This window comes from Curtobacterium sp. AB451 (assembly GCF_050585845.1).
In the GTDB taxonomy this organism is placed as follows: Bacteria; Actinomycetota; Actinomycetes; order Actinomycetales; family Microbacteriaceae; genus Curtobacterium.
In genome coordinates, this window is the sequence record NZ_JBOBQG010000001.1 from 1 (window position 1) to 114,465 (window position 114,465).

103 protein-coding genes and 1 tRNA gene (1 of these 104 only partly in view) are annotated in these 114,465 nt (G+C 72.1%); 35 read left to right on the forward strand and 69 right to left on the reverse strand.

Annotation, left to right across the window (positions count from 1 at the left end; translation table 11 throughout):
• A partial coding sequence (locus tag ACQXVK_RS00005) for a histidinol-phosphate transaminase (RefSeq protein WP_430852285.1) occupies window positions 1–825 on the reverse strand: 825 nt, incomplete at its 3' end.
• 98 nt (window positions 826–923) lie between these two features.
• On the reverse strand, window positions 924–1,289 hold the full coding sequence (locus tag ACQXVK_RS00010; protein ID WP_022907346.1) for a LysM peptidoglycan-binding domain-containing protein: 366 nt from the start codon (window positions 1,287–1,289) through the stop codon (window positions 924–926).
• A gap of 236 nt (window positions 1,290–1,525) precedes the next feature.
• On the opposite strand from ACQXVK_RS00010, the gene lexA reads away from it, so the two are divergent.
• Window positions 1,526–2,170 (forward strand): transcriptional repressor LexA, encoded by a 645-nt coding sequence (gene lexA, locus ACQXVK_RS00015; protein WP_022907347.1) that lies wholly within the window; start codon window positions 1,526–1,528, stop codon window positions 2,168–2,170.
• Between the two features lie 205 nt (window positions 2,171–2,375).
• Here lexA and hflX read toward each other — a convergent pair whose 3' ends face one another.
• Window positions 2,376–3,914, reverse strand: a complete 1,539-nt coding sequence (hflX, locus tag ACQXVK_RS00020; RefSeq protein WP_430852286.1) for a GTPase HflX — start codon at window positions 3,912–3,914, stop codon at window positions 2,376–2,378.
• Between the two features lie 61 nt (window positions 3,915–3,975).
• Between hflX and ACQXVK_RS00025 the strand changes: the two genes are divergently transcribed.
• Window positions 3,976–4,590, forward strand: coding sequence for a class I SAM-dependent methyltransferase (locus ACQXVK_RS00025; protein WP_416394956.1), 615 nt, complete (start codon window positions 3,976–3,978; stop codon window positions 4,588–4,590).
• A gap of 289 nt (window positions 4,591–4,879) precedes the next feature.
• Here ACQXVK_RS00025 and dapF read toward each other — a convergent pair whose 3' ends face one another.
• From dapF to ACQXVK_RS00095, 14 genes are all read right to left on the reverse strand, one after another.
• Window positions 4,880–5,770: a diaminopimelate epimerase gene (gene dapF / locus ACQXVK_RS00030; protein WP_430852287.1), complete on the reverse strand. Its 891-nt coding sequence runs from the start codon at window positions 5,768–5,770 to the stop codon at window positions 4,880–4,882.
• Window positions 5,767–6,717, reverse strand: a complete 951-nt coding sequence (miaA, locus tag ACQXVK_RS00035; RefSeq protein WP_430852741.1) for a tRNA (adenosine(37)-N6)-dimethylallyltransferase MiaA — start codon at window positions 6,715–6,717, stop codon at window positions 5,767–5,769. Before miaA ends, dapF begins: the two co-directional genes overlap by 4 nt.
• Before the next feature lie 127 nt (window positions 6,718–6,844).
• On the reverse strand, window positions 6,845–8,344 hold the full coding sequence (gene miaB, locus ACQXVK_RS00040; RefSeq protein WP_430852288.1) for a tRNA (N6-isopentenyl adenosine(37)-C2)-methylthiotransferase MiaB: 1,500 nt from the start codon (window positions 8,342–8,344) through the stop codon (window positions 6,845–6,847).
• A 29-nt stretch (window positions 8,345–8,373) separates the two neighbouring features.
• Entirely contained in the window at window positions 8,374–9,300 is a 927-nt protein-coding gene (locus ACQXVK_RS00045; RefSeq protein ID WP_430852289.1) for a regulatory protein RecX, read from the reverse strand.
• The gene (gene recA / locus ACQXVK_RS00050) at window positions 9,297–10,364 is read right to left on the reverse strand and encodes a recombinase RecA (RefSeq protein ID WP_022907382.1); all 1,068 of its coding nucleotides are present in this window, start codon (window positions 10,362–10,364) and stop codon (window positions 9,297–9,299) included. Before recA ends, ACQXVK_RS00045 begins: the two co-directional genes overlap by 4 nt.
• A gap of 290 nt (window positions 10,365–10,654) precedes the next feature.
• Window positions 10,655–10,879: a DUF3046 domain-containing protein gene (locus ACQXVK_RS00055; protein ID WP_022907383.1), complete on the reverse strand. Its 225-nt coding sequence runs from the start codon at window positions 10,877–10,879 to the stop codon at window positions 10,655–10,657.
• Between the two features lie 86 nt (window positions 10,880–10,965).
• Window positions 10,966–11,274, reverse strand: a complete 309-nt coding sequence (locus ACQXVK_RS00060) for a helix-turn-helix domain-containing protein (RefSeq protein WP_022907384.1) — start codon at window positions 11,272–11,274, stop codon at window positions 10,966–10,968.
• Between the two features lie 154 nt (window positions 11,275–11,428).
• Window positions 11,429–11,971 carry a CinA family protein gene (locus ACQXVK_RS00065; RefSeq protein WP_430852290.1) on the reverse strand — a complete coding sequence of 181 codons (543 nt, stop codon included), beginning with the start codon at window positions 11,969–11,971 and terminating at the stop codon, window positions 11,429–11,431.
• Window positions 11,944–12,597, reverse strand: a complete 654-nt coding sequence (gene pgsA, locus ACQXVK_RS00070; protein WP_031262665.1) for a CDP-diacylglycerol--glycerol-3-phosphate 3-phosphatidyltransferase — start codon at window positions 12,595–12,597, stop codon at window positions 11,944–11,946. Before pgsA ends, ACQXVK_RS00065 begins: the two co-directional genes overlap by 28 nt.
• Window positions 12,594–15,551, reverse strand: a complete 2,958-nt coding sequence (locus ACQXVK_RS00075; protein WP_430852291.1) for a DNA translocase FtsK — start codon at window positions 15,549–15,551, stop codon at window positions 12,594–12,596. Before ACQXVK_RS00075 ends, pgsA begins: the two co-directional genes overlap by 4 nt.
• 196 nt (window positions 15,552–15,747) lie before the next feature.
• Window positions 15,748–17,424 carry a ribonuclease J gene (locus ACQXVK_RS00080; RefSeq protein ID WP_022907388.1) on the reverse strand — a complete coding sequence of 559 codons (1,677 nt, stop codon included), beginning with the start codon at window positions 17,422–17,424 and terminating at the stop codon, window positions 15,748–15,750.
• A gap of 49 nt (window positions 17,425–17,473) precedes the next feature.
• Entirely contained in the window at window positions 17,474–18,451 is a 978-nt protein-coding gene (gene dapA / locus ACQXVK_RS00085) for a 4-hydroxy-tetrahydrodipicolinate synthase (RefSeq protein ID WP_031262666.1), read from the reverse strand.
• Between the two features lie 142 nt (window positions 18,452–18,593).
• On the reverse strand, window positions 18,594–19,118 hold the full coding sequence (locus tag ACQXVK_RS00090; protein ID WP_430852292.1) for a dihydrofolate reductase: 525 nt from the start codon (window positions 19,116–19,118) through the stop codon (window positions 18,594–18,596).
• Entirely contained in the window at window positions 19,118–19,942 is an 825-nt protein-coding gene (locus ACQXVK_RS00095; protein WP_416395975.1) for a thymidylate synthase, read from the reverse strand. The genes ACQXVK_RS00090 and ACQXVK_RS00095 overlap by 1 nt, the downstream gene beginning before the upstream one ends.
• A gap of 36 nt (window positions 19,943–19,978) precedes the next feature.
• On the opposite strand from ACQXVK_RS00095, the gene ACQXVK_RS00100 reads away from it, so the two are divergent.
• Window positions 19,979–20,887 (forward strand): TIGR01777 family oxidoreductase, encoded by a 909-nt coding sequence (locus tag ACQXVK_RS00100; protein ID WP_430852293.1) that lies wholly within the window; start codon window positions 19,979–19,981, stop codon window positions 20,885–20,887.
• A gap of 53 nt (window positions 20,888–20,940) precedes the next feature.
• Here the strand turns inward: ACQXVK_RS00100 and ACQXVK_RS00105 are convergent, their stop codons facing one another.
• Complete coding sequence (locus ACQXVK_RS00105; protein ID WP_430852742.1) at window positions 20,941–21,354, reverse strand: tetratricopeptide repeat protein; 414 nt, start codon at window positions 21,352–21,354, stop codon at window positions 20,941–20,943.
• 52 nt (window positions 21,355–21,406) lie between these two features.
• A complete protein-coding gene (dapB, locus tag ACQXVK_RS00110) occupies window positions 21,407–22,153 on the reverse strand; it encodes a 4-hydroxy-tetrahydrodipicolinate reductase (RefSeq protein WP_402263949.1) in 747 nt (248 codons plus the stop codon).
• A gap of 23 nt (window positions 22,154–22,176) precedes the next feature.
• On the opposite strand from dapB, the gene ACQXVK_RS00115 reads away from it, so the two are divergent.
• Window positions 22,177–22,653, forward strand: coding sequence for a GNAT family N-acetyltransferase (locus ACQXVK_RS00115; protein WP_430852294.1), 477 nt, complete (start codon window positions 22,177–22,179; stop codon window positions 22,651–22,653).
• Window positions 22,654–22,693: 40 nt separating this feature from the next.
• Here the strand turns inward: ACQXVK_RS00115 and ACQXVK_RS00120 are convergent, their stop codons facing one another.
• Entirely contained in the window at window positions 22,694–23,296 is a 603-nt protein-coding gene (locus ACQXVK_RS00120) for a histidine phosphatase family protein (RefSeq protein ID WP_031261117.1), read from the reverse strand.
• An 8-nt stretch (window positions 23,297–23,304) separates the two neighbouring features.
• Window positions 23,305–24,639 carry a M16 family metallopeptidase gene (locus ACQXVK_RS00125; RefSeq protein ID WP_402263955.1) on the reverse strand — a complete coding sequence of 445 codons (1,335 nt, stop codon included), beginning with the start codon at window positions 24,637–24,639 and terminating at the stop codon, window positions 23,305–23,307.
• Window positions 24,640–24,888: 249 nt separating this feature from the next.
• Between ACQXVK_RS00125 and ACQXVK_RS00130 the strand changes: the two genes are divergently transcribed.
• Together ACQXVK_RS00130 and ACQXVK_RS00135 are read left to right on the forward strand one after the other, a co-directional pair.
• Entirely contained in the window at window positions 24,889–25,536 is a 648-nt protein-coding gene (locus ACQXVK_RS00130) for a TetR/AcrR family transcriptional regulator (protein WP_430852295.1), read from the forward strand.
• 608 nt (window positions 25,537–26,144) lie between these two features.
• A complete protein-coding gene (locus tag ACQXVK_RS00135; protein WP_402263961.1) occupies window positions 26,145–26,672 on the forward strand; it encodes a YbhB/YbcL family Raf kinase inhibitor-like protein in 528 nt (175 codons plus the stop codon).
• Between the two features lie 246 nt (window positions 26,673–26,918).
• Here the strand turns inward: ACQXVK_RS00135 and ACQXVK_RS00140 are convergent, their stop codons facing one another.
• Entirely contained in the window at window positions 26,919–29,192 is a 2,274-nt protein-coding gene (locus ACQXVK_RS00140; RefSeq protein WP_402263964.1) for a polyribonucleotide nucleotidyltransferase, read from the reverse strand.
• A gap of 276 nt (window positions 29,193–29,468) precedes the next feature.
• Here ACQXVK_RS00140 and ACQXVK_RS00145 point away from each other — a divergent pair, with 276 nt between their 5' ends.
• A complete protein-coding gene (locus ACQXVK_RS00145; protein ID WP_430852296.1) occupies window positions 29,469–30,656 on the forward strand; it encodes a coiled-coil domain-containing protein in 1,188 nt (395 codons plus the stop codon).
• 10 nt (window positions 30,657–30,666) lie between these two features.
• On the opposite strand, the gene ACQXVK_RS00150 is transcribed toward ACQXVK_RS00145, so the two are convergent.
• The 8 genes from ACQXVK_RS00150 to ACQXVK_RS00185 all read right to left on the reverse strand — a co-directional run bounded on the left by ACQXVK_RS00150 (window position 30,667) and on the right by ACQXVK_RS00185 (window position 35,748).
• Window positions 30,667–30,882, reverse strand: a complete 216-nt coding sequence (locus tag ACQXVK_RS00150; RefSeq protein ID WP_022905308.1) for a ferredoxin — start codon at window positions 30,880–30,882, stop codon at window positions 30,667–30,669.
• Window positions 30,879–32,165: an NADH-ubiquinone oxidoreductase-F iron-sulfur binding region domain-containing protein gene (locus ACQXVK_RS00155; protein WP_430852297.1), complete on the reverse strand. Its 1,287-nt coding sequence runs from the start codon at window positions 32,163–32,165 to the stop codon at window positions 30,879–30,881. The genes ACQXVK_RS00150 and ACQXVK_RS00155 overlap by 4 nt, the downstream gene beginning before the upstream one ends.
• Window positions 32,162–32,719 carry a ferric reductase-like transmembrane domain-containing protein gene (locus ACQXVK_RS00160; protein ID WP_430852298.1) on the reverse strand — a complete coding sequence of 186 codons (558 nt, stop codon included), beginning with the start codon at window positions 32,717–32,719 and terminating at the stop codon, window positions 32,162–32,164. The genes ACQXVK_RS00155 and ACQXVK_RS00160 overlap by 4 nt, the downstream gene beginning before the upstream one ends.
• The gene (locus tag ACQXVK_RS00165; RefSeq protein ID WP_022905311.1) at window positions 32,719–33,651 is read right to left on the reverse strand and encodes an FAD:protein FMN transferase; all 933 of its coding nucleotides are present in this window, start codon (window positions 33,649–33,651) and stop codon (window positions 32,719–32,721) included. The genes ACQXVK_RS00160 and ACQXVK_RS00165 overlap by 1 nt, the downstream gene beginning before the upstream one ends.
• On the reverse strand, window positions 33,648–34,046 hold the full coding sequence (locus ACQXVK_RS00170) for a hypothetical protein (protein ID WP_430852299.1): 399 nt from the start codon (window positions 34,044–34,046) through the stop codon (window positions 33,648–33,650). The genes ACQXVK_RS00165 and ACQXVK_RS00170 overlap by 4 nt, the downstream gene beginning before the upstream one ends.
• A 94-nt stretch (window positions 34,047–34,140) precedes the next feature.
• A complete protein-coding gene (locus ACQXVK_RS00175) occupies window positions 34,141–34,791 on the reverse strand; it encodes a CE1759 family FMN reductase (RefSeq protein ID WP_430852300.1) in 651 nt (216 codons plus the stop codon).
• Between the two features lie 139 nt (window positions 34,792–34,930).
• Complete coding sequence (gene rpsO, locus ACQXVK_RS00180) at window positions 34,931–35,200, reverse strand: 30S ribosomal protein S15 (RefSeq protein WP_070416523.1); 270 nt, start codon at window positions 35,198–35,200, stop codon at window positions 34,931–34,933.
• 101 nt (window positions 35,201–35,301) lie between these two features.
• Window positions 35,302–35,748, reverse strand: a complete 447-nt coding sequence (locus ACQXVK_RS00185) for a VanZ family protein (RefSeq protein WP_430852301.1) — start codon at window positions 35,746–35,748, stop codon at window positions 35,302–35,304.
• Window positions 35,749–35,859: 111 nt separating this feature from the next.
• Here ACQXVK_RS00185 and ACQXVK_RS00190 point away from each other — a divergent pair, with 111 nt between their 5' ends.
• The 3 genes from ACQXVK_RS00190 to ACQXVK_RS00200 are packed head-to-tail and all read left to right on the forward strand — an operon-like array spanning window position 35,860 to window position 38,291.
• Window positions 35,860–36,906, forward strand: coding sequence for a glycoside hydrolase family 6 protein (locus tag ACQXVK_RS00190; protein WP_430852302.1), 1,047 nt, complete (start codon window positions 35,860–35,862; stop codon window positions 36,904–36,906).
• 34 nt (window positions 36,907–36,940) lie between these two features.
• On the forward strand, window positions 36,941–37,990 hold the full coding sequence (locus ACQXVK_RS00195; RefSeq protein WP_430852303.1) for a M4 family metallopeptidase: 1,050 nt from the start codon (window positions 36,941–36,943) through the stop codon (window positions 37,988–37,990).
• A 28-nt stretch (window positions 37,991–38,018) separates the two neighbouring features.
• Window positions 38,019–38,291, forward strand: a complete 273-nt coding sequence (locus tag ACQXVK_RS00200) for a protealysin inhibitor emfourin (RefSeq protein ID WP_402263995.1) — start codon at window positions 38,019–38,021, stop codon at window positions 38,289–38,291.
• A gap of 195 nt (window positions 38,292–38,486) precedes the next feature.
• Here the strand turns inward: ACQXVK_RS00200 and ACQXVK_RS00205 are convergent, their stop codons facing one another.
• From ACQXVK_RS00205 to ACQXVK_RS00215, 3 genes are read right to left on the reverse strand one after another with little or no spacing between them, the layout of a single operon-like run.
• Window positions 38,487–40,730 carry a HelD family protein gene (locus tag ACQXVK_RS00205; protein ID WP_430852304.1) on the reverse strand — a complete coding sequence of 748 codons (2,244 nt, stop codon included), beginning with the start codon at window positions 40,728–40,730 and terminating at the stop codon, window positions 38,487–38,489.
• A 59-nt stretch (window positions 40,731–40,789) separates the two neighbouring features.
• Complete coding sequence (locus ACQXVK_RS00210; RefSeq protein WP_022908612.1) at window positions 40,790–41,626, reverse strand: aldo/keto reductase; 837 nt, start codon at window positions 41,624–41,626, stop codon at window positions 40,790–40,792.
• A complete protein-coding gene (locus ACQXVK_RS00215) occupies window positions 41,626–41,997 on the reverse strand; it encodes an FKBP-type peptidyl-prolyl cis-trans isomerase (RefSeq protein ID WP_022908613.1) in 372 nt (123 codons plus the stop codon). The genes ACQXVK_RS00210 and ACQXVK_RS00215 overlap by 1 nt, the downstream gene beginning before the upstream one ends.
• A 69-nt stretch (window positions 41,998–42,066) precedes the next feature.
• Here ACQXVK_RS00215 and ACQXVK_RS00220 point away from each other — a divergent pair, with 69 nt between their 5' ends.
• Both ACQXVK_RS00220 and ACQXVK_RS00225 read left to right on the forward strand, forming a co-directional pair.
• On the forward strand, window positions 42,067–43,389 hold the full coding sequence (locus tag ACQXVK_RS00220; protein ID WP_430852305.1) for an MFS transporter: 1,323 nt from the start codon (window positions 42,067–42,069) through the stop codon (window positions 43,387–43,389).
• A 102-nt stretch (window positions 43,390–43,491) separates the two neighbouring features.
• A complete protein-coding gene (locus ACQXVK_RS00225) occupies window positions 43,492–44,583 on the forward strand; it encodes a YihY/virulence factor BrkB family protein (protein ID WP_416394533.1) in 1,092 nt (363 codons plus the stop codon).
• Window positions 44,584–44,641: 58 nt separating this feature from the next.
• Here the strand turns inward: ACQXVK_RS00225 and ACQXVK_RS00230 are convergent, their stop codons facing one another.
• The 3 genes from ACQXVK_RS00230 to ACQXVK_RS00240 form a co-directional block, all read right to left on the reverse strand.
• Window positions 44,642–46,114, reverse strand: a complete 1,473-nt coding sequence (locus ACQXVK_RS00230) for an aspartate ammonia-lyase (protein ID WP_042724125.1) — start codon at window positions 46,112–46,114, stop codon at window positions 44,642–44,644.
• A gap of 196 nt (window positions 46,115–46,310) precedes the next feature.
• The gene (locus ACQXVK_RS00235) at window positions 46,311–46,607 is read right to left on the reverse strand and encodes a hypothetical protein (RefSeq protein ID WP_022908617.1); all 297 of its coding nucleotides are present in this window, start codon (window positions 46,605–46,607) and stop codon (window positions 46,311–46,313) included.
• Window positions 46,607–47,863 (reverse strand): inorganic phosphate transporter, encoded by a 1,257-nt coding sequence (locus ACQXVK_RS00240; protein WP_430852306.1) that lies wholly within the window; start codon window positions 47,861–47,863, stop codon window positions 46,607–46,609. Before ACQXVK_RS00240 ends, ACQXVK_RS00235 begins: the two co-directional genes overlap by 1 nt.
• A 116-nt stretch (window positions 47,864–47,979) precedes the next feature.
• Between ACQXVK_RS00240 and ACQXVK_RS00245 the strand changes: the two genes are divergently transcribed.
• The 3 genes from ACQXVK_RS00245 to ACQXVK_RS00255 all read left to right on the forward strand — a co-directional run bounded on the left by ACQXVK_RS00245 (window position 47,980) and on the right by ACQXVK_RS00255 (window position 51,908).
• Window positions 47,980–49,668, forward strand: a complete 1,689-nt coding sequence (locus ACQXVK_RS00245; RefSeq protein WP_022908619.1) for a cation:proton antiporter — start codon at window positions 47,980–47,982, stop codon at window positions 49,666–49,668.
• 187 nt (window positions 49,669–49,855) lie between these two features.
• On the forward strand, window positions 49,856–51,484 hold the full coding sequence (locus tag ACQXVK_RS00250; RefSeq protein ID WP_430852307.1) for an ABC transporter permease: 1,629 nt from the start codon (window positions 49,856–49,858) through the stop codon (window positions 51,482–51,484).
• A gap of 139 nt (window positions 51,485–51,623) precedes the next feature.
• The gene (locus ACQXVK_RS00255) at window positions 51,624–51,908 is read left to right on the forward strand and encodes a hypothetical protein (RefSeq protein ID WP_022905776.1); all 285 of its coding nucleotides are present in this window, start codon (window positions 51,624–51,626) and stop codon (window positions 51,906–51,908) included.
• On the opposite strand, the gene ACQXVK_RS00260 is transcribed toward ACQXVK_RS00255, so the two are convergent.
• A complete protein-coding gene (locus ACQXVK_RS00260; RefSeq protein WP_042724121.1) occupies window positions 51,905–52,441 on the reverse strand; it encodes an 8-oxo-dGTP diphosphatase in 537 nt (178 codons plus the stop codon). The two genes, ACQXVK_RS00255 and ACQXVK_RS00260, sit on opposite strands and share 4 nt — an antisense overlap.
• A 96-nt stretch (window positions 52,442–52,537) precedes the next feature.
• Between ACQXVK_RS00260 and ACQXVK_RS00265 the strand changes: the two genes are divergently transcribed.
• The gene (locus ACQXVK_RS00265; protein ID WP_022908622.1) at window positions 52,538–52,888 is read left to right on the forward strand and encodes a hypothetical protein; all 351 of its coding nucleotides are present in this window, start codon (window positions 52,538–52,540) and stop codon (window positions 52,886–52,888) included.
• A gap of 34 nt (window positions 52,889–52,922) precedes the next feature.
• The gene (locus ACQXVK_RS00270) at window positions 52,923–53,813 is read left to right on the forward strand and encodes an aminodeoxychorismate lyase (RefSeq protein WP_402264019.1); all 891 of its coding nucleotides are present in this window, start codon (window positions 52,923–52,925) and stop codon (window positions 53,811–53,813) included.
• Window positions 53,814–53,901: 88 nt separating this feature from the next.
• Here the strand turns inward: ACQXVK_RS00270 and ACQXVK_RS00275 are convergent, their stop codons facing one another.
• The gene (locus ACQXVK_RS00275; protein ID WP_430852308.1) at window positions 53,902–55,101 is read right to left on the reverse strand and encodes an amidohydrolase; all 1,200 of its coding nucleotides are present in this window, start codon (window positions 55,099–55,101) and stop codon (window positions 53,902–53,904) included.
• A 126-nt stretch (window positions 55,102–55,227) separates the two neighbouring features.
• Between ACQXVK_RS00275 and ACQXVK_RS00280 the strand changes: the two genes are divergently transcribed.
• Together ACQXVK_RS00280 and ACQXVK_RS00285 are read left to right on the forward strand one after the other, a co-directional pair.
• Window positions 55,228–56,466 (forward strand): Fic family protein, encoded by a 1,239-nt coding sequence (locus ACQXVK_RS00280; RefSeq protein WP_430852309.1) that lies wholly within the window; start codon window positions 55,228–55,230, stop codon window positions 56,464–56,466.
• On the forward strand, window positions 56,463–58,607 hold the full coding sequence (locus tag ACQXVK_RS00285) for a S9 family peptidase (protein ID WP_430852310.1): 2,145 nt from the start codon (window positions 56,463–56,465) through the stop codon (window positions 58,605–58,607). Before ACQXVK_RS00280 ends, ACQXVK_RS00285 begins: the two co-directional genes overlap by 4 nt.
• A 93-nt stretch (window positions 58,608–58,700) precedes the next feature.
• On the opposite strand, the gene ACQXVK_RS00290 is transcribed toward ACQXVK_RS00285, so the two are convergent.
• The 3 genes from ACQXVK_RS00290 to ACQXVK_RS00300 all read right to left on the reverse strand — a co-directional run bounded on the left by ACQXVK_RS00290 (window position 58,701) and on the right by ACQXVK_RS00300 (window position 61,393).
• Window positions 58,701–60,230: a CYTH domain-containing protein gene (locus ACQXVK_RS00290; protein ID WP_430852311.1), complete on the reverse strand. Its 1,530-nt coding sequence runs from the start codon at window positions 60,228–60,230 to the stop codon at window positions 58,701–58,703.
• Window positions 60,227–60,862: a hypothetical protein gene (locus tag ACQXVK_RS00295; RefSeq protein WP_430852312.1), complete on the reverse strand. Its 636-nt coding sequence runs from the start codon at window positions 60,860–60,862 to the stop codon at window positions 60,227–60,229. Before ACQXVK_RS00295 ends, ACQXVK_RS00290 begins: the two co-directional genes overlap by 4 nt.
• A 201-nt stretch (window positions 60,863–61,063) precedes the next feature.
• Window positions 61,064–61,393, reverse strand: coding sequence for a PadR family transcriptional regulator (locus ACQXVK_RS00300; protein WP_416394523.1), 330 nt, complete (start codon window positions 61,391–61,393; stop codon window positions 61,064–61,066).
• Window positions 61,394–61,461: 68 nt separating this feature from the next.
• Here ACQXVK_RS00300 and ACQXVK_RS00305 point away from each other — a divergent pair, with 68 nt between their 5' ends.
• Window positions 61,462–61,734, forward strand: a complete 273-nt coding sequence (locus ACQXVK_RS00305; protein ID WP_022908628.1) for a mycoredoxin — start codon at window positions 61,462–61,464, stop codon at window positions 61,732–61,734.
• 100 nt (window positions 61,735–61,834) lie between these two features.
• On the opposite strand, the gene ACQXVK_RS00310 is transcribed toward ACQXVK_RS00305, so the two are convergent.
• Window positions 61,835–63,961 carry a DEAD/DEAH box helicase gene (locus ACQXVK_RS00310; protein ID WP_402264040.1) on the reverse strand — a complete coding sequence of 709 codons (2,127 nt, stop codon included), beginning with the start codon at window positions 63,959–63,961 and terminating at the stop codon, window positions 61,835–61,837.
• Between the two features lie 519 nt (window positions 63,962–64,480).
• The gene (locus ACQXVK_RS00315; protein ID WP_416394522.1) at window positions 64,481–65,737 is read right to left on the reverse strand and encodes a phosphotransferase enzyme family protein; all 1,257 of its coding nucleotides are present in this window, start codon (window positions 65,735–65,737) and stop codon (window positions 64,481–64,483) included.
• Window positions 65,738–65,805: 68 nt separating this feature from the next.
• Here ACQXVK_RS00315 and ACQXVK_RS00320 point away from each other — a divergent pair, with 68 nt between their 5' ends.
• Window positions 65,806–66,900 carry an FUSC family protein gene (locus ACQXVK_RS00320; RefSeq protein ID WP_031263331.1) on the forward strand — a complete coding sequence of 365 codons (1,095 nt, stop codon included), beginning with the start codon at window positions 65,806–65,808 and terminating at the stop codon, window positions 66,898–66,900.
• A gap of 14 nt (window positions 66,901–66,914) precedes the next feature.
• On the opposite strand, the gene ACQXVK_RS00325 is transcribed toward ACQXVK_RS00320, so the two are convergent.
• Window positions 66,915–67,214, reverse strand: coding sequence for a hypothetical protein (locus ACQXVK_RS00325; protein WP_148287079.1), 300 nt, complete (start codon window positions 67,212–67,214; stop codon window positions 66,915–66,917).
• Window positions 67,215–67,430: 216 nt separating this feature from the next.
• Between ACQXVK_RS00325 and ACQXVK_RS00330 the strand changes: the two genes are divergently transcribed.
• Window positions 67,431–68,108: a response regulator transcription factor gene (locus ACQXVK_RS00330; RefSeq protein WP_022908633.1), complete on the forward strand. Its 678-nt coding sequence runs from the start codon at window positions 67,431–67,433 to the stop codon at window positions 68,106–68,108.
• Window positions 68,105–69,577 carry a sensor histidine kinase gene (locus ACQXVK_RS00335; protein WP_430852313.1) on the forward strand — a complete coding sequence of 491 codons (1,473 nt, stop codon included), beginning with the start codon at window positions 68,105–68,107 and terminating at the stop codon, window positions 69,575–69,577. The genes ACQXVK_RS00330 and ACQXVK_RS00335 overlap by 4 nt, the downstream gene beginning before the upstream one ends.
• Before the next feature lie 48 nt (window positions 69,578–69,625).
• Here the strand turns inward: ACQXVK_RS00335 and ACQXVK_RS00340 are convergent, their stop codons facing one another.
• The 15 genes from ACQXVK_RS00340 to rplU form a co-directional block, all read right to left on the reverse strand.
• Window positions 69,626–73,120 (reverse strand): error-prone DNA polymerase, encoded by a 3,495-nt coding sequence (locus tag ACQXVK_RS00340; RefSeq protein ID WP_430852314.1) that lies wholly within the window; start codon window positions 73,118–73,120, stop codon window positions 69,626–69,628.
• Window positions 73,121–73,142: 22 nt separating this feature from the next.
• Entirely contained in the window at window positions 73,143–74,870 is a 1,728-nt protein-coding gene (locus ACQXVK_RS00345) for a DNA polymerase Y family protein (protein WP_430852315.1), read from the reverse strand.
• Window positions 74,867–75,694 carry a hypothetical protein gene (locus ACQXVK_RS00350; protein ID WP_416394517.1) on the reverse strand — a complete coding sequence of 276 codons (828 nt, stop codon included), beginning with the start codon at window positions 75,692–75,694 and terminating at the stop codon, window positions 74,867–74,869. The genes ACQXVK_RS00345 and ACQXVK_RS00350 overlap by 4 nt, the downstream gene beginning before the upstream one ends.
• Window positions 75,695–75,826: 132 nt before the next feature.
• Window positions 75,827–77,359 (reverse strand): anthranilate synthase component I family protein, encoded by a 1,533-nt coding sequence (locus tag ACQXVK_RS00355; RefSeq protein ID WP_430852316.1) that lies wholly within the window; start codon window positions 77,357–77,359, stop codon window positions 75,827–75,829.
• Window positions 77,338–78,261 (reverse strand): aldose 1-epimerase family protein, encoded by a 924-nt coding sequence (locus ACQXVK_RS00360; protein ID WP_430852317.1) that lies wholly within the window; start codon window positions 78,259–78,261, stop codon window positions 77,338–77,340. The genes ACQXVK_RS00355 and ACQXVK_RS00360 overlap by 22 nt, the downstream gene beginning before the upstream one ends.
• A 123-nt stretch (window positions 78,262–78,384) precedes the next feature.
• A tRNA-Ala gene (locus tag ACQXVK_RS00365) sits at window positions 78,385–78,460 on the reverse strand.
• A gap of 117 nt (window positions 78,461–78,577) precedes the next feature.
• Complete coding sequence (rsfS, locus tag ACQXVK_RS00370) at window positions 78,578–78,952, reverse strand: ribosome silencing factor (protein ID WP_022907296.1); 375 nt, start codon at window positions 78,950–78,952, stop codon at window positions 78,578–78,580.
• 107 nt (window positions 78,953–79,059) lie between these two features.
• Complete coding sequence (locus tag ACQXVK_RS00375; RefSeq protein ID WP_430852318.1) at window positions 79,060–80,535, reverse strand: hypothetical protein; 1,476 nt, start codon at window positions 80,533–80,535, stop codon at window positions 79,060–79,062.
• Window positions 80,532–81,131 carry a nicotinate-nucleotide adenylyltransferase gene (gene nadD / locus ACQXVK_RS00380; protein ID WP_022907294.1) on the reverse strand — a complete coding sequence of 200 codons (600 nt, stop codon included), beginning with the start codon at window positions 81,129–81,131 and terminating at the stop codon, window positions 80,532–80,534. The genes ACQXVK_RS00375 and nadD overlap by 4 nt, the downstream gene beginning before the upstream one ends.
• An 11-nt stretch (window positions 81,132–81,142) precedes the next feature.
• Complete coding sequence (locus ACQXVK_RS00385; RefSeq protein ID WP_022907293.1) at window positions 81,143–81,343, reverse strand: hypothetical protein; 201 nt, start codon at window positions 81,341–81,343, stop codon at window positions 81,143–81,145.
• A 42-nt stretch (window positions 81,344–81,385) separates the two neighbouring features.
• On the reverse strand, window positions 81,386–82,651 hold the full coding sequence (locus ACQXVK_RS00390) for a glutamate-5-semialdehyde dehydrogenase (RefSeq protein ID WP_430852319.1): 1,266 nt from the start codon (window positions 82,649–82,651) through the stop codon (window positions 81,386–81,388).
• A gap of 373 nt (window positions 82,652–83,024) precedes the next feature.
• On the reverse strand, window positions 83,025–83,843 hold the full coding sequence (gene proB, locus ACQXVK_RS00395; protein ID WP_430852320.1) for a glutamate 5-kinase: 819 nt from the start codon (window positions 83,841–83,843) through the stop codon (window positions 83,025–83,027).
• Between the two features lie 7 nt (window positions 83,844–83,850).
• Complete coding sequence (gene obgE / locus ACQXVK_RS00400; RefSeq protein WP_022905365.1) at window positions 83,851–85,365, reverse strand: GTPase ObgE; 1,515 nt, start codon at window positions 85,363–85,365, stop codon at window positions 83,851–83,853.
• Window positions 85,366–85,451: 86 nt separating this feature from the next.
• Complete coding sequence (gene rpmA / locus ACQXVK_RS00405; protein WP_022905368.1) at window positions 85,452–85,703, reverse strand: 50S ribosomal protein L27; 252 nt, start codon at window positions 85,701–85,703, stop codon at window positions 85,452–85,454.
• A gap of 14 nt (window positions 85,704–85,717) precedes the next feature.
• Complete coding sequence (rplU, locus tag ACQXVK_RS00410) at window positions 85,718–86,026, reverse strand: 50S ribosomal protein L21 (RefSeq protein WP_022905369.1); 309 nt, start codon at window positions 86,024–86,026, stop codon at window positions 85,718–85,720.
• Window positions 86,027–86,205: 179 nt separating this feature from the next.
• Between rplU and ACQXVK_RS00415 the strand changes: the two genes are divergently transcribed.
• On the forward strand, window positions 86,206–86,478 hold the full coding sequence (locus tag ACQXVK_RS00415; protein WP_022905370.1) for a DUF4031 domain-containing protein: 273 nt from the start codon (window positions 86,206–86,208) through the stop codon (window positions 86,476–86,478).
• A 509-nt stretch (window positions 86,479–86,987) separates the two neighbouring features.
• Here ACQXVK_RS00415 and ACQXVK_RS00420 read toward each other — a convergent pair.
• Both ACQXVK_RS00420 and ACQXVK_RS00425 read right to left on the reverse strand, forming a co-directional pair.
• Window positions 86,988–87,719 (reverse strand): hypothetical protein, encoded by a 732-nt coding sequence (locus tag ACQXVK_RS00420; RefSeq protein ID WP_430852321.1) that lies wholly within the window; start codon window positions 87,717–87,719, stop codon window positions 86,988–86,990.
• Window positions 87,720–88,012: 293 nt separating this feature from the next.
• The gene (locus ACQXVK_RS00425; protein WP_430852743.1) at window positions 88,013–90,895 is read right to left on the reverse strand and encodes an Rne/Rng family ribonuclease; all 2,883 of its coding nucleotides are present in this window, start codon (window positions 90,893–90,895) and stop codon (window positions 88,013–88,015) included.
• A 328-nt stretch (window positions 90,896–91,223) separates the two neighbouring features.
• Here ACQXVK_RS00425 and ACQXVK_RS00430 point away from each other — a divergent pair, with 328 nt between their 5' ends.
• Window positions 91,224–91,826, forward strand: a complete 603-nt coding sequence (locus ACQXVK_RS00430; protein WP_229085097.1) for a vitamin K epoxide reductase family protein — start codon at window positions 91,224–91,226, stop codon at window positions 91,824–91,826.
• Window positions 91,827–91,926: 100 nt separating this feature from the next.
• The gene (locus ACQXVK_RS00435; RefSeq protein ID WP_430852322.1) at window positions 91,927–92,778 is read left to right on the forward strand and encodes a DsbA family protein; all 852 of its coding nucleotides are present in this window, start codon (window positions 91,927–91,929) and stop codon (window positions 92,776–92,778) included.
• 69 nt (window positions 92,779–92,847) lie between these two features.
• Here ACQXVK_RS00435 and ACQXVK_RS00440 read toward each other — a convergent pair whose 3' ends face one another.
• From ACQXVK_RS00440 to ileS, 5 genes are read right to left on the reverse strand one after another with little or no spacing between them, the layout of a single operon-like run.
• Window positions 92,848–93,696 carry a DsbA family protein gene (locus ACQXVK_RS00440; RefSeq protein ID WP_430852323.1) on the reverse strand — a complete coding sequence of 283 codons (849 nt, stop codon included), beginning with the start codon at window positions 93,694–93,696 and terminating at the stop codon, window positions 92,848–92,850.
• A 17-nt stretch (window positions 93,697–93,713) separates the two neighbouring features.
• Window positions 93,714–94,133, reverse strand: coding sequence for a nucleoside-diphosphate kinase (gene ndk, locus ACQXVK_RS00445; RefSeq protein ID WP_430852324.1), 420 nt, complete (start codon window positions 94,131–94,133; stop codon window positions 93,714–93,716).
• A 36-nt stretch (window positions 94,134–94,169) separates the two neighbouring features.
• Window positions 94,170–94,577 (reverse strand): DUF4233 domain-containing protein, encoded by a 408-nt coding sequence (locus tag ACQXVK_RS00450; protein WP_022905376.1) that lies wholly within the window; start codon window positions 94,575–94,577, stop codon window positions 94,170–94,172.
• The gene (locus ACQXVK_RS00455) at window positions 94,574–96,028 is read right to left on the reverse strand and encodes a bifunctional folylpolyglutamate synthase/dihydrofolate synthase (RefSeq protein WP_416395934.1); all 1,455 of its coding nucleotides are present in this window, start codon (window positions 96,026–96,028) and stop codon (window positions 94,574–94,576) included. Before ACQXVK_RS00455 ends, ACQXVK_RS00450 begins: the two co-directional genes overlap by 4 nt.
• Entirely contained in the window at window positions 96,025–99,273 is a 3,249-nt protein-coding gene (ileS, locus tag ACQXVK_RS00460; protein WP_430852325.1) for an isoleucine--tRNA ligase, read from the reverse strand. Before ileS ends, ACQXVK_RS00455 begins: the two co-directional genes overlap by 4 nt.
• Before the next feature lie 246 nt (window positions 99,274–99,519).
• Here ileS and ACQXVK_RS00465 point away from each other — a divergent pair, with 246 nt between their 5' ends.
• Window positions 99,520–100,551: a cation diffusion facilitator family transporter gene (locus ACQXVK_RS00465; protein WP_022908576.1), complete on the forward strand. Its 1,032-nt coding sequence runs from the start codon at window positions 99,520–99,522 to the stop codon at window positions 100,549–100,551.
• Between the two features lie 11 nt (window positions 100,552–100,562).
• Here ACQXVK_RS00465 and ACQXVK_RS00470 read toward each other — a convergent pair whose 3' ends face one another.
• A complete protein-coding gene (locus tag ACQXVK_RS00470; RefSeq protein ID WP_430852326.1) occupies window positions 100,563–102,062 on the reverse strand; it encodes a phospholipid carrier-dependent glycosyltransferase in 1,500 nt (499 codons plus the stop codon).
• An 11-nt stretch (window positions 102,063–102,073) separates the two neighbouring features.
• The gene (locus ACQXVK_RS00475) at window positions 102,074–102,688 is read right to left on the reverse strand and encodes a TetR/AcrR family transcriptional regulator (protein ID WP_430852327.1); all 615 of its coding nucleotides are present in this window, start codon (window positions 102,686–102,688) and stop codon (window positions 102,074–102,076) included.
• Window positions 102,689–102,720: 32 nt separating this feature from the next.
• Between ACQXVK_RS00475 and ACQXVK_RS00480 the strand changes: the two genes are divergently transcribed.
• From ACQXVK_RS00480 to ACQXVK_RS00495, 4 genes are read left to right on the forward strand one after another with little or no spacing between them, the layout of a single operon-like run.
• The gene (locus tag ACQXVK_RS00480; RefSeq protein ID WP_430852328.1) at window positions 102,721–104,349 is read left to right on the forward strand and encodes an ABC transporter substrate-binding protein; all 1,629 of its coding nucleotides are present in this window, start codon (window positions 102,721–102,723) and stop codon (window positions 104,347–104,349) included.
• A gap of 35 nt (window positions 104,350–104,384) precedes the next feature.
• Window positions 104,385–105,410 carry an ABC transporter permease gene (locus ACQXVK_RS00485; protein ID WP_430852329.1) on the forward strand — a complete coding sequence of 342 codons (1,026 nt, stop codon included), beginning with the start codon at window positions 104,385–104,387 and terminating at the stop codon, window positions 105,408–105,410.
• Window positions 105,407–106,288, forward strand: coding sequence for an ABC transporter permease (locus tag ACQXVK_RS00490; RefSeq protein WP_430852330.1), 882 nt, complete (start codon window positions 105,407–105,409; stop codon window positions 106,286–106,288). The genes ACQXVK_RS00485 and ACQXVK_RS00490 overlap by 4 nt, the downstream gene beginning before the upstream one ends.
• The gene (locus tag ACQXVK_RS00495; protein ID WP_430852331.1) at window positions 106,285–108,204 is read left to right on the forward strand and encodes an ATP-binding cassette domain-containing protein; all 1,920 of its coding nucleotides are present in this window, start codon (window positions 106,285–106,287) and stop codon (window positions 108,202–108,204) included. Before ACQXVK_RS00490 ends, ACQXVK_RS00495 begins: the two co-directional genes overlap by 4 nt.
• 222 nt (window positions 108,205–108,426) lie before the next feature.
• On the opposite strand, the gene proP is transcribed toward ACQXVK_RS00495, so the two are convergent.
• On the reverse strand, window positions 108,427–110,007 hold the full coding sequence (gene proP, locus ACQXVK_RS00500) for a glycine betaine/L-proline transporter ProP (protein WP_430852332.1): 1,581 nt from the start codon (window positions 110,005–110,007) through the stop codon (window positions 108,427–108,429).
• Between the two features lie 277 nt (window positions 110,008–110,284).
• On the opposite strand from proP, the gene valS reads away from it, so the two are divergent.
• The 4 genes from valS to ACQXVK_RS00520 all read left to right on the forward strand — a co-directional run.
• Entirely contained in the window at window positions 110,285–112,879 is a 2,595-nt protein-coding gene (gene valS, locus ACQXVK_RS00505; protein ID WP_430852333.1) for a valine--tRNA ligase, read from the forward strand.
• 61 nt (window positions 112,880–112,940) lie between these two features.
• Window positions 112,941–113,192, forward strand: coding sequence for a hypothetical protein (locus ACQXVK_RS00510; protein ID WP_402264110.1), 252 nt, complete (start codon window positions 112,941–112,943; stop codon window positions 113,190–113,192).
• A gap of 294 nt (window positions 113,193–113,486) precedes the next feature.
• A complete protein-coding gene (locus tag ACQXVK_RS00515) occupies window positions 113,487–114,080 on the forward strand; it encodes a TetR/AcrR family transcriptional regulator (protein WP_430852334.1) in 594 nt (197 codons plus the stop codon).
• 87 nt (window positions 114,081–114,167) lie between these two features.
• A protein-coding gene (locus ACQXVK_RS00520) for a M3 family metallopeptidase (RefSeq protein ID WP_430852335.1) crosses the window boundary here: on the forward strand, window positions 114,168–114,465 show its start. The gene runs 1,730 nt beyond the window's last position; the window shows 298 of its 2,028 coding nt (coding positions 1–298); its start codon is at window positions 114,168–114,170; its stop codon lies beyond the right edge, outside the window.

The following is a 114,465-nucleotide window of genomic DNA, read 5'->3' on the forward strand; positions in this document are numbered from 1 at the left end:
GTGCCGGAGCGCTGCGACCGCGGCCGCCTGCGTCAGGGCGGACAGGTGGTACGGCAGCCGGACGAGCCGGATCGCGTCGATGACGGCCGGGTGGGCGGCCATGTAGCCCACGCGGGCACCGGCGAACGCGAAGGCCTTGCTCATGGTGCGGGACACGACGAGGCGCTCGCGGCCGGGCAGCAGCGTCAGCGCGCTCGGGGCGTCGGCCGGCATGAACTCGGCGTAGGCCTCGTCCACCATCACGATGCCGTCGGTCGCGGCGTACGCGGCCTCGATCGTCTCGATCGGGAGCGGGGTCCCGGTCGGGTTGTTCGGCCCGCAGAGGAACACGATGTCCGGCTGGTGCTCGCGGATGGCCGCCACGACCGTCTCGGGCGAGATCCGGAACTCGTCGTCGCGCTGGGCGGGGATCCACGTCGTGCCGGTGCCCGAGGCCAGGATCGAGTGCATCGAGTAGGTCGGAGGGAACCCGAGCACACTGCGCCCCGGCCCGCCGAACGCCTGCAGGAGCTGCTGGAGGACCTCGTTCGAGCCGTTGGCCGCCCAGATCTGCTCCGGGCCGAGCGGCTGCCCCGGCGCGGTGTCGCGCTGCAGGTAGTCCGCGAGGGACTGCCGCAGCTCGGAGAACTCGCGGTCCGGGTAGCGGTTCACGGTGGTCAGCGCCTGCCGGATCGACGACACGATGTCCTCGGCGACGTCAGCCGGCACCGGATGCGTGTTCTCGTTGACGTTGAGCTGCACGCGCACGTGCTTCTGCGGTGCGCCGTACGGGCTCTGCCCGCGCAGGTCGTCTCGGATCGGGAGGTCTTCGAGCGTGAATGCCACCGATCCATCGTAGGCCGCATGGGCGGTCGGACGACCGGCCGTCCGGACGGTGGGCCGTCGCGACACTTCTGCGGCGCTCCGTGGCGGCCGGCGTCGCGTCAGTGCGCGGCGGTGTACTGCGCCGGGATCGCGATCTCCTGACCGGCCTGCAGACCGGAGCCGTCGAGGGCGTTGAGGCTCACGACGTCCTGCACGAAGTCACGCGGGTCGGCGTTCGGCGCGGTCTCTTCGGCGAGCTGCCAGAGCGTCTCGCCCGGCTGGATCGTCACGGTCTCGAAGTGGGCGTGCGACTCGGTGTTGCCGGCGGACGCCTGCCCGCCGTTCAGCACGGCGAGTGCCACACCGATCAGCAGCGGGATCGCGGCGAGCGTCGTCAGGACGACCCGACCGCGACGCGTGAGGCGCAGGCGCGTACGCACGGCGGGCGCGGTGCGCTGGATGTCAGCGATGGCGATGGTGCTCATGTCGTTCTTGCCTTCCCGTTCGGGTGAACCGAAGTCCTGTACCGAACATAGTTTCGAATGACGAGCCGCACAAGTCCTGTGCGGAGATTTCTGGTGGGTTTTCTGCCGACACGCTCGAACAGGTGTTTGTCCGGCGGTGACCGGTCGGATACTGTTTCGATCGACTGGGACAAGTCAAGCGGGGACCACCGACATTCCCGCGGGCACGGCCCGGCACCGACGAAGGGCGAGACGACGTGGCGGACGAACTGCGGGGCCAGAAGCCGCTGACGGCGAAGCAGCAGGCGATCCTCGACGCGATCCGTGCGTCGATCGCGAGCCGGGGCTACCCGCCGAGCATGCGCGAGATCGGGGACGCCGCCGGCCTCTCCTCACTGTCGAGCGTCTCCCACCAGCTCGGGCAGCTCGAGCTCGGTGGGTGGATCCGTCGTGACCCGAACCGTCCGCGGGCGCTCGAGGTGCTCGTGGACGAACCGACGCCCGACACCGAGGGCCCCGACGTCGACGCGACGACCCTCGTCCCGCTGGTCGGTCGCATCGCCGCGGGTGTGCCGATCACCGCCGAGCAGCACGTCGACGAAATCGTCCCGCTCCCCCGACAGCTCGTCGGCACGGGCGACCTGTTCATGCTCAAGGTCGTGGGCGAGTCGATGATCGACGCCGCCATCTGCGACGGGGACTGGGTGGTCGTGCGGTCGCAGCAGACCGCCGAGAACGGTGACATCGTCGCCGCCATGCTCGACGAGGAAGCCACCGTCAAGGTCTTCCGGCAGCGGGACGGCCACACGTGGCTGCTCCCCCGCAACACCGCGTTCGAGCCGATCCTCGGCGATGCCGCGACCGTGCTCGGCAAGGTCGTCGCGGTCCTCCGCTCCATCTGACGTCGACCGCGTCGGGCTCCGGGCACCCGGGTCGGGCAGGGTCGGCCGTGCGAGCTCAGGAACAACCGAAGCCGGTCCGAACCACGTGATGACGTGGTTCGGACCGGCTTTCGTCGTGCGGCGCCGGGCGGAACCGCTCAGCCTGCGTGGGCCGGGAGGTGGGCTTGCGCCGCGCCTCCTGGACCGCGTCAGCGCGCCGGACGGCTCAGGACGCGACGGGCGCGACCACGAAGGGGTCGAGCTCTGCGACCTGACGCTGGAACACGCGGACCTGCAGCCGGGTGCCGTCCTCGACGTAGTCGACGTGCTCGACCGCACCCGCGTCGTGCAACGACGACACGAGGTCCCCTCGGTCGTACGGCACCACGACGGTCAGCTCGACGTCCGGCTCGGGCAGCCGCGACTCGATCGCCTCGAGCAGGTCCTGGATGCCCTCGCCCGTGCGCGCCGAGACGAACACGGCGTCCGGGACGAGGCCGACCAGGACGAGCCGCTGCGACTCGTCGATGAGGTCCGACTTGTTGAACGCGACGATCTCGGGGATGTCCAGGGCGCCCACGTCACCGATGACGTCCCGCACGGTCGCGAGCTGCGCTGCGGGGTCCGGGTGGGAGCCGTCGACGACGTGCACGATGACGTCGGCGTCGCCGACCTCCTCGAGGGTGGAGCGGAAGGCCTCGACGAGCTGGTGCGGCAGGTTGCGCACGAACCCGACCGTGTCGGCGAACGTGTACTCGCGACCCTTCGCCGAGTTGGTGCGGCGGACGGTCGAGTCCAGCGTCGCGAACAGCTGGTTCTGCACGAGGACGCCCGCGCTCGTCAGGCGGTTGAGCAGCGAGGACTTGCCGGCGTTGGTGTAGCCGGCGATCGCGACGCTCGGGACCTCGTTGCGGTTGCGCTCGGCGCGCTTGGCCTCGCGCGCGGGTCGGAACGAGGCGATCTGACGACGGAGCTTCGACATGCGCGTGTGGATGCGACGACGGTCGAGCTCGATCTTCGTCTCACCGGGACCACGCGAGCCCATACCCGCACCGCCGGAGACCTGACCACCGGCCTGGCGGGACATCGACTCACCCCACCCACGCAGACGCGGCAGGAGGTACTCGAGCTGGGCGAGCTCGACCTGCGCCTTGCCCTCGCGGCTCTTGGCGTGCTGGCTGAAGATGTCGAGGATCACGGCCGTCCGGTCGATCACCTTGACCTTCACCACGTCCTCGAGCGCACGACGCTGGGACGGTGCGAGTTCGGTGTCCGCGATGACCGTGTCCGCGCCGGTCGCCTTGACGACCATCGCGAGCTCCTCTGCCTTGCCCTTGCCGAGGTAGGTGGAGGGGTCGGGGTTCGGGCGCCGCTGCAGCAGGCCGTCGAGCACCACGGCACCCGCGGTCTCGGCGAGGGCGGCGAGTTCGCGGAGCGAGTTCTCGGCGTCGGCGGCGTCCCCGTGCGGGTACACACCGATCAGGACGACCTGCTCGAGCCGGAGCTGCCGGTACTCGACCTCGGTGACGTCCTCGAGTTCGGTGGAGAGCCCGGCGACGCGGCGGAGCGCCGCACGGTCTTCGCGGTCGTACTGGTCGCCGTCGCCCGTCCAGGCGTGGTCGTCGACCGATCGGGTCTGGATCGCCTGCGCGGGGGCGAAGATCGAGGAACTCGCGCGGGAGTCGGCGTTGCGCAGGACCCGCTCGACGACACCAGCAGCGCTGTCGTCGGTGGTCTCTGCGTCTCGGTTCGTGGTGTCCGTCATCTTCTCCACAGGGTACCGCTCTGGGCCTCGGGACACACGGGGTTCCCGGTACGGTTCATCCATGGCGAACGACCACTACTTCTCCGCGAACCCGTCGTCGGACACCCGCGAACGCCAGATCCACGTCACCCTCGCCGGTCGGCCGCTCACGCTGACCACCGCTGCGGGGGTCTTCAGCCCCGACGGCCTCGACCGCGGGACCCGCGTGCTGCTCGGCTCCGTGCCGCCCCCGGCGCACGACGGCGCCCTGCTCGACGTCGGGTGCGGGTGGGGCCCGATCGCGATCACGATGGCGCTCGACTCCCCCGGTGCCGAGGTGTGGGGCGTCGACGTCAACGAGCGTGTGCTGGGGCTCGCCCGGGCGAACGCCGCGACCGCGGGGGTCGACAACGTCACCGTCGCCCTGCCGGACGAGGTGCCCGCCGACCTGCGGTTCCGGACGATCTGGTCGAACCCGCCCATCCGGGTCGGCAAGGACGAGCTGCACCAGATCCTGTTGACGTGGTTGCCCCGGCTCGAGGTCGGGGGCGACGCCTGGCTGGTCGTGTCGAAGGACCTCGGCGGCGACTCGCTGCAGCGGTGGTTGCACGACACGCTCGACGGTGGGTTCCACGTGTCGCGGGCGTCGACGGACAAGGGGTTCCGGGTGCTGCGGGTGCACCGCGCGGCCGAGTAGGCCGGGGGCGGGCCACGGCGAACGGGGCGCTCGGGCGCTCCGGGCGCTCCGGGCGCTCCGGGCGCGCCGGGCGATCGGTCCGGATGGAACCACGGTTCCGACATCGAACCAGCGCGAGCGGGTGGCGCGATGTCGGGAACGTGGTTCGATGCGCCCGCGGCCGGGCAGCGCGACCCGCGCGCCGCGGCCGGGCAGCGCGACCGGGCAGCGCGACCCGCGCGCGGCAGTCGGCCAGCGCGACCGGCGTCGGCGTGCCGAGCCGCGCCTCCTGGCCGGAGCCCAGCCGGGGTCAGACCGTCAGGTCACCCGAGAAGACGAGTTCCGCAGGACCGGAGAGCGCGACGTGCTCGCCGTCCTCCGCCGCGAAGATGCGCACCGTCACGACGCCGCCGGGAACGCGCACGCGCCAGGTGTCCGGCGCCCCGTTGCCCGCCCAGTACCGCGTCGCCAGGGCCGCAGCCACCGCACCGGTGCCGCACGACAGGGTCTCGCCGCTGCCGCGCTCGTGGACGCGCATCGTGATCTGTCCCACCCCGTCCTGCACGAGCGGGTCGCCGGGCAGCACGAACTCGACGTTCGCGCCGGCCGCGGGGACCGGATCGAGCACCGGCACGTACGTGAGGTCGACCTCGGCGAGTTCGTCCTCGGTCGCGACGGCGACCACCACGTGGGGGTTGCCGACATCGATGCCGAGCCCAGGGCGTGCTCCGTCGAGGTTCTTCGCCCGCACGAGCACGTCGTCCGAGCCGCCGCCCTCGATGCCGAGGCCCCATCGCCCGAGGTCGGCGGAGAAGCCGTTGGTCGTCCGCTGGATGTCGACGAGTCCCTTGCGGCTGCCGACGGTCAGGGTCTCGCCGGGGGTGAGGTCGACGAGCCCCGACTCGGTGAGGTACCGCGCGAACACGCGGATGCCGTTGCCGCACATCTCGGCGACCGTGCCGTCGGCGTTGTGGTAGTCCATGAACCACGTCGCCGCGGGGTCCTCGGCGACGAGCGCGCGCCCCTCGGGCAGTGACTCGGACCGGACGGCGCGGATGACTCCGTCGCCACCCACACCGAACCGGCGGTCCGCGATGGCGCGGATCCGCTCGGGGGTCAGGTCGACCGACGCGTCGGGGTCGGCGAACAGGACGAAGTCGTTGCCGGTCCCCTGGCCCTTGGTGAAGTGCAGCTCGGTCACGGGACGATCCTACGGGCAGCCGCCGTCAGCGCAGCCCGGTCCGCGCCGGTGACGTCGAGGACCTCGGCGTCCGTGTACCGCCGGAACCACGACACCTGCCGTCGGGCGTACTTCCGGGTCGCGACGCCGGTCGCCTCGATAGCCTGATCGACGGACGCGTCGCCGCGCAGCACCTCGAGCGCCTGCGAGTACCCGATCGCCGCCCGCGCGGTCCGCCCCGACTCGAGTCCGCGCTCGCGGAGGCCCTCGACCTCGTCGACCAGCCCCGCGGCGAACATGCGCGCCGCGCGCTCGTGGAGCGCGTCGACGAGCTCGGCGCGTTCACGGTGCAGGCGCAGGATGCGCGCGGGTCGCCAGGCGCGGGGCGCGGACGGGAGGCTCGGGGTCACGACCTCGGACCGGCTCGCGATCTCGAGTGCGCGGATCAACCGCCGCGGATTGCGCGCGTCGATGGTCGCCGCCGCCGACGGGTCGAGGCCGCGGAGCCGCTCCAGCAGGATGCCCGGGCCGCGTTCCTCGTGCTCGCGCTCGAGCCGTGCCCGCAACTCGGGGTCGGTCCCCGGGAAGGCCAGGTCGAACAGCACCGCGGACACGTAGAGCCCGCTCCCGCCGACGAGCAGGGCGACGGCCCCGCGGCGGTGGATCGCCTCGATCTCGGCCCGGGCGTCGCGCTGGTACGCGGCCACACTGGCCTCGTCGGTGACGTCCAGGACGTCGAGCTGGTGGTGCGGGATGCCCCGGCGCTCTTCGACCCCGAGCTTCGCGGTGCCGATGTCCATGCCCCGGTAGAGCTGCATGGCGTCGGCGTTGACGATCTCGGCCGGTCGGCCTGCGGCGAGGAGGCGTTCGGCGATGGCGATGCCGAGGTCGGACTTGCCGGTGCCGGTCGCCCCGACGACCGCGATCAGATCGGCGTCGGCTGCGCGCGCGGCGTCGGCAGCGCTCACGGCGTCGGCAGCGCGCGCGGGGTCGGCGGGTCGCGCGGGGTCGGCGGGGCGCGCGGGGTCGGCTGCGCGCGCGGGGTCGGCGGGTCGCGCGGAGTCGGCGGGGCGCGCGGGGTCGGCGCGCTCCTCGTCAGCGCCCGACACGGAGCGTGGGCAGGCCGAGCGAGACCGGCCGCGGAGCGTCGGTGGCACCGGCCGTGGTCGGCGTCGGCACCCCGCAGCTCTCGGCCTGGGCCCGGTCCCACGCGTCGCCGGCGCGGGTGCGACGGATCCGCAGCGGCGTGTCGCCGTCGGCGAGGAGGAAGTGCGGCGCCGACCGCGTGACCTCGACCGTGACGACGTCGCCGGGCCGGGGCACGTCGGAGCCGTCCGGCACCGAGAAGTGCACGAGCCGGGAGTCCTCGGCGCGTCCGGACAGCCGCCGGGTCGCGTCGTCCTTCTTGCCTTCGCCGGTCGCGACGAGCACCTCGACCGTGCGGCCGACCTGCTTCGCGTTCTCCTCGGCGGTGATGTGCTCCTGCAGGGCGACGAGTCGCTCGTAGCGTTCCTGCACGACGTCCTTCGGCAGCTGCTCGTCCATCGTCGCCGCGGGGGTGCCCGGACGGATCGAGTACTGGAACGTGAACGCCGACGCGAAGCGCGACTGCTCGACGACGCGCAGGGTGTCCTCGAAGTCGGCGTCGGTCTCACCGGGGAACCCGACGATGATGTCGGTCGAGATCGCCGCGTGCGGGATCTTCGCCCGGACGCGGTCGAGGATGCCGAGGAACCGCTCGCTCCGGTAGCTGCGGCGCATCGCCTTGAGGACGCGGTCCGAGCCGGACTGCAACGGCATGTGCAGCTGCGGCATCACGTTCGGCGTCTCCGCCATGGCGTCGATGACGTCGTCCGTGAAGGCGGCCGGGTGCGGGCTCGTGAACCGGATCCGCTCGAGGCCGTCGATCTGCCCGGCGGCGCGCAGGAGCTTGCCGAACGCCTGGCGGTCCCCGAACTCCACCCCGTAGGAGTTCACGTTCTGACCGAGCAGTGTCACCTCGATCGCCCCGTCGTCGACGAGCGCCTGGATCTCGGCGAGCACGTCACCCGGTCGGCGGTCCTTCTCCTTGCCGCGGAGTGACGGCACGATGCAGAACGTGCACGTGTTGTTGCAGCCGACCGAGATCGACACCCATCCGCTGTGCGTGGAGTCGCGCTTCGTCGGCAGGGTGGAGGGGAAGACGTCGAGCGACTCGAGGATCTCGATCTGCGCCTCGTCGTTGTGCCGGGCACGTTCGAGCAGGATGGGCAGCGAGCCCATGTTGTGCGTGCCGAAGACGACGTCGACCCACGGCGCCTTCTCGAGGATGACGTTCTTGTCCTTCTGTGCCAGGCACCCGCCGACCGCGATCTGCATGCCGGGGTGCTCGCGCTTGATGCCCGCGAGCTGCCCGAGGTTGCCGTACAGCCGGTTGTCGGCGTTCTCGCGCACGGCGCACGTGTTGATGACGACGACGTCTGCCTGCTCGCCGTCGGCCGCGACGTAGCCGGCGGCCTGCAGCGACCCGCTCAACCGCTCGGAGTCGTGCACGTTCATCTGGCACCCGTAGGTGCGGACTTGGTAGGTGCGGGGGCGCGCTGCGACGGTGGCCATGGTCGTCCCAGTGTAAAACCGTCGGGACGCTACTCGAAGCGGACGGAACCGCGCGGGCCGGCCGGCGGGCGGCCACCGCCGTCGAGCGCACGCTCGACCGCGATGCGGACGACTCCGCCGTTGTAGCCCTTGCGCATCAGGAACCCGGAGAGCCGACGTTCCGCCGTGGCCCGGTCGAGGCCGCGGAGCTGGCCCGCACGCTTCTGCGCCAGTTCGATCGCGCGGACGAACTCGTCGTCCTCGTCGTCGGCAGCCGCTTCGAGTGCCGCGTCGATCGCTGCCTGATCGATCCCGCGCCGTCGGAGCTCGGCGACGACCCCTTGCCGGCCGAGACCCTTCCGGTCGTGCAGACGGTCCACGAGGTCGGTCGCGAGTGCCACGTCGTCCACGAGACCGACACGGGTGAGTCGTTGGATCTCGAACTCGACGACGTCCGGGTCGAGATCGTTCTTCGTCAGCATCGTCCGGAGCTCGGACTCGCTGACGCCCTTGCGCCCGAGAGCACGCATGCTCAGCCGTTCGGCATCCGCGCGCTGTTCGTCGACCGGACGGGGCGCATCGGTCGGGTCGAGCTCGGCACCGCCGTCGATCGCGAAGACGGACGCGGTCGTGGCGTCCGCCGTGCGGTCGTCGTAGCCGTCCTGCTCAGCGCGGGCACTCCGACCAGAGCCGTCCCCGACGACGGGTGAGAGCCATTCGGCCTGCGCCCTGGCGCCCCGGACCGGCAGCGGGACCGGCGCGTCCGCGTCGGCATCGGCGTCGGTGTCGGTGTCGGTGTCGGTGCCGCTGCCCCTGCCGGCGAGGGGTCCGGTGTCATGACGGTTCGCCCGGTCGTGCGCGGCTGTGTCCGGCGTGGCAGCCGGACCGGCCGCGGGGCGACGGGACCGCGCACCGCGTGCACCGAAGAGGTCGGTGACCGGTGCGAGGCCCTCGTCGCCGTCGTGGTCGGTCGTCACGCGCCCTTGCGCTCCGCGATCTTCGGCGCGATGGAGTCGACGGGCGCCTCGACCGCTTCGGCCGACGCACCGCCGACACCGAGCTTCGCGAGGATCTTGCCCTCGATCTCGGCCGCGATCTCGGGGTTCTGGATCAGGAAGGAACGCGAGTTCTCCTTGCCCTGTCCGAGCTGGTCACCGTCGTAGGTGTACCAGGCACCCGACTTCTTGACGATGCCGTGGTCGACACCGAAGTCGAGCAACGAGCCCTCGCGCGAGATGCCCGTGCCGTACAGGATGTCGAACTCGGCCTGCTTGAAGGGCGGGGCCATCTTGTTCTTCACGACCTTGACGCGAGTGCGGTTGCCGACCGCGTCGGTGCCGCTCTTGAGCGTCTCGATGCGACGGATGTCGAGACGGACCGAGGCGTAGAACTTCAGCGCCTTGCCGCCGGCGGTGGTCTCCGGGCTACCGAAGAACACACCGATCTTCTCGCGCAGCTGGTTGATGAAGATCATCGTGGTCTGCGTCTGGTTGAGGCCACCGGCGAGCTTGCGGAGCGCCTGCGACATGAGTCGGGCCTGCAGACCGACGTGCGAGTCACCCATCTCGCCCTCGATCTCGGCACGGGGCACGAGCGCGGCGACGGAGTCGATGACGACGAGGTCGATGGAACCGGAACGGACGAGCATGTCGGCGATCTCGAGCGCCTGCTCACCGGTGTCCGGCTGGGAGACGAGCAGCGCGTCGATGTCGACACCGAGCTTCTTCGCGTACTCGGGGTCGAGCGCGTGCTCGGCGTCGATGAAGGCTGCGATGCCGCCCGCGCGCTGGGCGTTGGCGATCGCGTGCAGCGTCAGGGTCGTCTTACCCGACGACTCCGGGCCGTAGATCTCGATGATGCGGCCGCGCGGGAGTCCGCCGATGCCGAGCGCGACGTCGAGCGCGACCGACCCCGTCGGGATGGTGGCGACGGGAGCACGCTCGTCCGAGCCGAGGCGCATGACCGTGCCCTTGCCGAACTGACGGTCGATCTGGGCGAGAGCGGTCTCGAGGGCCTTCTCGCGGTCCTGGGGTGATGGCATGGTGTGCTCCTTCGTGCTCGGTGTCGGCCGCCTGTAGGCTGTCGCGTCCACCCCGGCCGATGGTGCAGGGCCGGTGCTTCAGCGACAAGGCTTCGGGCTGTTCCCGTTGACTCGAACCTAGGGCGGGCCACCGACATCACTGCCGACGGCCACGCGATCTGTGGACGAACTCACTGGACAGCGCCGCTGTGGAGGAAGCTACCACCGATCGAACACCCGTTCGAGCAACACGCCGAACAGAGTTTCGGACGGCGCGTGAGCGATGCGCGCGCCCGCCCGCCCGCCCCGCCTCAGTCCCTCGGCTCCGCCAACCCCTTGCCGTGCCGCTTCTCGAGCGGGACGTCCTGCGACTCGCACAGCGCCTCCCACACGCGGCGCGCATCGATCCCCGCGTCGAGTGCCTCGGCCGCCGATCGTCCACCGAGCTCCTCGAGCACGACGTCACGGCTGACGACGGCACCGTACGCATCGCCGAACACCTGGTCGACGGCCCGCCAGAACTCACTCACACGCATCGTTCCAGCGTAGCCACGGCGTCACCCCGCGAACGACGAACGCCCCCGCCGGCGGACCGACGGGGGCGTTCTTCGAAGCGGTGGCGTCAGCGCACCGCGAGGTCGTTGTCGAACTCGGCGACGAGGTCGTCCGGGAGCGTGTCGGGGACCGGGGTGAGTCCCTCGATGACCGCGAGGCGGTCGCCGACCTCACGCATGATGGTCGAGATCGGGGTGTCCAGCGCGTCCGCGACGGACGCGAGGATCTCCGAGCTGGCTTCCTTCTGCCCGCGCTCGACCTCGCTGAGGTACCCGAGAGCCACGCTGGCCTTGGACGCGACCTGACGGAGGGTCCGGCCCTTCTGCAAGCGGAAGTCCCGCAGAACGTCGCCGATTTCCTGACGAACGAGAACCATGAGAACTCCTCCTCTCTGTCGTCTCCGCGCCCGCTCGGTCCGGGTGGCCGAGTTCGGGTTCAGCAACAGTAGCGTTGCCGGTTGCAGCATGCTAACCACGCTGGCTGCTCTACTGCTGGAGATTGCGTGAGATGTAACCCAGTGGAAACGGGACCTATTCCCGGCCCCGGATCGTGGACGACATCCGTGCCAGGAGTTCGGAGACGGTCGCCCGTCGGATTGCATCGCGGTCGCCGTCGAGGTGCAGTTCGAAGGACACGGCGCCGTCCACGTCCGCGATGCCGACGAACACGGTGCCCACGGGCTGACCGTCCTGCGGGTCCGGCCCGGCGACACCGGTCGTGCTGATCCCCCAGGTCGCGGGATCGCCGTCGACCGCGAGAGCCCGCCGGACGCCGGCCGCCATCTGCCGCGCGACCTCTGGGTCGACGGCGCCGTTCGACGCGAGCAGCGCCTCGGAGACACCGAGCACGGTGTGCTTCACGGGCGTCGCGTAGGCCACCACCCCGCCGCGGACCACCGCGCTGGCTCCGGGGACCGCCACCAACGTCGACACGACGAGGCCGCCGGTGAGCGACTCGGCCACCGCGACGGTCTCCCCCGCGTCCGTCAGCCGGGCGACGAGGTCGCGGGCGACCGCGGCGACGTCGGCCCGGTCGTCGGCCGGGGTCACGCCGTGGTCCGGTTGTGCTTCCACGCCTGGTACAGGTAGTCGATCCCGCTCAGGACGGTCGCCAGGAGCGCCGCGGTCATCAGGATGCCGTTCACCCAGTGCGCCCAGTCCCCGACGAGGTTCCACCACGGGAAGAGCGCGGCGGTCAGCGCGACGGCCTGCAGGACGGTCTTGATCTTGCCGCCACGGCTCGCCGGGATCACCCGGTCGGAGAGGACCGCGAAGCGGAACACCGTGATGCCGATCTCACGGACCATGATCAGCACGGTCACGTACCAAGGCAGCTCGCCGAGGATCGACAGGGCGACGAGCGCCCCACCGATGAGGACCTTGTCGGCGATCGGGTCGACGAGCTTCCCGAAGTCGGTGACGAGGTTCTGCCGCCGGGCGATGATCCCGTCGGCGCTGTCCGTCACGATCGCCACGACGAAGACGACGGCCGCCCAGATGCGCAGCGACCCGTCGGCACCGGCATCCGTCAACAGCAGCACGAAGAACAGCGGCGCCATCAGGATGCGCACGACCGTGATGATGTTCGCGACGTTGCCCGTCGACGCCGGGCCGGGGCCCTTGCGCAGGAGCCGGCCGCGCCACGGGAAGCGTGCGCCGTGCGTGGTCTCCGTGCTGTCCGAGGCGGTCATCGCACTCACTCCCTGCCCGTCAGTCCCCACGCGTCCTCATCGGGCTCGTCGTCGACCTCATCGTACCCGCGGGTCATGTCCGCCACCGGATCGGAACCGTACCGGTCGGTGTCGCCGGTCGGCGCGGACGGCGACGTCGGGACCGCGGCGGCCGGAGTGCCACCAGGACCGCCGGCAGGGGCGGGGGCGGCCGCTGCGGCACCCGCCGGTGGCTCCTCGCCCCGGAGCTTCGCGAGCACGGCCGGCAGCTGGTCGGTCGTCACGAGGACGTCGCGTGCCTTGGAGCCCTCGGAGGGCCCGACGATGTCGCGGGACTCCATGAGGTCCATGAGTCGTCCGGCCTTGGCGAACCCGACTCGGAGCTTCCGCTGCAGCATCGAGGTCGACCCGAACTGCGTCGACACGACCTGCTCGACGGCCGCGAGCAACAGCTCGAGGTCGTCGCCGATGTCCGCGTCGATCTCCTTGCGCTCGACCACGGCCTGGACGTCCTGCCGGTACTCCGGGCGGGCCTGCCGGGTGACGTGCTGGACGACCTCGGCGACCTCGCTCTCCTGCACCCAGGCGCCCTGCACGCGCAGGGACTTCGAGGACCCCATCGGCAGGAAGAGCGCGTCGCCCTGGCCGATGAGCTTGTCGGCGCCCGGCTGGTCGAGGATGACCCGGGAGTCGGTGACGCTCGTCACCGCGAACGCGATGCGCGACGGCACGTTGGCCTTGATCAGTCCGGTGATGACGTCGACCGACGGGCGCTGCGTCGCGAGCACCAGGTGGATGCCGGCGGCTCGGGCGAGCTGGGTGATGCGGACGATCGACTCCTCGACGTCACGGGGCGCGACGAGCATCAGGTCCGCGAGCTCGTCGACGACGACGAGCAGGTACGGGTACGGCTTGAGCTTCCGCTCGCTGCCCGCGGGCAGGATGATCTCGTTGTTGGCGATCGCCTTGTTGAAGTCGTCGACGTGCCGGAACCCGAACGACGCCAGGTCGTCGTACCGCATGTCCATCTCCTTCACGACCCACTGCAGCGCCTCGGCAGCCTTCTTGGGGTTCGTGATGATGGGCGTGATGAGGTGCGGGACGCCGGCGTAGATCGAGAGCTCGACGCGCTTCGGGTCGACGAGGACCATGCGGACCTCGGACGGCTTCGCGCGCATGAGCAGCGAGGTGATCATCGAGTTGATGAACACCGACTTGCCGGACCCCGTGGAGCCGGCGACGAGCAGGTGCGGCATCTTCGCGAGGTTCGCCACGACGAAGCCACCCTCGACGTCCTTGCCGACGCCGATGGTCATCGGGTGCTTGGACTTCCGTGCCGCGTTCGACCGCAGCACATCGCCGAGGGACACCGTCTCGCGGTCGGTGTTCGGGATCTCGACACCGATCGCGCTCTTGCCCGGGATCGGCGAGAGGATGCGGACCTCGTTCGAGGCGACCGCGTACGACAGGTTCTTGGACAGCGCGGTGACCCGCTCCACCTTCACGCCGGGGCCGAGCTCGATCTCGTACCGGGTGACGGTCGGGCCGCGCGAGAAGCCGGTGACCTTCGCGTCCACCTTGAACTCGGTGAGGACGCTCGTGATCGCGGCGACGATGTCGTCGTTGGCCTGGCTGCGGGCGACGGACGGCGTGCCGGAGCTCAGCGTCGTCGCGGCGGGCAGCCGGTACGGGGCGGCGGGGTCCTCGTCGGGGCCGGCGACCGGGGGCAAGCCGTCCGCGTCGTCCGTGGCGTCGAGCTGGGGTTCCTCGACCGGGAGCGACGGGGACACCACCGGCGACACCGCGGCGTCCGGACGGACGAACTCGGCCGCGGCGGGACGCTCCGGCACCGGGGTCCCGAAGTCGCGGAGCGCCTGCTCGGCGATCTCGAGGTCCTGCTCGACCGAGTCGTTGAGGTTGACCGAGCCCGGCTCGGCCGGTGTGTGGTCGACGAGGCCGGCCGCGGCACCGGCATCGGAACCCGCGGCGGGGGCGGCCGCCGGGGGCACGGTCGACGTCGCGCCGCTGATCACGGGGCTGTCGTACGCGGGGTCCTCTTCGCGGCCGGACTTGTTGCGGCGCCACCACGGCACGGTGCCGCCGTCGGCGTCCGCCTCGGCCGCCGCGCGCTCGTCGTCGAAGCCGAGGTCGTCGAAGAGCTGGAAGTCGGTGTCGCCCTTCGCGCCCCGCTTCTTCGTCGGCTTCGTCCGCGCCGTGGGCGTCTCGGCGACGGGTTCGTCCGTCTCGGTCGCCGGTGCCGGCGCGCCGAACAGGTACGCGTAGAGCTCGTGCAGGCGCCGGCCGATCTTGTTCGGCGGCGTCTTGGTGATGATGAAGAGCGAGAGCACGAGGAGCAGCACGGCGACCGGCACCGCCACCCACTCGGTGGCGACCGCGACCAACCAGGCGATGACGACCCAGCCGATCACGCCGCCGGCCGTCGCCAGCGCGGGCATGCCGTCCGAGGCGTGCGGCTGGCCGCCGAACACGTGGCAGAGCGCCGCGATCGAGACGAGCAGCAGCCCGAGGCCGATCCCGATCCGGGTGTTGTCGTGCACGGAGGCCGGGTGCCGGAAGAGCCAGCCGGCGAAGACGACCATGATCACGGGCAGCGCGAACGCGAGACGTCCGAACAGGCCGCCGAACGTGTAGGCGTCGAGCGCGACCGAGACCGCGTTCGTCGGGTTGAGCCACTCGACCACGGCGCCGGCCACCGCGAGCACGAACAGCAGGAACGGGAAGCCGTCGCGTCGCTGGTCCTTCTCGAGGGTCTCGGTGCCGAGCAGCCGGAAGACCGCGCCGACGCCGTGCGCCATCGCGAGCCAGAACGTCACCAGGGGGTTCTGCTCGCGGAAGACCGGACCGGGGGCCGCCGGTGGGAGCTTCTTCGTCGTGGCCTGGGTGCGCGACGTCCCGCGCGTCCCGCTCCCACGGGACGACGAGGACGCGCGTGAGCGCGTGGTCGACTTGGTGCCTCCGGCCATGGGCAGAACCCTAAGCCCCACGCAGGACATTCCGAGGAAGCCCCGCCGCGGATGCGGTCCCCGGCGCGCGCACGCGGGTTGCAGACTCCGCCGGACGTGCCAGGAGGCGCGGCGCGCGTTCCCGACGGAACGTGCACCGCGCCTCCTGGACGGTCTCGGATGCGGCCGACGCGACGTGCGCGTCGGCCGCGGCGCGTCACGCCTCGATGACCACCGGAACGATCATCGGCCGCCGACGGTGCTTCGTGTTCACCCAGCGGCCCACGGTCCGGCGGACGACCTGCCCGAAGGCATGCCCGTCGCGCGTGCCGTTCGCGGCCGCCTCGGCCAGGGCCTTCGCGATCTGCGGACGGACGTCGTCGAAGACCGAGTCGTCCTCGGCGAATCCGCGCGACTGGATCTCCGGGCCGACGACACACTGGCCGGTGGTGAAGTCCACCGCGGCGAAGATCGAGATGAAGCCCTCCTCCGCCAGGACCCGACGGTCCTTGAGGTCGGCGTCGGTGATCTCGCCGACGGTCGACCCGTCGACGTAGACGTACCCGATGTCGAGCTGTCCGGCGACCGTGGCGACGCCGTCCTTCAGGTCGACGACGATGCCGTCCTGGCCGAGGATGACGTTGCGCGGCGGGACACCGGTCTGGATCGCGAGGTCCGCGTTGGCGTACAGGTGGCGGTGCTCGCCGTGCACGGGCAGGACGTTGCGCGGACGCAGGATGTTGTAGCAGTAGAGCAGCTCGCCGGCAGATGCGTGCCCGGAGACGTGCACCTTCGCGTTGCCCTTGTGCACGACCTTCGCGCCGAGCTTGGTGAGCCCGTCGATCACGCGGTACACGGCGTTCTCGTTGCCGGGGATCAGCGACGAGGCGAGGATGACGGTGTCGCCCTCGCCGATCTCGATCTGGTGCTCGAGGTTCGCCATGCGGGCCAGCACGGCCATCGGCTCGCCCTGGGACCCGGTCGACATGTAGACGATCTGGTCGTCGGGGACGTTCTTCGCCTTCTTCGTGTCGATGAGCACGTTCTCGGGCACCCGGAGGTAGCCGAGGTCGGCGGCGATGGTCATGTTGCGGATCATCGAGCGACCCATGAACGCGACCTTGCGGTTCGCGGCCGCGGCGGCGTCGAGCACCTGCTGCACGCGGTGGACGTGCGACGAGAAGCTCGCCACGACGACCTTCTTGCGCGCGCGCGTGATGATGTTCTCGAGCACCGGTCCGATGTCGCGCTCGGGCGCGGTGAACCCGGGCACATCGGCGTTGGTGGAGTCCGGCAGGAACAGGTCGACGCCCTGTTCGCCGAGCCGCGCGAAGGCACGCAGGTCGGTGATGCGGTCGTCGAGCGGGAGCTGGTCCATCTTGAAGTCGCCCGTGTGCAGGACCCGACCGGCGGGGGTCGTGATCGCGACGGCGAGGGCGTCCGGGATGGAGTGGTTCACGGCCACGAACTCGAGGTGGAACGGGCCGAGCTGCTCGGTCTGGTCCTCGGCCACGACGAGCGTGTACGGCTTGATCCGGTGTTCCTTGAGCTTCGCCTCGACGAGCGCGAGGGTCAGGGTGGAGCCGATCAGGGGGATGTCGCCCTTGAGCTTCAGCAGGTACGGGACGGCGCCGATGTGGTCCTCGTGGCCGTGCGTGAGCACGACACCGAGGACGTCGTCGAGACGATCCCGGATCGGCGAGAAGTCCGGCAGGATCAGGTCGACGCCCGGCTGGTGCTCCTCAGGGAAGAGCACACCGGCGTCGACGACGAGCAGCTTGCCCTCGTACTCGTAGACGGTCATGTTGCGACCGATCTCGCCGAGTCCCCCGACGGGGATGACGCGGAGGGTGCCGGGTTCGAGCGGCTGCGGTGTGGAGATCTGTGTGGGCATTCGGTCCTACGGATTCGGGCGACACGCGGGGAGCGTGCCGCGGTGTTCGCTAGCGGGTGGTGCCTGGCACCTTCGGTAGAGCACCGCCGGCCGCTGCGTTGCGGTCGGGGCGGAAGTTGGAGAAGTCGGCGCCCGGGATGTCCCGGACGGCCTCGAGCGAGGTCTCGATGGCGTACGCCTCGGAGTCCTCGGGACCGACGAGCGGCAGGCGCACGCGGGGGCTGCCGATGCGACCGAGCCCGTGCAGCACGTACTTCGCCGCGACGGTCCCCGGGACGTGGGTCATGATCGCACGGACGAGGGGTTCGACGCGCTTGTGCTCGGCGGTCGCGGTGGCGAGGTCGCCGCGGTTCACGGCGTCGACGATGGTGCGGTACGGCGTGCTCGTGATGTTCGCGGTCACGCCGATGAGCCCCGTCGCGCCGATCGACAGGTGCGGGAGCACGTTCGTGTCGTCGCCGGAGAAGTACATGAGGTCGGTGTTGTTGAGCACCCGGGACACCTCGGCGAAGTCGCCCTTGGCGTCCTTCACGGCGAGGATGTTCGGGTGGTGCGAGGCCCGCACGATCGTCTCGTACGTGATCGGGATGCCCGTGCGTCCGGGGATGTCGTACAGGATCACCGGCAGGTCGGTGGCGTCGGCGATCATCCGGAAGTGGGTGAGCACGCCGGACTGGGTCGGCTTGTTGTAGTACGGCGTGACGATCATCACGCCGTCGGCGCCGGCCCGCTCGCTCTGCTTGTACAGGTGGATCGCGTGCGCGGTCTCGTTCGAGCCACCGCCGGTGATGATCTTCGCGCGCCCCGCGGCGACGGACTTGCCGACCTCGACGAGCCGGAGCTTCTCGGGGTCGGTGAGCGTCGACGTCTCGCCGGTCGTCCCGGTGACGACGATGCCGTCGGCGCCGGCCGTGATGCAGTCGTCGATGTGCTGCTCGACGCCGGGCCAGTCGACCTCGCCGTCAGCCGTGAACGGGGTCACGAGGGCGACGAGGACCTGGCCGAAGGGATTCTCACGCGGGGACACGGGCACCAGCGTACCGGGGATGCGCGCGGGGGCTGCCGTCCGCGTGGACGGTGCGGTCCGGAGCGCGGAGGCCGGGAGGCGCGGCGCGGCCCCGGCTCGCACCCTGCGGCCGTGCGGCACGCACCGAGCGCGGCACCCGGCGCTACGCCCGCCGGCGCCACTCGAGGAAGCGGTACCGCGTCCCGTCGGCGCGCGACTCCTGCCACGGGCCCTCGTCGGCCAGGACCCAGGCGTCGTCGAGCTCCGGCGCCACGGTGTCGCCCGGGACCTCGACGTCGATGACCGTCTCGGACACGCGGTCGGCGAAGGGCACCCCCGCCGCGTACACCTGCCCGCCGCCCATGATCCACACCGGCTCGTCCGTGTCGAGCGCGGTCGCGAGGTCGTGCACCACCTCGGCTCCGGACGCGGCCTCGGACGACGCCCACGCGGCGTCCCGGGTCAGCACGACGTTCCGGCGCCCCGGCAGCGGTCGGAAGCGTTCCGGCAGCGACTCCCACGTCCGACGGCCCATCACCACGGTGGCCTCGCCCGTCACCTGTCGGAAGTGCGCGAGGTCCTCCGGCACGTGCCACGGCATCCCGCCGTCCGCGCCGATGACGCCGTTCGTCGCGCGCGCCCAGACCATGCCGACGCCCCGGACCGGTTCGGCCCACGAGGACGACATCAGACGGCGACCGCGGCCCGGATCGCCGGGTGGTGGTGGTACCCGACGACCGTGAAGTCCTCGTACTCGTAGTCGTCGATCGAGGCACGCGGCGCGAGCTCGAGCGTCGGCAGCGCGTACGCCGTGCGGGACAGCTGCTCCTCGACCTGCTCGACGTGGTTGTCGTAGACGTGGCAGTCGCCGCCGGTCCACACGAACTCGCCGACCTCGAGGCCGGTCTGCGCCGCGATCATGTGGGTGAGCAGCGCGTACGAGGCGATGTTGAAGGGGACGCCGAGGAACATGTCCGCGCTCCGCTGGTAGAGCTGGCACGAGAGCTTGCCGTCCACGACGTAGAACTGGAAGAAGGCGTGGCACGGGGCGAGGGCCATCTCGGGGATGTCGGCGACGTTCCACGCCGAGACGATCAGGCGGCGAGAGTCCGGGTTCGTCCTGATCTGCTCGATGACCTGCGCGATCTGGTCGACGTGCTCCCCCGACGGCGTCGGCCACGAGCGCCACTGCACGCCGTAGACCGGGCCGAGGTCGCCGTCCTCGTCCGCCCACTCGTTCCAGATCCGGACGCCGTGCTCCTGCAGCCAGCGGGCGTTGCCGTCGCCGCGCAGGAACCAGAGCAGCTCGTACGCCACCGACTTGAAGTGCACGCGCTTCGTGGTGACGAGCGGGAAGCCCTCCGCCAGGTCGTACCGGAGCTGCGCGCCGAAGAGGCTGCGGGTGCCGGTCCCGGTGCGGTCGCCCTTCGGTGTCCCCTCGGTCAGGACGCGTCGCAGCAGGTCCTCGTAGGGGGTCGGAACGGAGGCGTCGGGCAGCACGGTCTCGGTCACACGAAGAGCCTACGTCCGTTGGGTACGGTGAGCGACATGACACCGCCCCTCTCGATCCTGGTCGCCGGCGCGTCCGGCTTCATCGGCACGCCCCTCGTCCACGCCCTGCGCGAGGCGGGCCACCACGTCACCACGCTGGTGCGACGCGAACCGCGCACCGCGAGCGAGTTCCGCTGGTCCCCCGGCTCCCGGAAGCTCGATCCCGCGATCCTCGACGGGGCCGACGTCGTGATCAACCTCGCCGGGGCGAACATCGGCAAGCTCCCCTGGACCGAGTCGTACAAGCAGGAGATCCTCCGCTCGCGGGTCTCCGCCACCGACACGCTGGTCGAGGCGATGCGCCGCGCGACGAACCCGCCGGCCCTGTTCCTGTCCGGGTCGGCCTCCGGCGTGTACGGCGACCGCCCCGCCGACGTGCTCGCCGACGACGCAGCCGCCGGCACGGGCTTCCTCGCCGAGGTCTGCACCGCCTGGGAGGCCGCCGCGAACGCCGCACCGGACGCGGTCCGCGTGGTGACGCTCCGTACCGGCATCGTGGTCGGCAAGGGCGGCGGCGCGCTCGCCCCCCTCGTCCCGCTCACGAAGGCCGGCATGGGCGGTCGGCTCGGCACCGGCGGACAGTACTGGCCGTGGATCGCGCTCGAGGACGAGGTCGGCGCGATCGTGCACCTGGCGACGAGCCCGGACGCAGCCGACGTCGTCGGGCCCGTGAACCTCGCCGGCCCCGAGGCCGCCGTGTCCGACCGCATCACCAAGCGCGTCGCCGAGGACCTGCACCGGCCCTACCTGTTCCGGATCCCCGAGTTCGCGCTCCGGCTCCTGCTGCAGCAGGCCGCCGACGAGATGCTCCTGTCGAACCAGCAGATGGTGCCGACGAAGCTGCTGGAGTCCGGGTACGCGTTCCGGTACCGGCGCGCCGAGGACGCGGTCGACGCAGCGTTCTGACGCGACCGGCTGACGGACTGGAGGCGCGGTGCGGGCCCGCACCGCGCCTCCGGTCAGGACACGCGTGCCCTGGTGAGCGCTTCGCGCATCGCGGCCCGCGCCCGCTTGCGGTCACCGGCGGCGTCGTAGACGACGCCGAGGCGGTACCAGCCGCGCCAGTCGGCCGGGTCGTCCTCGACGGCGGCCCGGTACTGCGGGAAGAGCTCGTCGGCCGCCTCACGCATGGGGCGACCCGATGGCCGGACCGGCACGACGTCGGCCGGGGCCCCGCCCTCGCGCTCCAGCCGGGCGCCGAGCCGCGTGATGCGCAGCCCGAAACGGAACTCGAGCACGAGCAGCAGCGCACCGATCGCCGCGACGACGAAGAGCGCGACACCGATGCCGATGCCGATCGGGATGCCCGTCGCGATGAACGCCACCGCGCGCTGTCCGACCAGCACGATGTACAGCGCGAGGAGCAGCGCCATGAGCGCGGCGCCCCAGAAGGGCGAGCGGAGCAACCGGGGCAGGCGCACGGCGTCAGCCGATGCCGAGGACGCTGCCGAGGCCGACCGTGAGACCGCGCATCGACCCCACGGCGGACAGTGCCGCCCGGATGCCGGCGACGTAGGCGACGTCGTCGTTCGTGTCGTGCCGGATGGTCAGGGTCTCGCCCGGGCCGCTCAGCACCACGTCCTGCACGGCCGTCACGCCCGGCAGCCGGAGCGAGTGGATCGGGACGCTCGCGACCTGCTGCCCGCGAGCGCGCTGGTCGACGTGGGGTGCGTCGACCGGACCGACCTCGCGGCGGGCGTCGGCGATGAGTTCGGCGGTGCGGACGGCGGTGCCGGACGGGGAGTCGATCTTGCCGGCGTGGTGCGTCTCGACGATCTCCACCGAGGGGAACCACGGTGCGGCGATGGTCGCCAGGTGTGTGCCGAGGACCGACCCGATCGAGAAGTTCGGGACCACGAAGACGCCCTGCTCCGGGCGCTCCTCGAGCCCCGCACGGAGCGTCGCGAGTCGGGCGCCGGACCACCCGGACGTGCCGACGAGCACGTTGGCGCCGCTCGCGAGGGCGTTGTCCACGATCGCCGGGCTGAGGGCCGGGACGGTCACGTCCACCACGATCGCCGCGCCGCCGAACACGTCGGGCCCGGCTTCGTGCGCACCGTCCTTCGAGGACAGGCTCGTGACGAGCTCGAAGTCGGGCAGTTCCTCGACGACGGCGGCCACGAGGCCCCCGAGACGACCGGTGGCGCCGACGACGGCGACGGGAGTGACCATGCCCACCATCCTAGGATCGACGCATGACGCTCGAGGTCAGGACCGTGCCGGCAGACACCCCCGAGGTCGACGCGCTGCTCGACGCCTACCTCGACGAGCGCGAGGCCACGTTCCCGAGTGCGCAGGGCTCCTACGCCAGGAAGCGGACCCCCGCGGCCGAGTTCGCCCCGCCACGCGGCACCTTCGTCGTCGCGTCCGAGGACGGCCGGGCCGTCGGCTGCGGCGGGCTGCGGCGGATCCCGGACGACGGCGACGACGTCCGGTTCGAGGTGAAGCACGTGTTCGTGACCCCGGACGGTCGCGGGCGCGGGGTGGCGACGGCGGTGATGGACGCGCTCGAGGCCGGTGGGGCGGCCCTCGGCGCGACCGCGATCGTGCTCGACACGAACGACTCCCTCGTCGCCGCGGGGGCGATGTACCGGAGCCGGGGCTACGAGCGGGTGCCCGCGTTCAACGAGAACCCGAACGCGACCGCCTGGTACCGCAAGCCGGTGCGCTGAGGCGGGTCGCGCCTCCTGGACGGTCCCGCGGCGGCGGCCGCTAGACGGGCTGGCCCACCGGCAGCCCGGTGCGGAGCTCGACCGGCAGGTGCGCCAGATCGTTCAGCGCGACCACCTCGGCCGGCTTGGCCGAGCGGATCCGGATGATGGTGAGCGCCGTGTGCGCGACGTTCGTCCCCATCCAGCGCCACTCCGGCGCCTGGAACGCCTCGCGCACGAACCAGCCGATGACGGCGTTGTGGGTGATGAGCAGGTCGTGCCGGTCCTCGCGCGCCGGGGTGAACCACTCGGCGACCGCGTCGCCCATCTGGGCCTGGCCGGCGATGATCTCCTCTTCGGTGATGCCGCCGTACCAGCCCTGGTACGCGTGCGGCATGTCCGGCGTCGGTCCGGAGGGGATGCAGTCGAAGAGCAGCGTCGAGGGTTCCGGTTCGATCGCCGGCAGGCGCTGCGCCAGGAACGACGCGGTCTCGCTCGGCGCCTCGAGCGGCGAGTGGTAGACGCCGTCGAAGGGCACGCCGCCGAGGCGGTCCGCGACGAGCATCGCCTGACGCTTGCCGCGTTCGGACAGGCGGCCGTCCCGGAGTCCGTGTTCCGCGTCCTGGTGCTCACCGTGTCGGACGAGGTAGAGGTAGTGCGACATGTCGGTGCTCAACCGCCGATCCCGATCGCTTCCGCGAGTTCGTCCTGCTGCACCGCGCCGACCACCGAGGTGATCGTGGGGCGGGTCAGGAGGTCGCGGGCCAGCTCGAGGACGTCGTCGGTGGTGACCTGGTCCACCCGTTCGAGGGCGGTGGCGAGGTCCGTGAACTCCCCCGTACCGAGCTCGGAGCGGCCGAGCCGGGTCATCCTGGCGTCGGAGTCCTCGAGCGAGAGCGTGAGCGCACCCTCGATCTGCCCCTTCGCGCGGCGCAGCTCGTCGCTCGTGATGCCGTCGTCGACCATGCGGCGGAACTCGGCGTCGACGATCTCGATCACACCGGCGACGTTGTCGGGCGCACAGCCGGCGTAGACGCCGAAGGCGCCGTTGTCGAGGTATGCGGGCGCGAAGGAGCTCACCGCGTAGGCGAGCCCGCGGCGCTCGCGGACCTCTTGGAAGAGGCGCGAGCTCATGCCGCCGCCGAGCACGGCGTTCAGGACGCTGAGGACCGGACGCCGCTCGTCGCGGAGGTCGAGGCCCTGCGAGCCGCGCAGCATCGAGACCTGCTCGGTCGGTCGATGCACGACCGAGAGCTTCGGGACGGCGGGGTCGGCGACGGGCTGCGGCGAGCGGCGTGCCAGCGGGGAGGCCTTGGGCGCCCCCTGGAACTCGGCTTCCACCAGCGCGCAGAACCGGTCGTGGTCGACGGCTCCGGCCGCGGTGACGACGATGCCGTTCGGGGCGTAGTGCTCGCGGTAGTGGGCAAGCACCTCGTCGCGCTGGACGGCGCGGATGCTCTCGGGCGTGCCGCCGATCGGTCGCCCGAGGGCGTGCCCGTCGAACGCGGCGGCGAAGAACGCCTCGCCCGCGACGTCGGCCGGGTCGTCGGCCGCCATCGCCAGCTCCTCGAGGATGACCCCGCGCTCGACGTCGAACGCGGCCTCGTCGAGGACGGACCCGGTGACCATGTCACCGATGACCGCGACGGCCATCGGGACGTCGGCGTCCCGGACCCGCGAGTAGTAGCAGGTGTACTCCTTGGCGGTCGCGGCGTTGTGCTCGCCGCCGACGGAGTCGAACGAGATCGCGATGTCGAGCGCGGAGCGGGTCGCGGTGCCCTTGAACAGCAGGTGCTCGAGGAAGTGCGTCGAGCCGTACTGGCCGTCGCGCTCGTCGCGGGATCCCACCCCGACCCAGAAGCCGAGGCTCGTCGAACTGGCCCCCGGCATGGACTCGGTCAGGACCCGCACGCCGGACGGGAGGACGGTTCGGCGGACGAAGGCGCCCCCGGACGTCAGGAACGACGTGTCCGGGGCCTCGAGCGGCAACGGCACTGGGTGGTTCATCGCAGACGAGCCTACTGACCCCGGAGCGGCCATCGCCCAGTTTCCACAGGCACCCGGCCTGTCACTCGAAGTGGGGTACAGAAATAGAGGATAGAAAGACTCGTCTGTCTGTCCTCACTGTGGTACAGTTTCCTCACCGGATCGGAAGCCCCCCTATATTCCGATCCGGTGGCTCGGGACATCAGTCCTCACGCGGTACGAGTCCCCCCGCTCCGCCGCGGAGCCGATGAGTCCAAGGAGAGCCACGCTGTGACGGTCGATTCCCCCCAACCGACCGTCCAGCGTCTCCCTGGCCCGAGCACGAACCTCGCGTCGCCGGACGGGTCGAGCGTCCCCCCGGCTCCCCGCTCCGGCGGCGCGAAGGTCCGTATCCTCGAGACCGCGACGCGGCTCTTCTACGAGGAGGGCATCCACGGCGTCGGCGTCGACCGTCTCATCTCCGAGGCGAGCGTCACGAAGGCGACGTTCTACAAGCACTACGGGTCGAAGGACAACCTGATCCTGGCCTACATCCGGACGCAGCACGAGCGCGTGCAGCAGCGGATGGAGCAGCTCATCACCGACGCCGGCTCCCCCGAGGCCGCCGTGCGTGCGTGGGTCGCCGCCCTCACCGACGAGGTGAACGACCCCGAGTTCCGCGGCTGCGCGTTCCTCAACGCGGCGGCCGAGTACCACGATGCGCGCGACCCCGTCCGCGAGGTCGTCGCCATGCACCGTGACTGGTACACGGAGCGGCTGGCCGACCTGCTGCAGGCATCGGGCCACGCGCTCCCCGGCGACGGCGCGGACGAGCTCATGCTCGCGCGCGACGGCGCCATGTCCGGCGCGTACGCCGGCGACGCGATCGCGGCGACGGCGGCCCTCGGCCGCGTCGTCGAGCGCGTGCTCGCGGACTGACGGCGCTGCGGCGCGGCGCGCGGAGCGCGGCGCGCGGCTGTCCTGTCGCACGGTGCGCGCTTGCGCACCCCGTGCGCGGTTCCGCGCACCGTGCCGGCCTGGAGCGCCGCACCCAGCCACCAACACCGCACCAGCCGACAAGGCGCGCACCGTGCGGACGGGAGGAACGTAGCGGCCCGGCACCGCGCCTCCACTCCGCACCGTGCGGACGGGAGGGACGTGGCGGGCCGGCACCGCGCCTCCAGTCCGCACCGTGCGCACCTGCGCACCTGCGCACCCCGTGCGAGGTTCCATGCACCGTGCCGGCCTGGAGCGCCGCACCCAGCCACCAACACCGCACCAGCCGACGAAACGCGCACCGTGCGCGGCCACCGTCACGAACGCATCACCGCCCGACGAGGCGCGCACCGTGCGGACGGGAGGGACGTGGCGGGCTGGCACCGCGCCTCCAGTCCGCACCGTGCGCACCGACCCATCCGGTGGGCGGTTCCGCGCACCGTGCCGGCCTGGAGCGCCGCACCCAGCCACCAACACCGCACCGGCCGACGAAACGCGCACCGTGCGGCGGCACCGAGCGACGTCCGAGGCCGCGGGTGTTGGCTGGGGGCATGGCCAACGACCCCAACTGGAACCTCCCCGAGGTGCCCACCTTCACCCTGACCAGCCCCGACTTCAGCGACGGCGGTGTGCTCCCGACGTCCGCGCGCGGCAGCGACGTCGGCGGCGAGGACCGCTCCCCCGCGCTCGAGTGGTCCGGCGCGCCCGAGGGCACGCAGAGCTTCGTCCTGACGGTGTACGACCCCGATGCCCCGACCGGCTCCGGGTTCTGGCACTGGAGCCTGACCGACATCCCGGCCTCGGCGACCTCACTGCCCGCCGGAGCGGGGACCGACGACGCGCTGCTCCCCGCCGAGGCGCTCCGCCGCCGGAACGAGTTCGGCACGGACACCTTCCTCGGCGCCGCTCCGCCTGCCGGGCACGGGCCGCACCGGTACTTCTTCACGCTGAGCGCGCTCGACGTGCCGGTCCTCGAGGCACCGGCCGACGCGACACCCGCGGTCGTGGGCTTCGTGCTCCGCGAGCACCTGCTCGGACGCGCGCAGCTGGTCGGCACGCAGGAGACCCCCGCGGCGTAGTCGCGCCGGGCGCCGGGTGCTTTCGCGCTCACCGACAGGTCACGCGCTCGGCGGGCCGTGAACTGTCGGTCAGCGCGAAACCTGGTCCAGCCGACACACGGGCAGCGCGAAACCTGACCGAGCTGGCGCACGGTCAGCGCGAAACCTGACCCAGGTGGCGCGCCGCCCGCGCCACGCCCCGCAACGGCGAACGGCCGCCGCCCCGGAAGGGACGGCGGCCGTTCGTGCGTCACGACGCGGGAGGGATCAGCCCTCGGCCGGGGCCTCGGCGTGGGTCTCGTGACCCTTGCCACCCTCGGTGTCCACCTCGTCGGCGACGACCGGCGCGAGCGACAGCTTGCCGCGGTCGTCGACCTTGGTGACCTCGACCAGGATCTTCTGGCCGACGCCGAGGACGTCCTCGACGTTCTCCACACGCTTGCCACCGGCGAGCTTGCGCACCTCGGAGACGTGGAGCAGACCGTCGCGGCCCGGGAGCAGCGACACGAACGCACCGAACGTGGCGATCTTGACGACCGTGCCGAGGAACTGGTCCCCGATCTCCGGGTTCGTCGGGTTCGCGATCGCGTTGACCTGGGCGCGGGCGGCCTCGGCCGACGGACCGTCGACGGCGCCGATGTACACGGTGCCGTCGTCCTCGATGGAGATGTCGGCGCCGGTCTCGTCCTGGATGCCGTTGATCGTCTTGCCCTTCGGGCCGATCAGCTCGCCGATCTTGTCGACGGGGATCTGCACCGAGATGACACGAGGAGCGGTGTCCGCCATCTCGTCGGGGGCGTCGATCGCCTCGTTGAGCACACCGAGGATGGCCGAGCGGGCCTCCTTGGCCTGCTTGAGCGCGGCGTCGAGGACCGACGACGGGATGCCGTCGAGCTTCGTGTCCAGCTGGATGGCCGTGACGAAGTCCGAGGTCCCGGCGACCTTGAAGTCCATGTCGCCGAGCGCGTCCTCGGCACCGAGGATGTCGGTCAGCGCCGCGTAGCGGGTCTGACCGTCGACGGTGTCGGAGACGAGGCCCATCGCGATGCCCGCGACCGGGGCCTTGAGGGGCACACCGGCGTTGAGGAGCGACAGGGTCGAGGCGCAGACGGAGCCCATCGACGTCGAACCGTTGGAGCCGAGGGCCTCGGACACCTGACGGATGGCGTAGGGGAACTCCTCGCGCGACGGCAGCACCGGCACGAGGGCGCGCTCGGCGAGGAAGCCGTGCCCGATCTCGCGACGCTTCGGCGAACCCACACGACCGGTCTCACCCGTCGAGTACGGCGGGAAGTTGTAGTGGTGCAGGTAGCGCTTCTTGGTGACGGGCGACAGCGAGTCGATCTGCTGCTCCATCTTGAGCATGTTCAGCGTGGTGACGCCCAGGATCTGGGTCTCGCCGCGCTGGAAGATCGCCGAACCGTGGACGCGCGGGATCACGGCGACCTCGGCGTCGAGCGGACGGATGTCGGCGAGGCCGCGACCGTCCATGCGGACCTGCTCGGTCAGGATGCGGCCGCGGACGACCTTCTTCGTGACCGACTTGTAGGCGCCGCTGACCTGGCCGTTGGCGCTCTCGGGGAGCTCGCCGGCCGTCACCTTGGCGGCGATGGCCTCCTTGACGCGAGCCTTGAGGGCGTCGTCGGCGTCCTGGCGCTCGAGCTTGCCGGCGATCTTGTAGACGTCGCCGAGCTCGGAGAGCGCGATGGCCTCGACCGCGTCGTAGACCTCGGGGGCGTACGGCGGGAAGACCGGGTAGTCCTGGATCTCCTTGGCCGACTGGGCGGCCATCTTCGCCTGCGCCTCGACGAGCTGCTTGAGGAACGGCTTCGCCGCCTCGAGACCCTGCGCGACGACGGCCTCGTCGGGCTTGGTGGCGCCGCCCTGGATGAGGTCCCAGCTGTGCTCGGTGGCCTCGGCCTCGACCATCATGATGGCGACGTCCTCGTTGCCGGCCTCGTCCGTGACGACACGGCCCGCGACCGTGAGGTCGAAGACGGCCTCGGCGAGCTGCGACGCCTTCGGGAACGCGACCCACTGGTCACCGATGAGCGCGAGGCGCACACCGGCGATCGGGCCGGAGAACGGCAGACCGGAGATCTGCGTCGACGCGGACGCCGCGTTGATCGCGAGCGCGTCGTAGAACTCGTCCGGAGCGATGCTCAGGACGGTGATGACGATCTGGACCTCGTTGCGGAGGCCGTCGACGAACGACGGGCGCAGCGGCCGGTCGATGAGACGGCAGACGAGGATCGCCTCGGTGCTGGGACGGCCTTCGCGACGGAAGAACGAACCGGGGATCTTGCCGGCGGCGTACGAGCGCTCCTCGACGTCGACGGTCAGCGGGAAGAAGTCGAAGCCCTCACGCGGGTGCTTGCCGGCGCTGGTGGCCGAGAGGAGCATCGTGTCCTCGTCGAGGTACGCGGCGACCGCGCCCTGGGCCTGCTGTGCGAGCCGACCGGTCTCGAACCGGACGGTGCGCTTGCCGTACTTGCCGTTGTCGAGAACGGCCTCGGCGAACTTGATCTCGGGACCCTCCAAAAGGGTGCCTCCTTGATGTGTTCGGCAGGCTGGGGCCACGGCACCATGGTGCGTGCGCGCCGAAGAGTTCGGGACGCATGTCTGGCCAGCAGTAGAAGCACTCGGGAAACCGTCCGGCCCGCGAGCCACCACCGATGACCAGCTCCGTGCCCGGCCTGCGCAGTGTTTGTGTGACGTCCGGGGAAACGGTCCTCGGACGTGATGGACTTTACCAGTCCTCAGCCGTTCGACGGCGAGGCTCAGGGCGAACGGGCGTGTCCTCGGTAGCCTGCCCGCATGCGCCTCACCCCTTCCCGGGGCTGGTTCGTCGCGGCCACTGTGGTCGTCGGCGCGCTCGTCGCCCCCGTCGTCACCGCTGTCCCGGCGAACGCGACGGAGTACCCGACCTGGCAGGACGTCGAGCGCGCGAAGGGTGACGAGCAGGCGAAGAAGACCGAGGTCGCCCGGGTCCAGGCCGCCCTCGATTCCGCGCAGCAGGCCGCAGCGGTGAAGTCGCAGGCCGCGCTCGACGCCTCCCAGAAGGCGGACGCTGCCGAGGCGGCGCTGACCTCCGCCACCCAGGCCGCCACGGCCCTCCAGGCCCAGGCCGACCACGCGGCGGCGACCGCGGAGCGCGCCGAGCAGCGCGCCGGCCAGCTCGCCGCGAACCTCTACCGCGACAGCAGCACGAGCCAGATGACCACCCGCATCGCGACGGCGAAGGACCCCTCGCAGCTGCTCTACCAGCTCGGGGCGCTCGACCAGCTGTCGTCGACGTGGGCCGACGTGATGGACGACGCCTCGGTCGCCGCGGGGACCGCGTCGTCGCTGCACGACCAGGCCACCCGCGCCGAGGACGAGCGTGCCGACCTCGCGGCCCGGGCGGAGTCGACGGCGAGCGCTGCGGAGGACGCGGAGGCGGTCGCGAACGCCGCCGTCGACGACACGCAGCAGCACAGCGACGAGCTGTACGCCCAGCTGGCGGCGCTCAAGGACACCACCGCGACGACCGAACAGCGGTACCAGCTCGGCGTGCAGGTCGCGGCGCAGAAGGCCGAGCAGCAGCGGAAGCGCGAGGCGGCAGCGGCTGCGGCAGCTGCCGCGGCGACCCACACGACGACACCCGCGACGAGCGTCGGGTCGTCCTACCCGAGCACGGGCGGCGTCGTGGTCGACCCGTCGGGAGCACAGGCCTACGCCCGCAGCGCGATCGGCGCCTACGGCTGGGGCTCCGACCAGTTCTCGTGCCTGGTGTCCCTGTGGACCCAGGAGTCCGGTTGGCGGGCGAACGCGCTGAACACGTCGAGCGGCGCGTACGGCATCCCCCAGTCGCTCCCGGCGGAGAAGATGGCGGTCGCCGGTGCGGACTGGCGGACGAACGCGGCGACGCAGATCAACTGGGGCCTGGCGTACATCCACGACGCGTACGGGTCGCCGTGCGGTGCGTGGAACCACGAGATGAGCGTCGACCCGCACTGGTACTGATCGGCCGGCGTCAGTCCGAGGTGAGTCGCAAGGCCTGCAGCGGGCACATCGCGACCGCGTCCCGGGCCGCGTCCAGCTCGTCCGGCCGGACCGGGACGTCCCGCGTCCCGCTGCCGTCCGTCGTGATCGGGTAGCCCCACTCGTCGCGCGACAGCCGCCCGGCGAGGAGCTCCGTGCAGAGCCCGCGCCCTCGGCACCGGGTCCAGTCCACGTGCAGGGCGGTCACCGGGTACCTCCCGCGACCTGGCAGTGACCCCCGAGGTGCGCCTGCACGTCGTCCCGGAACACGGTCATCGCGCTCCGGACCATGCGTGCCACGCCGTCGGGGTGGTGGCACGCGCCCCGGCCGTCGACGAGGCCGACGAGCCGCCGCACCTCCGCCGCCAGGTCCCCGGCCGGGCGCCCGGAGGCGAGCGCCGCCACCACCTCCGCGATCCGTGGCAGGCCGTTCACGCAGGGTCCGCACCGCCCCGCCGACGCGTCGGCGAGCGCCGCCGCGATCCGCGCCGTCACCGCGATCGGACAGGTCCGGTCGTCGAGCACCGCGAGGACGCCGGCACCGGGTGCCGCTCCCCACGGCGCGAGGCCGTCCACGTCGAAGGGGGTGTCGAGCGCCGTCGCCGGCACCCAGGTCCCGCCCCATCCGCCGACCAGGACGGCGCGCGTCCGGCGTGGGTCGGCCGTGTCCAGCCGGGAGGCTCCCAGCAGGTCCCCGAGCGGCGCACCCCCGGCGGTCTCCAGCACCACGGCACGGGCCGGGTCGGTCACGCCGCTGACGGTGACGAGACGGGTCCCGGGAGCCGTCGCGCTCCCGACGCTCCGCGCCCACGCCGCCCCGTACCGGGCGACGAGCGCCGCCTGCGCGAGGGTCTCGACGTTCGACACGAGGGTGGGGCGTCCGCTCGGACCGCGCTCAGCGAGCCGCACGACGCGGTCCTCCGGCAGTCCGCGTCCGCCCGACACGGCGGACGCGAGGGCGCCGGCTTCACCGGCCACGAACGAGGTGTGCGGCAGGGCACGGACGCCGAGGGTCACCGGGTCCGACGCGTGACCGTGCCGGGCGGCCACGGCCGTCCGCTCGTCGATCGCCCGGCGGACGTGCTCGGCGAGACGCTCGCTCGTCGCGACGACGGCCTCGGTGGCCCCCACGGCGACGGCCGCGACGACGAGGCCGTCGAGCACGAGGTGCGGGGCCCGTTCGAGGAGCACGGCGTCCTTGCGGCTGGCCGGCTCGCCCTCGGCGCCGTTCCCGACGATGACGGGTGTGCGTCCGCTCCGCCGGCGACGCGCCTGTCCCGCGACGACCTGGAGCTTCCGCGCGAGGGGGAACCCGGCGCCGCCGCGACCGTCGATCCCGGCGAGGCCGATCTCGTCGACGATGCCCGGGCCGATCGACGGCACCGGGCCGTGGGCGGCGAGGTGGGCCGTCAGGTCCGGGCCGGCCGCCGCGAGGAGACGCCGGGTGCCGGTGGGCGGCGTGGCGGTGGTGGTGGGCGTGGTGGTGGTCATCGGACGGCCTCCGGTCGGATGGAGTGGAACTCGGTGACGCGGGTGGTGCAGCGCCAGGCGACCGCGCCGACGACCGCGGCGGCGCAGACCCCGGCGATGACGAGGAACCACACGGACGTGCCGTCCGTCCCGGTCCCGATCGCGTGCGCCATCGCGACGGGCCACATCGCGTAGGCCGCCCAGTGCACCGCACGGAAGACCCGGGGGCCGATGACCCGTCGGAGGAGCGCCGTGACGACGAGCACGACGAGCAGGTCCACGGCGAGGGTGCCGAGTCCGAGCCAGAACCACCGGTACGACCCGGTGAACGGGACGACGGTGTCGATCAGGCGCAGCTCGGCCTCGGTGTCGAGCAGCAGCGTCGCCACGTGCACGACGACCAGCACGGTGGAGGCGAGGGAGACGTCCCGGTGCACCAGCTGCACGGCGAACCGCGGCAGTCCCGGGAGCGGGCGTCCGCCGCGCGTGACGATGCCCAGGAGCACGGTGAGCGTCAGGAGCAGGACCGCGGCGACACCGGCACCGCGGCCGACGACCCAGAGTGCGGTGTCCATCAGGCGGCCGTCCGTGCGTCGTCGGCGGGCCAGCCGCCGAGTCGGACGACGGTGCCGTCGGCGGCGACGAGCCGCGCGGCCCGCCCGCTCTGCCGGAGCATCTCGGTGGCGCCGTGGCCGCGGACGATCGCCGCGGTCGTCATCGTGTTGGCGGTGACGCACGACGGCGCGACGACGGTGACCGAGCGCCAGACGGGGTCGGCCGGCAGCCCCCACCGCGGGTCGAGGATGTGGTGTCGGGCGTGGCCGTCCTGCTCCCAGCGGCGCTTCTGGGTGCTCGAGGTCGCGACGGACCAGCCGGAGGCGATCCGGACGTGGTCGACGGGGTCCTCGTCGAGGTCCTGCACGCGCACCTGCCAGCCGCCGGACGGGTCCGGGCCGGCGGTCGCGACGTCCCCGCCGAGCGAGACGAGGGCGCCGATGCCGAGGCGGGCGGCGATGCTCGCGGCGGCCATGTCGGCGGCGGCGGCCTTGGCGGTGGCGCCGAGGTCGAGCGTGACGCCCTCGGGGACGCGCAGGAACGTGCCGGCCAGCAGGACGCGCTGCCACGCCGGTCGGGCGTCGAGTGCGCGGGCGACGGCCTCGGGCGTGGCGACGGGCGGGGCGTCGGCGAACGCGGCGTCGTACCCGAGGGACACCATGCGGGTGCCGAGGGTGGGGTCGACGTCGCCGTCGGTGGCCCGGGCCGCGTCGAGCGCCTGGTGCACGAGCGCGGCGAGGAGCGGGGAGACCTCGGCGCCTCGGACGAGCTCGTCGGCGCGGGCGACGAGCTCGGAGTCGCTCCGGAAGCGGCTGCACGCCGCGTCGACGGCGGCGGTGACCTCGTCGACGCAGGACCGGGCGGCGTCGAGGTGGCGACGGTCGCGGTGGTCGAGGACGACACGGGCGGTGGTGGTCCAGAGGTCCCACTCGGCTGCGGCGCGCACGGTCACGACCCCGTCGTCGTCGCGTCGGAGGAGCTGGACCCGCCCGTGGTGCCCTGCGTCACGCCCTGGTCGGTGGACGTCCCGGAGTCGGTGGACGTGCCCGAGTCGGTCGAGGACGAGTCGCTCGACGACGAGTCGGTCGAGGACGAACCGCTCGACGAGGAGTCCGTCGACGTCGAGTCGCCGGACGACGACGAGGAGGACGAGGACGTCGACGACTCCGAGTCGCTCGTCGTGCTCGAGTTCGACGACCCGCTCGTCGTCCCGTCCGTCGTGGTCGTGGCCTGCTCGTGCCCGAACCACAGCCCGGCCCCGGTGACCATCGCGACCGCGAGTCCGCCCAGGCTCACGAGCGCACTCGTGATCCGGGCGGAGCGCCTGCCGTTCCGTCTGGTGTCCATCGGTCCTCCTCGTCGTCGAGACGAGGTTCCCGAGCGCTCCGATGAGCGGGCCGAGGACGGGCTGCGCCCCGGCCGGACGAACCCTGTGGCGGGTCTAAGAGCGCGCGGCCTCCCGGCCGAGGCCGCCGAGCATGGTCTGGAAGTCCGCGGTCACGGGGAGCGCGTCGGCCGTCTGCGGGGTCCGACGGGAGGCGCGGATCGCCCAGGCCAGGTCGTCCCCGGCCCGGCGGATGCGACCGTCGAGTGCGGCCGAGTCCCCGGCGCTCCCCCAGTCGTCCGTGGCCGCGAACACCCCGGTGGGGACGACGGCGGCGCGGAGGTACGCGAACACCGGACGCAGCGCGTGGTCGATCGCGAGCGAGTGCCGTGCGGTGCCGCCGGTCGCCCCGAGCAGGACCGGCATGTCGGCGAGCGAGTCCTTGTCGAGCACGTCGAGGAACGACTTCGCGAGGCCGCTCACCCCGGCGGTGAAGATCGGCGTGACGAACACGACGGCGTCGGCCTCGACGACGGTCGCCGTCGCAGCGGACAGCGCCGGCGCGGCGAACCCGGTGAGCATCGCGTCGGTGATCTCGTGCGCCAGCGGACGCAGGTCGACGTGCCGGACGTGCGCCGCGCCTCCTGGCAGTCCGGACGGGCTCGGTGCCGCGAGCGCCGCGACGGTGGCCTCGCCGAGGCGGTCGGCGAGCAGGCGGGTGGAGCTGGGCTCGGAGAGCCCGGCGGAGACGACGGCGATGGTGGTCATGGTGGATCCCGACTTTCGATGCGTTTGCATGAACATCGTACCGAACCGCGCGGCTGCCGCAAGCATTCCCGTGGGAACGGAGAACGCCCCGGTCCTCGTTCAAGGGCCGGGGCGTTCGGTCAAGCCGTGGGTCGGTCGACTAGCGACGCAGGCCGAGACGCTCGATGAGCGCACGGTAGCGGGCGATGTCGACGTCGGAGAGGTAACCGAGGAGACGGCGACGCTGACCGACCATGAGCAGCAGACCACGACGCGAGTGGTGGTCGTGCTTGTGCTCCTTGAGGTGCTCGTTCAGGTCGTTGATGCGACGCGTCAGAACGGCGACCTGGACCTCGGGGGATCCGGTGTCGCCCGGGTGGGTCGCGTACTCTTCGATGATCTCCTGCTTGACCTTCGCGTCAAGTGCCATGGATGATCCCCTTCCTGTCCGTTGCGCGGTGCCCGTACCTGATGCACGAGCGCTCTTTGTCCGCGGCCGTTCGACGGCAACCGCGCAAGACTACCAGATCCTCACGCCGTCCTGGCACGCAGTCGACGCCGCCGCGGAGCCGGCAGCAGGCTCCGGACGAGGCCGACGAGGGTGGCGCCGAGCAGGCCGCCGAGCCCGTTGGACAGGACGTCGCGCGGATCGGCGACGCGGTACGGCAGGTAGGTGGCCTGCGCGAACTCGATCCCGGTGGACAGCACGACGGCGACGACGGCGCCGAGGATCCACCACCGACGCGGGAGCCAGAGCGCGGCGAGCATGCCGACGGGGACGAACATCGCGATGTTGGCGAGGAACTCCGTGCGCTCGTACGTGAACCACGCGCCGTGCGGGAGCTGCTGCACCCAGGCGATGGCGTGCAGGACGAGGGAGTTCTGCGCCGAGGTGAAGACCTGCGGCGTGAGGGTCATCCGCCAGATCACCCAGGCGTACGCCGCGGTCAGGGCGAGGAGGAGGAGCTTCCGGAACATCCGGACAGTCTGGGGCACCGTCCTGGCAAGAACCGACGGCCACGCTGGGTGAACGCCCGGTGCGTCCTCCGGGCCTGGCCGCGTGCGGGTCACACCTGCGAGCATGGGCGCATGCCGAGCCTCGACGGAACCCGTGCACGCCGGAGCCCCGGCCGCCGCCAGTGGACCTGGATCGGGCTCGCCGCGGTCGTGGTCGCCGCACTCGTCGTGACGCTCGTGCTGGTGCTCCCCCGCGACACCGCACCGACGGGCCGGCAGGTCGCCGAGCGGAAGACGGCGGCCGAGGCCTTCCCCGGCGGACTCGCCGAGCAGCCCGCCGCCGAGAACCAACCCGGCCGACGCGAGGCCACGGCGCGGGCCGACGGCGACAGCGCGACGGCGCGGAAGATCGCCGTGATCGCCGACCAGCCGATCGCCACCTGGCTGACGAACACCTCGGTGTCCGAGACGCGTCAGACCATCCGGGACGTCGTCCGCAGCGCCGAGCGGCAACGGAAGACACCGGTGTTCGTCCTCTACAACGTCCCCGACCGCGACTGCGGCAGCTACTCGAAGGGCGGGACCGCGGCGGACGCGTACCTGCCGTGGGTTCGGTCGGCGGTACGCGCGATGGCCGGCTCGCACGCGGTGGTGCTGGTCGAACCCGACGCCATCGCCCAGATCCAGGTGTGCAAGCGCCTCGAACGCGACCGCCTGCCGCTGCTCCGCAAGGCCGTCGACGAGCTCACCGGGCACGGCCTCACCGTCTACCTCGACGGCGGGAACGAGAACCGCGTGCCGACGGCGACGATGGCGCGGTGGCTGCGCGAGGCCGGGGTCGACCGGGTGCAGGGCTTCTTCACGAACGTGTCCAACTTCTACCGCGTCGACCGGGAACGCGCCTGGGCCGACCGGCTCGCCGACGCGATCGGGGGCGACCCGCACTTCGTCATCGACGTCTCGCGCAACGGGCAGGGCTGGCGCGGCACCTGGTGCAACCCCGAGGGCGCGGGGCTCGGGCAGACCCCGCACGTCACCCGCGGCTCCACCCGGCTCGACGCCCTGCTCTGGGTGAAGACGCCCGGGCTGAGCGACGGCACCTGCAACGGCGGACCCCCTGCCGGCGTGTGGTGGGAGTCCTACGCGCTCGCCCTCGTGGAGAACCGCAAGGAGGGCTGAGGGCGGTGTCGGTGCCCGGTGGTTGCATGACGCCATGACCCCGCGCGACCGCATCCGATCCGTCGTCCCGCCGTACCTGCTCCGCGCCGTGGCCGACGCCCAGGGCTTCCCCCGTGCGTCGTCGGCCGCCCGGACGGCGCTGGCCTCGCTCGACACCGTGCAGCGACCGAAGCACGACCACCGGGTCCCGCCGCAGGGCGTCAGCGGCACCGTCGACCGCTCGCCGCAGCGGACCATCTCCGACGCCCACGGGGGCACGACCCTGCCCGGTACCACCGTCCGGCGCGAGGGCGACCCGGTCACCGGTGACGCCGCGGTGGACGAGGCGTACACCGGCCTCGGCGACACGCACGCCTTCTGGCTCGAGGTGTTCGGACGGGTGTCGATCGACGGCGCCGGGCTGCCCCTCGACGCCACGGTGCACTACGGGCAGGACTACGACAACGCCTACTGGGACGGCAGCCGGATGGTCTTCGGCGACGGCGACGGCGAGGTCTTCGAGCGCTTCACCATCGCGGTCGACGTCATCGGCCACGAACTCGCGCACGGTGTCACGCAGTACACCGCCGACCTGACGTACGAGGGGCAGTCCGGCGCGTTGAACGAGTCGATCAGCGACGTGTTCGGCTCGCTCGTCGCCCAGTACGCCAGGCGCCAGAGCGCCGACCAGGCGTCGTGGCTCATCGGCGAGGGGCTCTTCACACCGGCGGTGCACGGGGTCGCCCTGCGGTCCATGAAGGCACCGGGCACCGCGTACGACGACCCGGTGCTCGGCAAGGACCCGCAGCCCGCGACCATGGCCGGGTACGTCGACACCACCGAGGACTCCGGCGGCGTGCACACCAACTCCGGCATCCCGAACCACGCGTTCTACCTCGCCGCCACCGCCATCGGGGGCAACGCGTGGGAGGGGGCCGGCACCGTCTGGTGGGACGCCCTCACGTCGAGCGCGGTGACCGCGTCGATCGACTTCGCCGGGTTCGCGGCCGTCACGGTCGACGCCGCCCGCACCCGCTTCGGCGACGGCTCCGCCGAGCACACCGCCGTCGCGGACGCCTGGCGGACGGTGAGCGTGCTCGACTGAACCAGGCCGTCGGCGTACCGTCGGCACCATGCACATCGACGTCCGCCGCAGTGGGGGCATCGCCGGCACGACCAGGGGGTGGCGCGTCGACACCGACGCCTCGGACGACCCCGCCGGGTGGTCGGAGCTCGTCGGGGCGCTCCCCCGCGACGCCCCGAGCGCCCCGGCACCGGGCGTCCGCGACGACTTCACGTGGACGATCACCGTCGAACGGACGACGGTCACGATCCCCGGCACCCGCCTCGACGGCCCGTGGGCGGCACTGGTGACGCGCGTGCGGACCGAGGGCGCCCCGACCTGACGGACGCGCCCCGCGCCTCCCGTCCGCCCGCGCCCGCGCGCCCGCGCCAGCGCCCGCGCGCCCGCGAGCCCGCGCGCCCGCCCATTGCGCTTGGTGAGCAGAAATGGTCGGGTCGCCCGCGCGCACCCGACCATTCCTGCTCACGAAGTGACTCGCACGAGGCACGACGCGCTCACGGCGTGCCGCGGGCGGCCCTCAGGTGACGTCGACGACGGTCAGGCGACGCGTCGGGCGCGTCATGGCGACGTACACGGCAGCAGCCGCACGTGCCGCGTCCTGTCCGACCCGCTCCGGATCGACCAGCAGCACGCCGTCGAACTCGAGGCCCTTCGCATCGGCACCCGTGAGCACCGTGACGGACCCCGGCCGGGGCGACCCGAGCGACCGGACGTCCGCCGTGGTCCGGGCCAAGCGCTCCCGGACGGCGTCGACGTCGGCCTCGGGCACGATGACACCGGTCGTGCCGCTGCCGATCGCGGCTCGTTCGGCCTCGACGAGCGCGGCGACCGTGTCGAGCACCCCGTCCCGGTCGGTCGTGATGCGCTGCACGGGGTCACCGTCGCGGACGGCTTCGGTCTTCGTGACCGTCAGCCCCGCCGCGTCGGCGAACTCCCCAGCGGCGAGCACGATCGACCGCGGGGTGCGGTAGTTCACGGTGAGCTCCTCGACGCGGTGCTCGATCGGCACCAGCGGCGCACGACCCCGACGACGACGGGCGAGGGCGCCGACCACGTCGTCCCACGAGCGCGCGGCCCCGGGCGAGGACCCCTGCGCCATGTCGCCCACGATGGTGAACGACCGGAGCGGGTTCCGGCGGGCGAGCACGCGCCACTGCATCGGCGAGAGCTCCTGCGCCTCGTCGACGACGATGTGGCCGTAGGTCCACTCGCGGTCCTCGGCGGCGCGCTCGGCCGTGGAGCGGGGGTCGCCGCCCTCGGCGAAGGACCCGGCGACCTGCTCGGCCGTGACGATGCCCTCGACCCCCATGTTCTCGATCGCCTGGCGGGCGTTCTCGATGTCGCGGTTGCGGCTCGCCTTGGCCGCACGCTTCGCGGCCCCGCCGGTGGGGTCGAACGGGCCGAGGAGCTCGGCGGCCTCGTCGAGGAGCGGGACGTCCTCGACCGTGAAGTCGGCACCGCGGTAGCGCAGCAGGAGTGCCCGGCGTTCCGGGGTCCAGTGCGGGGTGAGCGTGGCGAGCCAGTTCGGTCGGGCGTACAGGTCCTCGAGGAACTTCTCGGGCGGCAGCGGCAGCCACGCGGTGTTGAGCAGCACGCGGGCGTCGTACGACGAGCGGATGTCCTCGCGCAGGACCTTCTCGTCCGCCTCGTCGACGGTGGTACCGCGCTCGCGGAGCTGCTCGGCGAGCAGGCGTGTCATCGCGTCGAGGGCGATCTTGTTGAACGTGACGCGGGCGGCGTTGTGGGGCTTCCCGCGGTCCTGCGCGCGCTTCATGGCGTCGGCGACGAGCTCGGGCGGCACGACGAGCCGCTCCCCCTCGACGTCGAGCGTGACCGACTCGGTCGGGACGACCTGGCGGGACTTCACGGCACGACGGAGCAGCTGCGCCATCTCGGCCGAGCCCTTCACCGCGGCGACGTCGCGCTGATCGTGCCGGGTGGCGTGCACGCCCGGGTAGAGCGAGCCGAGCGAGGCCATCACCACGCCGGTCTCGCCGAGCGATGGCAGCACCTGCTCGATGTAGGTGAGGAACGCCGGCGACGGGCCGACCATGAGCACGCCGGAGCCCCGGAGTCGTTCGCGGTAGGAGTAGAGCAGGTACGCGGCACGGTGCAGGGCGACAGCGGTCTTGCCGGTACCGGGGCCGCCCTGGACGATCAGCACGCCCTCGAGCGGCGACCGGATGATGCGGTCCTGCTCGCCCTGGATCGTCGCGACGATGTCGGTCATCCGGCCGGTGCGCTCGGCGGTGACCGCGGCGAGGAGCGCGCCCTCGCCCTGCAGGTGGGTGCGCTCGTCGTCGTAGAGGCTGGCGTCGAAGACCTCGTCCTCGACGCCGATGACGCTGCGGCCGTCGAGCGTCAGGTGCCGACGGGCGCGCATGCCCATCGGGTGCGCCGCGGTCGCCTGGTAGAAGGCGCTCGCCCCGGGGACCCGCCAGTCGAGCAGGAGCGGACGGTGGTCACGGTCCCGCAGGCCCACGCGGCCGATGTAGCGGAAGGCGTCCTCGTCGCTGTCCGGTTCGGACACCTCGAGCCGACCGAACACCAGCCGGTCGCCGACGCGTTCGAGCGTCGCGATGGTGTCCTCGTAGAGCCGGGCGTACGCATCGCGCTCGCTGCGGCTCTGGTGGTTCCCGCCGACCGCCTGGCGGCGGGTTTCGGCGAGACGCTGCTCGGCCTCGGCGGTCAGCTCGTCGAGACGGCCGAAGAGGCCGTCCACGTAGCCGCGCTCGCGGTCGATCTCGGTCGGTTCGGACACACACAACCCTTCGGGACAGGGGAACCCAGTGTAGTCCCCCCGCCCCGAAGTGAGACTTCCTACATCTCTTCGTGCGTGTCCGGGTCGCCGTCCCAGAGGCGTCCGCGCTCGAGGCCGGAGATCGCCGCCACCTCGTCGTCGGTCAGCGCGAAGCCGAAGACGTCGAGGTTCTCGCGCTGCCGGTCCGCGTCGCCGGACTTCGGCACCGGGACGGCACCGATCTGGACGTGCCAGCGGAGCACGACCTGGCCGGGTGCGACCCCGTGCGCGGCCGCGGCGTCGACGACGGGCTGCTCGCTGAGCAGTTCCGACCGCTTCGCCAGGGGGCTCCAGCTCTCGGTCACGATACCGAGCTCCTGGTGCACCTTCCGCAGTTCCGCCTGGGGGAAGTACGGGTGCAGCTCGACCTGGTTCACGGCCGGCGCGACGCCCGTCGCGTCCACGATGCGGCGCAGGTGCTCCGGCGTGAAGTTCGAGACGCCGATCGAGCGCACCTTGCCGCTGTCACGCAGGTCGACGAAGGCCTTCCAGGTGTCGACGAACTTGTCCACCGAGGGGTTCGGCCAGTGGATGAGGTACAGGTCGACGGAGTCGAGACCGAGGTTGCCCAGGGTCTCGTCGATGGACCGGTGCGCCTCGTCGTAGCCGTGGTGGCGCCCGGGGAGCTTCGAGGTCACGACGATGTCCTCGCGCGCGACGTCGGACTCGCGGACGGCCTTGCCGACGGCGTCCTCGTTGCCGTAGTTCAGCGCCGTGTCGAGCAGACGGTAGCCGCCCGCGAGCGCGGTGCCGACCGCCGCCGCGCCCTCGTCGCCGTTCAGGCCGTACGTGCCGAGGCCGAGCTCCGGGAAGCGGTGGCCGTCGTTCAGCTCGATGGTCGGGGCGCCGACCTGCATCAGCGGACCCCGAGCAGGTCGATGACGAAGATCAGGGTCTTGCCGGACAGGAAGTGGCCGCCGCCCGCGGGGCCGTAGGCGAGCTCCGGCGGGACGACGAGCTTGCGGCGCCCGCCGACCTTCATGCCGGGGATGCCCTCCTGCCAGCCGCGCACCAGGGCCGCGAGCGGGAAGTCGATCGGCTCGCCGCGGTTCCACGAGCTGTCGAACTCCTCGCCGGTCTCGTACTCGACGCCGGCGTAGTGCACCTTGACGGTCGACCCGGCGGAGGCCACGTCGCCGGAGCCCTCGACGATGTCGGTGACGACGAGCTCGGTGGGGGCGGGGCCCTCGGGGGCGTCGAACTCGGGCTTGCTGTTCAGGTCAGTCATGCCCGCCAGTCAACCAGAGGTGGACAACGGCAGGCGCACCGACCGTCCAGCCCCCAGAATGGTTCCACCGTGACATCATCCACACCGACCGACGCGCGCCGACGCCGTCTCCTCGCCGACCTCACCCCGCTCCGCCGCTCCCCAGCCTTCGCCCGGCTGTGGCTCGGGACCGCGATCGCCGGCATCGGCACGCAGATGACGACCGTCGCCGTCGGCCTCGAGGTCTACGACATCACCGGCTCGACCTTCGCGGTCGCCCTCGTCGGCGTGATCGCGCTGCTGCCGATGATCGTCGCCGGCCTCTACGGCGGGATGCTGGCCGACGCGTTCGACCGGCGCACGGTCGCCCTCGTGTCCGCGATCATCGCCTGGGCCGCGGTCGCCCTGATCGCCACGCACGCCTGGCTCGGGCTCCACAGCGTCGCCCTGCTGTACGTGCTCGCCACGGTGAACGCCGTCGCCGCGACCGTCAGCAACGCCTCGCGCTCGGCGATCGTGCCGCGCCTGGTCGGCACCGACCTGCTCCCCGCGGCGAGCGCCCTCGGTGGCATCGCCTCGGGCTTCCAGGTCACGGTGGGTCCCGCGGTCGCGGGCGTGCTCATCGCGGCCGTCGGCTTCGCCCCGACCTACACGATCGACGTCGTGCTGTTCACCTTCGCGTTCCTCGGGGTGTTCACCCTGCCGCGGATGGCCGCCGACCGCGACGCGCTCCGGCCGGGGCTCGGCTCGCTCGTCGAGGGTGCGCGGTTCCTCCGACGCTCCCGGAACATCACCATGACGTTCGTGCTCGACATCGTCGCGATGACGTTCGGGCAGCCGCGCGTGCTCTTCCCGGCGATCGGCGCGCTCGTGATCGGCGGCGGGTCGATCACGGTCGGCACCCTCACCGCCGCGTACGCGATCGGCGCCCTGCTCTCGAGCGTCTTCTCCGGTCCGCTCGGGCACGTCCGCCGCCAGGGCGAGGCGGTCGGTTGGGCGATCACCGCGTACGGCGGCGCGATCGCGGCGTTCGGCGTGGTCATCGCCTGCGCCCACGCGCTCGGCGGTCGCCAGGGGGACGCGTTCACCACCGGCATCCTGCCGGCACTCGGCCTCGCGGCGCTCTTCCTCGCGGCGGCCGGCGGCGCGGACAACGTCAGCTCGGTGTTCCGGAACACGATCCTGCAGGCGGCGTCGCCGGACGGCATGCGTGGACGCCTGCAGGGCATCTTCATCGTCGTCGTCACGGGGGGCCCGCGGCTCGGCGACCTCTACGCGGGGCTCGTGGTGGCCGCCGGCATCGCGTACCCGCCGATCATCGGCGGCGTGCTCATCATCGGCCTGGTCGCGCTGCTCCTCCGTGCGGTGCCGTCCTTCCGCCGGTACGACGCCCGGCACCCGCACGCCGACTGACGCGCGGAGCGGCCGCCGGACGCGACCGCCCACCGGACGGGAGGCGCGGTGCGGGCCCGGCACGCGCCTCCCGGCCCGCAGGTGTCGGGTACCGTACAACGCATGCCGGACAGCGCATCCCGTGACCTCCAGCGGACGGGAGTCCGCGCCGTGGTCCGGCGCACCTACCACTCGGTGATCCGGCACCGCGTCGTCGACGCGGCGGCGTCGCTCACGTTCTTCGCGCTCCTCACGGTGTTCCCGACGACGCTGACCGTCGTGTCGGCGCTGTCGATCGTGGACCGGCAGGGGGACAGCCTCGAGGACATCATCGGCATCCTCGGGTTCATCGTGCGCCCGGAGACGGCCGCGCACCTCGAGGGTCCGCTCCGGCAGCTCCTCACCCTCGACAACCCGTGGCTCGGCTTCGCGATCGGGGTCGTCCTGACGCTGTGGTCGCTCTCCGGCTACGCGACCGCGTTCGGCCGGGCGATGAACACCGCGTACGAGGTCGAGGAGGGTCGCCGCATCTGGAAGTTCCGCAGCATGATGCTCCTCGTGACGCTCCTCGTGATGGCCGGCGGGGCGATCGCGATCGTGATCCTGCTCGGCACCCCGACGATCTCCGCCGCCGTCATCCGGTCGTTCGGCTGGGCGCCGTGGATCGACGACCTGTGGAACGTCGTGAAGTGGCCGATCCTCGCCGCCGACCTCGTGGTGATGGTGGCGGTGCTCTACTACGCCACGCCGAACGTGAAGACGCCGCAGCTGCGGTGGGTGTCCGCGGGCGCCGGGTTCGCGATCGTGACGTGGGCGCTGGCGACACTCGGGTTCTCGCTGTACGTCGAGACGGTCGGCGGCGGCAACAAGGCGTACGGCTGGCTCGGTGGCGCGATCCTGCTGCTGGTGTACCTGTACATCTCGAACTTCGTGCTCGTCGTCGGCGGGGAGCTCGACTCCGAGGTGATCCGGATGCGCCAGCTGCTCGCCGGCATCGAGGCCGACGAGTCGATCCGGCTGCCGCTGCGGGACGTCACGCGGAACTTCACGCTCGCCCGGTGGCGGGACGCCGACATCGCCGCCGCGCACCACGTCCGGACGATCGCCGCGCAGCGGGCCGCCGACGAGGACGCCGACCCGGCCGAGGCCGAGGCGGCGGCGCACCTGCGGGACATGGCCCGGCAGGTGCGGGTCGGCGAACCGCCGCTGCCGTAGACGCGCCCCGCGCGGCTCAGCGCTCCCGCGATTCCGCGTTCCCGCGCTCCCCCGCTCCTCAGCGCTCCCGCGCGGCCCGGTCGAGCATCTCCTCGGTGACCACCGGGATCGCCCCCGTCGCCAGCTCGATCCCGGAGAGCCGGGCCGGGCTGAGGACGCGCTGCACCTGGTCCTCCTCCATGAGCCCCGCCGCCGTGACGAGCGTCGAGATGGGCGTCGAGGTCGTCAGTGCCGTGTGCGCGATCGACGCCGCGGCCGCGTACCCGATGTACGGCGTGAGCGCGGTGACGACGCCGACGTTCGTGTCGACCTGCGCCGCGAGCTTGGCCTCGTTCGCCTCGATGCCGGTCACGCAGTTGATCCGGAGCGTCGCGCAGCCGCTCGCCATCCACTGCAGCGACTGCAGGATCGAGTGGGCGATGATCGGCTCGAAGGCGTTGAGCTGCAGCTGCCCACCCTCGGCCGCCATGGTGACGGTGGTGTCCGCGCCGACGACGGCGAACGCGATCTGGTTCACGACCTCGGGGATGACCGGGTTCACCTTGCCCGGCATGATCGACGACCCCGCCTGGCGCGCGGGCAGGGTGATCTCGCCGAGCCCGGCCTGCGGCCCCGAGGCGAGCAGCCGCAGGTCGTTGCAGATCTTCGAGAGCTTCGCGGCGCTCCGCTTCACGGTGCCGGACAGGGTCATGAAGGCGCCGGCGTCGCTCGTGGCCTCGATGAGGTCCGGTGCCGTCACGATGTCGAGCCCGGACGCGACCTGCAGCTGCCGGCGCACCTCGTCGCGGTACTGGGGGTCGGCCGTGATCCCGGTGCCGATCGCCGTCGCGCCGAGGTTCGTCTCGGCGAGCAGCGGCATGACCTTGGAGAGCAGGAGGACGTCCTCCTGGATGGTGTGCGCGAAGCCGGTGAACTCCTGCCCGAGGGTCATCGGCACCGCGTCCTGCAGCTGCGTGCGGCCGATCTTCAACACGTCGGCGAAGGCGTGCCCACGCTCGGCGAAGGCGTCGGACAGCAGGGACAGCTGCTCGGTGAGCCGCTGCACGCCCAGGATCATCGCGAGCTTGATGCTCGTCGGGTACGTGTCGTTCGTCGACTGGCTGCGGTTCACGTGGTCGATCGGGTGCAGGTACGCGTAGTCGCCCTTCTCACGCCCGAGGAGCTCGAGGGCCCGGTTCGCGAGCACCTCGTTCGTGTTCATGTTCGTCGAGGTACCGGCGCCGCCCTGCACGATGTCGACGACGAACTGGTCGCGCAGCGCACCGTCGCGGACCTCCTGCGCGGCACGGTCGATGGCGTCGGCACGCTCGGCGTCGAGCACCCCGATCGCCTTGTTCGCCCGGGCCGCCGCCTGCTTCACCGTCGCGAGGGCCTCGACGAGGTCCGGGTAGACCGCGATCGGGACCGAGGTGATGGGGAAGTTCTCGAGCGCGCGGAGGGTGTTGATGCCCCAGTACGCGTCCGCTGGGACGTCGCGCGACCCCAGGGAGTCGGTCTCGGTACGGGTCTGTGCTGCTTCGTTGCCGGTCACGCCCACGAGGGTAGCCCGTCCGGCCGGTCGGGGCCGGGCCCCGGGCCGGGCGGGCGCGTCGCGACGCGCGCCCGATCCAGGCGGCGCGGTGGACCCACGCGGAGACGGCCCGGAGGCGCGGTGCGGGCCGGCACCGCGCCTCCGGGCCGTCAGGGGGTCGCGCCCAGGGCGCGCACGCCGGTCAGCGCCGGATCGGTCAGTGGAACTGCGGGACGATGAGGTAGATGCCGTAGAGCACGGCCGCGCCGGAGACGACGAAGCAGGCGACGGACAGCGTCCGGAGCCAGCGCACGGCGGTCGTGACGTTCGACGGGTGCGGGAACCCGACCGTCGCCGGACCGATGGTGCCGTCGTCCTTCACCGTGAACTTGCCGGCGCGGGTGTCGGCCGCGCTCCAGAAGCGCAGGCCGATCGAGTAGACCGTGACCACGAAGCACGCGCCGACGAGCGAGACGATCGCGACCGTCAGGAACGCGAACCAGTCGATACCCATCAGCGACGTCCTCCCTTGCGACCGGCCATGCGGCGCAGGGTGCGCTCGCGGCTCAGCTCGGCTCGGCGCGCGGCGACGGTCTCGGCGCGCTTCTTCCGCTGCAGGTCACGCAGCTCCTTGCGGGTGAACACCGCGTTGGCGGCGACGTCCACCTCGATCGCGGCAGCCTGCTCGTGCGGCTTCCGGAGCGACCACAGGTACAGCCCGAGGATCACCGCCGCACCGACGACCGCGTCGATGACGAGCCCGCCGACGCCGAGGAGGGCGATCCCGGAGGCGACCGCACCGACGGCGGCAGCAGCCGGCAGGGTGATGAACCAGGCGATGACGATCTTGCCCGCGGTGGACCACTGGATCTTCGACCCGCGGCGGCCGAGGCCGGCACCGATGATCGAGCCGGAGGACACCTGCGTGGTGGAGAGCGCGAACCCGAGGTGGCTCGAGGCGAGGATCGTCGCCGCCGTCGAGGCCTCGGCGGCGAAGCCCTGCGTCGCGCGGATCTCGGTGATGCCCGAGCCGAGCGTGCGGATGATGCGCCACCCGCCGGTGTACGTGCCGAGGGCGATCGCGAGCGCACAGGCGATCACGACCCAGAACTGCACGCCCTGCTCGGTCGACTGCGCTCCCGAGGCGATCAGCGTCAGCGTGATGACGCCCATCGTCTTCTGCGCGTCGTTCGTGCCGTGCGCGAGCGACACCATCGAGCTCGTGAAGACCTGGCCGATGCGGAAGCCGCCGCGCTCGTTCGGGAAGACCGGGCGACGGGTGATCCGGTACGCGATCCGGGTCGAGAGGAACGACACCAGCGCCGCGATCACCGGCGACAGGAACGCGGGGATGATCACCACCGTCAGCAGCGCCGCGTAGTTCACGGCGCCGAACCCGGCGCCGACGATCGCGGCACCGATGAGCCCGCCGAACAGCGCGTGCGAGGACGACGACGGCAGACCGCGCAGCCACGTGATCATGTTCCAGACGACCGCACCGATGAGGCCCGCGAAGATCATCTCGGGGGTGATCGCGACGCCACCCGGCCCCTCGTTGATGAGGCCGTGCGAGATCGACGTCGCCACCGCAGTGCTGAGGAACGCACCGACGAGGTTGAGCACCGCGGCGACCGTGACGGCCACCTTGGGCTTCATGGCGCCCGTTGCGATCGGTGTCGCCATCGCGTTGGCGGTGTCGTGAAAACCGTTTGTGAAGTCGAAGAAGAGGGCCAACGCGATGACCAGGACGACTATGAGTGTGATGTCCACCGCGGGCAAGTGTCCCAGGCGGGACGCCCCCTGGCAAACCCTGTCGTTCACCTGTCGTTCATCTCGCCTGCGGAGTCGTTCAGGATCGGAACCATTCCGATGGAAGAATGGACGCCATGGACACCGTCGAGCTCCTCATCCTGTTGGTCGGATCGCTCGCGGTGACCGGGTTCGCCCGGGCCAAGGGACTGCCGGCGCCCCTGCTCGTGACCGCCGTCGCACTCGCGGCGTCGTTCCTGCCGGGGCTGCCGCCGATCGAGATCGACTCCGAGGTCATCCTGACGATCATCCTGCCGCCGCTGCTCTACTCGGCGGCACTCGACGTGTCGTGGCAGAGCTTCCGGCAGTCGATCAAGCAGATCCGCCGACTCGGCATCTTCCTCGTGATCATCACGGCGCTGGCCGTCGGGCTCGCGGCGTACATCATCATCCCCGACATGGACTGGCCGGCCGCGATCCTGCTCGGCGCGATCGTCGCCCCGCCGGACGCCGTGTCCGCCGCCGCGATCGGTCGGAAGCTCGGGCTCCCCCGCCGCGTCATGACGGTGCTGTCCGGCGAGAGCCTCATCAACGACGCCGCGTCCCTGACGCTCGTGCGGGTCTTCACCCTGATCGCGGCGGGCACCTCGCTGACGATCTGGCAGGACCTCGGGATCTTCGGCCTCGCGATCGGCGTCGGGCTGGCGGTCGGCATCGTCCTCGGCGTCGCGGTGCACTGGATCCGGATGCGGATCAACGACCCGGTGGTCGAGACGATCATGAGCATCCTGCTGCCGTTCGTCGCGTACATCCTCGCCGAGGACCTCTCCGGCTCCGGGGTCATCGCGGTGGTGACCGCCGGTCTCTACATCGGCTACAACTCGCCGAAGGAGGGCTACGCGACCCGACTGCAGGAGCGTCCGCTCTGGACGAGCATCGACGTCATCCTCGAGGGCTTCGTCTTCGCCCTCATCGGCCTCCAGCTCAACACCGTGGTGCAGGACCTCGTCGAGAGCGAACGGAGCCTCGGGCAGACCCTCACCGCCGCCGCGGTGGTGCTCGTCGTGGTGATCCTCGTGCGGCCGCTGTTCGTGTTCGAGTCCTACGTCCGCAACCGCTTCAACGGCAGGTGGTTCCGGCCCCTGCGCATCAAGCTGTCCCGCGGGCACCCGTCCCTGCGGTGGATGCGCGGTACGGCCGAACCGAAGCTGAACTGGCGCGAGCTGACCGTGATCTCGTGGACGGGCATGCGCGGCGTGGTGACCCTCGCCGCCGCCGTGTCGGTCGTGGCGAACCCCGTCGACATCAAGGCCCAGGACACCATCTTCATCATCGCGTTCATCGTGACGGTGGGGACCCTCCTGCTGCAGGGACTCACGCTGCCGTTCGTGATCCGGGCACTCAAGGTGCAGGACCCGGCCGAGGGCGAGGAGGACGTCCGCAGCGAGATGCGGTTGAACCAGCGCACGACCGAGGCGGCGATCGAGCTGCTCGAGAAGCGGCGTCCGGACTGGTCGGCGCAGTACGGGGCCGACGCCGTCGACTCCGTCGTGAACCGGTTGAAGGCGCGTCTCGAACGGCAGGTCGAGACCTTCCGCCAGGACGCGCTGGAGGAGGAGGACGAGGAGCGGAACGCCCCGATGCGACTCCGGGGCGCGCAGATCCAGGACATCCGGCGCGAGCTCCTCGACCGGCGGCGCGAGATCGTGCTTGAGGAACGCGAGAAGGGCAACCTCGACGAGGAGGTCATGCGCCGCGTGCTCGTGACCCTCGACGCCGAGGAGCTCGCGATGGACTCGGCGCAGGCGTCGCGCAGCCGGTCCTGACGGGTCGCGGCCGGCCGGGCGCGGGCCCCCAGGCAGGCACAGGCCGCCAGGCAGGCGCGGACCGCAGGCCGGGCGCGGGCCGCCGGCCGGGCCGGGGCCGCCGGGCGGGCGCGGGCCGCAGGCCGGGCGCGGCCAGGGACCCGGGCGTATCCTGGCGGCCCGACCCAGAACAGGAGCGCATCGCCGAGTGAGCACGCCGCGGAACAACGTCCCCAGGAACAACGACCTCCCGGATCGTGACGGAGGGCCGCGGCAGTCTGTTGCTCCCAAGCCGCGCGCCACACGCCCGTCCACCCGCGGCGGGTCGAAGCCCCGACGCGGCGCCCCGGTCGCCGGCACCCGCCCTGCTCGCACCGGGCAGACCGGCGGAGGTCGTGTCCGACAGGCGCCGGTCCCCCAGCCGCAGCGCATCAGCCGCTACCGCCGCTGGTTCGGCACGCTGCACCCCTCGCTCCAGCTGATCGGCCTGCAGCTCTGGATGCCGCTGTTCTTCATCGTCGGCTTCTGCCTCTGCTACGTCTTCGCCTTCCACGCCCCGCACCCGCACGACGTGCCCGTGGCCCTCGTCGGCAGCGACCCGACCCTCGTCCAGGCGATGCAGAAGGCGCTCCCCGGTGAGTACCTCTTCCACACCTACGACTCCCTCGCCCAGGCGAAGCGGGACGTGCTCGCGGGCACCATGGCGGTGGCCTACGACCCGTCGACGAACGAGGTCTTCAAGGCGACGGCGCACCAGTTCCAGGTCGCCTCGCTCGTCCCGGTGACGCTCAGCACCGTCCTGACGGGCATCGGCGTCGCCGCCCCCACCGTGACCGAGCTCGCCCCGCTCCCCGCATGGGACGAGTACGGCACGGTCCCCATGTACGTCATGCTCGCCTGGTGCATCGGCGGCTACATGGTCGCGATGTTCATCGGCATCATGGGCGGGCCGCTCCGGCACCGCACCCGCATGGCGGTCATCGTGGTCGGCGGTCTGGTCATCTCGCTCATCACGAACACCCTCGCGGGACCGGTCGTCGGCGCGATCCACGGCCACTTCGTCCCGCTCGTCCTCATCGCGTGGGGCTGGATCGTCGCCATCGGCCTCGCGGTCAACGGCCTGAGCTACTTCGTCGGCCGGTTCATCGCCGCGCCGGCCATGATCTGCTTCGTCTTCCTGTCGATGCCGTCGTCCGGTGGCGCCTACCCGAAGTGGTTCATGCCGGAGCCGTTCGCGTGGCTCAACCACGTCGTCGTCGGCTCGAGCATGGTCGACATGATCAAGCACCAGATCTACGGCGTCGGGCCGTCGTACTCGCGCGGCCTCATCACGATGGCCTGCTACGCCGGGGCCGGACTCGTCCTCATGTACTTCGGCAAGAAGTGGTGGGAGCGCCGCCGCATCCGCGCCATCGTCACCGGTCGCACCACGATGTTCCAGGACGCCCAGAACGCGAACCGCGAGTTCCTCGGCAAGCAGCGCGACGCCGAGCTCGAGCGGCACGGCCTGACCTCGACGGAGACCGGCACGCTGAGCGTCCTCCGCGACGACGACTGGGAGGACGAGCGCGTCGGAGGCGACGTCTTCATGGGCGGCCGCGACGGGCTCGAGACCGAGACGACGCCCACGGGTCGCATCCCGGTGGTGCGGAGCGACCGGCCCGGTCCGGCGCAGCGTCCGGGAGGCGCCGGTACCGGCCCCCGCACCCGTCCCGTCCCACGGGCCGACGGCTCCAGGGCACCGGGTCGCGTCGACGCACCGGGTCGCGTCGACGCACCGGGTCACGCCGTCGACGGCGCCGGTGAGCGTCCGCACGGGCGGCACGCGGACTACTAGGTCCCGGGCGGCGGTCGCGTGCCCCGGGCGTGCGCACACTCCGACGCCACGCGGATCGACGCGTGGAACGTCGCACGATGCGCGCGCACGGGGTACCTCGGCGGACCGATCGGCCACGGCCGGCGCGTATCCTGGGGGGATGAACCCGCGCATCGCCTGGCACCGCGTCCTCGTCACCGTCGTCGTCGTGTTCCTCGTGCTGACGGTCGGGTTCTACGCCGCGAGCGTCCTGCTCGCCCCCGCCGACGGCCGGAACGTCGCCGGGCTGTTCGTCGGTTGGGCGATGTTCGCGATGATCGGCGCGATCGTGTTCGGCATCATCGACTTCTTCGTGCGCCCGCTCGGTGGCCGGAGCGGTGACGCCGAGGTCATCGCCGCCGCCGAGGAAGCCCGCACCGGCAGCACCCGCACGCAGACGCGCTAGGCGCCCCGTTCGGCGTCCGACGGCGCGGCGACCCCGGTGCCGGTGTAGCCGGACACGGTGGCGTCGTCCTCGGCGAAGGTGAACCGCGCCCGCACGGTGCCCCCGCCGAGCACCCCCGGCAGCCAGTACTTCGCGTCGTCCCACATCGCGTCGTACGGCACGGCGTCGACCGGGATCCAGCGCGGTTCGAGTTCGTCGCTGCCCGACGGGCTGCCCTGCCAGCGGCGGCAGACGAAGACGTCCGAGACCTGGGACCAGGACGGACGGTACGGGAACCGGTAGTCCAACGTGCCCCGCGCCTCCAGGTCGGCTGCCTCGATCCCGAGGCCGACCTCCTCGGCGACCTCGCGCACCGCGGTCTCGACCGCGCTCTCGCCCGGCTCCCGCTTCCCGCCGGGGCCGACGAGCCGGCCCGTGCCGAGGCCGCGCCGCTTCTCGCCGAGGAGCACCTCGGGTCCGGCCGCGCCGTCGCGCACGAGGTAGACCACGACCACGGCGGGGTGCTGGGACTTGCTCGCATCGCGTGGAGTCACCCGTCCAGTGTGGCGGACGCCGCGGCGCTGGGGCGTCCGGGCGCTGCCGAGAAGTGGCGTACGCTTTTTCCATGGCAGGCGTGCTGCGGGGGCACCATGGCTGAGCCGGGCAGGACCGGGCGCAGCCTCGAAGTGCTGCGCGCCGAGGCGGCCGAGGAGATCTCGATGATCGTCGAGCACCGCAGCCGCCAGGGCGAGGACCCGTGGGAGTTCATGCCGACGCTGCCCACCGTCGACGAGCAGGTCGTGCTGATCCTCCGCGCGGACGCCGTCGAGCTCGACGCCGCGATCGGACAGCGCAGCGCGCAGTGGTCGATGCACCCCGCCTCCGGGCAGGGCACCCGGATGGGCGAGGAGTACCACCGCCTGCGTCGCATCGCGCTGCAGCACCCCGAGCTCACGCCGGCGGTGTGGAAGCTGATGGGCGCGCTGCCCGAGGCCGGCTGACCCGCGCGCCGTCGGGCTGCGGTTGGATGGTCCCATGACCGAAACCGTCCTCGCCGTCCTGAACCAGCCCTCCCGCGACGCCGCACCGCACGACCCCGCGGCGGACACGTTCACGTGGGCGAAGCCGCTCGAGGAGCACATCCAGGTGCAGGACCTCGGGATCATCCGCGGCGACGGGGTGTTCGAGACGATCACGGTCATCGACGGGCACCCGCAGGCACTCGAGCCGCACCTCGCCCGGTTCACCCGTTCGGCAGCGATGCTCGACCTGCCCGCGCCGGACGTCGACGCCTGGCGACAGGCGATCGAGGCGGTGTGCGCGCGGCTCGACCCGGTGCGCGAGGCCGCGGTGAAGACGGTCCTCACGCGCGGTGTCGAGGGTTCCGGGCGACCGACCGGGTGGGTCTACGCGGCACCGTCCCCGGACTCGACGGCTGCCCGCACCGAGGGCATCTCCGTCGTCACGCTCGACCGCGGGTACCGGCACGACGTCGAGCGGACCTCGCCGTGGCTGCTGCAGGGCGCGAAGACGCTCTCGTACGCGGTGAACATGGCGGCACTCCGCGAGGCCGGTCGACGCGGCGCCGACGACGCGGTGTTCGTCTCCACCGACGGCTACGTGCTCGAGGGCACGCGCGCGAACCTGATCCTGTCCGTCGGCGGTCGGCTCGTGACGCCGCGCACCGACATCGGGATCCTCGCCGGCACGACGCAGGCCGACGTGTTCCGCTTCGCCGAGGACGCCGGGATCGAGACCGCGTACGAGCTCGTGACGCTCGACGACTTCCACGCCGCCGACGCGGCCTGGCTCGTCTCGAGCGTGCGGCAGGCGGCCCCGATCCGGTCGGTGAACGGCGTCGCGCGGGAGATCGACGCGGCCCTCACCACGCGCATCAACGACTTCCTGCTCGCGCGCGAGGTCTGAGACCCGCCGTGCCGTCGGTGGGCTGACCCGGCGGCGGACGGGAGGCGCGGTGCGGGCCCGCACCGCGCCTCCCGTCCGGCTGCGGTCGCTACCAGCGCGGCGTGGTGACGCCCGTGCCGTCGGCCCACTCGAAGACGGACTCGCCCGCGATCCAGACGCGCGTCGCGCGGCTGGTCGCGTCGAGCGGGTCGCCGTCCCACAGGACGAGGTCGGCGTCGTAGCCCTCGGCGAGGCGGCCGACGCGGTCCCCGAACCCGAGGAAGTCGGCGGGGTTCGTCGTCAGCGCCTCGAGCGCGGTCTGCCGGGGCAGCCCCTCCTTCACCGCGGCGGTGGCCTGGTCGACGAGCATGCCGATCGGGACGACCGGGGCGTCCGTCGTGATCGCCACACGGACCCCGGCGGCCGCGATCGCCGCGAGGTTCGGGATCCCGCGGTCGCGGAGCTCGACCTTCGAGCGGCTCGTGAAGAGCGGGCCGTAGATGACGGGGATGTCCTTCTCGGCGAGGACGTGCGCGATCTTGTGCGCCTCGGTGCCGTGGTTCACGACGAGGCGGTACCCGAACTCCTCGGCCAGCCGGATCGCGGTGGCGATGTCGTCGTGGCGGTGGGTGTGCTGGTCCCACGCGAGCTCACCGTCGAGGACGCGGACGAGCGCCTCCTTCGAGAGGTCGCGGGCGAACGGGTCGCCCTTCGCGGCCGCGGCGTCACGGGCGGCACGGTAGTTCTGCGCCTCGACGAAGGCGTCGCGGATGATCTTCGCGACGCCGAGCCTGGTGGAGGGGGTCTGGCCCTTGCCGCCGTACACGCGCTTCGGGTTCTCACCGAGCGCGCTCTTGATGCTCACCGCGTCGGAGATGAGCTGCTCGTCGATCGTGCGGCCGCCCCAGGTCTTGATCGCGACGGTCTGGCCACCGATCGGGTTCCCCGAGCCGGGCTTGACGACGATCGAGGTGATGCCGCCGGCGAGGGCGTCGCGGAAGCCCTCGTCGTCGATGTCGATCGCGTCGATGGCGCGCACGCCGGCCATGTTCGGGCCGGTCATCTCGTTCGTGTCGTTGCCCGCCTCGCCGTTGGCCTCCTCGTGGATGCCGACGTGCCCGTGCGACTCGACGAAGCCGGGGACGAGCCACGCGCCCGCGGCGTCGACGACCGGCAGCCCCGCCGGTGGCACGACGTCCGGTCCGATCGCGGTGATGCGCCCGTCCTCGACCACGACGGCGCCGCCGTCGAACTCGGGAGCGGCGACGGGGACCACGTGTGCGTTCGTCACGACGAAGGAGTTGCTCATGGCACCACGGTACCGACGGGCACGGACACCGGGGCCGTGCACACGACATGCAGATTCCTCGCGGCGGCGACCGGGCGTGCTCCAGCATCGACGCATCGTCCCGTCTCGTCCCACGTGGAGGAACCGATGCCCCGGACCGAGCACCCCTGGCCGTCCCACACCACCGTCACGGTCCCGTGGCGCAGCAGCGTGCGCGGCCCGCGGCACGACCGCGAGACGACGTCGGTGGTGGCGTCCGTCCCGCCGCGCATCGCCCGACTCCCCTGGGTCCCGGACGCCGACACCGCGGCCCTCCTCGACCGGGCCGCCGCCGCGCTCGTGGCCCTCGACGAGCAGGACGGCGACCGGCTCGCCGTGCTCGGTCGCGTGCTCGACCGGACCGAGGCCGTCTCCTCCTCCCGCATCGAGGACGAGCACGCCACGCTCGACGACCTCGCGCGGGCGGTGGTCGGCGTCCGGGCGAACCGGAGCGCGACGGCGATGGTCCGGGCCGGCGGCGCGATCGAGACGCTCGTGTCCTCCGCCGCGTCCGGCACGATCTCGGAACGGGCCGTGCTCGCGGCGCACCACCGGCTCCTGCGCGACGACCCGGTCGACGGCCCGTCCGCCGGGCGCTGGCGGGACGTGCAGAACTGGATCGGCGGCGGCGCCACACCCCGGCTCGCGCGGCACGTCCCGCCACCACCCGGGCTCGTGCCGGAGCTGATGGAGGACCTGTTCGCCTTCCTGGCCCGCGACGACCTGCACCCGATCGCGCAGGCGGCCATCGCGCACGCCCAGTTCGAGTCCATCCACCCGTTCACCGACGGCAACGGGCGGATCGGTCGCGCGCTCATCGCCGCCGTGCTGCGCCGTCGTGGTCTCGCACGCGTCGTCACCGCGCCGGTCGCGACCGCACTGGTGGCCGAACGCGACCGGTACTTCTGGCACCTCGACCGCTCCCGCCGCGGTGCCGTCGACGAGTGGGTCCGCGACCTCGCGATCGCCGTCGGCACGGTGTGCGACGAGGCAACCGTCACCGCGCTGCTCCTCGACGAAGCCGCGGTGGCGGTGCCTCCCCTCGCCCCCTCCGCTGACGCCCGCGCGTCGTCGTGGTGGCCGACACGGGCGCACGACGCCGTCGCCCGGACCCTCGTCGACGATCCCGTCGTCACCGAGAAACCCCTCGAGCACGTACTCGGCGGTGATGCAGGGGCGATCGACGCCGTGACCGACGACCTGTGCCGGGTCGGGATGCTCCGACCGGTCACCGAGCGGCGCCGGCGACGCGCGTGGCTCGGGGTCGCCGCTGCCGATGCGGTGACGGCGTTCACCGACCGCGTCCACGACGTCGTCACGCACCGGGCGAATAGGGTGGGGTGGTGAGCAGCGAGCACACCCAGGCCACCCCGCCCACCGCCGCCAAGCGGCCCGTGACACGGACCCACCACGGCATCGACTTCGTCGACGACTACGAGTGGCTGCGTGACAAGGAGTCCCCGGACACGCTGGCCTACCTCGAGGCCGAGAACGCGCACACCGAGCAGGCGACGGCGCACCTCGACGGACTGCGCGACCAGATCTTCACCGAGGTGAAGAACCGCGTGCAGGAGACCGACCTCTCGGTGCCCGTCCGCATGGGCGACTGGTGGTACTTCACCCGCACGGCCGAGGGCAGCCAGTACGGCGTGCACTGCCGGGCGCCGATCGCCGGTCCGGACGACTGGACCCCGCCGACGGTGGCCGAGGGCGAAGCCACACTCCCGGGCGAGCAGGTCGTCCTCGACGGCAACGCCCTCGCGGCCGGGCACGACTTCTTCTCGCTCGGCTCCTACGACATCAGCGACGACGGCACGCGACTCGTCTACGGCATCGACGTCGAGGGCGACGAGCGCTACACCCTGCACGTGCGGGACCTCACGACCGGCGCCGACCTCGGGGACGAGATCCCGAACACCGGGTCCGGCGCGACGTTCGACCCGTCCGGCCGCTTCGTCTTCTACCCCACCGTCGACGACTCGTGGCGTCCGGACCGCATCTGGCGGCACACCGTCGGCAGCCCCGCGGCGGACGACGTCGTCGTGTTCGAGGAGCCGGACGACCGCTACTGGGTCGGGGTCGGCGTCACCCGGTCGTCCCAGTACATCGTGATCGAGCTCGGCTCGAAGATCACCTCCGAGGCGCTCGTCCTCGACGCGGCGGACCCGACCGGCGAGTTCCAGGTCGTGTGGCCGCGGCGCGAGGGCGTCGAGTACGAGATCGAGCACGCGATCGTCGGCGGCAGCGACCGCTTCCTGGTCCTGCACAACGACGGCGCCGAGAACTTCGAGCTCGTCGACGTCCCGGCGGACGACCCGACCTCCGAGCGGGACCGCCGTGTCGTCGTCGCGCACCACGCCGAGCGACGCATCGAGTCGGTGGACGCCTTCGCCGGGCACCTCGCGCTCGAGTACCGGTCCGAAGCCCTCCCCCGCGTCGCGATCATCCCGATCGAGGGTGACGGCTACGGCGACGCCCACGAGGTCCCCTTCGACGAGGCCCTCTTCTCCGCAGGGCTCGGGGGCAACCCGGAGTGGGACCAGCCGACGCTCCGGATCGGCTTCACGTCGTTCGTCACCCCGTCCGAGGTGAGCGACCTCGACCTCGCGACCGGCGAGGTCACGGTCCTGAAGCGCCAGCCGGTGCTCGGCGGGTACGACCCGTCCGACTACGTGCAGGAGCGCGACTGGGCCACCGCCGACGACGGCACCCGCGTGCCGATCTCGCTCGTGTGGCGCCGTGACGCGGTCGACACCGAGCGCCCGGCGCCGCTGCACCTCTACGGCTACGGGTCGTACGAGCACTCCATCGACCCCGGGTTCAGCGTCATGCGCCTGTCGATGCTCGACCGCGGCGTCGTGTTCGCCGTCGCGCACGTCCGCGGTGGCGGCGAGATGGGTCGGCACTGGTACGAGAACGGCAAGACCCTCACGAAGAAGAACACCTTCTCGGACTTCGTCGCCGTCGCCGGGCACCTCATCGACTCCGGCCGCACCACCGCGGACCGCCTCGTCGCCGAGGGCGGCAGTGCCGGCGGGCTCCTCATGGGCGCCGTGGCGAACCTCGCACCGGAACGCTTCGCCGGGATCCTCGCGGCGGTGCCGTTCGTCGACGCCCTGACGAGCATCCTCGACCCCGACCTGCCGCTGACGGTGATCGAGTGGGACGAGTGGGGCGACCCGCTGCACGACCCCGAGGTCTACCGGTACATGAGCGAGTACTCGCCGTATGAGAACGTTCGCGACGACGTGCAGTACCCGAAGATCCTCGCCGTGACGTCGATCAACGACACCCGCGTGCTCTACGTCGAGCCCGCGAAGTGGACGGCTCGGCTGCGGGAGGTCGGTGCGCCGGTGCTGTTGAAGACCGAGATGGCGGCGGGCCACGGTGGCGTGAGCGGGCGCTACGACTCGTGGAAGGAGCGGGCGTTCGAGCTCGCCTGGCTCCTCGACGTCCTCGGGCTGGCGGACGAAGCGCCCACCGCGTGACGACTTCGTGAGCAGGAATGGTCGGGTTGCCCGTGGGCACCCGACCATTCCTGCTCACCAAGCGCACGGCGCGCCCCGCGCGCGCCCGCACGCTCACACGCGGTTGAGTGCGTGCACCGCCTCGTCGTAGGACTCCTCCGCGAGCCGGACCCGGTCCCCCGCGAGGACGCCGTAGCCGAACGTGCCCTCGCCGCCACGCTCCGCGATCGCCGCGGTCGTGCGCAGGGCGTCGAGCGCGTGCAGGGCCCGCACCCGCTCGGTCAGGACGTCGGCCGCGGTCCCGATGCGCTTCCACAGGGCGTGCGGGAACGCGTCGTCGCCGAGCACGTCCATCGTCAGCCGTGCGCGCATCGTCGCCTGCCAGGCGGCCTCGGTCGTGGCGCGGTCGGCGGCCTCGCGCTCGGCCGCGGTGTCGGAGGTGTCGTCGGCCACCGCGGCCCGCACGAGTTCACGGACGTGCGGCTTCACCTCGGCGCCGACGTCCTGGGCGACCTTCTTCGGCGATCGGAGCGCCCACGCGGTCGGCGCCGGGCGCTCCACGGCGTCGTCGAGGGCGTCGAGGAGCTCGAGGAACGGCTCGCCGTGCAGGAACACCACGACGTCGCGCACGGACTGGTCGCGCCGTTCGCGTGTGGCCGCGAGGATCCGCTCGCGGGTCATCGTGTCGACGAGCTCGTCCTGTGCCGGGCTCGACGCCCGCGGCAGGCGGTCGACGAGGTACTCCGCCAGCGCGGCGCGCGCGGTGACCTCGGCCAGCCCGTCGGCCGCCTCGGCGGCGCGGTCGAGGGCGTCGCCCGCGGCGAACGCCGGACGGTAGCCACCCATGATCGCTGCGATCTCGAGTGCGGTGTCGGCCGCCTGCCGGAGGTCGGTCGTGTCGCCGGAGCGGAGCCGCGCCTCCTGGGTGAGCAGCGCGGTGCGCAGCTTCCGCAGCCGCTTCACGAGCACGCGGGCGGTCGTGCCCTTGTCCGGCTTCTCCGCGGTCTGGAGGCGCGGTGCCGGTGCGCCGGCCAGCCCGCGTGCCAGCTTGGACGCGACGGCGGCGGGGCCGGCCCCGACGTCCGCGAAGCGCCCGTCGAGGGCGGCGAAGAGTTCGTGGGCGACCTGCGCGTCGACGCCGTCGACGGTCTCGACCTCGACCTCGCGCCAGGTGCGCGGGGTCTCGGGGGCGTCGTCGTCGAGGCGCTGGGCGTGGACCAGGTCGTCGGCGAGTTCGGCGACCTGGTCGCCGTCCTCGTCGAGGAGCCGCGTGACGGTCCGCGTCGTGGTGATCCGGACGACCGGGTGCAGGCCGCGGCCGCGACGCTCGGTGAACAGCGCCGCGAGGACCTCGGTCGGGACGGTCTCGGCGTCGTCGGTCAACGGGAAGTGCTGCTCGTGACGGACGGTGTCCGACTCGGAGCGCTTGATGTGCCAGCCGGCGTCCGGTCCCCCGGTGCGGCGCCGGACCGTGACCCGGGCGGCCACGAGGTCGTAGCGGTCGGTGTCCCAGTACGTCGCGTCGAGCTCGAACGGGTCCTGGTGCTCGGTACGGAGGATGCCGCCCACGCCGACGAGGTCGGGCAGGGCACCACCCTCGGGGAGGTCGTAGGTGCGCTCGATCTCGAGGTGGGTGTCGCTCACACGGTCTTGTCTACCAGGGGTTCGCCGTGCGCCTCGAACCGGACCGGCGCACCTGTGGAGAACCGGCCGGCCACGGCACCCGCGAGGACCGCGACCAGGAACGGCACGAGCTGCAGCCCATGCCACACCGCGGTCCAACCCGAGACGGTCATGTCGATGGTCTGCACCGCGGAGGAGAGCGGGACGAGGAGCATCCCGGCGACGAGCGGGAGCGTCACGAGTGACCATCCCCACCCGACGCCGCGGCGGACCGCGAGCCAGACGCCGAGGACTGCGGCAGCGAACACGCCGATCTGCAGGAAGTACTCCACCGGCAGGGAGAACCGGCCGATGACGATCTGCCACCACAGGACCGAGATGGCGAGCGTCCCGACCGCTCCGAGCACGCGCCGTCGCAGACCCACGCCCGCGACGAGCAGGAGCGCGAGCGCGACGAACCCGCCCGGCACCACCGACATCGCGAGGGCGTCGAGTCGGAACAGCACCACGGCGCCGGGCAGGCCGTTGTAGCGCTGCAGGAGGGCGAGTCCGACCCCGGCTGCCGCGAAGGAGGACAACGCGAGGACGAGCAGCACCGGCACGGTGGCGATCGTGTGCGGCGCGGGACGGACGTGGAGCGGTGCTGCGGTCATGGTGTCCCCCCCAGGTGGAACGTCGGTCGGTGCGTCGGTGGAAGAGCGCCGTGGTGAGTGCGCCGAACGCGAGGGCGGTCGGCGAGAGGTCGAGCTCCGGGGCGTCCCGGACGTCGGCGAGCCACTGCTCCCGACGGGCGGCACGGTGCCCCGCGGGCGAGAGTGCGACCGCGAGGCCGACGAGCGCCCGGTCCACCCCGTTCACGAGGTCACCGGCCGGTGGCTCGGCCGCGTCGTCGCGCGGGACGGGCCGGCTGCGGGCTGCCGCTCGGCGAGCAGCGAGCGAGCGGCCTCGACGCCGTCGCCGGTGAACTCGTAGAGCCGCCGTCGCGGACCGGGGCGGTCGGTCTCGTCGTCCCACGACGACGTGATCCACCCCTGTCGTTCGAGTCGTTCGAGGATCGGGTAGACGGTGCCGGCCTGGCGCCCGGTGGCCTTGATGACGAGCAGCCCCCAGGCCGGACCGTCGGCGGCCAGCAGGGCGTCGAGCACGTCGAGCGTCGTGGCGGTGACGCGTCGGATCGGTTCCATGCGGCTTAACCTAGCTATGTAGAACAAGGCCGTCAAGCCCGTCCAGGAAGTCGGGTTAGCCTGCTCGCATGAGCGACACGATCACCCGCGAACAGTTCACCCCCGAGGCCGGCGGCGTCACGATGTTCACGACCTCCTGGTGCGGCTACTGCGCGCGGCTGAAGAACCAGATGTCGAAGGCCGGCGTGCCCTTCACCGAGGTCGACATCGAGCAGACGCCCGGCACGGCCGAGCTCGTCGCCGAGGTCAACGGCGGCAACCAGACCGTGCCGACGCTGGTGTTCCCGGACGGCAGCACGGCGACGAACCCCTCGCTCGCCGAGGTCCAGTCGCGCATCTGACGCCGCGGGGCGCCCACGCCGAACCACGAAACCGACATCGAACCAGGCCGAAGCCCCGGTTCGATGTCGGTTTCGTGGTTCGTAGCAGGGCGCGAGGGACCTAGCCCCCGAGTGCCTCGGTCAGCAGCGCCGCCATGGCGTCGAGCTGGATGTCGCCGGAGTCGACGACCTCCTCGTCGGAACCGTCGAGCGCGCGGGCGGCCAGGGACGCCTTCGAGTCGATGAGCTCGGCGATCTTGGTGTCGATCGTCTGTGCGGCGATGATGCGCCACGCCGTCACGGGCTCCTCCTGCCCGATGCGGTGCACGCGGTCGATCGCCTGGGTCTGCTCGGCGCTCGTCCACGACAGCTCGGCGAGCACGACGTTGGACGACACCTGCAGGTTCAGGCCGACGCCCGCCGCGGTGAGCGAGCACACGATCACGGCGACGTCGGGGTCGTTCACGAAGGAGTCGATCTCGGCCGTGCGCTGCGCCGGCGTCTGGTCGCCCCGGACGGTCGCGGTGCGGAGGCCCCGACGTGCGAAGACCTCCTCCGCCTGGTCCATGACGTCCAGGTGCTTGGCGAAGAAGACGACCTTGCCGACGTTCGAGGCGAGCTGCGCCGCGTAGTCCGCCGCGAGCTGCGCCTTGGCCCGCCCGATCCGCCGCACCATCGAGAACACGTTCTCGCCGGTGGACGAGGCGTCCTGGTCCTCGAGCTCCCAGCGCGCGACCTGCCGCACGAGCTTGTGGTCGATGCCGACGACCGGGTCCTGCCCGGTGCGGGCGTCGAGCGCCTGGTGGTACCGCTTGACGAGCTTCGCGGTGAGCTCGCGCTCGGCGTCGCGGATCGAGCGGCCCTCTTCGCCGTCGAGCTCGACGGGGATGTCGGCGATGCGACGCGCGGGGATGTCCGCCGCGACGTCCACCTTGCGGCGTCGGACGATGCCCTGGTCGATGACGGCCTTGCGCGCCTCGACGAAGAACCCGGGGTCGGCCGGCGTCAGGCCGATCTCCTCGAGCTCGTTCATGAGCTTCGCGCGGGGCTTCTTGTCGTCGATCCAGCCGAGGTACTCCCAGATGGTCCGGAAGTCCTCGACCGAGTTGATCAGCGGCGTGCCGGTGAGGGCCATCAGCAGCGGCGCGGCCGTGCGGGACCGGATCGCCTCGGCGAGCTGCAGCACGAACCTCGAGCGCTGCGAGTCCTTGTTCTTGATGAAGTGCGCCTCGTCGACGACCATGCCCTTGAACCCGAAGTTCCCGAGCCACCCGGCGTGCCGGTCGAGGATCTCGTAGTTCACGATGACGATGTCGGCGAACCCGTCGAGGTCGTCCCCGTCGCCGTGGATGACCGTGGCGGTGCGGTTCGGGACCCAGCGGGCGGCCTCGCGCTTCCAGTTCGTCTTCACGACGTTCGGCACGACGACCAGCAGCGGGAACGCGTTCGCGGCCTCGGCGGCGAGCAGCGACTGCGCGGTCTTGCCGAGACCGGGCTCGTCGGCCAGCAGGAAGGTGCGGTGCCCCTCCGCGGCCGCGGCGATGAGCTCCGCCTGGTGCTTCATGAGCGTGGTGCCGGACTTGGAGTGCAGCGTCGTGGGCTCGGGCAGCGGCATCGTCGCCGCACCCCCACCGGCGCCGTACTCGAACGACTTGAAGAGCGGACCGAACAGCTCCCAGTTCGCCAGGCGTCGCGGGTGGGCGACGGGCTGGTCGGCGAGGGCGAAGTCCGGGGGCAGGAACGGGTTCGCGAGCTGTCGCTGCACGACCGCCTGCGGCACGACCGCGCGGACCGGGGTCTCGACCACCGGCGAGGGCTCCGCCGCGATGACGAGCTCCTCGGGCTGCAGCTCCATGCCGCCCGCGATCATCATGTCCCGCTTGACGGTGCGGGTCGTCTCACTGACCGATGCCTCTTCGGTGAGGAGCTGGATCACACTGGTGTCCCGAGCCGCCGTCTTCGCGAGGATGGTCGCGACGCCGTCGAGCCGCTTGAGCTGCTCGGCGCGCTGCGAGTCGGTGAGTTCGGTGTCCGCCTTGACCCGTGCGCGTTCCTCGCGCATGAGCAGGGCGACCGCCTGGAACTTCGAACGGTTCGACGCCTTGAGCGGTCCGCGCTGTGCCGCCGCTTCGACCTCGCGCACCGCGCGGGCGAGGACGGGGATGACGCCGTCGTTGTCGAGCGGCCTGGTGCGACGCGACGCGGTCCGCGTCCCGCCGGCAGCACGCCGGGTGCCTGATCGAGCCAACGCTCCTCCTGTTCCGCCCGTCCGTGCGAGCGAGCCGCCCCGCGGGGCGGAAGTCCTGAACCGGTGCCTGGCACGGCTCCGGTGTCCGGGGGCCACCGTGGCCCGCCGCTTCGCCGGTCCCCGCCTCGGGACGAGGAGTCCCGCGGACCGTTCCCCTCGGCCACCGCGTGGGTACCGGACAGGACGGTCCGCGCCGGGATCCGGCGCCGTCACACGCACGTGCGGCCCCCTCGGGACCGTCACGGATCCGGCTCCCACGCCGGTCAAGCGACCGACTGCTGCGTCCGGAATCGACGCGGCACGCGGGAACGCGGTGCGTGCGCGTTCAGTTTACTCCCCGACCACCGACGGAGGCGACTCGGCGACGCCCGCGCGCGTCGCGCCGTGCGGTCGGTCGTCCCCACCTGTCGGACGGGAGGCGCGGTGCGGGCCCGACCCGCGCCTCCCGTCCGGTGCGCGGTCGCGTCGCGAGCGACCGCACCGCCCGTCCGCCGTGGAGCCGACGGACGCGCGCCGTCGTCAGAGCTGGGGTGCGGACCGCGGACGGACGAGGCCGTCGGACGGCACGACCGGCGTCGCCTCGGCGAGGGCGGCCTGCGTCGCCGCGAGCAGCTGCTCCGCCGTCTGGATCCCGTTCGCCGAACCGGTCGTCGCCTGGCCACCGGCGTGCGCGAGGAGCTGTGCACCGATCGCCGGACCGATCCGGTCGGACTGGTCGGGGTTCCGCGCGACCCAGTCGCGCGCGACGGCGTCGGCGAGGCGCTCCGCGGCGGCTCCGCGGTCCGCGTCCCCGCGGGAGCGGTGCCAGAGTCCGGTGACGACGAGGTGCGCGACCACGGCACCGATGTCGCGCACCGGGTAGCCCCAGCCGGCCGTGTCGATGTCGAGCAGGCCGGAGATCCGCCAGGGCTCGTCCTCGTCGACGAAGACCTGCTCGAGGTGGAGGTCACCGTGCACGACCTGCTTCGTCGCCGCGGCCCAGCCGATCGAGCGCCGGCCGATGGCGTCGTACAGGGTGTCGATCTCCTCGGCGTCCTGCGGCAGCGCGGCGACGAGGGTGCGGCGGTGCCAGTCGGCGTGGTCCATCGCGTCGGCACGGGCCTGCTGCGTCATCGGGACCGTCGCGATGCGGCCGGTGAGTGCCGCCAGCGAGGCGACGAACCGCGGGTCGTCCGCGATCTCGAGGATGCGGCTGCCCGCCGGGACCCCGCGGATGCGCTCGAGCACGAGCAGGCCGTCCCCGCGGCTCGACAGGACCCGGGGCACCGGGAGCCCGGCCGCGACGAACTGCCCGTGCGATCGCTCGATCGGGGCAACCCGGTGGGGGCGCACCACCTTGAGGAACAGGGTCCCCTCGGCCGCGTCGACCCGGACCACGGCGCGCTTGCCCGGACGGTAGGCCGCCACGGTCAGCGTCGGGTCGGTCACCGGCATGCCGAGGGTCGTCAGGAGCTCGGCGACCGCGTCACGGTAGGTCACCTGCGGCAGGACGGGCAGCCCGGGATCGTTCGGGTACGCCCACACCGACACCGGCTCCCCCGTCGCGGGGTCCGTGACGATGGCGCTGTTCTGGTCGTGGGTCCCGCCTGTGTCGACGTAGGTGAGGACCGTGGCGCGCTGGCCGTTCCGGTCCACCGTGTCGACCTCGTAGCCGTACAGGTAGCCGTTGCCCGAGGGCTCGACCGAGTGGGCGCGTGCGGCCACGACGGAGGTCCCGGAGCCGGCGAAGGCCTGCGGGATGACGCGCTCGTGGTTGGGCCACACGAGACCAGTCAACCGGACCGGACGGGATTCGTCGCGTTCGTGCACGGCTCGGCGCGCGCACCGTGGCTACCGTGGTCGTCGTGAACCCGGTCGCGCGTCTCCGCAGCTCCAGTCGCACGCCGTTCCTGCAGGTCGTCAAGACCGCGGTCGCGGTGGTCGCGGCCGTGCTCCTCTGCCGGGTGCTCATCGACGGGCCGTTCCCGACGTTCGCCGCCATCGCCGCGCTGCTCGTCGTGCAGCCGAGCATCAACCAGTCGTTCGTGAAGGGACTCGAGCGCAGCGCCGGGGTCGTCCTCGGGGTCGTGCTCGCCACCGGGTTCCACCTGCTGCTCGGCGACACCGTCTGGGTCGTCCTGCTCGTGATCGTCCTCGCGATCCTCATCGCGTGGGCGCTGCGGCTCACCCCGACCTCGGCGACGCAGGTCGGGATCAGCGGGATGCTCGTGCTCACCGCGGGCGTCGTCACGCCGAACTACTCGGCGGACCGGATCCTCGAGACCGTGCTCGGTGCGGTCGTCGCCCTCATCGTGAACGCGGTCATCGTGCCGCCCGTGCTGCTCGGGCCCGCGCACCTCGCGGTCGCACGACTCGCACGCGACACCGCCGCGGCGTTCGAGCGCGTCGCGATCGGGCTCACCGAGGGCTGGGACGCGGAGCGCTGGCACGAGGCCCTGCTGCAGGCCCGGGCCCTCCGCCAACAGCACGCCCGCGCCGAGGCCTCGCTCACCGCGGCCCGCGAGTCCCTCACCATGAACCCGCGCGGCGGCCGCCACCGGACCGTCCTCGACGAGGACATCGTCGTGGCCGAGCACCTGCGCGTGCTGGTCACGCGAGTGACCGGCATGACCCGTGCGATCCAGGACAACACGGCACCGGACCTCCGCGCCGACCCGGTCGTCGGCAGCATCGCCACCGAGGTCGCCCGGATCGGGGCGGACGTCCGGGCGCTCAGTGCCCGCGTCGCGGCCAAGGAGGTGCCGGTGTCAACCGCCGGAGCGCCCCGGCCGCGGTCGTCGGCGACGGTCACGCCGCAGCACGACGAGGACGTCGTCGAGCCGGCGCTCACCGCACCCCTCGAGGTGATCCGCCCGAACTCCCGGCACTGGATCCTGATCGGCGCGCTGCTCGAGGACATCCGGCGCGTGCGCGAGGAGCTCCTCGGCGAGGACGACTGACGGGACGTCTCCGGTCAGCGCGCGGCGGACGCGGCCTCGGCCGCGGAGTGCACGATGTCGTCCCAGATCGTCGCCGTCGGGACCGTGGAGTCGGTCGCGACCACCTCGGCTTCGGCGAACCGACAGATCTCGGCGACGACGAGGTCCGCCCCCGCCGCGCGAGCGGCCAGGCTCGCGACGTCCGGGACGGCCGCCCGGAGCTCGGCGACCACACGGTCGCGGCTGACGTCCTCCATGTCGCCGAGCGCGCCGATGCCCTTCCAGGCGGCGTCGAGCTCGGCACGCAGACGGACGAGGGCCGGGTGTTCCGGCATGTCGTTCATGGTGCCCCCAGTGCGGACTCGACGTCGGGTACGTCTCCTCCGGTGCGCGAGCATAGCAACGAAGCAAGCAGTCCTCATGTCCCACGAACGGGGGACAGACCGTTCTACCTGTCCGTCCGCCGTGACTGTGACGAGATTCAGCGAGATCGGCCGTGGGATCTCCCGCGTGTACAGGTTCGATGCCACCATGGGGTCGAGGAGGTCGCTATGCGCCTGTTGGTGGTCGAGGACGATGACGAGATGCGTGCGCTCATGGAGCGTGGGCTCGCGGCAGAGGGGTACCGCGTCACCGCGGTCGAGAACGGGGTCGAGGCGCTGATCGCCCTCGGCGACCAGGCGTTCGACCTGGCCGTCGTGGACGTCATGATGCCGGGCATGTCCGGTTTCGAGCTCGCCCGACGCATCCGCGAGCGCGAGGACCCCGTGCGGATCCTCCTCGTCACCGCCCGTGACGCCGTGGACGACCGGGTGTTCGGCCTCGACGCCGGTGCCGACGACTACCTCACGAAGCCGTTCGCCTTCGCCGAGCTGACCGCCCGTCTCCGCGCGCTCGGCCGCCGGGAATCCGCCGGCGCCCCGCGGACCATCGAGGTGGGCGACGTGGCGATCGACTCCGAGGCCCGTCGCATCATGATCAAGGGCCAGCGGGTCGCCGTCAGCCCCACCGAGTTCGCCCTCCTCCGCCTGCTCGCGCGGTCCGTGGGCACGGTGGTCGACCGCCCGAAGATCCTCGAGGAGGTCTGGGACGGCTCGCAGCACGTCGACCCGAACGTCGTCGAGCAGTACATCTCGTACCTCCGCAAGAAGTTGACCTCGCACGAGGCGACCGTCGCCATCTCGACCGTGCGCGGCCGCGGCTACCGGCTCGATCTGCTCGGGGCGTGACCGGTCCCGGGCGTGGCCTGATCCGTCCGCTGCGGAACCTCTCGCTCCGGGCTCGGATCACCATCGGGTCGACGGCGATCGCGGCGGTGGTCATCGTGCTGCTCGTGCTCGTCATGCGCTTCCAGGTCGTGAGCGTCGTCGCCAGTGCCACCCGCACCCTGCTCGACGCCGACGCCGACCCGTACGTGGCGACGCTCGAGGTCGACAGCAACCCCGACCTGTCACCGCCCGGGAACCTGCAGCTCGTCGCGGTCGTGTCGCCCTCGGGCAAGATCGCCCTGTCGACCATGCCGACGAAGGTCGAGCGGGCGCTCGGCAGCCTCACTTCGACCAAGGCCGGCACCTCGGTCATCAACGTCTCCGGCTCGCAGTACCGCGTCGTTGTCGAGCACCCCGTCAACCAGGCGGGACGGTGGACCGTCGTGGCGGCGCGCAACTCGCAGGCCGAGGCGATCGTCGTCGACGACCTGACCTCGACGCTGTCGCTGACCGGACTCGCGATCCTCGTCGCGTTCGGCGTCGCGTCGTGGGCGCTCGCGACCGCCGCGCTCCGGCCCGTGAACCGCATGCGTCGCGAAGCCGAACGCCTCTCCGTCGCCCCCGAGCGTGCGGAGCTGCCGGTCGGTCCCGCCGAGGACGAGCTCGCGTCCCTCGCGACCACCCTGAACGCCTTCCTCGCCCGAACCCGCCAGGCGACCGAACGCGAGCGCCAGATGGTCTCGGACGCGAGCCACGAGCTCCGCACCCCGCTGGCCATCCTCACGACCCAGCTCGACCTGGCGTCGCTCGACGGTGACGACGCGGCCGCGCTCGCGGCGCACATCGAACGCGCGAAGCTCAGCGTCGCGCGGTTGTCCCGCCTGGCGAACGACCTGCTGGCGCTGTCACGCATCGAGGAGTCGGAGCGTCGTGAGCAGGACGGCGCCGAACAGCAGCCGACCGGGTGGTCCGACCTCGGCGACGAGGTCATGAGCGCCGTCGACCGCGTCCGTCTGATCGCCTCCGCCAAGGACATCACCGTGGACTTCGACCTGGAGGCCCCGGCCGCGGGCCCGGGCTCCGGCAGCGACACCGACGAACCGCGGTACCGACTCGACACCGGCGGCATGGCCCAGCTCGTCACGAACATCGCCGGCAACGCCGTGTCGGCGCTCCCCCGCGGCGGGGGCGTCTTCGTCTCGTGGCGCAGCGCCGGCGGCGAGGGCATCCTGCAGATCACGGACGACGGCCCCGGCGTCCCGGAGTCGTTCATCCCCGTCGCCTTCGACCGGTTCACCCGCCCCGACGAGGCCCGGAAGTCCCGCCCGAACCCGGACCCCGCGACCGGTGCGATCCCGCTGCCTGGTGGTTCCGGGCTCGGCCTCGCGATCGTCCGGGCCGTCGCGGAGCGTGCCGGCGGGACGGCGTCGCTCCGGAACGTGCGCTCCGGCGGGCTCGAGGTCACGATCCGCATCCCCGAGGTCCGCTGACCGGACGGGCACGTCCCGCTCGGGCCGCTCCGGGCCGCTCTGGCCCGCTCACTGGAAGTCCCGCGACCGCGTGCGGACCGACAGGGAGAGGTGTTCGATCCGGTCGGCCACCAGGTTCACCACCCCGTCCGGTGATCGCTCGAGGATCCCCCGCACGATCACCGCAGGTGCCTCTCGTGCGACGCGCCGGTACCGTCCCCACACCCCGACGCTGCAGATCACGTTCACCAGCCCGGTCTCGTCCTCGACGTTCATGAACGTGATGCCGGACGCCGTCGCCGGTCGCTGCCGGTGCGTCACGATCCCGCCGACCTCGACCCGGCGTCCGGTCTCGGCCGTGGCGGTGTCCTGGACGCTCAGCACCCCGCGGGCGACGAGGCCACCCCGCACGTGCCGGACGGGGTGGTCGTCCGTCGTCATCCCCGTCGACCACATGTCCGCGATGAGGACGTCGCCGCTCGTCATCTGCCCGAACAGCGGTGGCTGCACCGTCACCTGCGTGTCGGGCAGCTGGTCGGGGCGCTCGGCAGCCGCCTGTGCCGCCGACCACATGCCACCGCGACGGTCGACCCCGATCGACGCGAAGGCGTCGGCCGCGGCGAGCGCCTCGAGCTGCGCCGTGGTCAGTCCGACCCGTCGGGCGAGGTCGGACATGTCGGTGTAGGGGCCGTGGGCGTCGCGCTCGGCGACGATCTTCTCGGCGCTCTTCCGGCCGAGCGACGAGACCTCGGCGAGGCCGAGACGGACCGCGAAGGCGCCGTCCCGCCGGTGCTGCGCCGTGTCGTCGGGCGCAGCCTTGTCGAACGGCAGCACCGGGGGTTGTTCCTCGGCCAGGCAGTCGTCGTGACCCGTCGCGCGGACGTGCGCCGCGCCTCCTGGACCGCCGTCGGACCCGGCGGCACCGTCGCGGGAGCCGACCGTGTCGGCACCGTCGCGGGAGCCGACCAGTGGCTCGAGCGTGGCGTCCACGCCGGAGCGCAGGATGTCCGGACGGAGCACCGTCACCCCGTGTCGACGGGCGTCGGCCACCAGGGTTTGCGGTGAGTAGAAGCCCATGGGCTGCGCGCGGAGCAGGGCGGCGAGGAAGGCTCCGGGGTAGTGCAGCCGCATCCACGCGCTCGCGTAGACGATGAGCGCGAAGCTGATCGAGTGGCTCTCGGCGAACCCGAAGTTCGCGAACGCCTGGATCTTCGCGTAGATGGCGTCGGCGTCCTCGCCGTGGATGTCGTTCGCGGCCATCCCGGCGTAGAGCTTCTCGCGGAGCCGGTCGATCTTCTCGTGCCCACGCTTCGACCCCATCGCACGCCGGAGCAGGTCGGCGTCGTCCCCCGAGCACCCGCCCACCGCGATCGCCATCTGCATGAGCTGTTCCTGGAACAGCGGGACACCGAGGGTCCGTTCGAGCACCGGTTCGAGCGACGGGTGGATGTAGGTGATCGGTTCCTCGCCCGTGCGTCGCCGGATGTAGGGGTGGACCGCGCCGCCCTGGATCGGGCCGGGGCGCACCAGGGCGACCTCGATCACGAGGTCGTAGAACCGTCGCGGCAGCAGTCGGGGCAGTGTCCCCATCTGCGCGCGGGACTCCACCTGGAACACCCCGATGGTGTCCGCCCGGCACAGCTGGTCGTAGACGCCCTGCTCCTCCTTCGGGATGGAGTGCATGTCCCACCGCTCCCCGCAGTGCTCGGCGGCGAGGTCGAACGAGTACTGCAGCGCGGCGAGCATGCCGAGTCCGAGCATGTCGAACTTCACGAGCCCCATGTACGCGCAGTCGTCCTTGTCCCACTGCAGCACCGTGCGGCCGTCCATGCGGGCGTGCTCGATCGGCACGACCTCGCCGACGGGCCGGTCGGTGAGCACCATGCCGCCGGAGTGGATGCCGAGGTGCCGCGGGAACCCGAGGACCTGCTGGGCCATGTCGACCACGGCGTCCGGGATGTCGTGGTCCTGGCTCTCGGTCACCGACCCCCAGCGTTCGACCTGCTTCGACCAGGCGTCCTGCTGCCCCGGGCTGTGGCCGAGCGCCTTCGCCATGTCGCGGACGGCACCCTTCGGCCGGTAGGTGATGACGTTCGCGACCTGGGCGGCGTTGAACCGGCCGTACTTCTCGTAGACGTACTGGATGACCTCTTCGCGGCGGTCGGAGTCGAAGTCGACGTCGATGTCGGGTTCCTCGTCGCGCATGGCCGACAGGAAGCGCTCGAACGGCAACCCGTACCGGATCGAGTCGACCGCGGTGATCTCGAGCAGGTAGCAGACCGCCGAGTTCGCCGCCGAGCCGCGGCCCTGGCAGAGGATGCCGCGTTCGCGGGCGTACTGCACCATGTCCCGCACGATGAGGAAGTACCCGGGGAAGTCCTTGTCCTCGATCACCGAGAGCTCGCGCTCGATGCGCTCGCGCTTGTGCGGGTCGACACCGTCGGCGCTGCCGGGGTAGAACCGCCGGGCACCCCGCCAGGTGAGCTCCCGCAGCCAGGACATCGTGGTGAACCCGTCGGGGACGTCGATGTCCGGCAGTCCGGGCTTGACCGTCTTCAGCCGGAACCCGAGCTCGTCGGCGAGTTCGACGCTGTACTCGACGGCCCCCGGGTAGCGGGCGAACCGCCGGGTCATCTCCGCCCCGGAACGGAGGTACGCCGTGGGGGCGGCCGGCAGCCACCCGTCGATCTCGTCGAGACTGCGCCGTGCCCGGACAGCGGCGAGGGCGGTCGCCACCGGGAACCGGTCGGGGGTGGCGTAGTGCACGTTGCCCGTGGCCACCACCGGCAGGGCGTGCTTGGTGGCGAGGGCGGCGAGGGCGTCGTTCCGTGCGGTGTCCATCGGGTCGCCGTGGTCGATGAGCTCGACGACGACACCGGCCGTGCCGAACCGGTCGAGCAGGGCACGCAGGGCGTCCTCGGCGGCGGACTCGCCCCCGCGCTCGAGCGCCTGCCGGACGGCGCCCTTGCGGCACCCGGTCAGGACCCGCCAGTGCCCGTCCGACCGTGCGGCGAGGTCGTCGAGGTCGTACCGGGGACGACCCTTCTCGGCGCCGGCCGCCAGGTGAGCGCGGGTGACGGCGCCGGCGAGCCGGTGGTACCCGTCCTGCCCGTCGGCCAGCAGGAGCAGGTGCGTGCCCTCGGGGTCGGGCACGCCGTTCTGCGGTTCGGTCAGCCCGAGCGACAGCTCGGTGCCGTACACCGTGGCGACGGTCGGGTAGGCCTCGGCCACCTCGGCCATGCGCGCGGCACCGTAGAAGCCGTCGTGGTCGGTGAGCGCGAGCCCGTGCAGGTGCAGTCGCGCGGCCTCTTCGAAGAGCTGTTCCGGACCGCTCGCGCCGTCGAGGAAACTGAACGTCGAGTGCGCGTGCAGCTCGGCGTACGGCACGACCGGCACGTTCGCACCGTCCTGCACCGGCGGGGGCGTCGGGGTGTACGGCTCGCGCTTGCGGGACCACGCGGGGCTGTCCCCGCCGTCACCCGCGTGCGCGCTGCCGGGGCTCCGCTTGTCGGACAGGGCGCGTTCGAACTGGGACCACGGGATCGGCGGGTTGCTGTACCCCATCAGCACTCCCCCGTCCTGGCGGTCACGTCGCCACCGCCTCGGCCCACCAGCGGTGGTCGGCGAGCACGAGGTACCACGCCCGGCCGTCGGCGTCGACGAGCTGCAGCCGGTGGAGTCGCCGACCACCGGCTTCCCACCAGCGCACCACGAGCGGCCACGGTCCGGCCCAGGCCGTCACGGCGTCGAACCGGCCGCCGCGCTCCCCCTCGGCACGGAACCGCTCGGGCACCCCGGTGAGGACGCCGCGGTCGTCGACGTCGACGGTGCCGCCGTCACCGGTCACGACGTCCACCGGGCGCGGACGGTCGAGCACGGTCGCCGGCGGCGGCCCCGGCAGCTTGCCGGGCCACGGCCGGTCGCGGACGGTCGCGAGGGCACGCTCGCCACCGACGGGGGCGTCGCCCCACGGCACGAGCACCACGCGTTCGGCCAGGGTGCGCCCACCGCCGATGCGCGGCGTGACCACCCCGTCGTGGCCGACGAGTCCCTGCACGCGGGCGAGCCCGTGGTGGACCCGTTCGTCCGGCCCGGTCCCCCAGAGCCCGCGTTCGTGGTTCGCCATGTCGTCGACCGCGACCGGCTCGAGCACCACCTGCACCACCGGCGCCTCGAGTCCGGTCGGGTCCACCCCGCCGGCGAGCTGCCAGCGGACCCGGTCCACCACGTCGGCGGCGTCGAACCAGCGCGGGTGCACCCACGTGCGCTCGAGCAGGATGTCCCGCTCGTCGACGATGCCGACCCGGATCGTCGTGGCCACGAGCCCCGCGGCCCGCAGGCGTGCGGCGAAGTCGTCGGCGGAGCGTCGGAACGCGAAGGCGATCTGGTCGGCGCGATCGAGCGGGGGTTCGAACGACGCCTCGACCCGGAGTTCCGGCGGGACCGCCCGCGCCGCGACCTCTCGCGGGTCGCGACCGCCCGCGAGCCGGTGCAGGAACGCTCCGGCGAGTCCGAACCGGTCACGCACCTGCTCGTCCGCCAACGCGGCGAACTCGCCGAGGGTCTGGATGCCGAGGCGCCCGAGCAGCATCGCGAGGTCGGCGTCGCCGAGCACCCCGAGCGGCAACCCGGCCAGGAACGGGGCCGAGCCGTCGACGGGCACGATCCGGACCCGTTCCCCTGGCCGGGCCGGGCGTGCCCGGGCGGCCTGTTCGGCGGCGAACGGGGTGTCCGCGACGCCGGCTCGCACACCCGGGGCGCCGTGGTCGGCAGCGATCCCGGCGAGGGTCGCCGCCGCGGCACGCTCACCGCCGTAGTACCGTGCCGGCCCGCGGGAGCGCAGCGCGAGGGTGCCCGGCCGGAGGACCTCGACCCCGGGGACCGCCGCCTCGACCGCGCGGATGACCGGCTCGAACGCCCGGTGGTCGAGCGCGTCGTCGTAGGGCTGCAGGACGAGTTCGGGGCAGCGCGCCTGCGCCTCGCGCACACGGAGCCCGCGGACCACGCCGGACTGCCGGGCGCTGGCGGAGCTGGCGTACACCTGCCCCTTCGCCACGAGGGCGAACGGGTGGTCCGGCGGCGACCCGGCGGCGCGAGCGGCCGCGATCACCGGCCAGTCCGGGCACCACAGCACGATCGTCCGCGTCGGCGGCGGCTCGGGCAGTGCACCGCCGCGGGCGAGCGCATCGGCGCGGATCGACCGCGCGTCGGGCACACCCGCGGCCCCCGTGCCGGCACCGGGCCCGCGTCCGGCGAGGGCACCCGTGACCCGGGACCCCGTGGCCCGGGTCCGACCACGCCCGCGGGGGCTCACGACGCCACCGCCACGGGACGCAGCACCGGGGCCGTCGTCGCACCGGAACCCGAGGCCACCGCGGCGGGCGCCGCAGCACGGACGGTTCCGTCGGCCGCTGGCAGCAGCAGGTCGGCGTCCACCGGTCGTCCCGCACCGGCCCGACCGGCGGCCGACACCGTGACCCGTCGCTCCGTCAGGAAGCCGTGCCCGTCCCCGATGCCGCTCCACTCGGACCGGGTCACCCGCAGCGTGACGTCGGCGCCCGGCCAGGACCCGAGCGCCACGAGCGCCCCGCCCCGCTGCCGCAGCCGTGCCGACAGCCGGGAGACGTCGCCGGGCACCACCCGGCCGAGCGGGCGGGTGAGGACGATCTGGGCGACGTCCGCCAGCGCGGCGGTCACGGTGAGCCACTGGTCACCCGGGTCGGGGACGAGCACGAGGCGTTCGAGGTCGATGCCCGCAGCGGCCGCCGCCTCGACCCCGAAGGACGGCACCCCCACCACCGCACACCAGGCACCGGCGGCCGAGGCGGCCTGCAGCATCGTCATCGCGAGGAGCACCGACTCGTGCACCGCGTAGGACCCGCCCACGCGGATCGCACCACCCGGCAGGAGCGGCGCGAGCGCCTCGGCCGTCGGCAGCCCCTCGGTGTCGACCCGGGTGGACTCCATCTCGGCCACGCGCGACCGCAGCGAGGTGATCCGTTCGAGTGCGGCGCGGGCGTCCCCCAGGTGGTCAACCCGCCGCACCGGGCGGGCAGGACCGGACCGCCCGGTCGACTCCCCTGGAGCCCCGGGCGATCGGAGTGCCGCCGCCGTCTGCATGCCCTCATATTCGAACATGTGTTCGATGATGTCAATCGGGTCCGACATCCTGTGGACAGATCCCTCGAACACGCGTTCGACACGCCGTGCGAGCGGTGGATCAGCGCCCTGTGGAGGAGCGCCCCGGCACCGCCGCCGAACGATCCGCCGTCACCAGCGGACGGTCGCTCCCACACCGGCGAACACCGACCGGGTCTTCGTCTCGACCTCGTCCGCCTCGTCCGCGGCGACCGACGACCACGTCACCGCACCACCGGCACCGAACGACCGCGACCGTACCGCGCCCCGGTCGTCGAGGACCGTCACCAGTGTGCGGATCACCACCGACAGGTCGACCGCGCCGCTGGCCGAGAAGTACCCGATCGCCCCGGAGTACACCCCGCGAGGCCCGCCCTCGAGCCGATCCGCGATCGCCATGGCACGGATCTTCGGGGCGCCCGTCATCGACCCGGGCGGGAACGCGGCACGCACCACGGCGGCCCGCGACGTCCCCTCCGGCAGGACCGCCCCGATCGTCGAGACCATCTGGTGCACGCTCGCGTAGGTCTCGACCGCGCAGAGCCGGTCGACGTGCACCGACCCCGGCACCGCCGTCCGGAGCAGGTCGTTCCGGAGCAGGTCGACGATCATCACGTTCTCGGCCCGGTCCTTCACGCTCGCGGCGAGTTCCGCACGGGCCGCTTCGTCCTCCACAGGGTCGTCGGAGCGCCGTCTGGTGCCCTTGATCGGCTCCGCGGACACCCGTCCGGCGGCGTCGATCCGCAGGAACCGCTCAGGCGACCGGCTCGCCACGCGCAGCGGCCCGAGCCGCAGGTACGCGCCGAACGGGACGGGATCCGTCGCGCGCAGCCGCAGGTACTCGACCAGGTGGGGATCCGTGGCGGGGTCGACCCGCGCCTCCTGGAGGACCTGCGGCACCGCGAAGGCGGTGGTGAGACACACCTGGAACGCGTTGCCCGCGCGGATCTCGGCGCGGCACGCGTCCACCGCCGTCTCGTAGGCGGTGCGCGTGACGCGACCGGTCGCGGGGACCGTGTCCGGGAGGAACGGGGCCGCGTCGCCGCCGTCGGCCCGCGTGACCGGTGTGGTCACCTCCTCGAGCCACGCTCGGTTCCGGGCGCTGGCCGCAGGTTCCGCACCGGCCACCAGCGCGAGTGCCCAGGCGCCGCCGGTCGCGTCGGTGACCACCGCGCGGTCGACGAACCGGAGGTCCGCGTCCGCGTGCCCCTCGGCGGTCCGGTCGACGCCGCCGGACTCCCGACCGAGCTCGTAGCCGAGGAACCCCACCCAGCCGAGCGCGAAACCGCAGCCAGGCACCGGTTCCGGCAGCACCGGGGTGCGCGCGAGCAACTCGGCGAGGACCGCGAAGGCAGGTCCGTCCGATCCCTCGACGGTCGCGACGCCCCCGAACCACGCGTGGGACGCTGGGGTCGTCTCGACGAACGCCCGTCGCGTCTCGTGCCGGAACCGCGCCGCGAACGGACCGTCCGTCAGCGCGAGGACCGACCACCGGGCGCGGTCGTGCGCGGTCGCGGGCGAACCGGCCGGCACCGAGGAGTCGAGCCAGACCACGTCGGGACCGGCCGCGGCCGCGAGCGCGCCGAGGTCAGGGGGCGTGGTCAGCCGCCGGACCTCGATCCGCGCGGCAGGAGGCGCTGCCGTCAGACCGCCGCGATCGTCCACGAGGCCGCCGCCGACGAACCACTCTCGAGCACGACGAGTCCCGCGTCGGAGCCGGCGTTGAACGCGTCCGGTGCACAGGTCATCGGCTCGACCGCGAGTCCGGCACGGTGGTACTCGGGGACGACGTGGTCGGCGGTGTGCACCTGCGCCCACCCGCACTCCGGGCCGAACGAGACGCACACACCGCGGCCGTCGGCGGCGGTGAGGACGATCGTCGCGGTGCCGTCGGCGTCGCGGTCGAACCCGGTGAAGGCGTGATCGATGAAGCGGTCGCCGATGCGCGTCGCGGAGCGCAGGTCGAACTCGTCGTGCACCGGCGCGAGACCGGTCGGGATCAGCCGGTCCTCGGTGACCTCGAGCACCTCGGCTGCGGGGAGCGTCAGGGTCCAGTCGTCGACACGGCCGGCGCCGGCGACGAGGTACGGGTGCGGACCGGTCCCCCACGGTGCTGCGTCGGCGCCGGTGTTCGTCCCCGTGATCGTGGTGTGCAGCCCGTCGGCGTCGACGCGGTACTCCACCAGGACCTCGACACGGAACGGGTACCCCTCCTGCGCCGGCACCGTCGTGGCGAGGACCGCGCGGTCGGGTTCGTGCGCGACGGTCCGGAAGTCGGTCCATGCGACCAGTCCGTGCAGCGCGTGCTGTCGCTTGGGCTCGGTCAGCGCCAGCTCGTGCTCCGTTCCGCCGAACGTGTACTTCCCGTCGACGACCCGGTTCGGCCACGGCGCCAGGACGGCTCCGCGGAAGGCCGGGCGGACCTCGTCGGCGTCGAACGGCACGACCAGGTCGCGTCCCTCGAACCGGAGCGTCCGCAAGGTCGCCCCCACCGAGGCGATCTCGGCCGTGTAGCCGCCGGCGGTGATGGTCAGGGCGGAACCGGACAGGGGTGCGTCGCTGCTCATGCGCTCAGCGTAGTGGGGAGCGAGGGACGCGCCGAGCCGGTGCGGAACGCGTCCGGTCGGGAACGGTGCCGTGCACCTGCGGAACGAGAAAACCCCCGCGGTTCCGGAGAACCGCGGGGGTGATGGTGGATCTGAGGGGACTCGAACCCCTGACCCCCTGCATGCCATGCAGGTGCGCTACCAGCTGCGCCACAGACCCGAAGTGTTGGTGTTTCCACCGACTTCATCGTCCTCCGTTCCCCGGAGGCACCAGTGAAGCGTACACCATGCGAACGCCGGGTGACGAAATCGTCGCCGCCACCCGGGCGAGTCGCAACTAGGCGGTGTGGTCCACCGGGAGCTCGAGCGGGATGGTCGGGCAGTCCGACCAGAGACGCTCGAGCGAGTAGTACTGACGGTCTTCTTCGTGGAAGACGTGCACGACGATGTCACCGAAGTCGATGAGGACCCAGCGGCCCTCGCTCCGGCCTTCGCGGCGGAGCGGCTTGGCCCCGGCGTCGAGGAGGCGCTCTTCGATCTCGTCCGCGATGGCGAGCACGTTGCGCTCGTTCCGGCCGGTCGCGAGCAGGAACACGTCCGTGAGCTGCAGCGGCCCGGTCACGTCGAGGGCGACGAGGTCTTCGGCCTGCTTGGCGTCGGCCGCCTGGGCGGCGATCTGCACGAGTTCCAGTGCGCGTGAGGAGGCGGTCACGGATTCCTTCCGGTCTGTCGACCTGGCAGGCTGCCGGATCGCTTGATGGGTCACGATCATAAGCCACCCCACCGACACACGGCCAGGCCGCGTGCGATGGGGACGGCTCAGAACGTGTGCGTGGTGACGAGTGCCACGATGATGACCGCGGCGGCAGCGATGCCGACAGCACCGACCGTGACGCCGAGGATGAGCGGCGTGCGCGACTCCTTCGGCTTGGCCGCCGCGAGGACGACCTGTCGGGTCGAGGTGTGACTCGACACCGCACGGCTGGCACGGACCGGGCTGGCGTCGGTCTCGGGCTGCTCGTCGTGCTGCTCGAGCAGGCGGTCGACCTCGGCCCCGTCGATCGGCCGGTGCGAACCGGTCGAGGACAGCGACGCCGGCAGGTCGATCGAGCCGGTGAGGATGACCTCGCCCGTGGCGTTCAGCGCACCGGTGGGGTCGGCGAGGGCCGAGTTCGGCAGGATGATCGCGTTCGTGTTGGTCACGGCGACGCGGCGGGTGCCGGTCTCCTCGTCGTGGACCTCGGCGTCGTTCGAGTCGTGGGCCTGCTGCGACCAGTGCCCGACCGGCGGCGCGAACGCCGTCGTGACGGGCTTCGGCTCGGTGGGGCGCTGGAACGACGCCGGCACGCGGGGCGCGTCGGCATCGCCGTCGTCACCGGCGGCGGACGTCGGCGTGCCGCCCGAGGACGGTGCCGAGGCTGCGCGCGCGGGCTGGGCGGCCTGGACCGGGACCTCGTTCGTGTCGTCCTCGTCCAGCGAGAGCGGGAACACCGCCGGCGTCGACGACTCGATCGGGGCCCGCTGCACCGGAGTCGACTGCGCGGGGGTGGACTGCACCGGGGTGGACTGCACGGGCGTGGACTGCACCGGGGTCGAGCGCTCCTGGGCGGGCGCCTCCGCAGCGGGGGCCGCGTCGTCGGCGGCAGGCGTCTCGGCGTCCGGGGGCGCCCAGGTCGACCGGTGTCGACGCGGCTCCTCGCCGTGGGCCGCGGCTTCCTCGAGCGGCTCGATCGCGTCCGGCGACCCGTCGGCCTCGGTCGCCTGCGCCACCGCTGCCTGGTCGAGCACCACGGTCTCGGCCGAGGGCTCTTCGGGGACGGACGACTCCTGCGCGATCGGTTCCGGCTCGGACGGACCGGCGCCGCCCTGCAGCGTGTCGACCGATCCGATGACGTCCTCGACGGTGCGGTCGGAGGACTGCGGGGTCGGGTTCTGCAGCGGGACGGGCTGGACCGCCTGCCCTTCGGCCGCGCGCATCTGGCGGATCTGACGACGGGTCAGCCCGCCCGACCCGGGGACGATCTCGGTCGCCGAGGCCGGGGGCATCGACGGGAAGCCGGTGCCGGCCTGGGCGGCGGACGACGGCGAGACGGCCGACGTCGGCACGGCGGACTGGGCGGGGGCGCCCGGTGCGGGCGCGACGTGACTGCCGGGACGCTGGCGGGACTCCGGCTGGTCAGCCGGGGCCGCGACGGTCGGTGGCGGCGTGACGGGCTGCGCACCGGCCGCGGCGGCACGCTCCCGCTCGCGCGCCTGGCGCCGCGACAGGGGCGGCTGCGCGTCGGACGAACTCATGCAACGCTCCGATACAGATGGTGCTTGGAGATGTACTGGACGACACCGTCGGGGACCAAGTACCACACGGGGAAACCACGTCTCACCCGGTCGCGGCAGTCGGTCGACGATATTGCCAGCGCGGGAACTTCGAGCAAGCTTACGTCGCGTTCGGGCAAACCCGTGATGCTCAAGGCGTGTCCCGGACGTGTCACGGCGACGAAGTGCGCGAGGTCCCAGAGACCATCATGGTCTTTCCAGTCGACAATCTGCTGGACGGCGTCTGCGCCGGAGATGAAGACCAGCTGCGCATCGGGACGCTGCTCGTGCAGGTCCTTGAGCGTGTCGACCGTGTAGGTCGGGCCCGGACGGTCGATGTCGACCCGGCTGACCGTGAACATCGGGTTCGACGCGGTCGCCACGACGGTCATGAGGTAGCGGTGTTCGGCGTCGGTCACACCGGACTTCATGTACGGCTGGCCGGTGGGGACGAACACGACTTCGTCGAGGTCGAAGGCGCGCGCCACTTCGGACGCTGCCACGAGGTGGCCGTTGTGGATCGGGTCGAACGTGCCACCCATCACGCCGATGCGAGGCCGCCCCGTGCTCTCGAGCATGGAGTCGCGGGTCAGTGCTCGGCGCGACCGAACTCGTCGACACCCGTCTCGTGGGTGCGCGTCGCCTCGAACTTGTGCGAGTGACGGTAGGCCACGTCACGGAAGCTCCAGGTGACGAACCCGAGGAACGCGAAGAAGAGGACACCGACGAGCGGGAACACGTACGCGGGGACCCCGGAGGCGTGCTCTGCGGCTTCAGCGAGGAAGGTCATGGGTCCGATGCTCCGTTCGGTCGGGGGAAGTCGCCGCCCAGTCTAGCCGCGGATCTGTCCCTGCCCGCGCACGATCCACTTGGTGCTCGTCAGCTCGGGCAGCCCCATCGGCCCGCGAGCGTGCAGTTTCTGGGTGGAGATCCCCACCTCGGCGCCGAAGCCGAACTCCCCGCCGTCGGTGAACCGGGTCGAGGCGTTGGCCATCACGACCGCGGAGTCCACCTCGGCGAGGAAGCGCTCGGCCGTGTCGACGTCGTTCGTGACGATCGACTCGGTGTGGTGCGTTGACCAGCGTGCGATGTGCGCCATCGCGGCGTCGACGTCCTGGACGACCCGCACCGAGAGGTCGAGGTCCATCGACTCGGTCGCCCAGTCGTCGTCGGTCGCACGGAGCACACCGGGCACGATCACCCGGGTGGCGTCGTCGCCGCGGAGCGTCACCCCGGCGGCGCGGAGCCGGTCGGCCAGCGCGGGCAGGAGCCGCTCCGCCGCCCGCTCGTGCACGAGGAGCGTCTCGAGCGCGTTGCAGACGCTGGGACGCTGCACCTTGCTGTTCAGGACGATGTCGATCGAGCGGTCGAGCGGCGCCGACTCGTCGAGGAAGACGTGCACGACACCGGCACCGGTCTCGATCACGGGCACCTGCGACTCGGTCACGACGGTCTGGATCAGCGACGCGCTGCCCCGCGGGATGAGCACGTCCACGAGCCCGCGTGCCCGCATCAGCTCCGTCGCACCGGCACGCCCGAACTCGTCGATCGTCTGCACGAGTTCACGCGGGAACCCCGCCGAGGCGACCGCGTCCTGGATGCGGGCGACCAACACGGCATTGGTCCGCTGCGCCGCCGATCCGCCGCGCAGGACGACCGCGTTGCCGCTCTTCAGCGCGAGGCTGGCGATGTCGACCGTGACGTTCGGCCGGGCTTCGTAGATCGCGCCGACGACCCCGAACGGCACCCGGACCTGCGAGAGCTGCAGGCCGTTCGGCAGCCGCGATCCCCGGACGTGCTGCCCCACCGGGTCGGTCAGACCGACGACGTGCTCGACCGCCGCCGCGAGGGCGTCGATGCGCGCGGGATCGAGTCGCAGCCGGTCGAGCAGCCCCGACGAGAGCCCGTTCTCCTCGCCCGCGACGAGGTCGTCGTGGTTCGCCCGGACGATCTCGTCCGTCGCCTGCCGCACGGAGGCGGCGATCGCGCGGAGCGCCGCGTCCTTCACCGCGGTGGTCGCCGTGGCGAGCACCGACGAGGCGTCGCGCGCGGCGACGAGCTTGTCGGTCAGGGTCGGGGCGGGGGCGGTCAGCGGCATGGCTCGATTCTAGGCGCGGGGGTGGGCCGCATGACGGCCGAGGGGCGCACCTGTGGACGGGCCAGGAGGCGCGGCTCCTGTGGAGGAGTCGGCCTCCGTCCGCAGCGCACGCACCACTCGATCCGCTCGGTCCGCTCGCCTCGCGAGCGGGCACGACACGCCGCAGGCGTGCCGCCGAGGTCGCGGGATCTGTCGCTCGGAGGCGCCGAGCGTGACGGAACGTGCCCCCTCGGCGGACGTTTGCGGCGCGTCGACGCGGACGTGAGCGGCACGCCGACGCGGACGTGCGCGGCACGCCGCCACGGACGTGAGCCGCGCGTCGACGCGCACGCGAGCCGAGCATCGGGGCCGACCCGCGCCTCCAGGCCGGGCGTCAGCCCCGCGGTGCCGCCTCGAACCAGGTGCCGACCTGCTCACCGGCCAACGCCCGCTCGACGAGCGCCGTCGCCGTCACGAGCACGGAGGTTCCGGCCTCGGCCGCGAGCCTGGCCGCCGCGACCTTCGTCCCCGCTCCTCCGGTGCCCACGCCCGCGGCACCGATCGAGCCGAAGGTGACCCCGGCGAGCTCGTCGCCGAAGGGGACGTGGGTGATCGGCTCGGCGCCGGGCTGCTCCGGGGGGCGCGTGTACAGGGATTCGACGTCGGAGAGCAGCACGAGCGCATCGGCGCCGAGCAGTCGCGCGACGAGCGCCGCGAGCCGGTCGTTGTCACCGAACCGGATCTCGTGCGTGGCCACGGTGTCGTTCTCGTTCACGATCGGCAGCACCCGCAGCGCCAGGAGCCGGTCGATGGCCCGCTGCGCGTTCACCCGGTGCGTCGGGTTCTGCAGGTCGCCAGCGGTCAGCAGGATCTGCGCGGCGACGACCGCGTGCCGGTCGAGTTCCTTCTGGTAGCGGAACATCAGCACGTTCTGCCCCGTCGCCGCCGCCGCCTGCTGGGTGGCGAGGTCGTCGGGGCGTCCCTCGATCCCGAGGAACGGGAAGCCGGTCGCGATCGCGCCGGAGGACACGAGGACGACCTCGGTCCCCCGGGCGTGCGCGAGCGCGAGGGCGTCCACGAGCCGGGCGATCTGCCCGGTGTTGTCCCCGCTGACCGACGACGAGCCGACCTTGACCACGATCCGCCTGGCACGCGGGATGTCCTCGTGCCGGGTGACGGTTCCGAGGTCGGTGCGTGCGGTCGTGTCGGTCATGCCGTGGTCAGTCCCTGTCGTCCTCGTCGTCGGCCCAGAGACCGGCGATGCGCTCCTGCTCGAGCTCGGCGCGCGCCGCGGCCTTGGCGTCCATGCGCTCGAAGTACTCCTCGCGCCGCTCGTTGCGGGTCGGACGCGAGGTCGCGCCGATGCGGGCGTCGGTCCCGCGGGCACTCGTGATGAGCTCGGCGGTCGAGGTGAGCGTCGGCTCCCAGTCGAAGATCGTGCCGCCGTCGCCACCGATCACGACGGTGGACCCCGCGACGGCTCCGGCCTTGAACAGACCGTCCTCGACACCGAGCTTCGCCAGGCGGTCGGCCAGGTAGCCGATCGCCTCCTCGTTGGTGAAGTCGGTCTGCTGGACCCAGCGCTCCGGCTTCGACCCGCGGATGCGGTAGAAGCGGTGCTCCTCGCCACCCTCGGCGCGGATCGTGAACGGCTTGTCGTCGACCGCCTTGGGGCGGAGGACGATCCGCTCGGCGACCGGCTCGGCCGCACGGGAGGCGCGGGCCTGCTCCACGACGTCGGCCAACGCGAACGTCAGCTCGCGCAGGCCCTTGCGGGACGCGGTCGAGATCGGGAAGACGCGGTAGCCACGGCCCTCGAGCTCCTCGCGCACGAAGGCGGCGAGTTCCTCGGCCTCGGGCACGTCGACCTTGTTGAGCGCGATCATCTGCGGGCGCTCGAGCAGCGGCACCTGGCCCTCGGGGACCGGGTAGCGCTCGAGTTCGCCGAGGATGACGTCGAGGTCGCTGATCGGGTCGCGCCCGGGGTCGAGCGTGGCGCAGTCGATGACGTGCAGGAGGGCCTCGCAGCGCTCGACGTGGCGCAGGAACTCGAGGCCGAGACCCTTGCCCTCGGACGCGCCCTCGATCAGACCGGGGACGTCGGCGACGGTGAAGCGGGTGGATCCGGACTCGACGACGCCGAGGTTCGGCGTGAGGGTCGTGAAGGGGTAGTCGGCGATCTTCGGCTTCGCGGCGGAGATCGCGGCGATGAGCGAGGACTTGCCGGCGCTCGGGAACCCGACGAGGGCGACGTCGGCGATCGTCTTCAGCTCGAGGCTGACGTCGCCGGCCCAGCCCTCGGTGCCGAGGAGCGCGAAGCCGGGGGCCTTGCGCTTCGTGGTCGAGAGCGCGGCGTTGCCGAGGCCACCCTGCCCGCCGGGAGCGATGACGACGCGCATGCCGGGCTCGGTCATGTCCGCCAGGACGTCACCGTTCTCGTCGTACACGACGGTGCCGATCGGCAGCGGGAGCTCGAGGGTCTCACCGCTGATGCCGCTCCGCATGTCGCCCATGCCGGGCTGCCCGTTCTTGGACGAGCGGTGCGGGGAACGGTGGTAGCCGAGCAGGGTCGTCACCTGGGGGTCGGCGACGAGGACGATGTCGCCACCGTCACCGCCGTTGCCGCCGTCCGGGCCGGCCAGCGGCTTGAACTTCTCACGGCGGACCGACACGCAGCCGTTGCCGCCGTTCCCCGCGGTGAGGTGCAGGGTCACGCGGTCGACGAAGGTCGCCATGGGTCCACTCCTAGGTGTTGCAACGAAAGAACGGGAGGGGCGGGCACGTGGCCCGCCCCTCCCGCAGAGTCAGATCGTCGAACTGCTTACGCGTTGACGATGTTGACGACCTTGCGGCCGCCCTTGGTGCCGAACTCGACCGAACCGGCCGAGAGGGCGAACAGCGTGTCGTCGCCACCGCGGCCGACGTTGGCGCCCGGGTGGAAGTGGGTACCGCGCTGGCGCAGGATGATCTCGCCGGCGTTGACGACCTCGCCACCGAAGCGCTTCACGCCGAGGCGCTGTGCGTTCGAGTCACGACCGTTGCGAGTGGAGCTCGCACCCTTCTTGTGTGCCATCTTCTACTCCCGCCTTACGCGATCGAGGTGATCTTGACGCGGGTGAGCTCAGCGCGGAAACCCTGACGCTTCTTGTACCCGGTCTTGTTCTTGAACTTCTGGATGACGACCTTGGGACCGCGGAGGTCCTCGAGCACCTCGGCGGTGACCGTCACGTTGGCGAGCTCGGAAGCCGCCGACGTGATCTTGTCACCGTCCACGAGGAGCACCGGGGCGAGGTCGATGTTGCCCTTGTCGTCGGCCTTGGCACGGTCGATCGTGATGATCGTGCCGACCTCGACCTTCTCCTGACGGCCGCCGGCGCGCACTACTGCGTAAACCACGTGGAAATCCTTACGTAACTCTGCTTGAGGGAAGTCTCGGGTGCCCACTTCTGCACGAGCGGTTCCCGGAGGGCCGGGCCCGATCGGCGACGCAGGCAGAACGGCCCGCTGACACCAGGGATCGAGAATACTCGATGCCCCCAGGTCCGGTCAAACGGCGACACACGTACGATTGCCGTGTGACCGTGATGATCGACCCGCCGACGTGGCCCGCTCACGACACTCTGTGGTCGCACCTCGTCAGTGACACATCATACGACGAGTTGCACGAGTTCGCCCGACGGGCCGGTATCCCACGGCGCGCGTTCGACCACGACCACTACGACGTGCCGCTCGCGCGTTACGACGAACTCGTCGCCGCGGGGGCCACGGCGGTCACCGGTCGCGAGCTGGTGCTGCGGCTGATCCGCAGCGGTCTGCGGGTCGCGCAGCGGGACAAGCACACGTTCTGACCGGCTGCGGCCGGGCCGCGGCGGCGGGGCGGCGACGATGGTGGCGGCGCGGCGCACCATGCGCGCTTGAGCACTCCGTGCGAGGTTGCCCGCACCGTGCGCCGCCACAAGCGCGCACCACGCGTGCAACCTCGCACCCGGTAACGAACACCGCACCACGGCAGCCAGGAGGCGCGACACACGCCCGCCACGCCGCACCGTGCGCGGTCGCGCACTCCGTGCGAGGTTGACCGCACCGTGCGGCGCCACAAGCAAGCACCACGCGTGCAACCTCGCACCCGGTACCGAACGCCGCACCACGGCAGCCAGGAGGCGCGACACACGCCCGCCACGCCGCACCGTGCGCGGTCGCGCACTCCGTGCGAGGTTGCCCGCACCGTGCGCCGCCACAAGCGCGCACCACGCGTGCAACCTCGCACCCGGCGCCGGCCGCCGAACGCCGCCCCACCGCGCGACCCAGCGCACGGGGCCGCGAACGGCCCACGAGGCCACAGCGGGCCGCTGAGCGGTCAGCGAGTGGCCGGAGGACCCCAGGGGTTCGACGGAGCCTGCGGCGGCGCGGACGGGGGCACCGGCGGCCACTGCGCACCCGGCTGACCAGCACCCGACTGTCCGGACTGTCCCGGCTGGCCGTGCGGCGGCTGGCCGGAGGGACCCGGGTGGCCCTGCCCTCCCGGCTGGCCCTGCACACCCGATGCGCCCGACTGCACCGTCGCCGGGGGCACGGCGTCGGCCGGACGGACCGTCCCGGGCGTGCCGGGAGCCCCGAGCGCCCGACGACCGCCCCGGGGACGCCCGAGCCAGAGCCACGCCGCGGTGGAGGTCGCGATGAGCATGAGCGTGAACGGCACACCGGACTGCAGCGGCCGGGTGACGACGTCGATGAGGATCTGCGCGCCTCCGGACCGGACGGCACCGAAGGTCCCCGTGAACACCCCGACGAGCGCGAGCGCGATGGTGCCGGCGGCTCCGGCGAGCACGGCACGGAGGAGGACCGTCGGCAGCGGACTCCGACGGTCGATGGGCGCGAGGAACGCCAGGGCGAGGAACGCTCCGGCGTAGAACGGGAACGGCGCGGCGAACACCCCGGACACGAACCCGCCGATGAGGCTGCCGCCGGCGCCGTAGCTGGCGAACGGGTGCACGACGAACGAGGCGCCGAGCAACCCGATAAGGCCCGAGACGAACTCGACGAGCACGATCGACACGACCGCGATGAGCGCCCCGGCGGTGTTCGTCACCGAGGCTCCCGGCGCGAAGGCCCGTCGCGGGTCCGCCGCTGCCCGGGGCGGTCGGGGCGCCGGGTACGGCCCACCCTGGGGCGCACCCTGGTACGGCGCACGTTGGTACGGCGCATCCGCGTACGGCCCGCCCTGCGGTGCACCCGCGTACGGCGTACCCTGCGGCGCGCCCGGGTCCGAACCGCCCTGGGGCGCCCCGTACGGCTGCGCCGGCGGCGCGGGCTGTGACCAGCCCGCGCCGTAGTACCCGCGATCGTGCTGCGACCGCTGCGGGTCGCCGGGGTTCGACATCGTCAGTTCCCCAGGATCACGGCGCCGTCGTCGGTGTCGTCACCCTCGGCCGTCGCCGGCGCGCTGATGCTCGGGGACGAGACACGACGGGACCGCGAACGCCCCTGCCCCGGCTGCTTGGGCTCCGGGAGCGCCTGCAGGACGGAGTCGAGCAGGGACTCGGCGTCGCCGCTGACCCGGCGCGGTTCGCGCTTCGTCGCCGCGATCGGGATGTCCAGGATCGCGACGGACGTCTCGGTCGGCGTCACCGGGGCGCTCGAGCTCACGCGGCGTCGGGTCGGCGCCTTGGCCGGGGCCTCCTCGGCGACCGGAGCAGCAGCCGGAGCGGCAGCGACCGGCTCGGCCGCAGCCGCAGGAGCAGCCGCGGGAGCAGCAGGAGCGGCAGCAGCAGGAGCAGCGGCAGGAGCGGCAGCAGGCTCGGACGCAGCCGGCGCACCGGACGTGTCCGACGAGCCGGAAGCGGTCTCCACCGTCGACTCGGGTGCACCGGCACCGCGACCACCGCGGCGCCGACGACGCTTCGGTCCGGACGGCTGCTCGCCGTCGGACGCAGGCGCATCCGCAGCCGACGCGGCCGACGCAGCCGATGCCGACGCCTCCGACGCACCCGACCCGGCCGACGGCGCGGAGGCCGGAGCCGCGGCCCCGTCGTGCTCCTCGTGCGGGATGGTCGAAGCGGCGATCCGGGACAGCGCGTTCTTCACGTCGTCCGTGATCTGGTGCGCGTGCGAGCTGTTCGACGACCCGTTCGACGACGAACCGTTGCCCCCGCCGTTACCGGAGGTGTTCCCGTTGCCGTTCCCGTTGCCGGCCCCGCCGCGGCTCTTCCGACGGCTCTTGGACGGCCCCGGGTCGGCGTTGTTGTCGTTGACCTTGGCGTTGACCTCGTCGAGGGACTCGCGGAGGCCGACACCGATCTTCTTGCGGGTCATCTGCACGAGGCCGAGCGAGGTGACCTCGGCGACCTGGTGCTTCGTGCGGTCACGGCTGAGGCACTCGATGAGGCGACGCAGCACGAGGTCGCGGTTCGACTCGAGCACCATGTCGATGAAGTCGACGACGATGATGCCGCCGATGTCGCGCAGGCGGAGCTGCCGGACGATCTCCTCCGCCGCCTCGAGGTTGTTCTTCGTGACGGTCTCCTCGAGGTTGCCGCCGGACCCGACGAACTTCCCCGTGTTGACGTCGACGACGGTCATGGCCTCGGTGCGGTCGATCACGAGCGAGCCACCGGAGGGCAGCCACACCTTGCGGTCGAGCGCCTTCTCGATCTGCTCGTTGAGGCGGTACTCCTCGAACGAGTCGGGCCCGTCGTAGATCTCGACGCGGTCCTTGAGGTCGGGCGCGACCGCGGTGAGGTACTCGTCGATGGTCTCGCGCGCGGCGGACCCGTCGATGATGAGCTTCGTGAAGTCCTCGTTGAAGACGTCGCGGACGATCTTCACGAGCAGGTCGGGCTCCGAGTGGAGCATGACCGGCGCCTGGCCGTTCGCGACCTTCTTCTGGATCGCCTCCCACTGGCTGGTGAGGCGCTGCACGTCGCGGGTGAGCTGCTCCTCGGTGGCGCCCTCGGCGGCGGTGCGGACGATGACGCCCGCGTGCTCCGGGAGGACCTCCTTGAGGATCTTCTTCAGCCGCGCCCGCTCGGTGTCCGGCAGCTTGCGGGAGATGCCGTTCATCGAGCCGTTCGGCACGTACACGAGGTAGCGACCGGGCAGCGAGACCTGGCTCGTCAGACGGGCGCCCTTGTGGCCGACCGGGTCCTTCGTGACCTGCACGAGCACCTTGTCACCCGGCTTCAGCGCGGCCTCGATGCGACGGCCGTGGTTGCCGGTGTCGACCGAGTTCCAGTCGACCTCGCCGGCGTACAGCACGGCGTTGCGCCCGCGGCCGATGTCGACGAACGCCGCCTCCATCGAGGGCAGCACGTTCTGCACCTTGCCGAGGTACACGTTGCCGATGAGCGACACGTTGTGCGACTTCGTCACGTAGTGCTCGGCGAGGATGCCGTCCTCGAGCACGCCGATCTCGATCTTCGAGGCGCTCGACCGGACGATCATCTGCCGGTCGACGCTCTCGCGACGGGCGAGGAACTCGTCCTCGGTGACGACCTGGCGACGCCGTCCGGCGTCGCGCCCGTCGCGACGGCGCTGCTTCTTGGCCTCGAGTCGCGTCGAGCCCTTCACCTTCTGCGGCTCGGTGATGTACTCGACCTCGCGGCGGCGGGGCTCCAGGTGGTCGCGCGGCTCACGCGGCTCACGGCCCTCGCGCGGCTCACGGCCCTCGCGGTCGGCGCTCGTGCCGCGACGGCGCGAGCGACGACGGCCACCGGGCTGCTCGTCGTCGTCGTCCTCGTCGTGCCGCGGCGCGCGCTCGGGCAGGTCCGGCAGCACCGGCGCGTGGAAGATCAGGCTGAGCGTGCTGGTCGCCTTGGGGACGAACGGCTCGTCGGCGGGCTCCGCCGGACTGGAGGCACGGCTCACGTCCGCCCCGGCCGTGGCGGCCGGTGCGGCAGCGGTCTCGGCGTCGTCACCGACGGCGATCACCGGCAGGTCGCCGGTGAGGGTGCTGACGTCGTGCGGCTCGTCACCGCCGGCGGTCGCCTCGACGGCGACCGACACGGTGGGCGCCTCCGGCGCTCCCCCGGCGTCCGGCGTTGCGTCCGTCACCGCGAGCGCCTCCGCGCCGACCTCCGTCGGAGCGTCGCCGGCGTCGGAGACGCCGTCTGCCGGGGACCCGGTCACCTGCTCGACGGGACCCGTCTGCAGGGCGTCCCCCCGTGCCTCCTGGCCGGTCGACCGGGCACGCCGACCGCCGAACAGGCGGCTGCGACGCTTCGGTGCGACTTCTTCGTTGTTCGTGTTGTCGTTGTTCTGCTCCACCATGGACCTGGTGCACTCCTTGACCCCGCTCGCGTCCTGACGGACGGCGGGAATTCTGTAGTTGTAGCGGGTGGCGACCACGCCCCCGCGTTCGCTGTCTTGTGGCCGGTGCGTCAACTTGTGGTGTCCGCAGCCGTTCCGTCGGGCACCCGGCCCGATCGGCTCGGCGTCGGAGTGACGCGCGTCCCGGTCACGGTGCGCTCTCACCGCACCTGATCGTCCGGGCTGGGCCCGGAAAGCTTTCGTCGTCGTGCGGATGGCCGCACGACCTCCAGGGATTATCGCATGCCGCACCGGGAAAGGACCGGATCGAGCATGCGATGATGACGCCGTGAGCACGCCAGCACCTGCCGTCCGCCGTCCGATCGCCATGGGCGTCTTCCTCCTGATCACCGGTGCCGTCGGTCTGTACGGGGCCTTCCGACTGGTCATCGACGAGTTCGAGAAGTACGCGCACCCCCAGGCAGTGCTGTCCTGCGACGTCAACCCGTTCATCAACTGCTCCGACGTGATGGCCAGCTGGCAGGGGCATTTGCTCGGGTTCCCGAACCCGCTGCTCGGCGTCATGGGCTTCGTCGCCCCGATCGCCGTCGCGGTCATGCTCCTGGCCGGGTTCCGGAACGGTTCGCGCTGGTTCTGGATCGCGTTCAACGCGGGCGTGTTCCTGGCGTGGGTCTTCGTCACGTGGCTCTTCACCCAGACCGTCTGGTTCATCGGCGCGCTCTGCCCGTGGTGCATGCTCGTCTGGTCGATGACGATCCCGATGTTCTGGGTGTTCACGATCTGGAACGCCGCGCAGGGTCGCTTCGGCGCCGGCGCACAGCGGCTCGGCCGGACCCTGCTGCCCTTCTGCTGGGCGTTCCCGCTGGCGAACTACCTGTTCATCGCCGTGTCGATCCTCATCGTGTTCCCGCGGGTCCTCTCCTCCTTCTGAGCGCCCGCTGAGCGTTGCCGATGACGCGTCATCGAATTCCTGGGTCCTTCCCAGCCAGATCGGCCGATCGGCCCACCGGCACGACCTACGCTCGATGGCGATGAGCGAGAACGAGAGCAAGAAGGCCCGGCGGGAGGCAGCGCGGGAGCGCGCACGCCTCGCCCGCGCGAAGGAGCAGGCGCGTCGACGCCGCAACAAGACCCTGGGGATCAGCGGCATCATCGTCGGCGCGCTCGCGGTCGCCGCGATCGTCGTCGTGGTGGTCGCGAACTCCGTGCAGCCCGCCGGCCCCGGGCCGAAGAACATGGCGAGCGACGGTGTGCTCCTGACGGGGTCGAACGGGCAGATCGTCCCCGTCACCACGAAGGCCACGCCGGAGGGCGGGAAGCCGACCCCGACGAAGCAGGACGACTCGGTCGCGAACATCACCGTGTACTCGGACTACATGTGCCCGTACTGCAACCAGTTCGAGACGAGCCAGATGTCCCAGATCCAGCAGTGGGTGCAGGACGGCTCGGCGACGCTCGAGCTGCACCCGTTCAACCTGCTCGACCGCGTGTCACTCGGCTCGAAGTACTCGACCCGTTCGGCCGCCGCCGCAGCCTGCGTCGCGAACTACGACCCGGACGCGTTCCTCGCGTACAACACGTCGCTCTACGAGAACCAGCCGTCCGAGAGCACGCGCGGCCTCACGAATGACAAGCTCGCATCGCTGGCGAAGGCCGCCGGGGCGACGAACGAGAACGTGGCGTCCTGCATCACGGACCAGGAGTTCGCCGGGTGGGTTGCCGACGCGACGAACCGGGTGCTGAACGACCCGATCCCGAACTCGTCGCTCGACAAGGTCACCGGCACCCCCACCGTGATCGTCAACGGCAAGCAGTACAACGGGTCGCTCACCGACACGGACGCGTTCGCCGCGTTCGTGGAGCAGAACGGCGGGAAGGCGTAGTCCCGGCCGCTCCGGACGACGACGGCCCCCGCTTCCGATCGGAAGCGGGGGCCGTCGTCGTCCGGCGTGCTACTTCGACGCGGCGTCGATCTCGGTGATGACGTCGGTCAGCGTGGCGATCTTCTTGCCGTTCACGAGGACGGTCGGCGTGCCGAAGCCCTGCGTGCCCTGCAGTGCCGGATCGGCCAGCACGGCGTTGGTGGACTTCGTCACCCACCCGCGGAAGCGCTCGCTCGACAGGCACTCGGAGACGTTCGACCCGGTCGCGCCGCCGGCCTTGACGAGCTTCGCGATCTCGGCGTTCGTCAGGCCCTTCGTGCCCTCCTCCGGCTGGTTGTCGAAGAACTGCGTCTGGACGTCGAGGAACGTGTCCGGCGCGTAGTTCGCGACGCACATCGCGGCGTTCGCGGCACGGCTGGCGTACCGCGAGTTCTGGTAGCTGCGGTCGAGGATCGACACGGGCTGGATCGCGAGGGTCGCGTCGCCGGACTTCACCTTGTCGAGGATCTGGTCGGCGTAGGCGGCCTCGAACTGCTTGCAGACCGGGCACGCCCAGTCGACGTACTCGGTGACCTGGACCTTCCCGTCGGCGGCCGCGGTGGGCACCGGGGACGGGGTGGCCTTCGCCGACACCGCGCCGGAGGTCACGGGGGTGACCGTGCCGTCGCTGCCGGTGAACTGGATCGCACCGGTCGCCATGTTCTTCGGCCCGGCCGCGGACACGGCGGGCTGGTTGTTCACGTTCACCACCACGATCGCGACGATCGCGGCGACGGCGATGATCCCGAGGCCGATGCCGCCCTGCAGGAACCAGCGGTTGCGGCGCTTGCGGCGCTTCTCGGCCTCGGCGCGCTGCCGGGCGACGTCACGGGCGTGCTGGCGACGCTCGTTCTTCGTGGGACGGTCGTTGTTCGTCACGCGTCGGTCCCCCGGACTCAGGCGAACCAGAGCGCGAGCTCGCGCGCCGACGACTCGGGGCTGTCGGAGCCGTGCACGAGGTTCTGCTGCACCTTGAGCCCCCAGTCGCGGCCGAGGTCACCGCGGATCGTCCCCGGCGCGGCCGAGGTCGGGTCGGTGGTGCCGGCGAGCGACCGGAAGCCGGCGATGACGCCGTTGCCGGCGACGCGCACGGCGACGACCGGGCCGGACTGCATGAACTCGACGAGGGGCTCGAAGAACGGCTTGCCCTGGTGCTCCTCGTAGTGGGCGTCGAGCAGCTCACGGGGCGCCGTCACCATCTTCAGGTCGACGATCTCGTAGCCCTTGGCCTCGATCCGGCGGAGGATCTCACCGGTGAGCTGGCGGGCGACGCCGTCGGGCTTGACGAGGACGAGGGTCTCTTCGAGATCGGACACGCGGAACTCCTGGTGTTTCGTGGTCGAACGGGGTGGTCAGTCCTCGCCGAGGGCCGCGCGTCTCGCGGCGTTCTGACGGTCGAGCTGGCCGCCCTTGACGAAGCAGAAGACCCACAGCGCCAGGAACACCACGGCCACGGCGAACATGAACGGTTCGATGAACCCGGTGGCGAGGATGGCCGCCTGCAGCAGCCACCCGAACCCTACACCGGCCCGGTTGCCGGTCAGACGTGAGGCCAGCGCCAGCACGACCATCGCGCCGATGCCACCGCCGAACGCGACCGCCGGCGGCAGGGTCCCCTTGCCGAAGACGACGAGCATCGGGAAGAAGAACATGATCGCCTCGAGCACGAGGCTGATCGACAGCAGGCTCTCGCGCGCGCCGCGTTCGCGACGCGGCTTCCGCACCCGGGCGGGCCTGGAGGCGCGGCTCGGCTCCGTCACTTCGCCTCGCCCTCCGCGTGGACCAGGTCCATGACCCGGCCCACCATCACGATCGAGCCGGCCACGAGCACCATGGCGTCGTCCGCCTCGGCGTCGTCGGCGAGGTCGCGCGCCTCCTGCAGGGCGGCCGCGAGGGACGGCTCGACGACCACCCGGTCCTCGCCGACCTCGTCGACGACGACGCGCGCGAACGCGTCCGCGTCGAGCGCACGCTCCCCCGGTGGCTGGGTCACCACGAAGGTCGCCACCGTGTCCTTGAGCGCGCGGACGAACCCGCGGGCGTCCTTGTCGCCGAGGATCCCCACGACGCCGACCACGTGGCCGGACGGGAACGCCACGGGCAGCGCCTCGGCGAGGGCACGGGCGCCGTGCGGGTTGTGCGCCGCGTCGACCACGACGGTCGGGTCCTGGGCGATCGGCTGGAGCCGGCCGGGGCTCGTCGCACCGGCGAGCCCCTCGGACAGGACGTCCTCGTCGAGGGGCTGGGAGCCGCGGCCGAGGAAGGCCTCGACGGCCGCGATCGCGACGGCGGCGTTGTCGGCCTGGTGGCGGCCGAACAGCGGCAGGAAGAGGTCGTCGTACCGACCGGCGACGCCCTGCACGGTGATGAGCTGTCCGCCGACGGCCGGCGTCACGTCGACGACCCGGAACGCCTCGCCCTCGACGGCCAGGGTCGACTCGGTGAGCTCGGCGGCGCGCTGGAGCTCCGCGAGCGCCTCGGGGGCCTGCGCGCTCGACACGACCGACGACGCGGGCTTGATGATGCCCGACTTCGTCCGGGCGATCTCGGCGACGGTGCTGCCGAGCTGCTTGGCGTGGTCGATCGCGATCGGCGTGAACACCGCCACCTGGCTCTGCACGACGTTCGTGGAGTCCCACTCGCCGCCCATGCCGACCTCGATCACGGCGACGTCGACCGGGGCCTCGGCGAAGCACGCCAGGGCGAGGACGGTCAGCGCCTCGAAGAAGGTCAGCGGGAGCTCGCCCTTGGCCGTGAGCTCCTGGTCGGTCATCTCGAGGATCGGGGCGATGTCGTCCCAGTTCTCGACGAAGCGGTCCGGCTGGATCGGGGCGCCGTCGATGACGATGCGCTCCCGGATCGACACCAGGTGCGGGCTCGTCATGAGACCGGTCCGGAGACCGTGCGCGCGGACGATGCTCTCGGCCATCCGGGCGGTCGAGGTCTTGCCGTTGGTGCCGGTCAGGTGGATCACCGGGTAGGACAGGTGCGGGTCGCCGAGGAGCTCCACGGCACGCCGGGTCGCCGACAGCCGGTGCTCCGGTGCCTGCTCGCCGATGCGGGCGTACAGCGCCGCCTCGACGCGCTTCACATCGTCGTCGTCCCCGCCGTAGGGAACCGTGTCGGCCGGAGCCTGGTCGCCGACCGGGCCGACCGGGATCTCGATGCCGTCCGGGGTCTCGTCGCCGATCTCGTCGTCGTGTTCGCTCATGCGCGTGCCACCTCCACGGACACCTTGGCACCGTCACCGACGTCGGCGGTGGTACCGGCCCCGAGGGGCACGATCTCGACACTCGTCGCCAGGGTCTCCCCCGCGATGAGCTGCTGGTGGGTGCGGATCGCCGCGTCGGCGACGTCGTCCACCCCGAGGGTCAGCACGATGCGGTCGCTCACGTCGAGGTCGGCGTCGCGACGGGCCTGCTGGACGGCACGCACGACGTCGCGGGCGAGGCCCTCCGCCTCGAGCTCGGGGGTGGTCACGGTGTCGAGCACCGCGAAGCCGCCGCCGTCGAGGAAGGCCACCGCGACGGCGTCGTCGGCGACCGTGAGGTCGAGCGTGTACTCGCCCGCGACGAGGTCGATCCCGCCGACCGTGACGCCGGACTCCGTCGCGATCCAGTCGCCCCGCTTGGCGGCCGGGATCACCTGCTGGACCTGCTTGCCGATGCGCGGTCCCGCGGCACGGGCGTTCACGGTGAGCTTGCGCTCGATGCCGTACCGGCCGAGCGAGGACTCCTCCTGCTGCTCGAGCACGACCCGCTTCACGTTGAGCTCGTCGCGGAGGATGTCCGCGAACGGCTCGATCGCGCCCGGGTCGGGGACGACGAGCGTCAGCGTCGCGAGCGGCAGACGGACGCGACGACCGGTCGCCTTGCGGAGCGCGAGCCCCTTCGAGGCGACGTCGCGCACGCGGTCCATGGCGTCGACGAGCGCGTCGTCGGCCGGGAACTCGTCGGCGTCCGGGAAGTCCTCGAGGTGGACGCTGCGGCCACCGGTCAGGCCCTTCCAGATCTCCTCGGTGACGAGCGGGGCGAGCGGGGCGGCGACGCGGGTGAGCGTCTCGAGCACGGTGTACAGCGTGTCGAACGCCGCGCGGGCCTCGGGCGAGGACTCCGCGCCGAGCCAGAACTTGTCGCGGGAGCGGCGCACGTACCAGTTGGTCAGGACGTCGGCGAAGTCGCGCACGGCCTGGGCCGCGAGCGGGGTGTCGAGCGCGTCGAGGTGCCGCTGCACGTCGGACACCAGGACCCGGGTCTTCGCGAGCAGGTAGCGGTCGAGGACGTCGGTGCTCGCCGTGCTCCGCGACGCCTGGTACCCGTCCGCCCCGGAGGCGTTGGCGTAGAGGGTGAAGAAGTAGTACGTCGACCAGAGCGGCAGCAGGAACTCGCGGACGCCCTGGCGGATGCCCTCTTCGGTGACGACGAGGTTGCCGCCGCGGATCACCGACGACGACATGAGGAACCAGCGCATGGCGTCGGCACCGTCGCGGTCGAACACCTCGGAGACGTCCGGGTAGTTGCGGAGCGACTTCGACATCTTCTGGCCGTCGGAACCGAGCACGATGCCGTGGCTGATGACGTTCTGGTACGCCGGCCGGTCGAACAGCGCGGTGGACAGCACGTGCATGACGTAGAACCAGCCGCGGGTCTGCCCGATGTACTCGACGATGAAGTCGGCCGGGTTGTGCGACTCGAACCACTCCCGGTTCTCGAACGGGTAGTGCACCTGGGCGTACGGCATCGAGCCGGAGTCGAACCAGACGTCGAACACGTCGGTGATCCGGCGCATCGTCGAGTTCCCCGTCGGGTCGTCCGGGTTCGGGCGCGTCAGGTCGTCGATGAACGGACGGTGCAGGTCGACCTCGCCGTCGGCGTTCACGGGCAGGCGACCGAAGTCGCGCTCGATCTCCTCGAGCGAGCCGTACACGTCGGTGCGCGGGTGCTCGGGGTCGTCCGACTGCCACACCGGGATCGGCGTGCCGAAGTACCGGTTGCGCGACACCGACCAGTCGATGGCGTTCCCGACCCACTTGCCGAACTGGCCGTCCTTGACGTTGTCCGGCACCCAGTTGATGTCCTGGTTCAGCTCGCCCATGCGGTCGCGGATGTCGGTGACCCGCACGAACCACGAGGACACGGCCTTGTAGATGAGGGGCTTCCGGCACCGCCAGCAGTGCGGGTAGCTGTGCTCGTAGGACGCCTGGCGGAGCAGCCGTCCGGCGTCGCGGACCGCCTTGGTGAGCGGCTTGTTCGCGTCCGACCAGAGGAGGCCGGCGACCTCGCCGAACTGCGCGGTGAAGACGCCGCCCTCGTCCAGGGAGAGCACCACGGGGATCCCCGCGGCGGCGCAGACCTCCTGGTCGTCGGCGCCGTACGCCGGGGCCTGGTGCACGATGCCCGTGCCCTCGCCCGTCTCGACGTAGTCGGCGACGAGGATCTTCCAGGCGTTCTCCATGCCCTCGGCGTCCGCGAGGAAGTCGAACAGGCGCTCGTACTCCACGCCGTCGAGCTCCGCGCCCGTCACGGTGCGGACGACCGCGACAGCGGCGTCCTCGGCCGTCTCGTAGCCGAGGTCCTTCGCGTGCGCGGCCACGGTGTCGGACGCGAGCAGGTACGACGCCGAGCCGGCCTCGACACCGTCAGCCGCGCCTCCTGGCCCTGCCGGCACGACCGCGTAGGCGATCGCCGGGCCGACCGCGAGGGCGGCGTTCGTCGGCAGCGTCCAGGGGGTCGTCGTCCAGGCGAGGGCGCGCACGCCGACCAGGTCGAGGGACTCCGCGCGCGACCCGTGCAGCGGGAACGAGACCGTGACGGACTGGTCCTGGCGCATCTTGTAGACGTCGTCGTCCATGCGCAGCTCGTGGTTCGACAGCGGCGTCTGGTCGTTCCAGCAGTACGGCAGGACCCGGAAGCCCTCGTACGCGAGGCCCTTGTCCCAGAGCTGCTTCCACGCCCAGAGCACGCTCTCCATGAACGTGGTGTCGAGGGTCTTGTAGTCGTCCTCGAAGTCGACCCAGCGCGCCTGGCGGGTGACGTACTGCTGCCACTCGTCGGTGTACTGCAGGACGGACTTCTTGGCGGCGGCGTTGAAGACGTCGACGCCCATCTCGTCGATCTCGTGCTTCTCGGTGATGCCGAGCTGGCGCATGGCCTCGAGCTCGGCGGGCAGCCCGTGCGTGTCCCAGCCGAAGCGACGGTGCACCTGCTTGCCGCGCATCGTCTGGTAGCGCGGGAAGACGTCCTTGGCGTAGCCCGTCAGCAGGTGCCCGTAGTGCGGCAGGCCGTTCGCGAACGGCGGGCCGTCGTAGAAGGTCCACTCGGGGCAGCCCTCACGCTGGTCGATCGACGCCTGGAACGTGCGGTCGCCCTTCCAGAAGGCGAGGATCCCCCGCTCGACGGCGGGGAAGGACGGCGAGGGGACGACGCCATCGGCATCGGCGTTCAGCGGGTACGGCACCGGGACTCCTTGTGGGTTCGCTCGATCTCCACGAGGACGGAGCACGCTCCGCGGTACCACCTCGCTTGCCGACCACCGCTCGCGCTGTGGCCGACCGCTCGTTGCCGGGGCTGTGCGGCCCGGTCCGCCCGGTTCTACTGCCGGCCGTCGATCGTGCCGACTGCCGGGTTCTTCCGGAGGCTCCCCGGTGATGGCCGGATCGACGCCTGTGCACACGAGTTTAGCGGACGGGAGCATGCTGGAGCGATGCCCGACTCTTCCGAGCAGGATCGTCCCGAATCCCTGCTGACCGTCATCATCGCGTTCGGCGCGAACCTGCTCGTCGCGATCGCCAAGACGATCGCCTCCCTGATCTCCGGATCGGCCTCGATGGTGGCCGAGGCCGCACACTCGTGGGCCGACACCGGCAACGAGATCTTCCTGCTCGTCGCGGAACGGCGTGGCGCCCGCAAGCGCGACGCCCGGCACCCGCTCGGGTACGGGCGCGAGACGTACATCTGGTCGATGTTCGCCGCGTTCGGCCTCTTCACCGCCGGTGCCGTCGTGTCGATCTCCCACGGCATCTCGGAGCTCGGCGAGACCGGCCCGGCCGAGGACGTCCTGCTGAACTACATCGTGCTCGCGGTGTCGTTCTGCCTCGAGGGGACGAGCTTCGTGCAGGCGTACCGACAGGCGCACGGCGCGGCGACGAAGCGGAAGGTGCCGGTGCTCCGCCACGTGCTGCAGTCCTCGAACCCGACGCTGCGAGCCGTCTTCGCGGAGGACGCCGCCGCCCTGATCGGTCTGGTCGTCGCGTTCCTCGGGGTGTTCCTCCACCAGCTCACCGGCCTCGCGGTCTTCGACGCCGTCGGCTCCATCGCGATCGGCGTGCTGCTCGGGGTCGTCGCGATCGTCCTCATCGACCGCAACCGTCGGTTCCTGCTCGGTGAGAGCACGTCGCCGGAGCTCGAGAACGCGGTGCTCGTCGAGCTGCTCGGCCGGTCGCAGATCGAACGGGTCACCTACCTGCACCTCGAGTTCGTCGGTCCGTCGCGGGTGTACCTCGTGGCAGCGGTCGACCTCACGGGCAACGAGGTCGAGGAGCACGTCGCGGTGCGGCTCCGCGACGTCGAGAAGTCGCTCGAGGAGAGCCAATACATCGAGGAGGCGGTCCTCACCCTGAGCTACCCCGGCGACGAGTCGCTCACCCCGACGGGCGAGGAGGTGCCGGAGGTGGTCCGGGACGGCACGGCCGAGGACGTCGCGGCGGGCGGGGCCGGGACGCTGCGGGCGAACTGAGGCTCGGTGTCTCAGCCGGCCGCGGCCGGCGCCAGCGTGGCGGTGTCCCCGCGACGCTGGATCGTGAGCCCGTCCTGCACGACCCAGACCCGCAGCGCGTCGAGCCGGAACTCCTCGAACCGGTCCGGGTGGTCACGGAGCAGTGCCCGGAGCTCGTCGTCCATCGGGAACCGTGGGTCGATCCCGGCGACGAGCACGCCGTAGTCGCCGTACTGCACCGCCTGGGTCGCACCACGGTGGCCGATGAACACCGCGAACGCCTGCTGCGACGCCCCGGACACCAGGACCTTGACCGTCCGCGGGACCCCGTGCGCGTCGAGCGCCGCGTCGAGCCGGGCGTACCCGGTGGTGCGGGTCTCGGCGACGGTGCGCACGACGACCGCCGCGGGGACGATCGTCACGGCGACCAGGACGAGCGCCACCACGGTCGTCACCGGCGGCCGCGACCGGGCGAGCCGGGCGTACCCGACGGCGGCGAGCGCGACGGCCCACGGCATCCACGCCTGGTAGTAGTGCGGCAGGGCGACGTTCGCGGTGGCGTAGAAGACGACGAGGATCCCGAGGGCGATGCCGAGGAGCGCGACGAGCCGGTCCGGACGGAGCACGAAGGCCGCGACGATCCCGACGAGGAGCACGACGACCGCCGGCCAGCCCACGCCCTCGACGACCCGCACGAAGTTCGTCCACCACGGCGCGAGCATGTACGTCTTCCCGAGGACCGAGATCTCGTGCCCCTTGGTGTCGTGCTCCCCCTGGAACGCGAGCATGTACGCGATCGCCCGGGTGCCACCGACGGGCACGTACGCCGCGACGAAGACCACCGCGAACGCCCCGGCGGCGGCGACACCGCCGGTGACGAGTCCCGACCAGCGGCGGAACAGCAGCGGGACGGCGACGACCGCGAGCACGAGGACGGCCGTGCTGACCTTCGACGTCACCGACAGCGCGAGCAGGGCACCGGCGAGCGCCATCCACCACCAGCCGTCCCAGGCCGTCGTCCGGTCGGCCGCCCGCCTCGGCCGGGCCGCCCACTGCCACGCGGCGGCGAGCGCCGCGACGGCGAAGAACGTCATGACCGGCTCGAGCAGCGCGAGCCGGTCGATGCGCGCCGCGGTCCCGGAGGCGACGTCGGTCCACGTCGGCGAATCGCCGCGCGGCGTGAGCCACCACAGTCCGGCCGCGAGGAGCGCGCCCCAGTGTCCGACGGGTCGCCGGAGCCAGGCGAACAGGACGACGCCGGTGCCGAACGACGCGGTCGCGGCGACGAGTCGGGGCCCGAGGACGCCCTCGCCCACGACGAGCTGCGCGAGGCCGAACAGGTACTTGGCGGTCGGCGGGTGCTGCAGGTTGTCGGTGAGCACCCCGTGCACGTAGGCCCATCCGGCGCGCGTGTAGGTGAACTCGTCGACGTAGGGGCTCTGCCGGCCGATGTGCCAGTACGCGACGAACAGCCCGGCGAGCGCGATCGCCGCGAGGGCGACCACTCGGATCGTCGGTCGCGCTCGGGTCACGGAGAGAGAGCCTATTGCGCCGGGGGCTCGAGCGGATCGAGACCCGCGGCCACCGGGGTGAGCGCCGCGCCGACGTACTCGACGAGGGAGCGACGACCGACGCCGTCGGCCACCCAGACGCCGAACGCGGCAGCGGCGGCGCCGAGCATGGCGCCGGACACCGTCTGGGGCCAGAGGGCGGCGGGGTGTTCGCCGGTCCGACGGGCCACGAAGGCCGACACGGCGGCGTGCTGGGCGCCCACGCGAGCCGCGACGCTCGCGACGAGTTCGTCACCGATGCCCATCACCTCGGCCTGCGCGATGGCCCACGGCACCCGCTCGGGGTCGTGGGCACGGGCGGTGGCGAGGAGGGCGGCCTCGACCGCGCGGACAGCGGACTCCTCGGTCGAGGCCGCGAGGCATGCAGGCAGCGTGGCGACCGCGGCGTCGAGGTCGAGCCAGAGCACGTCGGACTTCGCGGTGAAGTAGTTGAAGAAGGTCGCCCGGCTCACGCCGGCCCGAGCGGCGATGTGGTCGACCGTCGTCCGGCCGTAGCCCTGCTCGAGGAACAGCTCGGCTGCGGCGTCGGCGAGCACCTCGGCGCTCGAGCGTCGGGGGCGGCCACCGCGGCGCATCGGTTCGTACATGGCCCCCAGTAAACCGCTAGACTCGTGCGGCGATGATCTTGGACTCAGTACAGAAAACAGCGGCCGCGGTCGCCGGTGCCACCGCGCTCCTCCTCGTGCTCGCGGGCTGCACCGGTGGTGGCACCGCCGGCTCGAGCAGCACCCCCGTCGACGGCGGCACGCTCGTCTACGCCTCGGGCGACGCCGAGCCGACCTGCCTCGACCCGCACGTCGGGGGCAACTACCCGCAGGCGCTGCTGTCCACCCAGTACATCGAGGAGCTCACCGCGCTCGAGGACGGCAAGCCCGTGCCGGCGCTCGCGAAGTCGTGGACGACGAGCGACGACGGGACGACCCTGACGTTCACCCTGCGCGACGACGTCACGTTCACCGACGGCACGCCCTTCGACGCGGCCGCCGTGGTGGCGAACATCCAGCACGTGCAGGACCCCGCGACCGCCTCGAGCACGGGCTACCTCGCGCTGCAGTCGATCACGAAGGCGACGGCCACCGACGACCACACCGTCACGCTGACCCTGAGCCGCCCGGACAGCGCGCTGCTCGAGTCGTTCTCGCAGCCCTGGGTCGGCATGGAGTCCCCGAAGGCACTGGAGCGCTCGCAGGCGGTCAACTGCGAGTCGCCCGTCGGCACCGGCCCGTTCGAGGTCACCGGGTGGAAGCACGGCGATCGCGTCACGCTCCGGAAGAACAGCGACTACACGCCGCTCGACGGCGACACGAAGCCGCGCCTCGACGGGATCGCGTGGCGCTTCCTGCCCGACTCGACGTCGCGGTACGCGGCCCTGCAGTCCGGCCAGGTCGACGTCATCGACAACGCCCAGCCCGACCAGATCCAGGCGGCGTCGTCGAAGGGGTCCATCCGCGACCTCGACGCCCCGCGCCCCGGTGCGTCGAACCGCCTCGAGCTGAACTCCGGCCACGGGGTGTTCCGCGACGAGGCCGTCCGCAAGGCCTTCATCGCCGGCGCCGAGATCGATCCCGGCATCCGGTCGCTCTTCCTCGGGACGGCGAAGCGCTCCTACTCGGTGCTCTCCAGCGTCGAGCCGTACGCGTACTCGGACAAGAGTCTGTTCCGCTACTCCCCCACGAAGGCGAAGCAGCTGCTCGAGGACGCCGGCTGGAAGGTCGGCAGCGACGGCATCCGCGAGAAGGACGGCAAGCAGCTGACGGTCACGTTCCCGGTGTCGACGAACCAGTCCGTCCCCGCCGAGCGCAGCCTGTTCCAGCAGATCCAGGCCTCCGAGAAGGCGGTCGGCTTCAAGGTCGTCCTCGAGGAGCTCGACCTGTCCAGCTGGTACGCGGCCCTCGCGGCGAACGAGTACGACGTCGTGAGCGCGCCGTACACGAAGGTCGGTGCGGACGTCCTGCGGATCCTGTACGACTCCGCGAGCATCACGCCCGCACCGTCCGGCTACTTCGCGAACCTCGCCCAGCTCGACGACCCGGCGCTCGACGACCTGCTCCAGCGGGCCGCGCGGACCTCGGACGCGTCCGAGCGCGGGAAGCTGTACGAGCAGGCGCAGCAGACCATCCTGTCGAGCGGCACGGTGCTCCCGCTCTACGACCAGCAGAACCACTTCCTGCTGCGGTCGAGCGTGCACGGCGTGCAGACCACCGCGGTCTCGACGCCGTGGTTCGGCACGGCCTGGATCGACCGCTGATCGCGACGGCCGGATCGTCGGACAGGAGGCACGGATTGCGTCGCGGACGTCGGCCACGGCGCACCGGGTGGTCGGGCTGGGCCCTGTGGGGCCTCCGCCGCCTGGCCGGCGGCGTCGGGGTGCTCTGGGCGGTCGCCACGATCGTGTTCGTCGCGATCCGGCTCATCCCGGGCGACCCCGCCCTCGCCATCCTCGGCGGCCCGGGGTCGCAGGCCTCGGCCGAGGCGGTCGCGCAGGTCCGCCAGGAGTACGGCCTCGACCGACCGGTGGTCGTGCAGTACGCGGTGTTCCTCGGTCGCCTGGCGACCGGGCACCTCGGGGACTCCTACGCCTTCCGCACCCCGGTGGCGACGCTCCTCGGGCAGCAGCTGCCCGTGACGCTCACCCTCGCCGTGCTCGGGCTCGTCGTCGCCTGGGCCCTCGCGATCGTCGCCGCGTGGTGGTCGACGCAGCGCGGGCGGTTCGCCGCGGGCCTGGCGAGCGCCATCACCGTCACCGCGAGCGTCACGCCGCACTTCTGGCTCGGCAGCGTCCTCATCGTGGTGTTCGCCAGCGCCCTCGGCTGGGTGCCGGCGGTCAGCGACGGCACCGTCCGCGGCTGGGTGCTGCCGGTCGTCACCGTCGCGGTCCCGGTCGCCGGGTACCTCGCCGAGACCGTCCGGGACGGCGTGGTCGACGCGCAGCGCTCGGCGTTCGCGCTCGCCGCCCGCAGCCGCGGTGAGACCCGCGCCGGGCTCTTCGGACGGCACCTGCTCCGGCACGCCGCGCTGCCCGGGATCGCCCTGTCCGCGTGGGCGTTCGGTTCGCTCGTGTCCGGCGCGGTCGTCGTCGAGTCGGTGTTCGCACTGCCGGGGATCGGGCGCGCACTCGTGACGGCGGTGACGCAGCGGGACATGCCGCTCGTCGCGGGCATCGCCCTGGTGTCGGCCGCCGCGTACGTGGTCGTGCTCGCCGTCGCAGACCTCGTCGAGCGGGTCGTGGACCCGCGTGCCGCCGGGACGGCGGGGGCGACCCGGCGTCGCGCCCCGCGCGTCACCCGGCACGGGGCGGGCGCACGGTGAGCGGGATCGCCGAACCGCGCCTCCAGGCCGGTGCCCAGGGTGACGCGTCCGCCGGACGGTCCGAGCGAGTCCGTGGGGGGACGCTCGGCCCGGCCGGATGGACTGCGGCCGCCGTCGTGGCGCTGGCCGTGGTCGCGGCGGCCTGGCCGGCGCTGCTCGGCGGCGGCGACCCGCTCGCCGTGCACCCGTCCGAGGCGCTCCGGGCGCCGTCGTGGTCGAGTCCGTTCGGCACCGACGAGTCCGGACGGGACGTGCTCGCCCGGGTCGTCGCCGGTACCCGGGCGTCGCTCGTGGTGGGCGTGGTCGCGACCCTCGTCGGCGGCGGGGTCGGCATCGTGCTCGGCGTCCTGGCCGGCCTCGGCGGGCGGGTCGTGGACGCGGTCGTCGGCCGGCTCACCGAGGTGGCGTTCGCGCTCCCGCTGCTCCTCGTCGCGCTGGTCGTCATCGCGGTGACCGGCCCCGGACCCGTCCCGGCGATGCTCGCGGTCGGGTTCGCCACCGCGCCCGGGTACGCCCGGATCGTGCGCGGCCTCGTGCTCCGTGCGCGCCGTTCGCAGGTGGTCGAGACCGCCGTGCTGATGGGACGCTCCCCCGCCGTGATCACCGTGCGGCACGTGCTCCCGGCGGCCCTCTGGCCGGTCGTGGCCGTCGGGACGCTCGGGGTCGGGCAGGCGATCGTGTGGGCCTCCGCGCTGAGCTACCTCGGCGTCGGTACCCCGCCGCCGGCGCCGGAGTGGGGCGCGATGCTGGCGGACGGTCGCACGTACCTGCAGACCGCGCCGTGGATGAGCGCCTTCCCCGGCCTCGCGATCGTGGTCACGGCGACCGCGGTCACGGTGCTCGGCCGGGCGATCCGACGAACAGGAGTGATCCGATGACCGTGCTCGACGTGCAGGGGTTGACCGTCGCCATCGGCGGGACGGTGGTCGTGCGGGACGTCGCGTTGCGCGTCGAGGCCGGCGAGTGCGTCGCCCTCGTCGGTGCCTCCGGCTCCGGCAAGACCGTGACCGCCCGGGCCGCGCTCGGCCTGTCGGCGCCCGGGTCGTCAGTCCGGGTCGACCGGCTGCGGGTGGCCGGGCTCGACGTCCGGGCGTTCTCGGATCGCCGGTGGCGGAGCGTGCGCGGATCACGCGTGGGGTACGTCGGCCAGGAGGCGCTCGGCGCCCTCGACCCGCTCCGCCCCGTCGGGCGCGAGGTCGCCGACGCCCTGCGGCTGCACACGGACCTGCGGGCCGCGGAGCGCGTCGAGGCCGTGCGCGCCGCGCTCGAGGCCGTCGGGCTCGACCCCGCGATCGCCACCGGCGGCCGACTCGCGGGCTCGCTGTCGGGCGGGATGCGCCAGCGTGCGCTCATCGCGGCGGCGACCGTGGGCTCGCCGGCGCTCGTGGTGGCGGACGAGCCCACGACGGCGCTCGACGCCGGGGTGGCGGTCACCGTGATGGAGCAGCTCCGTGCGGCGCAGTCGCGCGGGGCGGGGCTCCTCGTGATCACGCACGACCTCGGGCTCGTCGCGGGGTGGGCGGACCGGGTGGTCGTCGTGCACGAGGGGCGCGTCGTGGAGGAGGGACCGGTGGCGTCCGTCCTCGAGGCGCCCCGGCACGAGGCGACGCGGGCGCTGGTGCGCGCGGCCGGGGGCGGCCGCGGTCGCGGCGGCGGGGGCGGCGGCGGTCGCGTTGGTGGCGGGGGTGCTGGCGGCGGCTCGCACGGTGCGGAGTTCGTCGGCCGGGTCGACGACGACCGCCCCGTGCGGCCTTCCAGCCCCACACCGAGCGAGCAACACCGCACCGGATCACCGACCCCGCACCGTGCGGCATCCGTCAGCCACGTCCACGACGACCGCCCCGTGCGACCTTCCAGCCCCGCACCAAGCGAGCAACACCGCACCGGATCACCCACCCCGCACCGTGCGGCATCCGTCAACCCGGTCGACGAAGACCGCCCCGTGCGACCTTCCAGCCCCGCACCGAGCGAGCAACACCGCACCGGATCACCCACCCCGCACCGTGCGGACGTCGTGCTCGCGGCCGAGGGGCTCTCGCGCGCGTTCGACGGCGTCCCCGCGGTCCGGGACGTGTCGTTCGGCCTCGGTCGCGGGCGCGTCCTCGGGGTGATCGGCGCCTCGGGGTCCGGCAAGACCACGCTCGCGCGGATGCTCCTCGGCCTCGAGGTCCCCGACGCCGGCACGGTCACGCTCGACGCGTCGCCGTGGGTCCCGCTCGACGAGCGCACACGACGACCGATGCGGCACCGGGTCGCGGCGGTGGTGCAGGACCCCGGTGCGACGTTCGACGAGCGGTGGAGCGTCGAGCGGGTCCTCGCGGACGCGTTCTCGGGCGGGACGGAGCGGTCGGCCCGTGGTGCCCTCGGTCCCCGCGTCGACGCTGCGCTCGACCAGGTGGGCCTCGACCCCGCGCTCCGCCGACGCTCGCCGTCGACACTGTCCGGCGGGCAGCGGCAGCGCCTCGCGATCGCCCGGGCGCTCGCCACCTCGCCCGAGGTCATCGTGCTCGACGAACCGGTCACCGCACTCGACGCCACGGTGCAGGACGCGGTGCTGACGCTCCTCGAGGGGCTGCGCGACAGCACGGGCGTGGCCATGGTGTTCGTGTCGCACGACCTCCGGGCCGTCCGGCGGATGGCGGACGACGTGCTGGTCGTGCACGAGGGCCGCGTGGTCGAGCACGGCTCCGCGGCGACGGTGTTCGACCGTCCGACGCACGCCGTGACCGCGCGCTTGCTGCGCGCCGCCGAGCGGCTCGCCGCCGGCCCGCGGCCCGAGGCCGGCGCCGCGTAGCGCGCCCGCGCGGGCCGCCCCTGCGCGGACGCGGGGCGCCGGCGTTCTCACGCGTTCAGCGACACGTCACGGCCTCCCGGAGCCGTGAACTGTCGTTCAGCGCGAAACGGCGCGGACAGCCCGCGCGCCGCGCGCCGGACGAGCGGAGGCACGGGGCGACGTCCGTGGCGGACGCGCACCGTGCCTCCAGGCCGGCCGTTCGTGCGGAGCGGCAGGCTGCGACTAGGAGCCCGCGGGCGCCTTCGACCCCGCTCCGGACGACGGCACGTCGCCCGAGATGATCGGGATCTCGCTGGTCGAGAAGTCCTTCGCCCAGTCGGACTGCGCCAGGTCGGACTCCGGGTCGTTGTAGTCCTTGATGACGTCCGCGATCTCGTCCTCGTGCGCCACCGTCGGTCCGGACCCCATGAGCGGCGTCGCGGCGGTCTCCTTCGTGAAGTACACGGCGACGAGCCCGATGAGGGCGGCGGCCATCAGGTAGAAGGCCGGGATGTCCTCGGCCCAGCCGTAGCCGGCGTCCTTCGCGGCGTTGATGAGCGCGGCGGTCGCGAGCGGGGTCGTCCCACCGAAGAGCGACACCGACACGTTGAACGCGATGGCGAGGGCGCCGTAGCGGATGATCGTCGGGAAGAGCGCGGGGAGCGTCGAGGGCATCGTGGACGTGAAGGTCACGAGCACGAGACCGAGGATGAGCAGCCCGAAGAACACGCCGACCCCGGTGCCGCTCTGGACGAGCTTGAGCGACGGCCACGACAGCAGCAGGAAGCCGATGCAGCCGGTCGCGAGGACCGGGCGCCGGCCGAACCTGTCGGACAGCCGGCCGCCGAACGTGATGACGACCATCATGAGGATCATCACGATGACGATCAGGATGAGCCCGAAGGTCGCGTTCTGCCCGAGGTTCTGCTCGAGGTACGTCGGCATGTACGACAGGAGCATGTAGTCGGTCACGTTGAAGACCAGGACGAGGCCGATGCAGATGATGAGCCCGCGCCAGTTCTCCGCGAAGAGCTTGAGGAACGGCGTCTTCTGCGACTCGCGCTCGGCGGCCTGCTCCTGCTGCTTCTGGAAGGCCGGGGTCTCCTCGAGCTTGAGGCGGAGGTAGAGCCCGATGAGGCCGAGCGGACCGGCGACGATGAACGGGATGCGCCAGCCCCAGCTGAGGAGGGCGTCCTCGGAGAGGCCGAACTGCAGGCCGGTGACGATCGACGCGCCGAGCACGTAGCCCGCGAGCGTGCCGAACTCGAGCCACGAGCCCATGAAGCCGCGGCGCTTGTCGGGCGAGTACTCGGCGATGAAGGTCGCGGCGCCGCCGTACTCACCACCGGTCGAGAAACCCTGCACGAACCGCGCGACGAGCAGCAGGACCGGGGCCCAGAACCCGATGGTCTGGTACGAGGGGATGAGGCCGATCATGAGCGTGCCGGCGGCCATCAGGATCATCGTCAGCGCGAGGACCTTCTGGCGGCCGATCTTGTCGCCGATCGGGCCGAAGACGGCACCACCGATCGGGCGCACGATGAACGCCGCGGCGAAGAAGCCGAAGGTCGCGACGATGTTCGCGGCCGGGTCGCCCTTCGGCAGGAAGACCTGCGAGATGGTCACCGTGAGGTACGCGAAGATGCCGAAGTCGAACCACTCCATCGCGTTGCCGAGGGCTGCCGCGGCGACGGCGCGCTTGAGGAGCGACTCCTCGACGACGGTGACGTCGTCCTTCGTCAGCTTGCGGCGGGCCCGCTTCACGGCGCCCTTCGTCCGGAGCGGCCGATCGCCGTTCGCGGGGCTGGTCTGGTTCGGTGACAAATCGTTCCTCCGGTAGTGCTGCGTCTTGCCTTCGGGCGCCCGGCGAACGGCGACGATGCAGTCCTCGCGAACCCCGCGGCCGCCGGACAAACTCCGACAGCCTACCAAACACCCGGCGTGTCCGTCAGGACCGTGTGGTACCGACCGTCAGCGATGACGGTGCGAGCCGCTACCATCGGGAGTACCGCGCCGCACGTGCGTGGACATTCAGGCACCTCACCACGGACTCGGTGCCGCACACAGCGGTCGCAGCACCGCGCCGAACGGAAGGCCCGCCATGTCGAAGCCCATGCCCGAGAAGCCCACGGTGGACGGACTCGAAGACGTCTGGGGCCCGGTCTGGGAGCAGGACGGCACCTACCGGTTCGACCGCGACGCCGCCGGTGACCGCAGCTACGTCTACTCGATCGACACCCCGCCGCCCACCGCCTCGGGTTCGCTGCACATCGGGCACGTGTTCTCGTACACGCACACCGACCTCAAGGCCCGGTACGAGCGCATGCGCGGCAAGCACGTCTTCTACCCGATGGGCTGGGACGACAACGGCCTGCCGACCGAGCGCCGCGTGCAGAACTACTACGGCGTCCGCTGCGACCCGCAGCTCCCCTACGACGCCACGTTCGTGCCGCCCTTCGAGGGCGGGGACGGCAAGTCGTCGAAGGCCGCCGACCAGATCCCGGTGTCGCGCCGCAACTTCATCGAGCTGTGCGAGCGCCTGACCGTGCAGGACGAGCAGCAGTTCGAGCACCTCTTCCGCACGCTCGGCCTGTCGGTCGACTGGACCCAGTCGTACCGGACCATCGACGACACCTCGCGGGCGAGCGCGCAGCGCGCCTTCCTCCGCAACCTCGAGCGCGGCGAGGCCTACCAGGCCGACGCCCCGACGCTCTGGGACGTGACGTTCCGCACGGCGGTGGCCCAGGCCGAGCTCGAGGACAAGGAGATGCCCGGCGCGTACCACGGCATCGCCTTCCACCGCACCGACGGCGGCGACGACGTCGTCATCCAGACCACCCGCCCCGAGCTCCTCCCCGCGTGCGTCGCCCTCGTCGCGCACCCGGACGACGAGCGCTTCCAGGACCTCTTCGGCACCACGGTCCGCTCCCCCCTGTTCGACGTCGAGGTCCCGGTGCTCGCGCACCACCTCGCGCAGCAGGACAAGGGTGCCGGCATCGCGATGGTCTGCACGTTCGGCGACACCACCGACGTCGTCTGGTGGCGCGAACTGCAGCTGCCGAACCGCGCGATCATCGGCTTCGACGGCCGCGTGCGCTCCGACGAGCCGGCCTGGATCGAGTCCGAGGGCGGCAAGGCCCTCTACGCCGAGATGGCCGGCAAGACCGTGTTCTCGGCGAAGAAGGTCGTCGTGGACGCCCTCACCGCGTCCGGTGACCTGATCGGCGACGTGAAGACGATCACCCACCCGGTGAAGTTCTTCGAGAAGGGCGACAAGCCGCTCGAGATCGTCTCGACGCGCCAGTGGTACATCGTGAACGGCGCCCGCGACGAGGAGCTCAAGGCGACGCTCCGGCGCCGCGGCGACGAGGTCGCGTTCCACCCGGACTTCATGCGCGTTCGGTACGACAACTGGGTCGGCGGCCTGTCGGGCGACTGGCTCATCTCGCGCCAGCGCTTCTTCGGCGTGCCGCTGCCGGTCTGGTACCCGCTCGACGGTGACGGCAACCCGGTCTTCGACCAGCCGATCGTCCCGACCGAGGCCCAGCTCCCCGTCGACCCGGCGTCCGAGCCGGCCCCTGGCTACACCGAGGACCAGCGCGGCGTCGCCGGCGGGTTCCAGGGCGAGCTCGACGTGATGGACACCTGGGCCACCTCGTCGCTCACCCCGCAGCTCGCGGGCAAGTGGGAGACCGACCCGGCGCTGTACGACCTCGTGTACCCGTACGACGTCCGCCCGCAGGCGCAGGACATCATCCGCACGTGGCTCTTCACGACGGTGCTCCGCAGCCAGCTCGAAGCGGACACCGTGCCGTGGAAGCACGCGTCGATCTCCGGCTTCATCGTGGACCCCGACCGCAAGAAGATGTCGAAGTCCAAGGGCAACGTCGTCACGCCGCTGTCGATCCTCGAGCAGCACGGTGCCGACGCGGTCCGCTACTGGGCGGCTTCGTCGAAACTCGGCACCGACGCGGCGTTCGACCCGCAGAACCCGAAGCAGATCAAGGTCGGCCGCCGTCTGGCGATCAAGGTCCTGAACGCCGCGAAGTTCGTCTACGGCTTCCCGCTGCCCGAGGGCGCCACGAGCGTCACGGAGCCGCTCGACGTCGACGTGCTCGCCGAGCTCGGGTCGGTCATCGACCAGGCCACGACCGCGTTCGACGCCTTCGACCACGCCCGTGCCCTCGAGGTGATCGAGCGCTTCTTCTGGACCTTCTGCGACGACTACCTCGAGCTCGTCAAGGAGCGGGCGTACGGCACCGCGTCCGACGCGACGCACGAGACGCAGGCGAGCGCGGTCCTCGCGCTCCGCGCCGCCATCGACGCGCTGCTGCGCCTGCTCGCACCGTTCCTCCCGTTCGCGACGGAGGAGGTGTGGGCCTGGACCCACGAGACCAGCGTGCACCGCGCCTCCTGGCCGACCGCGGCCGAGCTGCCCACGCAGGCCGAGCCGACCGGACTCCTCGGCGCGGTGGGGCAGGCACTCATCGGCATCCGCGGCGCGAAGACCGCGGCGAAGGCCTCGCAGAAGACGCCCGTGACGCGTGCCGTCGTGCAGGCGCCAGCCGAGACCCGGGCGCTCATCGAGCGTGCGGCGGTCGACCTGGCGGCCGTCGGCCGCATCGAGAACCTGTCGTTCGAGGACGGCGCGGAGCTCACGGTCACCGAGATCGAGCTGGCGGAGCAGCAGGCGTAACGTCGGCACACCGGCCGGGTCGCGTCACCGACGCGGCCCGGCACACGGACTGGAGGCACGGATGCAGTTGGGCAGACGCTGGAACGTGGGTGCCGAGGCACCCGGGCAACTCCCCGAGGCGATGGTCGTCGCCGTGCGGGGCGTCGAGGCCGAGCTCGTGGACGAGTCCGTCGACACGGCGGGGTGGGGCTGGACCCTGACGTTCCTCGAGGGCAAGCCGATGGTCGCGCTCGACGACGGCACCTCGATCCACCTCGACGACGCCGGGCGTGCCCAGGTGACGAACCCGGACGACGCCGCCGAAGAGGACTGAGGGCGCGCCCGCGCGCGCCCGCGCCCCCGCGCCCGCGCATCGCTTGGTGAGCAGAAATGGTCGGGTCCCGCTGGGGAACCCGACCATTTCTGCTCACGATGCGAGCACGCGCGCTCCTTCGCGAGCCCGCCCAGCAGGATCTCGTTGCAGGCCGTGCGGAGCGCCCTCGATCTCGACGTACTCGGCGTGCGGCAGGACGGAACGGTCGTTCTCCGCCGATGTGGCCTACAGTAGAGAACGGTCGTTCCCGGCGCGGGTCGAGAACGGTGAACACGCAGCGAACGAGGTCCGCCCATGGCAGCCAGCACCCTCCCGACCGTCGACCCCGACGTCCGGGCACACATCGTCGACGTCGCCGACCAGCTCTTCTACGCCCGCGGCATCCAGGCCGTCGGCATGGACGAGATCCGCACCGGTGCCGGGGTGTCGCTGAAGAAGCTCTACGCCGCGTTCCCCGGCAAGGAGCAGCTGATCGCGGCGGTCCTCGCCGGACGCCACGACATCTGGGAACACGGGGTCCACGGTGCGGTCGACAGCGCCGCCACCGCGCGGGACAAGCTGCTCGCGGTCTACGACTTCCTCGAGTCGTGGTTCGGCGACGACACCTTCCGCGGCTGCGGCTTCATCAACGCCTTCGGGGAACTCGGGGCCACCTCCCCCGCCGTCGCCGAGATCGCGCGTGCCCACAAGGACTCGTTCCAGCGCTTCGTGCAGGACCTCGCGGCGTCGGTCGTCGCGGATCCCACCACCGCCGAGGAACTCGCCGCGCAGCTCGCGCTCCTCGCCGAGGGTGCGCAGACCACGGCCGCCATCGCCGGCTCGTCGACGCCGGCGCGGCACGCGCGGCGCGCGGCCGAGACGCTGATCGACGCCGCGACGCGCGCCTGAGACGCGACCGCCGTCGGGCGGGAGGCGCGGGTCGGGCCCGCACCGCGCCTCCCGTCCCACAGCGACCAGGGTCCGTAGGGTGGAGCGATGGCAACCCCGTTCGATGGACCGAGCACCCTTCCCTACTCCCTCCCGCCGTTCCGTGAGGTACGGCTCGAGCACCACCGCCCCGCGTTCGACGCCGGCATGGCCGAGCAGCGCACCGAGGTCGAGGCCATCGCCTCCTCCCCCGACGAGCCGACGTTCGAGAACACCCTCGTGGCGCTCGAGCGCACCGGGCAGCTGCTCGCCCGCGTCAGCCACGTGTTCTTCACCCTGTCGTCGGCGGACTCGACGCCGGAGCTGCACGACCTCGAGGCCGAGGTCTCCCCGCTCCTCGCCGCGC

Coding starts and splice junctions, on each gene's coding strand:
- ACQXVK_RS00195 (WP_430852303.1), top strand. CDS start 36,941: ATGACCCCGCGCGACCGCATCCGATCCGTCGTCCCGCCGTACCTGCTC.
- ACQXVK_RS00385 (WP_022907293.1), bottom strand. CDS start 81,343: ATGACCTTCCTCGCTGAAGCCGCAGAGCACGCCTCCGGGGTCCCCGCG.
- ACQXVK_RS00025 (WP_416394956.1), top strand. CDS start 3,976: ATGGCGAACGACCACTACTTCTCCGCGAACCCGTCGTCGGACACCCGC.
- valS (WP_430852333.1), top strand. CDS start 110,285: ATGTCGAAGCCCATGCCCGAGAAGCCCACGGTGGACGGACTCGAAGAC.
- ACQXVK_RS00425 (WP_430852743.1), bottom strand. CDS start 90,895: ATGGTGGAGCAGAACAACGACAACACGAACAACGAAGAAGTCGCACCG.
- ACQXVK_RS00125 (WP_402263955.1), bottom strand. CDS start 24,639: ATGAACCACCCAGTGCCGTTGCCGCTCGAGGCCCCGGACACGTCGTTC.
- ACQXVK_RS00155 (WP_430852297.1), bottom strand. CDS start 32,165: ATGACCACCACCACGCCCACCACCACCGCCACGCCGCCCACCGGCACC.
- rpmA (WP_022905368.1), bottom strand. CDS start 85,703: ATGGCACACAAGAAGGGTGCGAGCTCCACTCGCAACGGTCGTGACTCG.
- rpsO (WP_070416523.1), bottom strand. CDS start 35,200: ATGGCACTTGACGCGAAGGTCAAGCAGGAGATCATCGAAGAGTACGCG.
- obgE (WP_022905365.1), bottom strand. CDS start 85,365: ATGGCGACCTTCGTCGACCGCGTGACCCTGCACCTCACCGCGGGGAAC.
- ACQXVK_RS00255 (WP_022905776.1), top strand. CDS start 51,624: ATGAACCCGCGCATCGCCTGGCACCGCGTCCTCGTCACCGTCGTCGTC.
- ACQXVK_RS00100 (WP_430852293.1), top strand. CDS start 19,979: ATGACACCGCCCCTCTCGATCCTGGTCGCCGGCGCGTCCGGCTTCATC.
- ACQXVK_RS00170 (WP_430852299.1), bottom strand. CDS start 34,046: ATGGACACCAGACGGAACGGCAGGCGCTCCGCCCGGATCACGAGTGCG.
- ACQXVK_RS00235 (WP_022908617.1), bottom strand. CDS start 46,607: ATGGGTATCGACTGGTTCGCGTTCCTGACGGTCGCGATCGTCTCGCTC.
- ACQXVK_RS00305 (WP_022908628.1), top strand. CDS start 61,462: ATGAGCGACACGATCACCCGCGAACAGTTCACCCCCGAGGCCGGCGGC.
- ACQXVK_RS00360 (WP_430852317.1), bottom strand. CDS start 78,261: ATGAGCAGCGACGCACCCCTGTCCGGTTCCGCCCTGACCATCACCGCC.
- ACQXVK_RS00300 (WP_416394523.1), bottom strand. CDS start 61,393: ATGGAACCGATCCGACGCGTCACCGCCACGACGCTCGACGTGCTCGAC.
- ACQXVK_RS00325 (WP_148287079.1), bottom strand. CDS start 67,214: ATGCCGGAACACCCGGCCCTCGTCCGTCTGCGTGCCGAGCTCGACGCC.
- ACQXVK_RS00010 (WP_022907346.1), bottom strand. CDS start 1,289: ATGAGCACCATCGCCATCGCTGACATCCAGCGCACCGCGCCCGCCGTG.
- ACQXVK_RS00115 (WP_430852294.1), top strand. CDS start 22,177: ATGACGCTCGAGGTCAGGACCGTGCCGGCAGACACCCCCGAGGTCGAC.
- ACQXVK_RS00340 (WP_430852314.1), bottom strand. CDS start 73,120: ATGGGGTACAGCAACCCGCCGATCCCGTGGTCCCAGTTCGAACGCGCC.
- ACQXVK_RS00510 (WP_402264110.1), top strand. CDS start 112,941: ATGCAGTTGGGCAGACGCTGGAACGTGGGTGCCGAGGCACCCGGGCAA.
- ACQXVK_RS00270 (WP_402264019.1), top strand. CDS start 52,923: ATGACCGAAACCGTCCTCGCCGTCCTGAACCAGCCCTCCCGCGACGCC.
- ACQXVK_RS00245 (WP_022908619.1), top strand. CDS start 47,980: ATGGACACCGTCGAGCTCCTCATCCTGTTGGTCGGATCGCTCGCGGTG.
- ACQXVK_RS00515 (WP_430852334.1), top strand. CDS start 113,487: ATGGCAGCCAGCACCCTCCCGACCGTCGACCCCGACGTCCGGGCACAC.
- ACQXVK_RS00075 (WP_430852291.1), bottom strand. CDS start 15,551: ATGGCCGGAGGCACCAAGTCGACCACGCGCTCACGCGCGTCCTCGTCG.
- ACQXVK_RS00055 (WP_022907383.1), bottom strand. CDS start 10,879: ATGCGTGTGAGTGAGTTCTGGCGGGCCGTCGACCAGGTGTTCGGCGAT.
- ACQXVK_RS00145 (WP_430852296.1), top strand. CDS start 29,469: ATGCGCCTCACCCCTTCCCGGGGCTGGTTCGTCGCGGCCACTGTGGTC.
- ACQXVK_RS00080 (WP_022907388.1), bottom strand. CDS start 17,424: ATGCCCACACAGATCTCCACACCGCAGCCGCTCGAACCCGGCACCCTC.
- ACQXVK_RS00225 (WP_416394533.1), top strand. CDS start 43,492: ATGCCGGACAGCGCATCCCGTGACCTCCAGCGGACGGGAGTCCGCGCC.
- ACQXVK_RS00495 (WP_430852331.1), top strand. CDS start 106,285: ATGACCGTGCTCGACGTGCAGGGGTTGACCGTCGCCATCGGCGGGACG.
- ACQXVK_RS00090 (WP_430852292.1), bottom strand. CDS start 19,118: ATGTCGTCCTCGTGGGCCGAACCGGTCCGGGGCGTCGGCATGGTCTGG.
- ACQXVK_RS00390 (WP_430852319.1), bottom strand. CDS start 82,651: ATGCCGCTGACCGCCCCCGCCCCGACCCTGACCGACAAGCTCGTCGCC.
- ACQXVK_RS00375 (WP_430852318.1), bottom strand. CDS start 80,535: ATGAGTTCGTCCGACGCGCAGCCGCCCCTGTCGCGGCGCCAGGCGCGC.
- nadD (WP_022907294.1), bottom strand. CDS start 81,131: ATGCTCGAGAGCACGGGGCGGCCTCGCATCGGCGTGATGGGTGGCACG.
- dapB (WP_402263949.1), bottom strand. CDS start 22,153: ATGGTCACTCCCGTCGCCGTCGTCGGCGCCACCGGTCGTCTCGGGGGC.
- ACQXVK_RS00350 (WP_416394517.1), bottom strand. CDS start 75,694: ATGTTCGAATATGAGGGCATGCAGACGGCGGCGGCACTCCGATCGCCC.
- ACQXVK_RS00120 (WP_031261117.1), bottom strand. CDS start 23,296: ATGTCGCACTACCTCTACCTCGTCCGACACGGTGAGCACCAGGACGCG.
- ACQXVK_RS00135 (WP_402263961.1), top strand. CDS start 26,145: ATGGCCAACGACCCCAACTGGAACCTCCCCGAGGTGCCCACCTTCACC.
- ACQXVK_RS00060 (WP_022907384.1), bottom strand. CDS start 11,274: ATGGTTCTCGTTCGTCAGGAAATCGGCGACGTTCTGCGGGACTTCCGC.
- ACQXVK_RS00295 (WP_430852312.1), bottom strand. CDS start 60,862: ATGACCGCAGCACCGCTCCACGTCCGTCCCGCGCCGCACACGATCGCC.
- ACQXVK_RS00465 (WP_022908576.1), top strand. CDS start 99,520: ATGCCCGACTCTTCCGAGCAGGATCGTCCCGAATCCCTGCTGACCGTC.
- ACQXVK_RS00200 (WP_402263995.1), top strand. CDS start 38,019: ATGCACATCGACGTCCGCCGCAGTGGGGGCATCGCCGGCACGACCAGG.
- ACQXVK_RS00435 (WP_430852322.1), top strand. CDS start 91,927: ATGAGCGAGAACGAGAGCAAGAAGGCCCGGCGGGAGGCAGCGCGGGAG.
- ACQXVK_RS00330 (WP_022908633.1), top strand. CDS start 67,431: ATGCGCCTGTTGGTGGTCGAGGACGATGACGAGATGCGTGCGCTCATG.
- ACQXVK_RS00265 (WP_022908622.1), top strand. CDS start 52,538: ATGGCTGAGCCGGGCAGGACCGGGCGCAGCCTCGAAGTGCTGCGCGCC.
- hflX (WP_430852286.1), bottom strand. CDS start 3,914: ATGACGGACACCACGAACCGAGACGCAGAGACCACCGACGACAGCGCT.
- ACQXVK_RS00160 (WP_430852298.1), bottom strand. CDS start 32,719: ATGGACACCGCACTCTGGGTCGTCGGCCGCGGTGCCGGTGTCGCCGCG.
- ACQXVK_RS00175 (WP_430852300.1), bottom strand. CDS start 34,791: ATGACCACCATCGCCGTCGTCTCCGCCGGGCTCTCCGAGCCCAGCTCC.
- ACQXVK_RS00215 (WP_022908613.1), bottom strand. CDS start 41,997: ATGACTGACCTGAACAGCAAGCCCGAGTTCGACGCCCCCGAGGGCCCC.
- ACQXVK_RS00455 (WP_416395934.1), bottom strand. CDS start 96,028: ATGAGCGAACACGACGACGAGATCGGCGACGAGACCCCGGACGGCATC.
- miaB (WP_430852288.1), bottom strand. CDS start 8,344: ATGGCCACCGTCGCAGCGCGCCCCCGCACCTACCAAGTCCGCACCTAC.
- recA (WP_022907382.1), bottom strand. CDS start 10,364: ATGCCATCACCCCAGGACCGCGAGAAGGCCCTCGAGACCGCTCTCGCC.
- ACQXVK_RS00185 (WP_430852301.1), bottom strand. CDS start 35,748: ATGTTCCGGAAGCTCCTCCTCCTCGCCCTGACCGCGGCGTACGCCTGG.
- ACQXVK_RS00280 (WP_430852309.1), top strand. CDS start 55,228: ATGCCCCGGACCGAGCACCCCTGGCCGTCCCACACCACCGTCACGGTC.
- ACQXVK_RS00105 (WP_430852742.1), bottom strand. CDS start 21,354: ATGGCGCTGCTCCTCGCGCTGTACATCGTGCTGGTCGGACAGCGCGCG.
- ACQXVK_RS00480 (WP_430852328.1), top strand. CDS start 102,721: ATGATCTTGGACTCAGTACAGAAAACAGCGGCCGCGGTCGCCGGTGCC.
- proB (WP_430852320.1), bottom strand. CDS start 83,843: ATGACCGACACGACCGCACGCACCGACCTCGGAACCGTCACCCGGCAC.
- ACQXVK_RS00210 (WP_022908612.1), bottom strand. CDS start 41,626: ATGCAGGTCGGCGCCCCGACCATCGAGCTGAACGACGGCCACCGCTTC.
- ACQXVK_RS00190 (WP_430852302.1), top strand. CDS start 35,860: ATGCCGAGCCTCGACGGAACCCGTGCACGCCGGAGCCCCGGCCGCCGC.
- ACQXVK_RS00275 (WP_430852308.1), bottom strand. CDS start 55,101: ATGAGCAACTCCTTCGTCGTGACGAACGCACACGTGGTCCCCGTCGCC.
- ACQXVK_RS00475 (WP_430852327.1), bottom strand. CDS start 102,688: ATGTACGAACCGATGCGCCGCGGTGGCCGCCCCCGACGCTCGAGCGCC.